Annotated in this window: 105 protein-coding genes, 7 tRNA genes and 2 pseudogenes (1 of these 114 cut by a window edge); 35 read left to right on the top strand and 79 right to left on the bottom strand. The window is 73.9% G+C overall.

Annotated features, from left to right (window positions below; all coding sequences use genetic code 11):
- A protein-coding gene (locus ACFQ9Z_RS27780; RefSeq protein ID WP_360666059.1) for a DUF4365 domain-containing protein crosses the window boundary here: on the bottom strand, nt 1–292 show its 5' portion. The gene continues 275 nt to the left of window position 1, outside the view; 292 of the gene's 567 nt are visible here — the first part of the coding sequence; the start codon lies at nt 290–292; the stop codon falls past the left edge of the window.
- A gap of 168 nt (nt 293–460) precedes the next feature.
- On the opposite strand from ACFQ9Z_RS27780, the gene ACFQ9Z_RS27775 reads away from it, so the two are divergent.
- Nucleotides 461–1,186 carry a 3'-5' exonuclease gene (locus ACFQ9Z_RS27775; protein WP_383024331.1) on the top strand — a complete coding sequence of 242 codons (726 nt, stop codon included), beginning with the start codon at nt 461–463 and terminating at the stop codon, nt 1,184–1,186.
- A 112-nt stretch (nt 1,187–1,298) separates the two neighbouring features.
- Here ACFQ9Z_RS27775 and ACFQ9Z_RS27770 read toward each other — a convergent pair whose 3' ends face one another.
- The 7 genes and pseudogenes from ACFQ9Z_RS27770 to ACFQ9Z_RS27740 all read right to left on the bottom strand — a co-directional run bounded on the left by ACFQ9Z_RS27770 (nt 1,299) and on the right by ACFQ9Z_RS27740 (nt 4,346).
- Nucleotides 1,299–1,718, bottom strand: coding sequence for a DUF2207 domain-containing protein (locus tag ACFQ9Z_RS27770; RefSeq protein WP_383024326.1), 420 nt, complete (start codon nt 1,716–1,718; stop codon nt 1,299–1,301).
- A 55-nt stretch (nt 1,719–1,773) separates the two neighbouring features.
- Nucleotides 1,774–1,845, bottom strand: a tRNA-Val gene (locus ACFQ9Z_RS27765).
- 39 nt (nt 1,846–1,884) lie between these two features.
- Complete coding sequence (locus ACFQ9Z_RS27760; protein ID WP_383024323.1) at nt 1,885–2,331, bottom strand: SRPBCC family protein; 447 nt, start codon at nt 2,329–2,331, stop codon at nt 1,885–1,887.
- Nucleotides 2,332–2,581: 250 nt separating this feature from the next.
- Nucleotides 2,582–2,831, bottom strand: a pseudogene (locus ACFQ9Z_RS27755) (Tat pathway signal sequence domain protein); the annotation flags it as partial.
- A 33-nt stretch (nt 2,832–2,864) separates the two neighbouring features.
- Nucleotides 2,865–3,361, bottom strand: a pseudogene (locus ACFQ9Z_RS27750) (extracellular solute-binding protein); the annotation flags it as partial.
- Between the two features lie 358 nt (nt 3,362–3,719).
- A tRNA-Val gene (locus ACFQ9Z_RS27745) sits at nt 3,720–3,791 on the bottom strand.
- 93 nt (nt 3,792–3,884) lie between these two features.
- A complete protein-coding gene (locus ACFQ9Z_RS27740) occupies nt 3,885–4,346 on the bottom strand; it encodes a TIGR02611 family protein (protein ID WP_383024320.1) in 462 nt (153 codons plus the stop codon).
- Nucleotides 4,347–4,536: 190 nt separating this feature from the next.
- Here ACFQ9Z_RS27740 and ACFQ9Z_RS27735 point away from each other — a divergent pair, with 190 nt between their 5' ends.
- Nucleotides 4,537–4,950, top strand: a complete 414-nt coding sequence (locus ACFQ9Z_RS27735) for an SsgA family sporulation/cell division regulator (protein ID WP_004002642.1) — start codon at nt 4,537–4,539, stop codon at nt 4,948–4,950.
- 288 nt (nt 4,951–5,238) lie between these two features.
- A complete protein-coding gene (locus ACFQ9Z_RS27730) occupies nt 5,239–5,799 on the top strand; it encodes a CGNR zinc finger domain-containing protein (protein WP_383024317.1) in 561 nt (186 codons plus the stop codon).
- Nucleotides 5,800–5,927: 128 nt separating this feature from the next.
- Here the strand turns inward: ACFQ9Z_RS27730 and ACFQ9Z_RS27725 are convergent, their stop codons facing one another.
- Nucleotides 5,928–6,080, bottom strand: coding sequence for a hypothetical protein (locus tag ACFQ9Z_RS27725; protein WP_174266498.1), 153 nt, complete (start codon nt 6,078–6,080; stop codon nt 5,928–5,930).
- A 122-nt stretch (nt 6,081–6,202) separates the two neighbouring features.
- A complete protein-coding gene (locus ACFQ9Z_RS27720; protein WP_383024314.1) occupies nt 6,203–6,661 on the bottom strand; it encodes a hypothetical protein in 459 nt (152 codons plus the stop codon).
- Nucleotides 6,662–6,944: 283 nt separating this feature from the next.
- On the opposite strand from ACFQ9Z_RS27720, the gene ACFQ9Z_RS27715 reads away from it, so the two are divergent.
- Nucleotides 6,945–7,466 carry a DsbA family protein gene (locus tag ACFQ9Z_RS27715; protein WP_383024311.1) on the top strand — a complete coding sequence of 174 codons (522 nt, stop codon included), beginning with the start codon at nt 6,945–6,947 and terminating at the stop codon, nt 7,464–7,466.
- Nucleotides 7,467–7,594: 128 nt separating this feature from the next.
- Here ACFQ9Z_RS27715 and ACFQ9Z_RS27710 read toward each other — a convergent pair whose 3' ends face one another.
- Genes ACFQ9Z_RS27710 through ACFQ9Z_RS27700 form a run of 3 tightly spaced genes read right to left on the bottom strand, consistent with a single transcriptional unit; the run spans nt 7,595 to nt 10,354 of the window.
- Nucleotides 7,595–8,419, bottom strand: a complete 825-nt coding sequence (locus ACFQ9Z_RS27710; RefSeq protein WP_383024308.1) for a GNAT family N-acetyltransferase — start codon at nt 8,417–8,419, stop codon at nt 7,595–7,597.
- 52 nt (nt 8,420–8,471) lie between these two features.
- A complete protein-coding gene (locus ACFQ9Z_RS27705) occupies nt 8,472–9,293 on the bottom strand; it encodes an aminotransferase class IV (RefSeq protein WP_383024305.1) in 822 nt (273 codons plus the stop codon).
- Complete coding sequence (locus tag ACFQ9Z_RS27700) at nt 9,290–10,354, bottom strand: chorismate-binding protein (protein ID WP_383024302.1); 1,065 nt, start codon at nt 10,352–10,354, stop codon at nt 9,290–9,292. Before ACFQ9Z_RS27700 ends, ACFQ9Z_RS27705 begins: the two co-directional genes overlap by 4 nt.
- A 178-nt stretch (nt 10,355–10,532) precedes the next feature.
- On the opposite strand from ACFQ9Z_RS27700, the gene ACFQ9Z_RS27695 reads away from it, so the two are divergent.
- The 5 genes from ACFQ9Z_RS27695 (at nt 10,533) to ACFQ9Z_RS27675 (ending at nt 10,999) form a co-directional block, all read left to right on the top strand.
- Nucleotides 10,533–10,605, top strand: a tRNA-Gly gene (locus ACFQ9Z_RS27695).
- 38 nt (nt 10,606–10,643) lie between these two features.
- Nucleotides 10,644–10,717: transfer RNA gene (locus ACFQ9Z_RS27690), tRNA-Cys, on the top strand.
- A 1-nt stretch (nt 10,718) separates the two neighbouring features.
- Nucleotides 10,719–10,790 (top strand) — tRNA-Val (locus tag ACFQ9Z_RS27685).
- 36 nt (nt 10,791–10,826) lie between these two features.
- Nucleotides 10,827–10,898, top strand: a tRNA-Val gene (locus ACFQ9Z_RS27680).
- A gap of 29 nt (nt 10,899–10,927) precedes the next feature.
- Nucleotides 10,928–10,999: transfer RNA gene (locus tag ACFQ9Z_RS27675), tRNA-Val, on the top strand.
- A 57-nt stretch (nt 11,000–11,056) separates the two neighbouring features.
- On the opposite strand, the gene ACFQ9Z_RS27670 is transcribed toward ACFQ9Z_RS27675, so the two are convergent.
- The 3 genes from ACFQ9Z_RS27670 to ACFQ9Z_RS27660 all read right to left on the bottom strand — a co-directional run bounded on the left by ACFQ9Z_RS27670 (nt 11,057) and on the right by ACFQ9Z_RS27660 (nt 13,251).
- Nucleotides 11,057–11,350, bottom strand: coding sequence for a zf-TFIIB domain-containing protein (locus ACFQ9Z_RS27670; protein ID WP_383024297.1), 294 nt, complete (start codon nt 11,348–11,350; stop codon nt 11,057–11,059).
- Between the two features lie 80 nt (nt 11,351–11,430).
- Entirely contained in the window at nt 11,431–12,459 is a 1,029-nt protein-coding gene (locus ACFQ9Z_RS27665; RefSeq protein ID WP_383024294.1) for a phosphotransferase family protein, read from the bottom strand.
- A 615-nt stretch (nt 12,460–13,074) separates the two neighbouring features.
- Complete coding sequence (locus ACFQ9Z_RS27660; RefSeq protein WP_383024291.1) at nt 13,075–13,251, bottom strand: hypothetical protein; 177 nt, start codon at nt 13,249–13,251, stop codon at nt 13,075–13,077.
- Nucleotides 13,252–13,862: 611 nt separating this feature from the next.
- On the opposite strand from ACFQ9Z_RS27660, the gene ACFQ9Z_RS27655 reads away from it, so the two are divergent.
- Nucleotides 13,863–15,245, top strand: a complete 1,383-nt coding sequence (locus tag ACFQ9Z_RS27655; RefSeq protein ID WP_383024288.1) for a protein kinase — start codon at nt 13,863–13,865, stop codon at nt 15,243–15,245.
- Here ACFQ9Z_RS27655 and ACFQ9Z_RS27650 read toward each other — a convergent pair.
- The 9 genes from ACFQ9Z_RS27650 to ACFQ9Z_RS27610 all read right to left on the bottom strand — a co-directional run bounded on the left by ACFQ9Z_RS27650 (nt 15,212) and on the right by ACFQ9Z_RS27610 (nt 27,680).
- Nucleotides 15,212–16,030, bottom strand: coding sequence for a TrmH family RNA methyltransferase (locus tag ACFQ9Z_RS27650; protein WP_383024284.1), 819 nt, complete (start codon nt 16,028–16,030; stop codon nt 15,212–15,214). The two genes, ACFQ9Z_RS27655 and ACFQ9Z_RS27650, sit on opposite strands and share 34 nt — an antisense overlap.
- Before the next feature lie 79 nt (nt 16,031–16,109).
- A complete protein-coding gene (gene cobA / locus ACFQ9Z_RS27645; protein WP_383024279.1) occupies nt 16,110–17,342 on the bottom strand; it encodes a uroporphyrinogen-III C-methyltransferase in 1,233 nt (410 codons plus the stop codon).
- A gap of 143 nt (nt 17,343–17,485) precedes the next feature.
- Nucleotides 17,486–21,469: a nicotinate-nucleotide--dimethylbenzimidazole phosphoribosyltransferase gene (gene cobT / locus ACFQ9Z_RS27640; RefSeq protein WP_383024275.1), complete on the bottom strand. Its 3,984-nt coding sequence runs from the start codon at nt 21,467–21,469 to the stop codon at nt 17,486–17,488.
- Between the two features lie 347 nt (nt 21,470–21,816).
- Nucleotides 21,817–23,034 carry a precorrin-6y C5,15-methyltransferase (decarboxylating) subunit CbiE gene (gene cbiE, locus ACFQ9Z_RS27635; protein ID WP_383024271.1) on the bottom strand — a complete coding sequence of 406 codons (1,218 nt, stop codon included), beginning with the start codon at nt 23,032–23,034 and terminating at the stop codon, nt 21,817–21,819.
- Between the two features lie 129 nt (nt 23,035–23,163).
- Nucleotides 23,164–23,802, bottom strand: coding sequence for a GNAT family N-acetyltransferase (locus ACFQ9Z_RS27630; RefSeq protein WP_383024266.1), 639 nt, complete (start codon nt 23,800–23,802; stop codon nt 23,164–23,166).
- 132 nt (nt 23,803–23,934) lie between these two features.
- Nucleotides 23,935–24,768 carry a MetQ/NlpA family ABC transporter substrate-binding protein gene (locus ACFQ9Z_RS27625; RefSeq protein WP_383024263.1) on the bottom strand — a complete coding sequence of 278 codons (834 nt, stop codon included), beginning with the start codon at nt 24,766–24,768 and terminating at the stop codon, nt 23,935–23,937.
- A 70-nt stretch (nt 24,769–24,838) separates the two neighbouring features.
- Nucleotides 24,839–25,576, bottom strand: a complete 738-nt coding sequence (locus tag ACFQ9Z_RS27620) for a methionine ABC transporter permease (RefSeq protein ID WP_383024259.1) — start codon at nt 25,574–25,576, stop codon at nt 24,839–24,841.
- Entirely contained in the window at nt 25,573–26,616 is a 1,044-nt protein-coding gene (locus ACFQ9Z_RS27615) for a methionine ABC transporter ATP-binding protein (RefSeq protein ID WP_383024255.1), read from the bottom strand. Before ACFQ9Z_RS27615 ends, ACFQ9Z_RS27620 begins: the two co-directional genes overlap by 4 nt.
- A gap of 413 nt (nt 26,617–27,029) precedes the next feature.
- Entirely contained in the window at nt 27,030–27,680 is a 651-nt protein-coding gene (locus tag ACFQ9Z_RS27610; protein WP_383024249.1) for an HAD family hydrolase, read from the bottom strand.
- Nucleotides 27,681–27,749: 69 nt separating this feature from the next.
- Between ACFQ9Z_RS27610 and ACFQ9Z_RS27605 the strand changes: the two genes are divergently transcribed.
- On the top strand, nt 27,750–28,109 hold the full coding sequence (locus tag ACFQ9Z_RS27605; protein ID WP_383024245.1) for a hypothetical protein: 360 nt from the start codon (nt 27,750–27,752) through the stop codon (nt 28,107–28,109).
- A gap of 1 nt (nt 28,110) precedes the next feature.
- On the top strand, nt 28,111–28,530 hold the full coding sequence (locus ACFQ9Z_RS27600; RefSeq protein WP_383024242.1) for a hypothetical protein: 420 nt from the start codon (nt 28,111–28,113) through the stop codon (nt 28,528–28,530).
- Here the strand turns inward: ACFQ9Z_RS27600 and ACFQ9Z_RS27595 are convergent.
- The 3 genes from ACFQ9Z_RS27595 to ACFQ9Z_RS27585 all read right to left on the bottom strand — a co-directional run bounded on the left by ACFQ9Z_RS27595 (nt 28,520) and on the right by ACFQ9Z_RS27585 (nt 30,853).
- The gene (locus ACFQ9Z_RS27595; RefSeq protein ID WP_383024239.1) at nt 28,520–29,017 is read right to left on the bottom strand and encodes a GNAT family N-acetyltransferase; all 498 of its coding nucleotides are present in this window, start codon (nt 29,015–29,017) and stop codon (nt 28,520–28,522) included. The genes ACFQ9Z_RS27600 and ACFQ9Z_RS27595 overlap by 11 nt on opposite strands.
- A 57-nt stretch (nt 29,018–29,074) precedes the next feature.
- Complete coding sequence (locus tag ACFQ9Z_RS27590; protein ID WP_383024236.1) at nt 29,075–29,569, bottom strand: sigma-70 family RNA polymerase sigma factor; 495 nt, start codon at nt 29,567–29,569, stop codon at nt 29,075–29,077.
- A gap of 99 nt (nt 29,570–29,668) precedes the next feature.
- Nucleotides 29,669–30,853 (bottom strand): glycerophosphodiester phosphodiesterase, encoded by a 1,185-nt coding sequence (locus ACFQ9Z_RS27585; RefSeq protein WP_383024233.1) that lies wholly within the window; start codon nt 30,851–30,853, stop codon nt 29,669–29,671.
- A gap of 400 nt (nt 30,854–31,253) precedes the next feature.
- On the opposite strand from ACFQ9Z_RS27585, the gene ACFQ9Z_RS27580 reads away from it, so the two are divergent.
- Nucleotides 31,254–31,925: a lysophospholipid acyltransferase family protein gene (locus tag ACFQ9Z_RS27580; RefSeq protein WP_383024230.1), complete on the top strand. Its 672-nt coding sequence runs from the start codon at nt 31,254–31,256 to the stop codon at nt 31,923–31,925.
- A gap of 110 nt (nt 31,926–32,035) precedes the next feature.
- Here the strand turns inward: ACFQ9Z_RS27580 and ACFQ9Z_RS27575 are convergent, their stop codons facing one another.
- From ACFQ9Z_RS27575 to ACFQ9Z_RS27555, 5 genes are all read right to left on the bottom strand, one after another.
- Nucleotides 32,036–33,559, bottom strand: a complete 1,524-nt coding sequence (locus ACFQ9Z_RS27575) for an MFS transporter (protein WP_383024226.1) — start codon at nt 33,557–33,559, stop codon at nt 32,036–32,038.
- Nucleotides 33,556–34,122: a TetR/AcrR family transcriptional regulator gene (locus ACFQ9Z_RS27570; RefSeq protein WP_383024223.1), complete on the bottom strand. Its 567-nt coding sequence runs from the start codon at nt 34,120–34,122 to the stop codon at nt 33,556–33,558. Before ACFQ9Z_RS27570 ends, ACFQ9Z_RS27575 begins: the two co-directional genes overlap by 4 nt.
- A gap of 96 nt (nt 34,123–34,218) precedes the next feature.
- Nucleotides 34,219–35,190, bottom strand: a complete 972-nt coding sequence (locus tag ACFQ9Z_RS27565) for an aldo/keto reductase (protein ID WP_383024220.1) — start codon at nt 35,188–35,190, stop codon at nt 34,219–34,221.
- 199 nt (nt 35,191–35,389) lie between these two features.
- Nucleotides 35,390–36,829 carry an argininosuccinate lyase gene (gene argH, locus ACFQ9Z_RS27560; RefSeq protein ID WP_383024217.1) on the bottom strand — a complete coding sequence of 480 codons (1,440 nt, stop codon included), beginning with the start codon at nt 36,827–36,829 and terminating at the stop codon, nt 35,390–35,392.
- A 116-nt stretch (nt 36,830–36,945) separates the two neighbouring features.
- On the bottom strand, nt 36,946–38,139 hold the full coding sequence (locus ACFQ9Z_RS27555; RefSeq protein ID WP_383024213.1) for an argininosuccinate synthase: 1,194 nt from the start codon (nt 38,137–38,139) through the stop codon (nt 36,946–36,948).
- A gap of 201 nt (nt 38,140–38,340) precedes the next feature.
- Between ACFQ9Z_RS27555 and ACFQ9Z_RS27550 the strand changes: the two genes are divergently transcribed.
- From ACFQ9Z_RS27550 to ACFQ9Z_RS27540, 3 genes are all read left to right on the top strand, one after another.
- Nucleotides 38,341–38,796, top strand: coding sequence for a hypothetical protein (locus ACFQ9Z_RS27550; RefSeq protein WP_383024210.1), 456 nt, complete (start codon nt 38,341–38,343; stop codon nt 38,794–38,796).
- Between the two features lie 117 nt (nt 38,797–38,913).
- Nucleotides 38,914–39,501, top strand: coding sequence for a pyridoxamine 5'-phosphate oxidase family protein (locus tag ACFQ9Z_RS27545; RefSeq protein WP_383024205.1), 588 nt, complete (start codon nt 38,914–38,916; stop codon nt 39,499–39,501).
- Between the two features lie 3 nt (nt 39,502–39,504).
- A complete protein-coding gene (locus ACFQ9Z_RS27540; protein WP_383024202.1) occupies nt 39,505–40,206 on the top strand; it encodes a L,D-transpeptidase in 702 nt (233 codons plus the stop codon).
- Here ACFQ9Z_RS27540 and ACFQ9Z_RS27535 read toward each other — a convergent pair.
- Nucleotides 40,193–41,656: a sensor histidine kinase gene (locus ACFQ9Z_RS27535; protein WP_383024199.1), complete on the bottom strand. Its 1,464-nt coding sequence runs from the start codon at nt 41,654–41,656 to the stop codon at nt 40,193–40,195. The genes ACFQ9Z_RS27540 and ACFQ9Z_RS27535 overlap by 14 nt on opposite strands.
- Complete coding sequence (locus ACFQ9Z_RS27530; RefSeq protein WP_383024196.1) at nt 41,653–42,393, bottom strand: response regulator transcription factor; 741 nt, start codon at nt 42,391–42,393, stop codon at nt 41,653–41,655. Before ACFQ9Z_RS27530 ends, ACFQ9Z_RS27535 begins: the two co-directional genes overlap by 4 nt.
- A 197-nt stretch (nt 42,394–42,590) precedes the next feature.
- Here ACFQ9Z_RS27530 and ACFQ9Z_RS27525 point away from each other — a divergent pair, with 197 nt between their 5' ends.
- From ACFQ9Z_RS27525 to ACFQ9Z_RS27490, 8 genes are all read left to right on the top strand, one after another.
- Nucleotides 42,591–43,943 (top strand): ferric reductase-like transmembrane domain-containing protein, encoded by a 1,353-nt coding sequence (locus ACFQ9Z_RS27525; protein WP_383024191.1) that lies wholly within the window; start codon nt 42,591–42,593, stop codon nt 43,941–43,943.
- 10 nt (nt 43,944–43,953) lie between these two features.
- Nucleotides 43,954–44,430, top strand: a complete 477-nt coding sequence (locus ACFQ9Z_RS27520) for an FMN-binding protein (RefSeq protein ID WP_383024185.1) — start codon at nt 43,954–43,956, stop codon at nt 44,428–44,430.
- Between the two features lie 59 nt (nt 44,431–44,489).
- Complete coding sequence (locus tag ACFQ9Z_RS27515; protein ID WP_383024181.1) at nt 44,490–45,872, top strand: ferric reductase-like transmembrane domain-containing protein; 1,383 nt, start codon at nt 44,490–44,492, stop codon at nt 45,870–45,872.
- A 17-nt stretch (nt 45,873–45,889) separates the two neighbouring features.
- Nucleotides 45,890–46,711, top strand: a complete 822-nt coding sequence (locus ACFQ9Z_RS27510) for an FMN-binding protein (RefSeq protein ID WP_383024174.1) — start codon at nt 45,890–45,892, stop codon at nt 46,709–46,711.
- Nucleotides 46,712–46,715: 4 nt separating this feature from the next.
- On the top strand, nt 46,716–47,507 hold the full coding sequence (locus ACFQ9Z_RS27505; protein WP_383024170.1) for an FAD:protein FMN transferase: 792 nt from the start codon (nt 46,716–46,718) through the stop codon (nt 47,505–47,507).
- Between the two features lie 165 nt (nt 47,508–47,672).
- Nucleotides 47,673–47,879, top strand: coding sequence for a hypothetical protein (locus ACFQ9Z_RS27500; RefSeq protein WP_383024163.1), 207 nt, complete (start codon nt 47,673–47,675; stop codon nt 47,877–47,879).
- A 77-nt stretch (nt 47,880–47,956) separates the two neighbouring features.
- Entirely contained in the window at nt 47,957–49,789 is a 1,833-nt protein-coding gene (locus ACFQ9Z_RS27495; protein ID WP_383024159.1) for an ABC transporter ATP-binding protein, read from the top strand.
- Nucleotides 49,786–50,655, top strand: coding sequence for a serine/threonine-protein kinase (locus tag ACFQ9Z_RS27490; RefSeq protein WP_383024154.1), 870 nt, complete (start codon nt 49,786–49,788; stop codon nt 50,653–50,655). Before ACFQ9Z_RS27495 ends, ACFQ9Z_RS27490 begins: the two co-directional genes overlap by 4 nt.
- Before the next feature lie 39 nt (nt 50,656–50,694).
- On the opposite strand, the gene ACFQ9Z_RS27485 is transcribed toward ACFQ9Z_RS27490, so the two are convergent.
- The 16 genes from ACFQ9Z_RS27485 to ACFQ9Z_RS27410 form a co-directional block, all read right to left on the bottom strand.
- Entirely contained in the window at nt 50,695–51,459 is a 765-nt protein-coding gene (locus tag ACFQ9Z_RS27485) for a hypothetical protein (protein ID WP_383024149.1), read from the bottom strand.
- Complete coding sequence (locus ACFQ9Z_RS27480; RefSeq protein ID WP_383024147.1) at nt 51,449–52,036, bottom strand: RNA polymerase sigma factor; 588 nt, start codon at nt 52,034–52,036, stop codon at nt 51,449–51,451. The genes ACFQ9Z_RS27485 and ACFQ9Z_RS27480 overlap by 11 nt, the downstream gene beginning before the upstream one ends.
- Nucleotides 52,037–52,133: 97 nt before the next feature.
- A complete protein-coding gene (locus tag ACFQ9Z_RS27475) occupies nt 52,134–52,679 on the bottom strand; it encodes an arginine repressor (protein WP_383024142.1) in 546 nt (181 codons plus the stop codon).
- A gap of 7 nt (nt 52,680–52,686) precedes the next feature.
- A complete protein-coding gene (locus ACFQ9Z_RS27470; protein WP_383024138.1) occupies nt 52,687–53,886 on the bottom strand; it encodes an acetylornithine transaminase in 1,200 nt (399 codons plus the stop codon).
- Nucleotides 53,883–54,791, bottom strand: a complete 909-nt coding sequence (gene argB, locus ACFQ9Z_RS27465; protein ID WP_383024135.1) for an acetylglutamate kinase — start codon at nt 54,789–54,791, stop codon at nt 53,883–53,885. The genes ACFQ9Z_RS27470 and argB overlap by 4 nt, the downstream gene beginning before the upstream one ends.
- Nucleotides 54,788–55,939 (bottom strand): bifunctional glutamate N-acetyltransferase/amino-acid acetyltransferase ArgJ, encoded by a 1,152-nt coding sequence (gene argJ, locus ACFQ9Z_RS27460; RefSeq protein ID WP_383024132.1) that lies wholly within the window; start codon nt 55,937–55,939, stop codon nt 54,788–54,790. Before argJ ends, argB begins: the two co-directional genes overlap by 4 nt.
- On the bottom strand, nt 55,936–56,964 hold the full coding sequence (argC, locus tag ACFQ9Z_RS27455; protein ID WP_383024129.1) for an N-acetyl-gamma-glutamyl-phosphate reductase: 1,029 nt from the start codon (nt 56,962–56,964) through the stop codon (nt 55,936–55,938). The genes argJ and argC overlap by 4 nt, the downstream gene beginning before the upstream one ends.
- Before the next feature lie 56 nt (nt 56,965–57,020).
- Complete coding sequence (locus ACFQ9Z_RS27450; RefSeq protein WP_363167053.1) at nt 57,021–57,149, bottom strand: hypothetical protein; 129 nt, start codon at nt 57,147–57,149, stop codon at nt 57,021–57,023.
- Nucleotides 57,150–57,402: 253 nt separating this feature from the next.
- Nucleotides 57,403–58,422, bottom strand: coding sequence for an NADPH:quinone reductase (locus ACFQ9Z_RS27445; protein ID WP_383024124.1), 1,020 nt, complete (start codon nt 58,420–58,422; stop codon nt 57,403–57,405).
- Between the two features lie 25 nt (nt 58,423–58,447).
- A complete protein-coding gene (locus ACFQ9Z_RS27440; RefSeq protein ID WP_383024121.1) occupies nt 58,448–59,341 on the bottom strand; it encodes an aldo/keto reductase in 894 nt (297 codons plus the stop codon).
- Entirely contained in the window at nt 59,338–59,895 is a 558-nt protein-coding gene (locus ACFQ9Z_RS27435; protein WP_382179339.1) for a TetR/AcrR family transcriptional regulator, read from the bottom strand. The genes ACFQ9Z_RS27440 and ACFQ9Z_RS27435 overlap by 4 nt, the downstream gene beginning before the upstream one ends.
- Nucleotides 59,896–60,570: 675 nt before the next feature.
- Entirely contained in the window at nt 60,571–61,989 is a 1,419-nt protein-coding gene (locus ACFQ9Z_RS27430; RefSeq protein WP_383024116.1) for an MFS transporter, read from the bottom strand.
- Nucleotides 61,990–62,142: 153 nt separating this feature from the next.
- On the bottom strand, nt 62,143–62,691 hold the full coding sequence (locus tag ACFQ9Z_RS27425) for a YciI family protein (RefSeq protein ID WP_383024111.1): 549 nt from the start codon (nt 62,689–62,691) through the stop codon (nt 62,143–62,145).
- 50 nt (nt 62,692–62,741) lie between these two features.
- Nucleotides 62,742–63,143 carry a GtrA family protein gene (locus tag ACFQ9Z_RS27420; RefSeq protein ID WP_383024108.1) on the bottom strand — a complete coding sequence of 134 codons (402 nt, stop codon included), beginning with the start codon at nt 63,141–63,143 and terminating at the stop codon, nt 62,742–62,744.
- Nucleotides 63,140–64,090 carry a glycosyltransferase family 2 protein gene (locus ACFQ9Z_RS27415; protein ID WP_383024105.1) on the bottom strand — a complete coding sequence of 317 codons (951 nt, stop codon included), beginning with the start codon at nt 64,088–64,090 and terminating at the stop codon, nt 63,140–63,142. The genes ACFQ9Z_RS27420 and ACFQ9Z_RS27415 overlap by 4 nt, the downstream gene beginning before the upstream one ends.
- Nucleotides 64,084–66,696, bottom strand: coding sequence for a YfhO family protein (locus ACFQ9Z_RS27410; protein WP_383024100.1), 2,613 nt, complete (start codon nt 66,694–66,696; stop codon nt 64,084–64,086). Before ACFQ9Z_RS27410 ends, ACFQ9Z_RS27415 begins: the two co-directional genes overlap by 7 nt.
- Before the next feature lie 322 nt (nt 66,697–67,018).
- On the opposite strand from ACFQ9Z_RS27410, the gene ACFQ9Z_RS27405 reads away from it, so the two are divergent.
- A complete protein-coding gene (locus ACFQ9Z_RS27405) occupies nt 67,019–67,459 on the top strand; it encodes a carboxymuconolactone decarboxylase family protein (RefSeq protein WP_383024095.1) in 441 nt (146 codons plus the stop codon).
- A gap of 189 nt (nt 67,460–67,648) precedes the next feature.
- Nucleotides 67,649–68,092, top strand: coding sequence for a DUF6314 family protein (locus ACFQ9Z_RS27400; protein WP_383024091.1), 444 nt, complete (start codon nt 67,649–67,651; stop codon nt 68,090–68,092).
- Here ACFQ9Z_RS27400 and ACFQ9Z_RS27395 read toward each other — a convergent pair.
- The 3 genes from ACFQ9Z_RS27395 to ACFQ9Z_RS27385 all read right to left on the bottom strand — a co-directional run bounded on the left by ACFQ9Z_RS27395 (nt 68,074) and on the right by ACFQ9Z_RS27385 (nt 70,776).
- The gene (locus ACFQ9Z_RS27395; RefSeq protein WP_383024088.1) at nt 68,074–68,667 is read right to left on the bottom strand and encodes a histidine phosphatase family protein; all 594 of its coding nucleotides are present in this window, start codon (nt 68,665–68,667) and stop codon (nt 68,074–68,076) included. The genes ACFQ9Z_RS27400 and ACFQ9Z_RS27395 overlap by 19 nt on opposite strands.
- Before the next feature lie 73 nt (nt 68,668–68,740).
- On the bottom strand, nt 68,741–69,178 hold the full coding sequence (locus ACFQ9Z_RS27390) for a GNAT family N-acetyltransferase (RefSeq protein ID WP_383024084.1): 438 nt from the start codon (nt 69,176–69,178) through the stop codon (nt 68,741–68,743).
- Between the two features lie 125 nt (nt 69,179–69,303).
- The gene (locus tag ACFQ9Z_RS27385) at nt 69,304–70,776 is read right to left on the bottom strand and encodes a PLP-dependent aminotransferase family protein (protein WP_383024078.1); all 1,473 of its coding nucleotides are present in this window, start codon (nt 70,774–70,776) and stop codon (nt 69,304–69,306) included.
- Between ACFQ9Z_RS27385 and ACFQ9Z_RS27380 the strand changes: the two genes are divergently transcribed.
- The gene (locus tag ACFQ9Z_RS27380; RefSeq protein ID WP_383024074.1) at nt 70,775–71,689 is read left to right on the top strand and encodes a DMT family transporter; all 915 of its coding nucleotides are present in this window, start codon (nt 70,775–70,777) and stop codon (nt 71,687–71,689) included. The two genes, ACFQ9Z_RS27385 and ACFQ9Z_RS27380, sit on opposite strands and share 2 nt — an antisense overlap.
- Before the next feature lie 19 nt (nt 71,690–71,708).
- A complete protein-coding gene (locus tag ACFQ9Z_RS27375) occupies nt 71,709–71,909 on the top strand; it encodes a DUF1918 domain-containing protein (protein ID WP_383024070.1) in 201 nt (66 codons plus the stop codon).
- A 1-nt stretch (nt 71,910) separates the two neighbouring features.
- On the opposite strand, the gene ACFQ9Z_RS27370 is transcribed toward ACFQ9Z_RS27375, so the two are convergent.
- Nucleotides 71,911–73,185 (bottom strand): glycoside hydrolase family 10 protein, encoded by a 1,275-nt coding sequence (locus ACFQ9Z_RS27370; protein WP_383024067.1) that lies wholly within the window; start codon nt 73,183–73,185, stop codon nt 71,911–71,913.
- Nucleotides 73,186–73,362: 177 nt separating this feature from the next.
- Between ACFQ9Z_RS27370 and ACFQ9Z_RS27365 the strand changes: the two genes are divergently transcribed.
- Nucleotides 73,363–74,220 carry a 3-hydroxybutyryl-CoA dehydrogenase gene (locus tag ACFQ9Z_RS27365; RefSeq protein WP_383024064.1) on the top strand — a complete coding sequence of 286 codons (858 nt, stop codon included), beginning with the start codon at nt 73,363–73,365 and terminating at the stop codon, nt 74,218–74,220.
- Between the two features lie 193 nt (nt 74,221–74,413).
- Nucleotides 74,414–74,671, top strand: a complete 258-nt coding sequence (locus tag ACFQ9Z_RS27360) for a hypothetical protein (protein WP_281295387.1) — start codon at nt 74,414–74,416, stop codon at nt 74,669–74,671.
- Here ACFQ9Z_RS27360 and ACFQ9Z_RS27355 read toward each other — a convergent pair.
- From ACFQ9Z_RS27355 to infC, 9 genes are all read right to left on the bottom strand, one after another.
- Nucleotides 74,668–75,213 carry an NUDIX hydrolase gene (locus ACFQ9Z_RS27355; RefSeq protein WP_383024060.1) on the bottom strand — a complete coding sequence of 182 codons (546 nt, stop codon included), beginning with the start codon at nt 75,211–75,213 and terminating at the stop codon, nt 74,668–74,670. The two genes, ACFQ9Z_RS27360 and ACFQ9Z_RS27355, sit on opposite strands and share 4 nt — an antisense overlap.
- 88 nt (nt 75,214–75,301) lie before the next feature.
- Nucleotides 75,302–76,642 carry a transcriptional regulator gene (locus ACFQ9Z_RS27350; RefSeq protein ID WP_383024055.1) on the bottom strand — a complete coding sequence of 447 codons (1,341 nt, stop codon included), beginning with the start codon at nt 76,640–76,642 and terminating at the stop codon, nt 75,302–75,304.
- A gap of 292 nt (nt 76,643–76,934) precedes the next feature.
- A complete protein-coding gene (pheT, locus tag ACFQ9Z_RS27345) occupies nt 76,935–79,448 on the bottom strand; it encodes a phenylalanine--tRNA ligase subunit beta (protein WP_383024051.1) in 2,514 nt (837 codons plus the stop codon).
- Nucleotides 79,448–80,569: a phenylalanine--tRNA ligase subunit alpha gene (gene pheS / locus ACFQ9Z_RS27340; protein ID WP_383024048.1), complete on the bottom strand. Its 1,122-nt coding sequence runs from the start codon at nt 80,567–80,569 to the stop codon at nt 79,448–79,450. Before pheS ends, pheT begins: the two co-directional genes overlap by 1 nt.
- 146 nt (nt 80,570–80,715) lie before the next feature.
- On the bottom strand, nt 80,716–81,849 hold the full coding sequence (locus ACFQ9Z_RS27335) for an ATP-binding protein (protein WP_383024043.1): 1,134 nt from the start codon (nt 81,847–81,849) through the stop codon (nt 80,716–80,718).
- A gap of 50 nt (nt 81,850–81,899) precedes the next feature.
- On the bottom strand, nt 81,900–82,760 hold the full coding sequence (locus ACFQ9Z_RS27330; RefSeq protein ID WP_383024040.1) for a TrmH family RNA methyltransferase: 861 nt from the start codon (nt 82,758–82,760) through the stop codon (nt 81,900–81,902).
- Between the two features lie 166 nt (nt 82,761–82,926).
- On the bottom strand, nt 82,927–83,310 hold the full coding sequence (gene rplT, locus ACFQ9Z_RS27325) for a 50S ribosomal protein L20 (protein WP_143635268.1): 384 nt from the start codon (nt 83,308–83,310) through the stop codon (nt 82,927–82,929).
- 101 nt (nt 83,311–83,411) lie between these two features.
- On the bottom strand, nt 83,412–83,606 hold the full coding sequence (gene rpmI, locus ACFQ9Z_RS27320; protein ID WP_006607578.1) for a 50S ribosomal protein L35: 195 nt from the start codon (nt 83,604–83,606) through the stop codon (nt 83,412–83,414).
- Between the two features lie 114 nt (nt 83,607–83,720).
- Nucleotides 83,721–84,359 carry a translation initiation factor IF-3 gene (gene infC / locus ACFQ9Z_RS27315; RefSeq protein ID WP_383024795.1) on the bottom strand — a complete coding sequence of 213 codons (639 nt, stop codon included), beginning with the start codon at nt 84,357–84,359 and terminating at the stop codon, nt 83,721–83,723.
- A 364-nt stretch (nt 84,360–84,723) separates the two neighbouring features.
- Here infC and ACFQ9Z_RS27310 point away from each other — a divergent pair, with 364 nt between their 5' ends.
- Nucleotides 84,724–85,080, top strand: a complete 357-nt coding sequence (locus ACFQ9Z_RS27310; protein ID WP_281295390.1) for a DUF1844 domain-containing protein — start codon at nt 84,724–84,726, stop codon at nt 85,078–85,080.
- 37 nt (nt 85,081–85,117) lie between these two features.
- On the opposite strand, the gene ACFQ9Z_RS27305 is transcribed toward ACFQ9Z_RS27310, so the two are convergent.
- The 8 genes from ACFQ9Z_RS27305 to ACFQ9Z_RS27270 form a co-directional block, all read right to left on the bottom strand.
- A complete protein-coding gene (locus ACFQ9Z_RS27305; protein ID WP_383024034.1) occupies nt 85,118–85,849 on the bottom strand; it encodes an SseB family protein in 732 nt (243 codons plus the stop codon).
- A 229-nt stretch (nt 85,850–86,078) separates the two neighbouring features.
- Nucleotides 86,079–86,960 carry a hypothetical protein gene (locus ACFQ9Z_RS27300; protein ID WP_383024030.1) on the bottom strand — a complete coding sequence of 294 codons (882 nt, stop codon included), beginning with the start codon at nt 86,958–86,960 and terminating at the stop codon, nt 86,079–86,081.
- Nucleotides 86,954–88,222, bottom strand: coding sequence for a cytochrome P450 (locus ACFQ9Z_RS27295; RefSeq protein WP_383024027.1), 1,269 nt, complete (start codon nt 88,220–88,222; stop codon nt 86,954–86,956). The genes ACFQ9Z_RS27300 and ACFQ9Z_RS27295 overlap by 7 nt, the downstream gene beginning before the upstream one ends.
- The gene (locus tag ACFQ9Z_RS27290; protein ID WP_383024022.1) at nt 88,219–88,656 is read right to left on the bottom strand and encodes a nuclear transport factor 2 family protein; all 438 of its coding nucleotides are present in this window, start codon (nt 88,654–88,656) and stop codon (nt 88,219–88,221) included. Before ACFQ9Z_RS27290 ends, ACFQ9Z_RS27295 begins: the two co-directional genes overlap by 4 nt.
- Nucleotides 88,653–89,738 (bottom strand): ketoacyl-ACP synthase III family protein, encoded by a 1,086-nt coding sequence (locus ACFQ9Z_RS27285; protein ID WP_383024018.1) that lies wholly within the window; start codon nt 89,736–89,738, stop codon nt 88,653–88,655. The genes ACFQ9Z_RS27290 and ACFQ9Z_RS27285 overlap by 4 nt, the downstream gene beginning before the upstream one ends.
- Nucleotides 89,729–92,509, bottom strand: a complete 2,781-nt coding sequence (locus ACFQ9Z_RS27280; protein WP_383024015.1) for a PEP/pyruvate-binding domain-containing protein — start codon at nt 92,507–92,509, stop codon at nt 89,729–89,731. Before ACFQ9Z_RS27280 ends, ACFQ9Z_RS27285 begins: the two co-directional genes overlap by 10 nt.
- 3 nt (nt 92,510–92,512) lie before the next feature.
- Nucleotides 92,513–93,154 (bottom strand): methyltransferase family protein, encoded by a 642-nt coding sequence (locus tag ACFQ9Z_RS27275; protein ID WP_383024011.1) that lies wholly within the window; start codon nt 93,152–93,154, stop codon nt 92,513–92,515.
- Nucleotides 93,151–94,053, bottom strand: a complete 903-nt coding sequence (locus ACFQ9Z_RS27270) for an AfsA-related hotdog domain-containing protein (RefSeq protein ID WP_383024008.1) — start codon at nt 94,051–94,053, stop codon at nt 93,151–93,153. The genes ACFQ9Z_RS27275 and ACFQ9Z_RS27270 overlap by 4 nt, the downstream gene beginning before the upstream one ends.
- 390 nt (nt 94,054–94,443) lie before the next feature.
- On the opposite strand from ACFQ9Z_RS27270, the gene ACFQ9Z_RS27265 reads away from it, so the two are divergent.
- Nucleotides 94,444–95,331, top strand: coding sequence for an NAD(P)H-binding protein (locus ACFQ9Z_RS27265; RefSeq protein ID WP_383024005.1), 888 nt, complete (start codon nt 94,444–94,446; stop codon nt 95,329–95,331).
- A 57-nt stretch (nt 95,332–95,388) separates the two neighbouring features.
- Here the strand turns inward: ACFQ9Z_RS27265 and mycP are convergent, their stop codons facing one another.
- Nucleotides 95,389–96,606, bottom strand: a complete 1,218-nt coding sequence (mycP, locus tag ACFQ9Z_RS27260) for a type VII secretion-associated serine protease mycosin (protein ID WP_383024002.1) — start codon at nt 96,604–96,606, stop codon at nt 95,389–95,391.
- Nucleotides 96,603–97,409, bottom strand: a complete 807-nt coding sequence (locus ACFQ9Z_RS27255) for a hypothetical protein (protein WP_383023997.1) — start codon at nt 97,407–97,409, stop codon at nt 96,603–96,605. The genes mycP and ACFQ9Z_RS27255 overlap by 4 nt, the downstream gene beginning before the upstream one ends.
- A gap of 1,801 nt (nt 97,410–99,210) precedes the next feature.
- On the opposite strand from ACFQ9Z_RS27255, the gene ACFQ9Z_RS27250 reads away from it, so the two are divergent.
- Entirely contained in the window at nt 99,211–100,413 is a 1,203-nt protein-coding gene (locus tag ACFQ9Z_RS27250; RefSeq protein WP_383023994.1) for an amino acid deaminase/aldolase, read from the top strand.
- Between the two features lie 67 nt (nt 100,414–100,480).
- On the opposite strand, the gene ACFQ9Z_RS27245 is transcribed toward ACFQ9Z_RS27250, so the two are convergent.
- From ACFQ9Z_RS27245 to ACFQ9Z_RS27230, 4 genes are read right to left on the bottom strand one after another with little or no spacing between them, the layout of a single operon-like run.
- Entirely contained in the window at nt 100,481–101,710 is a 1,230-nt protein-coding gene (locus ACFQ9Z_RS27245) for a haloacid dehalogenase-like hydrolase (RefSeq protein WP_383023991.1), read from the bottom strand.
- Nucleotides 101,711–101,736: 26 nt separating this feature from the next.
- The gene (locus ACFQ9Z_RS27240) at nt 101,737–102,519 is read right to left on the bottom strand and encodes a 3-oxoacyl-ACP reductase (protein WP_383023988.1); all 783 of its coding nucleotides are present in this window, start codon (nt 102,517–102,519) and stop codon (nt 101,737–101,739) included.
- Nucleotides 102,516–103,889, bottom strand: coding sequence for an aldehyde dehydrogenase family protein (locus ACFQ9Z_RS27235; protein ID WP_383023985.1), 1,374 nt, complete (start codon nt 103,887–103,889; stop codon nt 102,516–102,518). Before ACFQ9Z_RS27235 ends, ACFQ9Z_RS27240 begins: the two co-directional genes overlap by 4 nt.
- Before the next feature lie 11 nt (nt 103,890–103,900).
- Nucleotides 103,901–105,259, bottom strand: a complete 1,359-nt coding sequence (locus tag ACFQ9Z_RS27230; protein WP_383023982.1) for a glutamine synthetase family protein — start codon at nt 105,257–105,259, stop codon at nt 103,901–103,903.
- A gap of 95 nt (nt 105,260–105,354) precedes the next feature.
- On the opposite strand from ACFQ9Z_RS27230, the gene ACFQ9Z_RS27225 reads away from it, so the two are divergent.
- Nucleotides 105,355–106,107 carry a FadR/GntR family transcriptional regulator gene (locus tag ACFQ9Z_RS27225; protein ID WP_383023978.1) on the top strand — a complete coding sequence of 251 codons (753 nt, stop codon included), beginning with the start codon at nt 105,355–105,357 and terminating at the stop codon, nt 106,105–106,107.
- Between the two features lie 67 nt (nt 106,108–106,174).
- Nucleotides 106,175–106,849 carry a gamma-glutamyl-gamma-aminobutyrate hydrolase family protein gene (locus tag ACFQ9Z_RS27220; RefSeq protein WP_383024790.1) on the top strand — a complete coding sequence of 225 codons (675 nt, stop codon included), beginning with the start codon at nt 106,175–106,177 and terminating at the stop codon, nt 106,847–106,849.
- Nucleotides 106,850–107,065: 216 nt separating this feature from the next.
- On the opposite strand, the gene ACFQ9Z_RS27215 is transcribed toward ACFQ9Z_RS27220, so the two are convergent.
- Nucleotides 107,066–107,995, bottom strand: coding sequence for a LysR family transcriptional regulator (locus ACFQ9Z_RS27215; RefSeq protein WP_383023973.1), 930 nt, complete (start codon nt 107,993–107,995; stop codon nt 107,066–107,068).
- Nucleotides 107,996–108,869 lie beyond the last annotated feature (874 nt).

The raw sequence follows: 108,869 nt of genomic DNA, 5'->3' as shown, positions 1-108,869 counted from the left end.
TGAAGGAGAAGAAGCGGCCCGGCGGGTTGGGCGCGATCTGGTAGGTGCACTTGAGCTGCACCTTGATGGTGACCTCGTCGTCGACGGTGTGCCCGGGTGAACTGTGGCTGACGTGCCAGTCGATGCCGTTGTCCGGGAAGGGCTGGGACAGCGAGCAGCCGGCCGCGGCGGCGACCGCGTGCAGATAACCGACCTGCAGTGTCTCCATGCAGGCGGTGGTGGCGAGCGTGCCGCGGAGGTGACCCGTGCGTTCGGGCAGCAGCCCGCCCCGCTCGGGCTGTGCGATGGCCATGACCAACAGCCTTCCGAGCCGTGGGTTTCCCCGTGTCGGGCCGCTGAACTGCAAAGACCCGTACTCCTGTTGTGTCCTCCCGGCGTACGGCGCAAACGGCCCGGGTATCACCAAACAGGCAGAAGACGGAACGTCAGCTGCTGGGCCTGAACGAGGAGTTGGGTTGCGATGACGTGCTGGTACGAGGGGCCGCTGGCCGCCTTCGACACGGAGACGACGGGCGTGGACGTCGAGGCCGACCGGATCGTGTCGGCCGCCGTCGTGGTCCAGGACGCGCCGGGCGCCCGGCCGCGGATCGTCCGCTGGCTGGTGAACCCGGGAGTGCCGGTGCCCGAGGCGGCGACCGCGGTGCACGGGCTGACGGAGGAACACCTGCAGCACAACGGCCGCTGGCCGGCGCCGGTGATGTACGAGATAGCCGACCGGCTCGCCGAGCAGGCGGCGATGGGGCGGCCGCTGGTGGTGATGAACGCGCCGTTCGATCTCACCCTGCTGGACCGGGAGTTGCGTCGGCACCGGGCGTCCTCGCTGGAGCAGTGGTTCCGTGCCGCCCCGCTGCGGGTGCTGGACCCGCGGGTGCTGGACAAGCACCTGGACCGCTACCGCAAGGGCCGCCGCACGCTGACCGACCTGTGCACGCACTACGGGGTGGCCCTGGAGGGCGCGCACGACGCGGCGGCCGACGCGCTGGCCGCGCTGGAGGTCGTACGCGCGGTGGGCCGCCGCTTCACGACCCGCCTGGAGCGCCTGTCCCCCGCCGAGCTGCACACCCTCCAGGCCGACTGGCACGCGGCCCAGGCGCGCGGCCTGCAGGCCTGGTTCGCCCGCAGCGGCTCGGCGGAGATCGTCAGCACGGACTGGCCTCTGCGGCCCGAGTTGCCGGCGGCCGCCTGAGCGATCGGGGCGCCGGTGCCGGCTCCCCGCCGGGGCGCCGCGGGCGGGGCCGCCGGGCCGGCGGCCCCGGTCTTCGCGGCGGTGGCGTAGAGGGTGAGGCCCTCCTTGCCGCTCAGCTCGCCGGTCCTGACGACGAGGTGCCCCGGTCCGCTGCGCACGGCCGTGCAGGGTTCGCCGTCGTCCCAGGTGCCGCGTTCGCAGCGGAGTCCGGTGAAGTCACGGGGCCCGCGACGTGGACCTCCGCGTTCGCCCGGTCGACCTGCCAGCCGGCGCCGACCGCGTCCCAGGCGAACCGGTGGCCTCTCACCGCCTCGGGGAGCACGTACTGGATGCGGTGGCGGTGGACTCCGCCGACCAGGCGGCCGGGATCGCCGATCTTCAGGCGGTAGATGCCGTGCGAGTCGCCCGACTGCCCGAGGTCGTAGTCGATGACCTCGGTGATGCGGGCGCTGCCGTCGGCGCGTATCTCGGCGCCGACCCACCCCGCGTTGCCTTCTCCGGCTCGTCCCGTCGGCCAGGACGCCCCCCTCAAGACGTTCGAACGACATGAAAAAGCCGGTCTGCGTCTGCAGACCGGCTTTCCCCGGTGGGCGATACTGGGTTCGAACCAGTGACCTCTTCGGTGTGAACGAAGCGCTCTCCCACTGAGCTAATCGCCCGGGAACGCACTGAACAATACAGGTCCCCGCGGGGTTACTTCAAACCGCTTCGAGGTGGCGCAGCAGTCCGCGGCGCCCGGCGGCCATCATCAGCCGGTGGTTGGCCTTGAAGAGTGGGCGGCCCGGGACGGCCAGCCGCCTGAGCAGGGGCTTGGTGACGTCGACGACCTGGTCGTAGCGGGCGAGCGTGCCCGGCCCGCCGGAGGTGACCGTCCAGCGGGCCCATCCCTCGATGTCGCCGGAGACGGCGGCCTCGAGCACGCCGGCGGCCGGATCGCGGCGCGTCTCGCGGAGGGCGAGCGTCAGGTCGTACGGCAGCAGCGAGCGGATCGTGAGGACGCCGGTGGCCGCGTCGAGCCGGGTGGCCGAGCGCACCTGGGGCCACCAGCCCGGATAGTCCTCGGGCCGCTCCAACACGGCGAACACCGCGTCCCGCGGGGCGGCCAGGGACCACAGGGTGCGGAAGCGGTAGTGGTTCCAGTCCATGACCCGAGTCTGCCCGCGACGGGGCGCGGATCTGAGTACGCGTACTCATGCGCCCGCGAGTGACGCGTACCACAATCGGGGGGCGAGCGCCGCCGCCCGTGCGACGGCGCTCCCCCTCGCCCGCCGGCCGGGCATCCGGTCGCCGAGCAGGGCCGGGTTCTCGATGGCCGCGAGGCCTACGCCGCCGTCCAGACCGCGGACGACGCGTCCATCGTCGACAGCACGCGCGCCCCGGCCCAGCACAAGCGCCGTAGGCGGTGTTGGCGATGCGCTGCCGCTCGGCGCTGTCGGCGAAGGGCCGCACGCCGTGCCGGGTGCCGAAGCCCGCCCGTTTGCCAAGGTGGTCCGTCGACCTCGCCGGTGTGCCGGGTCGTCGCCTCGGCGAAGCGGACCACGTCGGAACGGCCGCTGCGCGGGCAGGCGTACCAGAGCCACAGCTCGGGCGGGAGTCAGGAGTTGCCCCAGGCGCAGCCGTCGATGCAGTAGCGCCACAGGCGCCTTGTTCGATGACCGGCGCCATGGTGCTGGAACCGAATTCCGAGCTGCTTGCCGTCGGCCCCGCCGACCGCGGTGACGCCCGCCGCAAGTGATCCAGGCTCAGATTTCCTTGCCGCACCTGGGACTTGAGGTCGAGGAGAATTCCGCGCTTGTCGTACTTCCGAAGGAATGTGACGGCGTTCTGGAAAACGTCCGGGGCAATTCCGCCGCGGCCCGCGTCCGGAGCTTCTCCCGGAACGACTGATACGTCTGGAAGTCGGTCTTGACCTTGATCTTGGGGTGCTTCTTCCCGAAGAGTGCGATCGTCCGGTTGATCTTCTTGTCCCGCTCCTCGGCGCCCCGCCCGGGAGTAACGCATCGTCACCGCGCCGGCTCCGGCGCCGGCACCGCTGCCGCCACCGCATCCGGCCGTCGCAGCGAGCCCGAGCGCGGCGGCCGACGCCCCGGCCGCCCTCCGGACCGTACGCCTCTCAAGATCCTCCCGGGTCCCACGGTCGGGCCCCTCCCGGCAGCGTCGCCGCCGCTCGTGAATCGTTTCAAGCGAGCGCTGCTGACCGACGCAAGGTCGGAGGGGCCAGGAGTGCGTCAGTGATTCGGGCAGGAATCTCTTCGCCCCTGGGACAGCGGCAGGCAACGGTGCTCGGCCGGCCCGGGTGGGCCGTCGGGCGGGAGGTGTGGCCGTGGGGGGCGAACACGAGCGGGTGGCCCACGAGGCGTGAGGCGACCGCAGGCGGCTCGGCAGGGCCGTGCGGCAAGGCGTGAGGCGGTGCATGGCGGTCCCGGGTGTGGGCGACCCCACGAGTCCCGCGGCGGGACCGGCACGACGGCGTACCGCACGGCCCACAACGACGACGGCCCACCTGCTGTTCGCAGGTGGGCCGTCTTCCGGGTGGGCGATACTGGGTTCGAACCAGTGACCTCTTCGGTGTGAACGAAGCGCTCTCCCACTGAGCTAATCGCCCGGGCGCAGGAAGAACATTACCCCATGTCAGAGGGTGCCCCGGACCAGGCCAGGGCCGAGCCGCCGGTGCGCGGCGCACCGGCGGGCACCCGGGTCACTGGTCCTTGATCTTCCAGGGCATGACGAAGCCGAACTTCCACAGGTATATCCCCGCCAGGACGCCGGCTATCACCAGCCCGATCACCGTGAGCGTGATGTTCCGCCGGCGCACCCGGGGGTCGAGGGCCCGCTGGGCCGCCTCGGTGACCTTGCGTTTGGTCCAGCGCAGCACGAGCTGGGCCCAGACGAACTCGGTCGCCCAGATGGCCATGCCGCCGAAGATCACCACCCAGCCCGGGCCGGGCAGGGGCAGCATGACGATGCCGGCCGCGACGACCGCCAGGCCGATCACGAAGACGCCGACCTGCCAGCTCAGGTGCAGGACCCTGCGCGACTTGACGAACTGCGGAGCCTTGGAGCCGAGTCCCCGCTCGGCCCGCTCCTCGTCTGCCTTCATGCCGTCCGCCTCGTCGATGGCCACGCCGACCTCGCCCGGCTCGTCACTCCCCGTATTCATGCAGACAAACCCTACCGTAGGGAATCAGTCACTGGAATGGTCGCAGGTCTCACGGAAGTTCTCGGCCGGAAGAGTTACCTAAAGACACGCAAAACCCTCAGAGGGGTTTACAACGGCACCGTAGGTGGCATGTCGATTTCGCCGACGTGCGAATCCCCGAGCGCACACTGAGCGAAAGGCCCTGGCGCTTATGAACACCACGGTCAGCTGCGAGCTGCACCTGCGCCTCGTTGTGTCGAGCGAGTCCTCCCTGCCTGTCCCCGCAGGCCTGCGGTACGACACGGCCGACCCCTACGCCGTGCACGCCACCTTCCACACCGGAGCCGAGGAGACCGTCGAGTGGGTGTTCGCCCGCGACCTCCTGGCCGAAGGGCTCCACCGTCCCACCGGCACCGGAGACGTCCGTGTCTGGCCGTCCCGCAGTCACGGTCAGGGCGTGGTCTGCATCGCCCTCAGCTCCCCTGAGGGAGAGGCTCTGCTCGAGGCCCCGGCGCGGGCCCTGGAGTCCTTCCTGAAGCGGACCGACGCCGCCGTGCCGCCCGGCACGGAACACCGGCACTTCGACCTGGATCAGGAGCTGTCGCACATCCTGGCGGAGAGCTAGGTCGCCCCCCTCCAAGCCGCCCGGCGCCGTCCACTCGGGGAGACGGCTCGGGCTCAAGGACAACCGCATACGGCAGGCCCTCGCCGTCACCGTGAGCGCTCACGGTGATGGCGTCCGCCTGTGTACCGCGCGCGTCCGGGCGTGGGACACTCGGGACCCCCCGGGAGCACGGGGGCGCCGGGCCGGCGGTCCGCCGGCGGGCGGTAGCCGGTGCGGTGGGCGCGGTTGTCGCTACTATCGGCCGGCATCGGCGGGCGTCCGCCCGACCTCCAGGCCAGGGAGCGAAACGTGCTGATCACCCACGACACCCGCTGCGCCCTAGACACCGTGGTGGATCTGGTGAACTCCGCGCCGGACGACGGTACGGCGGTGGACGGGCTGCCGGATGTCGCGGCCCTCGCCGATTTCGTGCGAAGCCACAACGTCAGTGACGTCGGGGTGCTGTCCGACTTCGACCTGTCGGCGGTGCGCAAGGTCCGGAGCCGGTTCGCGGGGATCTTCGCCGCTCCCGACGCCCGGGCGGCGGCGGGGCTGATCAACGAACTGGTCGCCGCGGCCGGCACCACCCCCCGCCTGACGGACCACGACGGCTACGACTGGCACGTGCACTACTTCGCCCCCGGCGCGTCCGTGGCGGACCACCTGGCCGCCGACTGCGGCATGGCGCTCGCCTTCTTCGTGGTGGCCGGTGAGCAGGAGCGGCTGCGGCGCTGCGAGGCCCCGGACTGCCGGCGCGCGTTCGTGGACCTGTCCCGCAACCGCTCGCGGCGCTACTGCGACAGCCGGACCTGCGGCAACCGGCTGCACGTGGCCGCGTACCGGGCGCGCCGCAAGGAGGCGGCGGGCTGACGGCCGGGCGCGGCTCGTGCGGGTGGGACGACGCGGGCCCCGGCAGTCCCTGCCGGGCGGTGTAGGTCCGTGGTCCCGGTGGGGCGACGCCGGTCCCGGCGGGTGACGCCGGGACGGACGTGTACGGCTCACAGCAACAGCAGGTCGTGCAGCGCAGCCATGAGGATCAGACACCCGATCACCGCAAGGAAGATCATCAGCGGTGGCTGGGATAGGGCGAAGAGGCATCCGCGCGGCTCGTCCTTCGGCGGCGCGGCCTCGCTCTCTGACGTGTCCAGCATCTCGCGGGTGATGATGGCCCAGGAGACACCCCGTTGGCGATCAGCACCCCCGGCGAGTGCGGGTGATCACCGTTCTCCCCACTGACCGGTTCGTTCCGCTTCCGGTTCTGAACGGTTTCAGGTCATATGCCGTGCTTTTTGAGAATGGCCTCGATGTCGCTGAAATCGTCGGCGGAGGTCGTCCCGGCGCGCGGGGCGGCGGGCCGGGTCGCGGGGTTCTTGCCGGCGCCGAGCGAGGGCGCCGAGGCGGCCGGCGCCACCGCGTCGGTCCGGGCGGCACCGTGCTCGGTCCGGCGCTCGGCACGGCGCTCGGCACGGGTGCCGCCGCGCCTGCGCTCGACCGCCCGCGTTCCGGCGAACAGCAGCCAGGCCGCGCCCAGCACTCCGAAACCGGCCCAGGCCGTCGGGCTGAGGGCGGTGTCGGAGAGCCAGCCGACGATCCCGGTCATCACCAGGCCGATCGGCACCAGGGAGTAGGCCGCGATACGCGCGGCGGAGAGGTAACGCTTGCGGTAGGCCGTGACCACCGCTATGCCCAGGCCCGCCGCGGAGACGGCGGAGCAGACGGTCTCGGCAATCATCCGGTCCTCCTGGCGGGCTCGGTCGGGTGGCGGGGACGGGCGGCACGGGCTGTGCGCTTCGTCCGTTCCATCCTGCACCGTCCCGGTCCCGTGGGGCCATGCCCCAGCGAGACATCAGGGAGATCTCCGGGTCACCTCCTCCGCAGCTCCTGCCCGCCTCCGCCGTGATCCGGCCCGTTCCCTCCCGTCTCTCCGGTCCTCGCGAGAAGCGCCGGCGGCCGTGGCGGGCTCCGGGCGCATTCCCGATTCGGCCCCTGGAGGCTCGCCTGGAAGACTGGTGGCCATGAGCGACTCCTCACCCGCCAGCACCGAAGCCCTCGTCCTCGACGTCTGGTGCGAACTCCAGTGCCCCGACTGCCTGAGTGCCCTGGACGACGTCCGTGCCCTGCGCGCCCGCTACGGGGAGCGGCTGGAGCTGCGGCTGCGGCACTTCCCGCTGGAGAAGCACAAGCACGCCTTCGCCGCCGCCCAGGCCGCGGAGGAGGCCCTGGCGCAGGGGCAGGGCTGGCCGTACGTGGAGGCGGTGCTGGAGCGGGTGGCGGAGCTCGACCGTGCGGGAGAACCCCTCCTGGTCGAGGTGGCCCGGGAACTCGGCCTGGACGCCGAGGAGTTCGACACCGCGCTGATCGACGGCCGGCACATCCTGATCGTCGACGCGGACCAGGCCGAGGGCAAGGCGATCGGCGTGACCGGCACCCCGACGTACGTCATCGGCGGCGAACGCCTCGACGGCGGCAAGAGCCAGGAAGGGCTCCGCGAGCGCATCGAGGGGATCGCCGACCGGCTGCTGGCCGACCGGGCGTGACGGGGCCGGACGTGACGGGTGCAGTCGTAGCGGATCCGGTCGTCGCGGGTGCGGTCGTCACAGGTCCGGGCGCGAACGGCTCGGGCGCGAACGGCCGGACACGACCGGCTCGGGCGCGGACCGCCCCGTCACAGCAACGGCTTGGTGAACGCACTTTCCCTGGTCTCGTAGCCGAGTGACTCGTACAGCCGCTCGGCCGGGGCGTTGCCGGCGAAGACGTTGAGCCCGAGGACCGGCCGGCCGGCTTCGATCGCCTGGCGCTCCGCCAGCAGCATGAGCGCCCGGCCGTGTCCCCGGCCCCGATGTGCCCGGTCGGTCTCCACGTCGAAGACGAACGCCCTGCCCTCCTGCAGGGCCAGCCACAGCACGCCCACCCGTGTCCCCTCGTGTTCGAGGACGCTGAGGTGCGTGTCCGCGGTCGATCGCCCCTGCGGCAGCAGCGTGTCGTGATCCCTGCGGGCCTTGGCGAGCGCGGCGTCCTCGGGGACCCCCAGCCCGATCCACGTCCGGGCGTAGTCGGCGGCCGCGTGCTCCTGCCAGGCGGCGAACTCGGCCTCGGTCATCGGCCGCGCCCGGCTGCCCGGGGGGAGTTCGGGCGGAGCGGCGCCCAGGCGCTTCTCCATGGCGCGGTTGCGCAGGGTGTATCCGAGGGCGCCGGCCAGCCGCAGCGCACCCTCCGAGGCCGCCGGGACCACGGCTTCCATCCGGGAGCAGCCCCAGCCGCGGGCGACCTCCTCGGCGGCCAGCGCGGCCACCGTCCCCCGGCCGCGCCGCCGGTCCGGCTCGGCGATCCGCACCTCGATGACGCGCGCCACCGAGTCGCCCAGGTTCGCCGAGGTGCCGAGGTGGAGCACGCCGACGGGACGGCTGTTGACGCACACCTGGTACCGGCGTGAGCGTGTGCCGTCGGCGTTGTGCTGAAGCGGCTCGGCCGGCCGCAGGGTCGTGGTCATCACGGGTGTTCTACCCGTTCGGCGGCCCCGGGTCAGCCGAATTTCGCGCCGGTCACGGATCGAGGTCGTGGCCGGAACGCTCGTCGAAGATCCGCATCGCCTTGAGGGTCGCCGGGCCCGGGGCGCCGGGCAGTTCCCGGTCGTCGACCCGGTGCACGGCCTGCACGTCGCGCAGGCTGGAGGTCAGGAAGACCTCCTCGGCGCGCTCCAGCACGTCCAGCGGCAGATCGGTCTCCTTGGCGCCGGTCCACTCCACCACGAGGGCACGGGTGATGCCGGCGAGGCAGCCGGAGGCGACCGGCGGGGTGTGGATCTCGCCGTCCAGGACGACGAAGACGTTCGACCCGGTGCCCTCGCAGAGCTGTCCGACCGTGTTGCCGAACAGGGCCTCGGAGGCGCCGTGCCGGTGGGCGCGCGCGAGGGCGACCACGTTCTCGGCGTACGAGGTGGTCTTCAGGCCGGTGACCGCGCTCCGCTCGTTACGGGTCCAGGGCACCGTGATCACCGCGGTGGTCTCCGGGCGGCGGACGGCGTCGCCGAGGGCGACCACCAGCGTCGGTCCGTGCTCGCCGCGGTCCGAGCCGAGCGGCCCGTGGCCGCCGGTGTAGGTGACGCGCAGCCGGCCGAACGGCATCGGGGTGGCCTCGAGGACGGCCGCGCAGGCGCGGCGGACCTCGTCGAGGTCGGGGTCGGGCAGGCCCAGGCCGCGGGCCGAGCGGGTCAGCCGGTCCAGGTGCCGGGTGAGCGCGAACGGCTTGCCGTCGACGGCCTTCACCGTCTCGAAGACGCCGTCGCCGACGGTCAGCCCGTGGTCGAAGACGGAGACCCGGGCGGAGTCGATGTCCCGCAGTCCGCCGTCCAGCCAGATCCTCATGTGAGAGTCCCTCCACTTTCCTCGTACAGCCCCGACGCTACCGCGAGCAGCCTGGACGCCTTCAGCTCGGTCTCCCGCCACTCCCCCTCGGGGTCGGATCCCCAGGTGATCCCGGCGCCGGTGCCGAAACGCAGCACCGGCGCACCGGGGCCGAAGCGGTCGATCCAGAAGGTGCGGATGCCGACGGCCAGCTCGCCCGTGCCCCGGTCGGCGTCCACCCAGCCGATCCCTCCGCAGTAGGGACCGCGGGGGGCGGGCTCCAGGGCTTCGATGATCCTCAGGGCACTGGACTTGGGGGCGCCGGTGACAGAGCCGGGCGGGAAGGCCGCGGCGAGCAGTTCCGGCCAGCCGGTGTGCGGGCGCAGTTCACCGCGGACCGTCGAGACCAGGTGGACCAGGCCGGGGTGCTTCTCCACGGCGCACAGGTCGGGGACGCTCACGCTGCCGGTGGCGCAGACCCGTCCGATGTCGTTGCGGACCAGGTCCACGATCATCACGTTCTCGGCGTGGTCCTTCTCCAGCAGGTCGGCCTCGGTGCGGCCGGTGCCCTTGATGGGGCCCGACTCGACGGTGCCGCCGGCGCGGCGCAGGAACAGCTCGGGCGAGGCGGTGGCGATCTCCACGCCGTGTCCGGGCAGCCGGACGGTCCCCGCGTACGGCGCCGGGTTGCCGCGGGCCAGCAGGGCGGTCAGGGCGTCCACGTCGGCGTCCGGGGCGACCGGCGCGCTCAGCACCCGGCAGAGGTTGGCCTGGTAGACCTCGCCGGCCGCGATGTGCTCGCGGATCCGGTCCACGGCCGCGGTGTACCCGGCGCGGTCCAGGGAGGAGGTCCAGTCGGCCACCGCCGGACCGCGCCAGCCGCCGGGCACCGGGGCGGGCACCGGCTCCTGCCGCACCTCGGCGAACCGTGCGCAGGTCAGCCGCCCCTCGAAGTCCGCGCTGACCGCCCAGAAACCGGACGAGTCCAGGGCGGCGGGATCGTCGGTGACGTCGAGCAGGCCGGTGGCGAGGCGAGTGCCGAAGCGGGCCAGGGGAGGTGGGCCGGAAGGGTGGTGGAGCACGTGGTCGAGTCTAGGGCTGGTGTCCGAAACGCGGCCGGGAGACGTCCCCCGGGAGCCGCCGGCCGCCTCATCCGGCGAGTGCAGCGCAGCACGCTGCGCAAACGCGTTTTTGTGCTGGCCCGGGAATCCGCTAGAGTTCAACACGTCGCCGGGACGCGAGAGCGGACCGAAACGACAGGCGGACGTAGCTCAGTTGGTAGAGCGCAACCTTGCCAAGGTTGAGGTCGCGAGTTCGAGCCTCGTCGTCCGCTCGAAGGAAGAAGGGGTCATCCCGATCCCCTACACTCCTGGTGGAGTGGCCGAGAGGCGAGGCAACGGCCTGCAAAGCCGTCTACACGGGTTCAAATCCCGTCTCCACCTCCAAGGACGATTAGCTCAGCGGGAGAGCGCTTCCCTGACACGGAAGAGGTCACTGGTTCAATCCCAGTATCGTCCACTGGATCCACCGGCTCGTACGGCAGGTTCCGAACCCGCGCGATTAGCTCAGCGGGAGAGCGCTTCCCTGACACGGAAGAGGTCACTGGTTCAATCCCAGTATCGCGCACTGTCTGTGACTCGCGCGTCACAGCCCGCGGACGATTAGCTCAGCGGGAGAGCGCTTCCCTGACACGGAAGAGGTCACTGGTTCAATCCCAGTATCGTCCACACAGCAAGAAGCCCCCGGCCGTCCCGTACGGCCGGGGGCTTCTTCGTGGTCCCGGCTCAGCTGGAGAACAGCATGTGGCCGAAGCTCTTGTGGCGGTGGTGACCGCCGTAGTGGCCGCCGTGGTGACCACCGCCGTGCGGGGCGCCCCAGGCGGGGGCGGACGGGGCCGGGTACGCCTGGGGGGCCGGCGGAGGCGGGGGCGCCGGCTGGGACCACTGGGACTCCAGGCGGGTCAGCGCCTCCAGCTCGCCGTAGTCGAGGAAGATGCCGCGGCAGCCGCTGCACTGCTCGATCTGAATGCCGTTGCGGTTGTAGGTGTGCATCGGCGCATGGCACTTCGGACACTGCATGGTCGGCTCAACTCCTCGCCGGTCGGTCCTGCTTGCTGTTCTCCCAGGGCAGACTCCGTGCGGCCCCGGTCGGTTGCACCCTACGCCGGGGAACCGGACGCCAACTGGCCGGTTACGGAGCTCATTCGGGCACAGGCGTCGATCAGGGCACGCTCCACCTCGTCCAGTGGGCGCCCGGCGGCGATCGCCTTGGTGAGGACGCGGGCCGCGGTCTGCGCGGTGAGCGCGCGGGCCGGGACGTCCAGGGCGGCCCAGGGATCGCCGTCCGCCGGTACCGCGGGGCCGCCGGCCTCGCGGTAGGCGGTGAGGAAACGGGCCCACTCCCCGGGCGGGAGCAGGCCGCAGGCGTACCAGGCGGCGGGGCGGGCGAGGTCCCAGGCCGGGACGCCCGGCCCCAGGTCGTCCACGTCGATCAGCCGCCAGGGGCCGTCCGGCGCCGGGTGCCGAACGAGCTGACCGAGGTGCAGGTCTCCGTGGCACAGGGCCGGGGTGCCGGGCATCGGGGCCTCGGCACGGGCCCACGCGGGGAGGGCGGACCAGGCGCGGAGGACGGGCGGGCCGGCCGGGTGGGGGGTGGTGTTCAGGGCCGCGCGGAGACGCGTCAGGGCGTGAGCGGCCTTGGCGGGGCCGCGCATGGGGGGCGGGGCCTGGTCGCCCGGGGCGGATCGGTGCAGGCGGGCGAGGAGGGTGGCTGCCGCTTCCCAGGGGGCGGCCTCGGGGTCGTCCGGGGCGACGGGGGTGCCGTAGGGCCAGAGGGTGACGAGGCGGTGGGGCGGGGTGGGGGCGGGATTTCGGCCCGGGGTGCGCGGGGCGGGGATCGGGTCGGAGGTGTGGGAGGCGGGGGCGTGGAGGGTGGTGGGGGCGGTGGTGAGCGGGGGCAGGAGGATGTCCGGGAGGCGGGCGGCGGTGGCCAGGCGGAGGGAGAGTTCGGCGGGGTCGGTGTGCGGGGCGTGGGCCTTGGCGACGGTTCCGGCGTGCCGTACGACTGTGGCGTCGGGGCGGTCGGCGAGGGTTGTGGCGGGGCAGGTGCAGGGGGCTCCGCCGGGGTGGCGGGAGTCGGGGTGGGCTGCGGCTCGGGCCTTCGTGGACAGGGCGTTGAGGAGGTTCACTTCGGCCTCGCGGGGCGGTGGGGTGTCGGCTGAGGGTACGCCTGCGGAGGGGGGCGGTGCAGGCATGGGCTTGGCTGAGCTGTGCTGTGCTGGGCCGTGCTTGGCTGGGCTGTGCCGGGGTGGCGCGGGGCGGTGCTGTGAGGTGTCCCGTGCTGTCGCTGGACGAGGGGTGTTTCCGCTTGCCCGCGCCGGCGGGGTGCCTCCCCCACTCTCGGCTTCGCTCGAGCGGGGCCCCCGCCCACCCGTGCCGCCCCTAGCGGCACGCATGCCCGCAGCTCGCGTGCCCGCAGTTCGGAGGGGCCGGCGCCCATCGCAGCGCAGGCCCGGTCTCCACGGTTACGCGAGCCTGTTGCCACCAGCGCGGAGGGCCCGGCGCCCCGATCCGCGCAGCGCAGGCCCGGTCGTCACGGCTGCGCGAACTCGTGCGACCAGCTCGGAGGGTCCGGTGCGTCGAGCCGCGCGAGATTTGGTGACCGGTGGTGGGGAAACGGCGTAATGCCGGCGCAGCTCTCCAGCTGCGCCGGCATTGCTGCCGTCCGCCGCACCCCCGTCCCCACGGGGTTTCATGGATGGATGTCCCCGCCCGGACCGCTCTTCCGGGCCTGGGGTCGCCGCTCAGCGCCCCAGCATCACACCCACGGACGACGCCTGTGTGGCCACCGTCTCCCAGCCGTCGAAGACGATCAGGAGCAGGGCCGCCAGGGGAAGGGCCATCAGCGTCGCCACCAGGGGGTGGCGGCGGCCCGTGCGGCGGGGGGCGAACGTCGTGCGCCGCGGTGCCGTGTGGGCCATGGTCCCTCTCCTGACCGTGTCTGTTGTCCTTGCAGCGGCGGGTGCTTGACCTCGGGGGACGAGTGCTGCACCCGCCGCTTGACCTCAAATCTAGGCGCGTGGGCCCGGGCGGGCGTCATGCCCTCGTACCGATTGCCGGGCCTCCCGGAGGATGAGCGGCGACCGGAGGCGTACTCCCCTGGGTGGAGACATGAACCTGACTCTCGGGGTCTTCCCGGAGGGGGCGTCCGCTGTGTCCCCTCATGTCCGGTCCTGCCGATGTGACACTTCGAGTGAGTTCGATCACTTCCTCCGATTCCGGGCGGTCGGCGACGGGTGTCCCGATCGTCCGGCGGCCCGTCCCGCCGGGCGGGGCCCGGTCCGTCCGCGGGCGCCGGGCCCCGCCCGGCGTGGCCTGCGCCTGGTCGGCGCACGCCGGGTCAACGACCGTCAGCGGAAGCCCGGTTGGAGTCGCCCTCACCTCAAGGGTGCTGTCGGCCATGGCTTCCTGACCGACTCTCACCCGGGCCGCCCGCGGTGGACAATCCCTCGGGGCGAGAGGGCGCGGCCTATGCGCGCGGGCGGCCACGGAAACGTAAGCTGTGCCACGTCACAGGGACCGGGCAGCGGGGATGAACATGGCGATGATGCGCCTGAGGCGCGAGGACCCGCGCGTCGTCGGCTCGTTCAGGCTTCACCGACGGCTCGGCGCGGGCGGGATGGGCGTGGTCTACCTCGGCTCCGACAAGAAGGGGCAGCGGGTCGCGCTCAAGGTGATCCGGCCCGACCTGGCGGAGGACCAGGAGTTCCGGTCGCGCTTCGCCCGCGAGGTCTCGGCGGCCCGGCGGATCAGGGGCGGGTGCACCGCCCGGCTGGTGGCCGCGGACCTGGAGGCCGAGCGGCCCTGGTTCGCCACGCAGTACGTGCCCGGGCCCTCCCTGCACGACAAGGTCGCCGACGACGGACCGCTCTGCGCGGCCGACGCTGCGGCGATCGGGGCGGCGCTGTCCGAGGGGCTGGTCGCCGTGCACGAGGCCGGTGTCGTGCACCGGGATCTGAAGCCGTCCAACATCCTGCTGTCCCCGAAGGGGCCGCGGATCATCGACTTCGGCATCGCCTGGGCCACCGGCGCCTCCACGCTCACCCACGTCGGCACCGCGGTCGGCTCGCCGGGCTTCCTCGCCCCCGAGCAGGTGCGCGGCGCCGTGGTGACGCCGGCGACCGACGTGTTCTCGCTGGGCGCGACGCTGGCCTACGCGTCGACCGGCGACTCGCCGTTCGGGCAGGGCAGTTCCGAGGTGATGCTGTACCGCGTGGTGCACGAGGAGCCGCATCTCCACGGCGTGCCGGACGCCCTGGCCCCGCTGGTACGGGCCTGTCTGGCCAAGGACCCCGACAACCGGCCGAGCACGCTGCAACTGTCGCTGCGGCTCAAGGAGATCGCCGCCCGTGAGGCACAGGGCCTGGCCGACGTACGGCCGCCCGGGCCGCGCGCCGCGCAGGCGGACCTGCCGACCGGACGGCTCGTCGACACCTACCCCGAGCAGCAGCGCACCCAGCGGCGCACGGCTCCCGGCACCCCGGTGCCCCGCGGGAACACGCCCGCGCGGGGCGGTGCGCCGGTCCGCGGCGGCGGCGTCCCGCGCGGCGGACCGGCGCCCTCACGGCCGGGCACGGCCAGGCCCACTCCCGTGCCGCGCGGCGGCGGTCCGCGCTCCGGCAGCCGGCCCGCTCCGCGCAGCGGCGCCGGGCGGCAGGCCCCGCGCCCGAAGGGGAGCCGGCTGCGGCCGGCCAATCCGCGGCTGCTGCGCCAGCGGCTGTTCGTCTTCGTGGTGGTGACGCTGCTGGTCGCGCTCGGGATCGCGGTCGCGCAGGGCTGTCAGGGCCCGGCGCGGGGTCTCGGCGACGACGGGCGGCGGCAGGCACAGCACGCGGGGGCCGGCCCCGGCCCGTCGCCGGACGGGCGGCCGGCGCCGCCGGTTCAGGCTTCCGGGCGTCCCGCGGCCACCGCGTAGAACGCCACCGCGGCGGCCGCGCCGACGTTCAGCGAGTCGACGCCGTGCGACATCGGGATGCGGACCCACTCGTCGGCGGCGGCCAGGGCCCGCGCGGACAGGCCGCCGCCCTCGGCGCCGAGCATCAGGGCCACCCGGTCCATCCGGTGCGGGGCGACCTCGTCCAGGGTGCGGGCCCTGTCGTCGGGGGTGAGCGCGAGGAGGGAGAAGCCGGCCTCGTGGACCGGGTCCAGGCCCTTGGGCCAGGTCTCCAGGCGGGCGTAGGGCACGGAGAAGACCGCGCCCATCGAGACCTTGACGCTGCGCCGGTACAGCGGGTCGGCGCAGTCGGGCGAGAGCAGCACGGCGTCCATGCCGAGCGCGGCCGCCGAGCGGAAGATGGCGCCGATGTTGGTGTGGTCGTTGACCGCCTCCATGACCACCACCCGCCGGGCGGTCCGCAGCAGTTCCGCCGCCGCCGGCAGCGGCTTGCGCCGCATGGAGGCGAGGGCCCCGCGGTGCACGTGGTAGCCGGTGACCCGCTCGGCCAGGTCCGGGCTGACCGCGTACACCGGCGCGGGCATGTCGTCGATGACGTCCCGCATGGCCTCGATCCACCTCTCCGACAGCAGCATGGACCGCATCTCGTACCCGGCGTCCCCGGCCCTTCGGATGACCTTCTCGCCCTCGGCGATGAACAGGCCCTCGGCGGGCTCGCGCCTTCGGCGCAGCTCGACGTCGGTCAGGTCCGTGTAGTCGCGCAGGCGCGGGTCGTCGGGGTCCTCGATGGTGATGAGCTGGGCCACGGGGTGCTGCTGCCTTGTCCTGGGATGGGTGGGTTGCCGACGGCCGGGGTGAGGGCGGGCCGCCCCCGGCCGTCCGTGATCAGGCCGCCGGTTCGGGGCCCACGCCGACGACCTCGCCGACGACGATGACCGCCGGGGGCCGGACGTCCTCGGTGCGTACGGTCTCGGCGACCGTGGCGAGGGTGGCGTCGACGCGGCGCTGGGCGGCCGTCGTGCCCTCCTGGACGAGGGCGACGGGGGTCTCGGGCGGCCTGCCGTGCGCGACGAGGGTCTCGGCGATCTTCCCGATCTTGTCGACGCCCATCAGGATCACCAGCGTGCCGGTCAGCCGCGCCAGGGACGGCCAGTCGACCAGGGAGCGCTCGTCGTCGGGGGCGACATGGCCGCTGACCACGGTGAACTCGTGGGCCACGCCCCGGTGGGTGACGGGGATGCCGGCCGCCCCGGGCACGGAGATGGAGCTGGAGATGCCGGGCACCACCGTGCACGGGATGCCGGCCTCGGCGAGCGCCTGGACCTCCTCCATGCCCCGGCCGAAGACGAACGGGTCGCCGCCCTTGAGCCGCACCACCGACCTGCCTCGCTTGGCGTGCTCGATCAGGGCGTTGTTGATGGCCTCCTGGGCCATGTATCGGCCGTAAGGGATCTTCGCCGCGTCGATGACCTCGACGTGCGGCGGGAGTTCGGCGAGCAGGTCGCGTGGGCCGAGGCGGTCGGCGATGACCACGTCGGCCTCGGCGAGGAGACGGCGGCCGCGGACGGTTATCAGGTCCGGGTCGCCGGGGCCGCCGCCGACCAGCGCGACGCCGGGGGTGCGGGTGCGGTGGTGCGGGGCGACGAGGGTGCCGTCGCGCAGGCCCTCGACCACCGCGTCGCGGACGGCCGCCGTGTGCCGGGGGTCGCGGCCGCGGGCGTCCGTGGTGAGGACGGCCACCGTGACGCCCTCGCTGTGTCCGGTCGCCGGGGTCCAGGCGGTCGCCCGGTCGGCGTCGTCGGAGCGTACGCACCAGACCCGGTTGCGCTCCGCCTCGGCGGACGCGGCCTCGTTGGTCTCCGGGTCGCTGGTGGCGACGAGGACGTACCAGGCCTGCTCCAGGTCGCCCGGCGCGTACGGCCGGCGCTCCCAGGTGATCTCGCCGCCGTCGGCCATGGCCTCGACGGAGGGCGTGGCGTGCGGGGAGACGAGGACGATGTCGGCGCCCGCCGCGATCAGCGCCGGGAGGCGGCGCTGGGCCACCTGGCCGCCGCCGAGGACGACCACGCGGCGGCCGGAGAGGCGGAGGCCTACGGGGTAGGCGGGGTGTTCGGCCATGAGGGAGGGCTCCTCGAGCAGCTCTGCGATGGGCGCGCCGCGGCGTTGGAGCGGCCCTGACGTGGGGATTTTAAGGCGTGGGAGCGAGCGGGGGCACGGGCGGTCCGGTGGCTGGGCACCGGACCGCCCGCTGCGGGCGGCCGCTACTTCTCCGTGACCCCCGCCGAGTCGAACGTCGCGACCTCGTGCATCGCCCGTGCGGTGCTCTGGACCAGGGGCAGCGCCAGCAGGGCGCCCGTGCCCTCGCCGAGGCGGAGGTCGAGGTCGACCAGGGGACGCAGGCCGAGCTTGTTGAGCGCCGCCACGTGGCCGGGCTCGGCACTGCGGTGGCCGGCGATGCAGGCGGCGAGGACCTCGGGGGCGATGGCGCGGGCGACCAGGGCCGCGGCGCCGGCGCTGACGCCGTCCAGGATCACCGGCGTGCGCAGTGAGGCGCCGCCGAGGAGCAGGCCGACCATGGCCGCGTGCTCGAAGCCGCCGAGGGCCGCGAGGACGCCGATCGGGTCGGCCGGGTCCGGCTGGTGCAGTTCCAGGGCGCGGCGGACGACCTCGGTCTTGCGGGCCAGCGTCTCGTCGTTGATGCCGGTGCCCCGGCCGGTGACCTCGGCCGGGTCTGCGCCTGTGTACACCGAGATCAGCGCGGCGGACGCCGTGGTGTTGGCGATGCCCATCTCACCGGTGAGCAGCGCCTTGTTGCCGGCCGCCACCAGGTCGCGGGCGGTCTCGATGCCTACCTCGATGGCGGCCTTGGCCTCCTCGCGGGTCATCGCCGGGCCGGTGGTCATGTCGGACGTGCCGCCGCGGATCTTGCGGGGCAGCAGGCCCGGGGTGGCCGGCAGGTCGGCGGCGACACCGACGTCCACGACGCACACCTCGGCGCCGACCTGGCCGGCGAAGGCATTGCAGACCGCTCCCCCGCCGAGGAAGTTGGCCACCATCTGCGCGGTGACCTCCTGCGGCCAGGGAGTCACGCCCTGGGCGTGCACCCCGTGGTCGCCGGCGAAGATGGCGACGGCCGCGGGCTCCGGGATCGGGGGCGGGCACTGCCGGGACAGCCCGGAGAGCTGAGCGGAGATGATCTCCAGCATGCCGAGCGCACCGGCCGGCTTGGTCATGCGCTTCTGGCGCTCCCAGGCCTCGCCGAGGGCCTTGGCGTCGAGCGGGCGGATCTGTGCGACGGTCTCGGCAAGCAGGTCGTGGGGTTCCTCTCCGGGCAGGGCGCGGCGGCCGTACGTCTCCTCGTGCACCACCCAGGACAGCGGGCGCCGCTTGGACCAGCCGGCCTGCATCAGCTCGGGCTCGTCCGGGAACTCGTCGACGTACCCGACGCACAGGTAGGCGATGACCTCGAGGTGCTCGGGCAGGCCGAGGGCGCGGACCATCTCGCGCTCGTCGAAGAAGCTGACCCAGCCGACGCCGAGGCCTTCGGCGCGTGCGGCGAGCCACAGGTTCTCCACCGCGAGCGCGGCGGAGTACGGGGCCATCTGCGGCTGGGTGTGCCGGCCGAGGGTGTGGCGGCCGCCGCGGGTGGGGTCGGCTGTGACGACGATGTTCACCGGGGTGTCGAGGATGGCCTCGATCTTGAGTTCCTTGAACTGCTTGGCCCGGCCCTTGGGCAGCGACTTGGCGTAGGCGTCCCGCTGGCGCATGGCGAGTTCGTGCATGGCCCGCCGGGTCTCGGCGGAGCGGATGACGACGAAGTCCCAGGGCTGGGAGTGGCCGACGGAGGGCGCCGTGTGGGCCGCCTCCAGGACTCGCAGCAGCACCTCGTGCGGGATCGGGTCGCCGCGGAAGCCGTTGCGGATGTCACGGCGTTCGCGCATCACCTTCAGGACGGCCTCGCGCTCGGCGTCGTCGTAGGCCGGCGCGGCCGGTCCGGCGGACCGTCTCGGCTCGTCCTCCGCCGCGGCCGTGCTCTCCTCCTGGTCGGCGGCCCTGGTCCGCAGGTCCTCCGCGTGCTGTACGCCGGCGGCGGCCTCGCCGTCCGGCGCGTCCGGCGCCCCGGCGGCCTCGGCCCCGCGGGGCGCGGGGACCGCGGCCACCGGCTCCGGCCGGCCCTGGGCGGGCAGCACCAGGGGGTGCGGCGGGGTCGGGGCCAGGTGCGGGGTGGTCGGCACCTGTCCGTCCACGGGCACGAACTGCCCGAGCGGCTGCTCGGGGCCCGCCTGCGGCGGAACGGCCGAGGGCTGGGGTTCGGCGACCGCGGCCGGGTCCGCCTCCTCGGCGGGCGCGGGCGGCGTCACGGCCTCGGCGGCGGTCGGTGCGGGCGCGGCGGCGGGCTGGTGCTGCGGGCCCGAGGGCGCGCCGTGGCCGTCGGCCGGGGCGGGCGTCGTGCCCGTGGCGGTGCCGTCCGGCGCGGAGGCCCCGGGCTGGTCGTCGGGCTGCTGGGGCTGCTGCGGCTGCTGAGCGGTCGCCGTGCCGCCGTCGGGCGTGACGGGTGCGGCGGGCGCGGGCGCCACGGTGGCCGCGGTCGCCGTCTCGGCTTCCGCCGCCGGGGCGACGGGCTGGGCGGCCGGTGCGGCCTCCGGGGCCTGCGCGGGCTCGGGCGCCTGCGGCGGCTCCGCCGCGGCTGCGGGTACGGCGGCTTCGGCCTGCGCGGGCGCGGTTGCGGCGACCGGGATCTCGACGGGCGCGGCAGGCTGGGGCTCGGCGGGCTGGGGCGCGACGGGAGCGGGAGCGGCTTCGGCCACCGGAGCGGCTTCGGCCTGCTCGGCCTGCTCGGTCGTGTCCCCGGTCACGTCCTCAGGCGCGACGGCGGCGACGTCGGCCACTGCGGCCACATCCTGTGCCAGGACGGTGCCGTCGGCTTCCGCGACTGCGCCGGCTGCCGCGTCGACGCCCGGGGCGTCCCCGGCGGGCACGGTCTCGACAGGCACCGTCTCGACAGGCACCGTCTCGGCGGGCGCCGTGTCGGCGCCGGCGGGGGTGTTCCTCCCCTCCGGCTGGAGGGGCTCGGCGGCCTCACCGGACGCCACGGGCTCGGGCGGCTGGACCGCCTCGGGACGCGCCGCGGCCGGTGCCTGCGCGTCGACAGCCGCAGGGGCCTGCTCCGCGGCGTCCGGGCCGGCGACCGCCTGGGCCGGCTCGGCACCCGGCGTAGCACCGGGGTCCTGAACCGCTTCCCCGGCGTCCCCGGCCTCGGGCCCGGGCACGGGCACGGCGGCCTCGGCCGTCAACGGTGACGCCTCCGCCGTCGGCCCGTCCTCGGCGCCGTCCGCACCGGGGAAGGCCGCGGCCTGCGGTTCCTGAGCCGTGTCCGCCGGAAGGGCGTCGCCCTCGTCGCTCTGCCCCTGGTCGGCGGCGGGAGAGAGGTACACGCCGTCGTGGCCGTGCGCGGGCTGCACCCCGTCGTGGCCGTGCACGCCCTGGTCGGCGGCGGGCGCCTGCGGCTCCTCGGGCTGCGGCTGCGCCGCCGCCTGGGTGGCGAGGCGGGCCACCGCGGCCTGGGCCGCACCGGTGGCGTCGGCGGTGGGCTCGGGCTCACCGGCCGGCACGACTGCTTCCACGGCCGGAGCGACCGTCTCCGCGGCCGGCGCCTGCGCGCCCGCCTGAGCGGCGGCGGCCGGCGCGGCGCCCCAGGGGGCCGCGCTCTGCGGGGTCCCGTTCGGCAGGGCCTGGGCGTCGAGGTACTCGGACCCGGTCGTGGCCGGCCCTGTCGTGGCCGGCCCGGGCTGCCGGACCGGCGCCCCGGCCGGGCCGCGGTCGGCGAGGGAGCGGACCGGGCTGGCGGAGGCGTCGGGGATCGGCGGGCCGAGGTGCAGCGGCCGGCGCGGCTGCTGCGCGGCTGCCGCCGCCGCGTCGTGGGGGGCCGAGAGAATGGGTGAAGGGGTCACGGACACCGGCCCCGAGTCGGGCAGCCGCACGCCGCTCAGGTCGACGGAGCCGCTGTCCCGGCCGGCCGTCTCGTGCGGGCCGGGCTCGTGGAAGGCCTCGACGACGGGTTCCGGCGCGGGCGGCGGAACCTCGTTGCCCCAGGCGCCCTGAGCGCCCGGCAGCAGCAGGTCTTCGTCCTCGGCGGGAAGCTCGGAGAGGTAGGTGTACGCACCGTGCGCGGGGACGCCCGGCTGCTCCACCATGCCTGCGCTCTCCGGCTGTCCCTCGGCCGGGACCTGGCCGGTGTCGGTCATGCGTACCCCTCGCCCATCGGTTAGTGCTTCTCTACGACCAGCTCACCCGGGACGGCGCACCGACCGCCCCGTAGTGAAGAACGAGCGTGCGTGCCCAGCGGCACGAACGACCGCCCGGAAAAGGCGACAAAGCCATTCAGTGGCATTGTCCCGGCCGTTCCGCCGTCGCGACAGCATGATCCGCGACAGCCCGCTGTGGACTGCGCCACGTTGCGCGTCCTCAGGTTGTGCCGTACCACACCCCACCCCAAAACGGGCGCGCTTTCCGGACATTGATGAACGAAGCTCCGGGCCACCGGTGCGGTACAACGATCGGCCAGCCTACCGCGCGCGGTACGACAACAGGATCACGGGGCGCGATCGACCAGGACCCCGCTGAGCAGGAACGCGACGTTCCGCTCGGTCTCCCGCCAGGCCCTGGTGTCCAGTTCGACGGACTGCAGCAGGGCGCACTCGACCCGGTACCCGTGCTCGGTCAGCCCGCGGCCGACGAGTTCGGCCTCGTCGCGGGTCGCGGCGTGGGTGACGATGCGCTGCGGCCGGCGGTCGGCGACCGCGGAGACCACGGCCGCACCCCCGCCGCCCACGCGTACGACGTCGGGTTCGGGCAGGTTCTCCAGGACGTGCGGGGCGGTGCCGTGGACCATCTGGAGCTGGACACCGAAGCGGCGCGCGGCCGCCTCGGTCCGGGCGCAGGCCTCGGGCAGCCGGTCGACGGCGATGACCGCGGCCCCGGCGCGCGCGGCCTCGGTGGCCAACGCGCCGCTGCCGCAGCCGATGTCCCAGACGAGGTCGCCGACGCGGGGTCCGAGGCGGGCGAGTTGGGCGGCCCGCAGCAGCTGGGTCTCGCCCTCGCCGAGGCCGCCGTGCTCGGCGTACGCCTCGTCCGGCTGCACCCAGCCGCGCGGCCCGGCGCCCGGGTCGCGCCCGGCGATCCAGCCGCCGTCCTCGACCGCCGCCGCCCGGCCGCCGACGACGATGACGACGTTGGGGTCGCGCCAGGTGTGGTCGGCGGCCTTGTCCGAGGTGACGACGGTGACCTGTTCGTGCTCGGTGCCCAGTTCCTCGCAGATGACGAAGGTCCGGTGGACTCCCTCCATGAGGAGGCCGAGTTCGGCGGGTCCGGCGCCCGGTGAGGTGAGGACGGCGACCTTGGTGTGGGCCCGGCACACGTTCACGGCCCGGCGCAGGGTGCGCCGGTGGGCGACGACCACCTGGGCGTCGTCCCAGGGCATGCCGGCGCGGGCGAAGGCGGCGGCAACCGAGGAGACGGCGGGGACGACCTCCACCTCGAGCCCGAACTCCGGTGCGCGCAGGGTCCGTACGACGCCGAAGAAACCGGGGTCGCCGTCGGCGAGCACGACGGCGGTGCCGCGGTGCGCGGCGATGCGTCGGGCCGCCAGGGCGACACTGCCGAGGCGGACGCGTTCGGCGGCGGGCGGGATCTCGGGGAGCGCCAGGTGGTGGGCCGCGCCCGCCACGAGCGTGGCGGCGCCGAGGGCGGCGCGTGCCGCTTCGGTCGGCGGCGAGCCGTCCCAGCCGATCACCGTGACCCGGTCGGCCATCGTCGTCAGTCTCCGTTTTCACAGGTCGTCTGGGGTGCGAGGCCCTGAGCGGGCTCCGTGAGCGTACCTGGTGCGGCCGACGGGCGCGCGACGGGGGCGGGGCAGGGCGCGGTGCGGCCCCCGCTGGTGTCAGTTCCAGTCGGAGTAGGAGCTGAAACCACCGGTGTCGGCGAACTGCTCGTCGCCGCCTTCCAGGTCCTCCGGCAGCAGGCTCCAGACGATGAAGTCGGTGCGCGCGTCGGTCCAGCCGCCGTCGGCGGTGCGGACGTGGACTATGCAGGCGTTGCGCAGTACGCCCTCGCTGATGCAGCCGATCTTCTGGGCGACCTGCTGGGAGGCGGTGTTGCCGGCGGCGGTGCGCAGTTCGATGCGCTCGAAGTCCTGGTCGCCGAAGAGCCAGTGGGCGGTGGCGAGGGCGGCCTCGGACGCGTAGCCCTCGCCGCGGGCCCAGGGTGCGATGATGTAGGACAGCTCGGTGGAGCGGATTACCCAGTTGGTCTTGGTGAGCTGGACGATGCCGACCAGGCGCTGGGTGAGGAACTCGGTGACGGCGAGGTCGAGGCCGTGGCCGGCGGCGCGTTCGGCGGGTGCCCAGGCGGTGATCCAGTGCCGGGCGCCGTCCTCGGTGAACGGCTGCGGTACGTCGGTCCAGGCGGCGACCTGCTCGTCGTTCATCATCTCGGTCATCGCGGGCACGTCGTCCTCGTCGAGGGGACGCAGCACCAACCGCTCCGTGCTGATGGAGATGTTGGGGAAGGTGCTAGTCATGCGCCGCTCCGTAACCTTCGGAAAAACCTTCAGGGGCTGCTGAACTGCCCAGCATGCAGCATGAAAGCACCCAAACGCACAACGGGGTCCGCGCCGTGTGAGGACGCGGACCCCGTGCGTGGCGATATGGGATCAGAAGGACGGGATGACCGAGCCCTGGTACTTGTCCTCGATGAACTTCTTCACCTCGGGCGAGGTCAGCAGCTTGGCGAGCTTCTTGACCCGGGGGTCCTTCTCGTTGCCCTCCTTGACCGCGAGGAAGTTGCCGTACGGGCTGTTCTTCGCGGACTCCAGGACCAGCGCCTCCTTGGCGGGCTTGATGCCGGAGGAGATGGCGTAGTTGCCGTTGATCACCGCCGCGTCCACGTCGTCCAGGGAGCGCGCGGTCTGGGCCGCCTCGACCTCCTTGAACTGGAGCTTCTTCGGGTTCTTGGTGATGTCCTGCGGGGTCGCCTCGGTGCCGACGCCGTCCTTGAGGGTGATCAGGCCGTTGCCGGCGAGCAGCTTCAGGGCCCGTGCCTCGTTGACGGCGTCGTTCGGGACGGCGATGGTCGCACCGCTCTTGAGGGCGTCCACCTTCTTCACCTTGTGGGAGTAGAGGCCGAGCGGCTCCAGGTGAACCGTGACGACGGGCGCGATGTGGGTGCCGCGCTTCTTGTTGAAGTCGTCGAGGTACGGCTGGTTCTGGAAGTAGTTGGCATCGACCGAGCCGTCCTCGGTCGCCGTGTTCGGCGTGATGTAGTCGGTGAACTCCTTGACCTCCAGGTCGAGACCCGCCTTCTTCGCCAGGTTCTTCTTGACGAAGTTCAGGATCTCGGCGTGCGGGGTCGGGCTCGCGGCGACGACCAACGGGCCGCTGTAGTCGGAGGAGCCGGCGGAGTCCTTGCCGGAGCCGCAGGCGCTGAGCCCGAGGGTGAGGGCTCCGGCGGCGAGGACGGCGGTGGTGAGCTTGGCGGTGTTACGCACGAAAAGTGCCTTTCCATAAGGGTGGTGCGACCCCGTGATGGGTGCACGGGGAGTTCTGGAGGGGTGGCGCTCAGGCGACGTCGGTGACGTCGGCGGCCGCGGGCTCCTTGGCCTTGAGCAGGCGGAGCTTCGGCGCGGGGCCGGAGCGGGCGCCGCGGTGGTGCAGGGCGCGGGCCGCGTAGTCGCCGGCGAACTGGATGAGGGAGATGACGACGGCGAGGATCGCCACGATCACCCACATCAGACCGGTCTCGAAGCGCTGGTAGCCGTAGCGGACGGCGAGGTCGCCCAGGCCGCCGGCCCCGACGGTGCCCGCCATGGCGGAGTAGCCGATGAGAGCGACGAGGGTGGTGGTCGCGGAGGCGATCAGCGACGGCAGGGCCTCCGGCACCAGGACCTTGCGGACGATGGTGAGGGTGTTGCCGCCCATCGACTGCACGGCCTCGACCAGCCCGCCGTCCACTTCGCGGACGGCCGTCTCGACGAGGCGGGCGAAGAACGGGATGGCGCCGATGGCCAGCGGCACGATGGCCGCGTCACGGCCGATGCTGGTCCCGGTGACCCACCGGGTGAAGCTGGTCAGGGCGACCATGAGGATGATGAACGGCATCGAGCGGGTGATGTTGACGACCTGCCCGAGGACCTTGTTCACCACGACGTTCTGCAGCAGGCCGCCGCGCTCGGTGAGCACCAGCAGGATGCCCAGGGGCAGACCGCCGGCGACGGCGATGAGCGTGGACCAGCCGACCATGTAGGCGGTGTTCCAGCATTCCGGCTCCAGCAGCGACCACATCTCGGACCAGGTCACTTCGCACCCTCCTCGACCAGCACGGGCTCCTGGCCGTCGTGCCCGACGACGTCGATCTGCAGGCCCTGTTCGCGCAGGAACCCGACCGGCACCACGTTGTCCTCGTAGCGGCCGGGCAGTTCGATGCGCATGCGGCCGATCTGGAGACCGCCGACGGTGTCGATGGCGGCGCCGAGGATCGAGATGTCGATGTTGTAGGTGCGCGAGAGCTGGGAGATGACCGGCTGGGTCGCGGCCTCGCCGTGGAAGGTGACGTCCAGGACGGTCCGGTCGGCGCCGGTGGCCTCGCCCCCGACCGGGAAGAGTGCGGCGGCCAGCTCGGAGCCCGGGGTGGCCAGCAGTTCGCTGACCGTGCCGGACTCCACGATCCGGCCGTTCTCCATGAGGGCGGCGGAGTCGCAGATCGACTTCACGACGTCCATCTCGTGGGTGATGAGCAGGACGGTCAGGCCGAGCTGCCGGTTCAGGTCGCGCACCAGCTGGAGGATGGACCGGGTGGTCTCCGGGTCGAGGGCGCTGGTGGCCTCGTCGGAGAGCAGCACCTTGGGGTCGCCGGCCAGGGCGCGGGCGATGCCGACACGCTGCTTCTGGCCGCCGGAGAGCTGGGCGGGGTGGGCCTTGGCCTTGTCGGCGAGGCCGACCAGGTCGAGCAGTTCCAGGGCCTTGCGGGAGCGCTCCTTGCCGGACTTGCCGAGGATCTCCAGCGGCAGTTCGACGTTGTCCTGCACGGTCCGCGAGGAGAGCAGGTTGAAGTGCTGGAAGACCATGCCGATCCGGCTGCGCGCCCTGCGCAGTTCCCCGCCGGCCCGCGGGCCGCGCCCGGCGAGCGCGGTGAGGTCCTGGCCGGCGACGGTCACGGTGCCGGCGGTGGGGCGCTCCAGCAGGTTGACGCAGCGGATGAGCGAGGACTTGCCGGCGCCGGACTGGCCGATGACGCCGTAGACCTCGCCCTCGCGGACGTGGAGATCGACGCCGTCGAGGGCGGTGACCTCGCGGCCGCGGGAGCGGTAGACCTTGGTCAGGCCCGATGTGGTGATCACAGGGATTCCGTCACTGTCGAGTGCGCGGGCGTGGGTGTGCCCGGGCACGGGTGCATTGGTCGCATTCGGTCAGGGACGCGGCACGGTTCTCGCTGTGGCGATGGAACCGGAGAGAACATCGTGTGCGCGGTGCGGGTCCCCCCACGCCGTTCGGGCAGTGGGGGCGGCGTCGGTCGCCGCGGCTGCGGAGACCGGCCACGGCTCTCGCTTCGGGGCGCGAGGCTCAGGTGGTGCGGGGGCCCTCTAGAAGGCGCACATTCGACACATACAGCGAGCACCGGGCGGCATGGTCGCCTCGGTCGCGGGGATGCGGCTGCTCGTCGTGGTCATGCGATCAGTAAACCAGACCGACGCTGCTGACCGGGGACCGCTGTCCGCATGGTGGACAGCCGTGGACAGTGGGAGGTGCGGGCTCAGCCGCGGACCGAGATCTCCACTCCCCGGTCGGTGGCCAGTGCGGACAAGGCCGATAGGTCCTCGACCACCAGGTCGGCCCGCAGTTCGGCGGCCCGGTGGGTTGTGGCCAAGGCCACGGTGGTCATGCCGGCCGCGCGGCCCGCCTGGAGCCCGGCGGGGGCGTCCTCGAAGACCACGCAGTGGGCCGGGTCCACGCCGAGCTGCCGGGCCGCGAGCAGGTAGGGCTCGGGGTCGGGCTTGCCGCGGGTGATGTCGTCGGCGGCGACGAGCGTCTTCGGCAGGATGCCGACGGCGTCCAGCCGGGCCTCGGCGAGCCGCCGGGTCGCGGAGGTCACCACGGCCCAGCGGTCGGCGGGCAGCGAGTCCAGGAAGTCCCGCGTCCCGGGCAGCAGCCGCACCCCGCCGTTCGGCACGTCCTCCACCTCCAGCAGTTCGACCCGCGCGACCGCCTCCGGGACCAGGCGGGCGGGCAGCAGGTCGGCGACTATCTCCGCCGCGGTCCGCCCGTGCAGCTCCACCCGGCCGAACTCCTCGGCCGTGATCCCGTACTCCCCCGCCCAGCGCGTCCAGCAGCGCTCGACGGACTCCAGGGAGGAGACCAGCGTGCCGTCGTTGTCGAACAGGAGGGCTTGCGCGTGGATCGTCATGGTCCAGACCCTACGGCGTACGTCGGGGTCGGCGGCGGCGGGGCGTTTCCGCCGTAATAAGGTCACCGCATGCTCAATGCCCTGACGCTGGTGACCGGGCTCACCGCGCTGCTGCTCGCCGCCTGGTGCGGCTGGGCGGCCTACCGGGACCAGCCGACCAAGGACTGGCACTTCATCGGCATGGCCGCGGTGTCCCTGCTGGCCGTGGTCCAGCTGGTCGTCGGCATCGTGCAACTGGCGCGGGGCGAGAAGCCGGAGCAGGGCACGGCGATCTTCCTGGCGTATCTGCTGGGCGCGTTCGCCTGTGTGCCGGCGGCCGGTTTCATGTCGCTGGCCGAGCGGACCCGCTGGGGCTCGGTGACGGCGGCCGCCGGCGGTGTGGTGCTCGCCGTGCTGGAGGTGCGGCTCTATGACATCTGGGGAGCCTGAGATGACGGCGGTGCAGGAGAAGCCGGCCCGGCTGATCAGCGGGCCGGGGATGCTGCTGGTCTGGTTCTACGGCGTGATGGTGGTCGGGGCGGTGTCGCGCTCGGTCTACCAGATCGCGACGGACTTCGACCGGGCGCCGCTGGCCTACTCGCTGTCGGCGGTGGCCGGTGTGGTGTACGGGTTCATCACGTACTCGCTCGTCCGGGGCGGGGAGAAGGCCCGCAGGGCGGCACTGGTGTGCTGTGCCGCCGAGCTCGCGGGCGTGCTGATCGTGGGCACGTGGACCGTGGCCGACCCCTCGGCCTTCCCGGACGCGACCGTCTGGTCCGACTACGGCATGGGGTACGTCTTCATCCCGGTGCTGCTGCCGCTGTCGGCGATGTACTGGCTGCGCCGGTCCCGCCGGCGCGTCACGCGGTAGCCGCGTACGTGCCCGCCCGCTTCTCCAGCACGATCAGCTCCACGCCGTCGGCGCCCGTGGACCGGCCCACCGCCTCGTAGCCGACCCGGCGGTACAGGCGCAGGCTGCCCTCGCTGCGGTGGCCGGTGTGCAGGCGGAAGCGGGTGGCGCCGCGCTGCTCGGACAGCGCCGTCTCGGCCGCGCGCAGCAGCCGCGCGCCGATGCCGTGGCCCTGGAGCCGGGGGTGGACGCAGAGCTTGCCGATGGCGGCCGCGCCGTCCTCGGTCGCCTTGCCGCACACCGAGCCGACCACCTCCGCGCCGAGCCGTGCGACGAACACGCAGTCCTGGGCGACCTCCTGACGGACGGACTCCAGGCTCTGGACGAGCGGGTCGATGCGGTAGTTGCCGTACAGCGCCGCCTCGCTCTGGAAGCACAGGTACTGGAGCCTGAAGATCTGCTCCGCGTCCTGCTCGGTCGCCACCGAGATGGTCACGCTCATGCCCATGTGCGCACGCCTCCCGCTCACCTGATCACCGGTCGTCCCCCACTCCTATCCCCGCGCTCAGCGGGCCGCAACCTCCGGTGCGAGCAATCGCCGCAGACATCCCAGACATCTGGAGCGTTCCGGTCCGAGACTGCCCTGTGAGATACCCAACTCCCCGGCGATCTCCCGGTATGTCGGGTCCCTGGGCGAGAGCAGCGCCGCCAGCAGCCGCGGGCATCGTCCCGGCAGTGCGCGCACCGCGTCGCGCAGCGCGTCGTGCCGGGCCGCGGCGAGCACGAGCTGTTCGGGCCCGCGGCGCGCGTCGTCGGCCGGTTCGGCCTCGTAGGGCCGCTCGCGCCGGGTGGTACGGCGGCTGCGGCGGGCCTCCGCGCGAACGGCGCGGCGCAGCCAGCCGTGCGGGTCCGGCGGCGGGCCGCCGGTTGCCAGCCGCTCCAGCAGCCTGAGCCAGACGGCCTGTTGGAGGTCGTCCGGTTCGCTCCCGGACGCCTGCGCCTCGGCGGACGCCTCGGCGGTGAGCAGGGGGCCGAGGGCCGCCAGCAGGTGGTGGGTCATGCGCGCAACGACGCGCCGCCCCGGCGCCGGGTTCCGGGACGGCGCGCGCTCCCCCCGAAAGGGTGGGAGCCCGCTGGGGTCTTGACGCGGGCCGCCAGGTCAGCGGGCCAGGAAGTCGGCCCGGGCGAGCAGGCCGGTGTCGGCGTTGTCGGTGAAGACGCCGTCGATCCCGGTGGCGAAGTACGCGGCGAAGGCGCCGAAGGCGTCACCGTAGGCGTCCGCCGCGGTGCCCTTGCGGTACTCGGCCGGGAGGAAGGGGTTCTCGTTGCGCATGGTGTAGGGGTGCAGGATGAGGCCGACCCTGTGCGCGTCGGCGACCAGCGTGCTCGGCTCGGCGAGGGTGCCGTCCGCCTTCCTCGGGATGACGAGGTCCAGCGTCGGCCCGATGCCCTGGGCGTAACCGGCGATCTCCCGCAGGCCCTTGGGCGAGACGAGGTCGGCCACCGTGCGCGGGTCGCCGGTGTCGACGAAGTCGTAGGGGCGGCTGTTCGCCGAGGAGAGCAGCACGACGAGCGGGTTGTCGACGAGCCGGTTCAGCCGCTGGATGCTGGTCGGCTCGAAAGACTGCAGGATCACCGGCGCGTTCCGGCCGTCCTTGCCGTGCTTGCGCAGCAGCTTCGCCACCCGCTCCTCCAGGCCGAGGCCCAGCTTGCGGAAGTAGGTGGGGTGCTTGGTCTCCGGGTAGATCCAGACCTGCCTGCCCCGCTTGCGGGTCTGCTCGTCCTGCCACTTCAGGACCTCTTCGAAGGTGGGGATCTCCCAGCGCCCGTCGTACAGGGTGTTGTGCGGCCGGTTGGCCGGGATGCGCTCGACCGCGCGCAGCGTCTTCAGCTCGGCGAGGGTGAAGTCCTCGGTGAACCAGCCGGTGGTGGAGACGCCGTCCAGCACCTTGGTGGTCTTCCGGCCGGCGAACTCGGGGTGCGAGGCGACGTCCGTGGTGCCGCCGATCTCCGGCTCGTGCCGGCAGACGAGGTGGCCGTCCCGGGTGGGCACCAGGTCACCGGCCTCCACGATGTCCGCGCCGAGGTCGAGGGCGAGCTCGTAGGAGCCGAAGGTGTGCTCGGGGCGGTAGCCGCTGGCCCCCCGGTGCCCGATGATCGTCGGCACCGGCAGGCCCTTCAGCCCGCGCCCGCCGTGCGCGGCCGTCCCGGCGCCGGCCGCCCGGGCGGCGCCGGGCAGTCCGAGGACCGCCCCGCCCGCGCCGAGCACCGCCGCGCCGAGCACGGCCCGCCGTCCGGTGGTCTGCCGCCGCTCGTTCGCCCGGTCGCCGTCCATGCGGTCCATGCGCCCTCCTGCCGTTCGCTGCGTGTCCGTTCCCGGCGCTCCGGATCCGGGGCGCCGGTGCGCGCCGATCGTAGGGGTGTCCGGGTGACGGACGGGAGACCCCCGTTCGAACGCGCGGGTGACACCGGATGTCCGCCGGAAGGCGGAATGTGACGGCGTGTCGGGGATTTCCCGGCGGCGGGGCGGGAAGCCGGAACGGTACGGGCTCCGGGCGATGTCCGTCACATCGCCCGACCGGACGCCAGGCCTGGTTCCGGCGCTTCACCGCAGGTAAACCAACGTCAACAACGCGTAAGACCTCGGTGAACCGGACCTTCCCGATGTGCGCTTCCCCCGGAGCCGCGAGTAATGTCCTCACCTGCACAGACACATATCGCTCACCTCGACATCGGAGGACCCGTTGTCCCGCTTCGCGCTCATCAAGGCAGTGCTCGGACCGATCATGCGTCTGATGTTCCGCCCCCAGGTGGAGGGCGTGGAGCACATTCCGGGGGACGGGCCGGTCATCCTCGCGGGCAACCACCTGACCTTCATCGACTCGATGATCCTGCCCCTGGTCTGCGACCGTCAGGTCTTCTTCATCGGCAAGGACGAGTACGTCACCGGCAAGAGCCTCAAGGGCCGGCTCATGGCGTGGTTCTTCACCGGCGTCGGCATGATCCCGGTGGACCGCGACGGCGGCCGCGGCGGTGTGGCGGCCCTGATGACCGGGCGCCGCATCCTCGAGGAGGGCAGGATCTTCGGCATCTACCCCGAGGGCACCCGCTCCCCCGACGGCCGCCTGTACCGCGGCCGCACCGGCATCGCCCGGCTCACCCTGATGACGGGCGCGCCGGTGGTCCCCTTCGCCATGATCGGCACGGACAAGCTGCAGCCGGGCGGCTCGGGCATCCCGCGGCCCGGCCGGGTGACCGTGCGCTTCGGCGAGGCGATGGAGTTCTCGCGGTACGAGGGGATGGACCGGGACCGCTACGTGCTGCGGGCGGTGACCGACTCGGTGATGACCGAGGTCATGCGGCTGTCGGGCCAGGAGTACGTGGACATGTACGCGACCAAGGCGAAGGCGGCGTAAGCCTCAGGCGGTTCGGCCCGTCACCGCCGCGGGGTGCTGCTCCATCGCGCCTGCAGGCGCTTCTCCACTGGTCGCGCAGTTCCCGGCGCCCCTTTCGGGGGGCGTTCCGCTCAGCCTGTGTCTTCCAGTCTCTGGTTCTTCAGCAGGAACCAGGCCGCCGCCGCTGTGGCGAGCAGGACGGCCGCGCCCGCGCCCGAGGCCAGGTGGAGGCCGTGGACGAAGGAGTCGCGGGCGGCGTCCAGCATCTGCCGGGCCGCCTCGGCCGGCATGCCCCTCGCCGCCTCCACCGCGCCGCCCAGTGACTCGTGGGCCTGGGCCGGGGTGCCCGCCGGGCCGGTGAAGCCGCGGTAGGCGCCCGTCACGATGGAGCCGAGCAGGGCGATGCCCAGCGCCGCGCCGAGTTCGTACGCCGTCTCCGAGACCGCGGACGCCGCGCCCGCCTCGTCCTTGGGGACGCCGGCGAGGATGACGTCGGCGGTCACCGTGAAGGAGAAGCCGGCGCCCACGCCCACGACCAGCAGGGCGGCCCCGAGCAGCGGGTAGCCCGTCGACCGGCTCAGCGTCGTCAGCACGGCCAGCGCGGCGCCGCTCGCCGCCAGGCCGCCGGAGACCACCACCCGCACCGAGAAGCGGCGGGCCGCGCGGCCGGCGACCAGACCGGCCGCCACCGCGCCCACGGCCGCGGGCAGTTCCGCCAGCCCAGCCTCGAACGGACGCCTGCCCTGGACGAGTTGCAGGTACTGGGAGAGGAAGAACACCAGGCCGGACATGCCCAGCACGGTCAGCAGGTCGGCGAGGACCGCCCCGCTGAAGCCCCGGCGCCGGAACAGGCGCATGTCCAGCAGCGGCACCGGCATGGCGAACTGGCGCCGCACGAAGCCGTACAGCGCGGCCGCGCCCAGCAGGCCCGCGGCGAGCGGGACCGGCGCGAGTCCGTGCGCGGCGGTCTCCTTGACGGCGTACACGATGCCGAACATGCCGACCAGGGACAGCACCACGCTGCTCAGGTCCCAGGGGCCGGGGGCGGGGTTACGGGACTCGGGGAGCGTGCGGATGCCGACCAGGACCAGCACGGCCATGACCGGCAGGTTGATCAGGAACACCGATCCCCACCAGAAGTGCTCCAGCAGGAAGCCGCCCGCGATGGGGCCGACGGCCGTGCCGGCGGAGGCGGTGGCGCCCCAGACGCCGATGGCGAGACTGCGCTCGCCCGGGTCGTGGAACAGGTTGCGGATCAGGGCGAGGGTGGCGGGCATCAGGGTGGCGCCCGCGACGCCGAGCAGCGCCCGCGCCGTGATCATCAGTTCCGGAGTGGTCGCGTAGGCGTTCAGCACGGAGACCGCGCCGAACGCGGTGGCGCCGGCGAGCAGGATGCGCTTGCGGCCGATGCGGTCGCCGAGGCTGCCCATGGAGACGAGCAGGCCGGCGATGACGAAGGAGTAGACGTCGCCGATCCACAGCAGCTGGGTGCCTGAGGGGCGCAGGTCCTCGCTGATGTAGGGGGTGGCGAGGCCGAGGACGGTGGCGTCGACGGCCACCAGCAGCACGGCCAGGACGAGGACGCCGAGCGCCAGCCAGCGGCCCGGGCGCTTCACCGCCCCGGTCGTAACGGCCGGCCGCAGGGTGCTGGTCATGATTCCTCTCTCAGGGGTGCGTTCGCACGTCGTGCGCCGCCGAGCAGCAGCTCGACGACCATGTAGCTGAAGTCCTTGCCGGCCACCCGGCCCTCGGCCACCGCCCAGGCGCCGGAGGCCAGCAGGCCGTACAGCGCCTCGGTGAGCCAGGCCGGGGTGAGGTCGATGCGGAACTCGCCGCTCTCCTGGCCACGCCGGAACAGGCCCGTGAGGCGTTCGTCGAGGCGGGTCCAGCCCTGGTTCTGCTCCTCGCCCTCGAAGAGCTGGTTCTCGGTGTAGAGGAAGGCCAGCAGGCCGGCCGCGGGCTCGATGGCGCGGACCAGGCGGTGCACCGCCTCGCCGGCCGGGCCCTCGTCCAGGCGGGCCGCGTCCAGGGCGGCCTCGCACTCGGCGATGCCGAGCGCCTCCAGGGCGCGGACGAGCGCGTCGCGTCCCGCGAAGTGGCGGTGCAGGGTGGCGCGGCTGATCCCGGCGGCCTTGGCGACCTCGTCCATCGTGGCGGTGGACTTGCGGGTCAGCAGGGCGGCCGCGCTGCGCAGCACGTGATCACGATCGAGAGCCATGAGACAAGAGTAGCCCACATGAGACATTGATGTCTCACATCAGGCATGTGTGACTCATGGCGGTCGGCCTGAGGGATGTGCCGGAGCGGGTGACCGTCAGTGCCAGGGCAGCCGTCCGCGCTGCTCCCAGTAGGCGTGCGGATCCTCCACCAGGGTGGCGAGCCGGGTGAGCTGGTCCGCGTCGAGGTCGACGACGGCCGCGTGCAGGTTCGAGGCGAGCTGGGCGGGCGTCGCCGCGCCGGACAGGACGACACCGGCCCAGGGCTGCCGCAGGATCAGGGCGAGGGCGACGGCGTCGCAACCGAGGCCGGTCTCCTCCGCCACCGCCTTCAGCCTGTCCGGGGCGTGCGGCGCGGCGAGCCGGCCGTTGGCCATGCCCTCCTTGACGATCACCGTCAGCCCGGCGTCGTGCGCCTCGGCCAGCGCCGGGCCGGCCGAGGTCTCCAGGGCGTTGTACGTCGACTGGACGGTACGGAAGAGCGGTTCGCCGCCGACCGTCACCCCGAGCGCGGCACGGATGGCGTCGGCCTGGGCGGGGCCGCTGGTGGAGAAGCCGACGGTGAGCCCGCCGGCGGCGGCCTCGGCGAGCCTGGCGTGCAGTTCCTTGTCGGTGAGGGCCGGGCTGTCCGGGGTCACCGAGTGGATCTGGTAGAGGTCGAGCCGGTCGCCGAGGAGTTCCCCGGTCTCGGCGCGCTGCCGCTCGTAGGTCGCGAGGCCGTGGTCCTTCACCTCGTGCCGTTCGGCGTCGGTGGACCAGTCGGCGGTGTAGGTGTAGCCCCACTTGCTGCCGACGACGACGTCGTCGATGTCGGGGCGGGCGTTCAGCCAGTCGGCGAGGAACTCCTCGGAACGGCCGTAGGACCGGGCCGCGTCGACGTACCGCACGCCCTGCGCGTAGGCGGCGTCGAGGAGCTCGTGGGTTCGCTCGCGCAGGGCCGCGACGCTGCGGTCCGCTCCGAGGTCCTGGTCGCGGCCCAGGTTGATGTAGCCGGGGCGGCCCACCGCGGCCAGGCCGAGGCCGATGTGGCTCGTCGGCGTGGTCACTGTCGCCAGGCGGGCGAAGGACATCGCGGGCTCCGTTCGGTCGGCTCCGGTACGGCTGGCGACCAACGTAACCCGCGACGACGTCCTGGTCCGGCTGGTCCGGCCGACGACCCGGCCGGAGCGGTGCTCCGGCGCCGGCGGGCGCCCCGCTCGAAGTGCTCCGGCGCGGACGGGCGCCCCGCTCGGGGTGCTCCGGCGCCGGCGGGCGCCCTGTTCGCCGCGGTCAGCCGCGTCCCTTGCGGGGCGCCGTCGCCCAGGCGTGCTGGGCCGCCACGTCCGCCTTGACCTCGGCGAGCTGGACGGCGACCGCGCTGGGCGCCGTGCCGCCGCGGCCGTTGCGGGAGGCGAGGGCGCCGGGCACGTTGAGGACCGAGCGCACCTCCGGGGTGAGGTGGGCGGAGATCTTCGCGAACTGCTCGTCGGTCAGCTCGTCCAGTTCCTTGCCCTCGGCCTCGGCGGCCTTCACGCACTCCCCCGCGACCTCGTGGGCCACGCGGAACGGCACGCCCTGCTTCACCAGCCACTCGGCGATGTCGGTGGCGAGCGAGAAGCCGGCCGGCGCCAGTTCCTCCATGCGCTCGCGGTTGACCGTGAGGGTGGCCATCATGCCGGTGAAGGCCGGGAGCAGGACCTCGAGCTGGTCGCAGGAGTCGAAGACCGGCTCCTTGTCCTCCTGCAGGTCGCGGTTGTAGGCGAGGGGCAGGGCCTTCAGCGTCGCCATGAGACCCGTCAGGTTGCCGATCAGCCGGCCCGACTTGCCGCGCGCCAGCTCGGCGATGTCCGGGTTCTTCTTCTGCGGCATGATCGACGAGCCGGTGGAGAACGCGTCGTGCAGGGTCACGAAGGAGAACTCCTTCGTGTTCCAGATGATGATCTCCTCGGCGATCCGGGACAGGTTGACCCCGATCATCGCGGTGATGAAGGCGAACTCCGCCACGAAGTCGCGGGAGGCCGTGCCGTCGATGGAGTTGCCGGCGCTGCCGTGCTCGAAGCCGAGGTCGGCGGCGACCGCCTCCGGGTCCAGGCCCAGCGAGGAGCCCGCCAGGGCGCCGGAGCCGTACGGCGAGACGGCCGTGCGCTCGTCCCACTGGCGCAGCCGCTCGGCGTCCCGGGACAGGGACTGCACGTGCGCGAGCACATGGTGGGCGAAGAGCACCGGCTGGGCGTGCTGGAGGTGGGTGCGGCCGGGCATCGCCACGTCCGGGTGGGCCTCGGCGAGGCCGACCAGCGCGTCCTGGAGTTCGGCGATCAGACCGCCGATGATCCGGGCGTGGTCCCGCAGGTACATCCGGAAGAGCGTCGCGACCTGGTCGTTCCTGGACCGGCCCGCGCGCAGCTTGCCGCCCAGGTCGGGGCCGAGGCGCTCCAGCAGGCCGCGCTCCAGGGCGGTGTGGACGTCCTCGTCGGCGATGGTGCCGACGAAGGAGCCGTCCGCCACGTCCGCCTCCAGCCGGTCGAGACCGGCGATCATGCGCGTCAGCTCGTCCTCGGTGAGGAGCCCCGCCTTGTGCAGCACGCGCGCGTGGGCGCGGGAGCCGGCGATGTCGTAGGGGGCGAGCCGCCAGTCGAAGTGGACGGACGCGGACAGCTTCGCCAGGGCCTCGGCGGGACCGTCGGCGAAACGGCCGCCCCAGAGCCGTACGTCACCGCTGTTGCTGCTCACTTGCGTTGCTCCTCGGAAGTCGTCTGTGTGCGGCCGCCTCCCCACCTTTGCAGGCGGGGAGGCGGCTGTCAGGCGGTGCGCGCGAGGTGCCCCCTGCGGAGTCACCCGCCCGGGACTCAGGCCAGGTCCCGCTTGGCGGCGATCTTCGACGACAGGCTGTAGATGTCGATGAAGCCCTTGGCCGCGGCCTGGTCGAAGGTGTCGCCGGTGTCGTAGGTGGCGAGGTTGAAGTCGTACAGCGACGACTCCGAGCGCCGGCCGGTGACGACGGCGCGACCGCCGTGCAGGGTCATCCGGACGTCGCCGGAGACGTGCTGGTTGGCCTCGTCGATGAAGCCGTCCAGGGCGCGCTTGAGCGGGGAGAACCACTGGCCGTCGTAGACCAGCTCGCCCCAGCGCTGCTCGACCTGCCGCTTGTAGCGGGCCAGCTCGCGCTCGACGGTGACGTTCTCCAGCTCCTGGTGGGCGGTGATCAGGGCGATCGCGCCGGGGGCCTCGTACACCTCGCGGGACTTGATGCCGACCAGGCGGTCCTCGACCATGTCGATCCGGCCGATGCCCTGGGCGCCGGCGCGCTCGTTGAGCTGCTGGATGGCCTGGAGCACGGTGACGGGCTTGCCGTCGAGGGCGACCGGGACGCCCTCCTTGAAGGTGACGACCACCTCGTCGGCCTCCCGCGGGACGGCCGGGTTGGAGGTGTACTCGTAGATGTCCTCGATCGGGGCGTTCCAGATGTCCTCCAGGAAGCCCGTCTCGACGGCGCGCCCGAAGACGTTCTGGTCGATGGAGTACGGGGACTTCTTGGTGGTGGCGATCGGGAGCTGCTTGGCCTCGCAGAAGGCGATCGCCTTGTCCCGGGTCATCGCGTAGTCGCGGACCGGGGCGATGCACTTCAGGTCGGGGGCGAGGGCGACGATGCCGGCCTCGAAGCGGACCTGGTCGTTGCCCTTGCCGGTGCAGCCGTGGGCGACCGTGGTGGCGCCGTGCTTCTTGGCGGCGGCGACCAGGTGCTTGACGATCGTCGGCCGGGACAGGGCGCTGACCAGGGGGTAGCGGTCCATGTAGAGGGCGTTGGCCTTGATCGCCGGGAGGCAGTACTCGTCGGCGAACTCGTCCTTGGCGTCGGCGACCTCGGCCTCGACGGCGCCGCACGCGAGGGCGCGCTTGCGGATGACGTCCAGGTCCTCGCCGCCCTGGCCGACGTCGACCGCAACGGCGATGACCTCGGCGCCCGTCTCCTCGGCGATCCAGCCGATGGCGACGGAGGTGTCCAGACCGCCTGAGTAGGCGAGTACGACGCGCTCGGTCACGGGTTTCTCCTCACAGTGCATTCGCTGACATGCATGAGTATGCAGAACTCCGCATGATTCGTCAATCGCCGCTCCGGCGAGCCGGAAGTCGCGGTACGGATTGAACGGGTGAAACCGCTTTCTCGTACTCGCCCCCGAACGCAGGCGCCGCGTTGCCCGACCCGGTCTCCCGACCCCCCTCCGACCAAGTGAGGCTTCCGCATGTCCAGGGCCCTTCCTAAGTACGACAAGCGTCGCGTGGCGGTCATCGGCGGCGCGGCCGCCGTGGTCCTGTCCGGCGCGGTGATCGCCGGCTCGGCGCTGGCCGGGACGCCCGACGGGAGCGGCGGCGCGGCGAACGCCCGCACCCTCGCCGCCCCGGGCACGGTCAGCTGTCCGGACGTCGCCTCGCGGCTGCCCTCCGCACCGGCGTCCGCCAAGGCCGAGGTCGACCGCAGCCTGGCCCTGCTCCAGACCCAGATCAAGGAAGCGAACACCCGGCTCGCCGGCACCGTCGGCCAGGGCGGACCCAACTTCGTGGACAACGCCGTCCTCGGCCCCCCTCAAGGACAAACGCGCCTCCACCATCGACCGCATCGCCATCGCCGTCGGCCGCACCACCACCGAACCCACCGGCCTCGACACCCTCGCCGCCTGCACACTCACCAAGTGAGGTGACAGGCGGCCGCGGCCGCCCCGCGGACGCCGGCCGGGGTGGCCGCGGCCGGGTGGAGCCCGGACCCGAAGAGCCAAATACTTAGACAGCCGAAGGAGTTGCGCCGATAATCGTCGGACATGGGAAAGACCTACGAGCGCATAGACGGCAGGCTCCGCACGTTCATCGAGGAGCAGCCCCTCTTCTTCACGGCCACCGCTCCCCTCTCCGGCGACGGCACGGTCAACCTCTCCCCCAAGGGGCTCCGCGGCTCGTTCGCGGTGCTGGACGAACTCACCGTGGCCTACCTGGACTTCGCCGGTTCCAACGCGGAGACGATCGCGCACCTGCGGGAGAACGGCCGGATCACCCTCATGTGGTGCGCCTTCCAGGGGCCGCCCAACATCGTGCGGGTCCACGGCCGGGGCGAGCCGGTCTTCCGCGACGACCCGCGCTTCGCCGGGCTGCTCGCCCGCTTCCCGGACATCGACCCCGGCCCGCACGGACTGCGCGCGATCGTCGTCGTCCACGCCGAGCTGGTCCGCGACACCTGCGGCTACGCCGTCCCCCGCATGGCGTACGAGGAGGACCGCGATCTGCACGGGAAGCGGTTCGCGCGGGAGGACGACGCCTCGCTGAACGCGTACTTCACCAAGAAGGAGCACGTGGCGAGGAGCCTGGACGGACTGCCCGGGCTGCCGCTGCCGCTGCCCCCCTCTAGCGTCTGAGCCATGCGCCCAGGTGTCGTCCTCGCCCTCGTGTCCGCCTCCGTCTGCGTGCTCGGCCTCTCCCCCGCGCGCGGCACGGATCCGCTGCCCGCGCGGATGGCGGACACCGGCGGCGGCACCCAGCTCATCACCGCCCAGGCGCCGGCCGCCGGCTCGACGTCGGGCACGGTGACCTGGTGGGACCTGCGGGACGGCAAGTGGACGGAGACCGGCTCCGCGCCCGCCCGGTTCGGGGCGAAGGGCCTGGTGGAGGGCGGCGTCCGGGTGCAGGGGACCGACACGACGCCGACCGGGCTGTACGGCGTCCCGTTCGGCTTCGGCCTCCGGGCCGCCCCGGCCGGCACCCGGGTCTGGTACCGGCCGGTGACGGCCGCCTCCTGGTGGTGCCAGGACAACGACTCCGCCTCGTACAACCGCTGGACCGAGCCGCTGCCGGCCGACTGCCTGGCCTCGCGGTCCGAGAAGCTGGACTCCTACGATCCGCAGTACGGCTACGCGCTGGTCATCGGCTTCAACTACGACCGGCCGGTGCGCGGGCGCGGCGCCGGGATCTTCCTGCACGTGAACGGCAAGGGGGCGACGGCGGGCTGCGTGTCCGTGCCCGAGGACGCCATGCGCGCGATCCTGAGCTGGGCGGACCCGGCGCGCGAGCCGCACATCGCGATCGGGACGGCGGGCGGCGCCACGGCCGTCACCCGGTACTGAGCCGCACCGTGAAGGTCGTCGAACCCGGCTCGCTCGCCAGCTCCACGCTCCCTTCGTGCGCCTCCACCACCGCCGCCACGATCGAGAGCCCGAGGCCGGCCCCGCCACCGGAGGCGTCCGGGCGGCGGCGGTGCTCGGCGCGGGTGAAGCGCTCGAAGACGCCCGGCCGTACGTCCTCCGGGACACCGGGGCCGTCGTCGTGGACGCAGAGGCGGGCCGTGCCCTCCCCGGCGGCCAGGGTCACCGTCACCTCGGTGCCGTCGGGGGTGTGCAGCCGGGCGTTGGCCAGCAGGTTGGCCAGCACCTGCTGAAGCCGGTGCGCGTCGCCCGGCACCGTCACCGGTTCCTCGGGCAGGTCCAGCGTCCAGCGGTGCCCGGGTCCCGCGGCCCGGGCGTCCGTCACCGCGTCCAGCACCAGACGGGTCAGGTCGACCGGGCGGCGCTCCAGGGGGCGGCCCGCGTCCAGGCGGGCCAGCAGGAGCAGGTCGTCGACCATCTCGCCCATGCGCGAGGACTCGGCGGCGATGCGCTCCAGGGCCCGGGTCACCTCCGCGGGCACCGGGCCGGGGTGCAGCAGGGCCAGTTCGGCGTGGCCGCGGACCGAGGCGACCGGGGTGCGCAGCTCGTGGCTGGCGTCGGCGGCGAAGCGGCGCAGCCGCTCCTCGCTGGCGTGCCGTTTGGTCAGGGCGCCCTCGACATGGCCCAGCATGCGGTCGAAGGCGGCCGCCACCCGGCCCACCTCGCTGCCCGGGTCGGACACCGGGGCGCGCGGCGGCAGGGCGACCTCCCCGCTGGCCAGCGGGAGCTCGCTGACCCGGGTGGCGGTGGCCGCGACCCGGCTCAGCGGGCGCAGCGACCAGCGGACCCAGAGCGCCCCGGCCACGCCGGTGACCACGAGGGCCAGGCCGAAGACGATGCCGGCCACCCGTTCCAGGCGGTGGACGGTCGCCTCGACGGGCTCCAGCGGCAGGCCGACGATCAGGACGTCCCCGTCCCGGCCCGGCGAGGCGATGACCCGGTAGTCGTGCAGGGCGGACAGCCGGATGGTGTGCGGGCGGCCGTCGGCCGGGAGCCGGGCGAGCCCCCGCTGGTCCCCGGCCGTCAGGTCGACGTTCAGGTCGGCGGACGGGTCGCCGGAGCGGATGAGGCCCTTGTGGGTGACCTTGCCGTCCAGCAGGCGGGCGCCGAAGGTGCCGGTGGCCTGACGGCGGGTGTCGAGGTGCTCGTCGCCGTCGTGGTCCGTGCGCGGCGGGTTGTGCTCCATGCTCTCCGGGAACCGGGTGCCGACCTGGACGAGCTGCTCGTCCAGGCGCTGGGTCAGGAAGCCGTTCAGCTCGACGACGGCGGCGAGCCCCACGGCCGCGCAGCTCACCGCGAGCAGGACGACGAGGCCGACGGTGAGCCGGGCGCGCAGGGTGCGGGGGCGGGGCAGGCGGCGCAGGGCCCTCACCGGGTCACCGGCTTCAGCACGTAACCCGCCCCGCGCACGGTGTGGATCATCGGTTCGCGGCCGGCGTCCACCTTCTTGCGCAGGTAGGAGATGTACAGCTCGACCACGTGGGCCCGGCCGCCGAAGTCGTAGGACCAGACCCGGTCGAGTATCTGGGCCTTGCTGAGCACCCGGCGCGGGTTGCGCATGAGGAAGCGCAGGAGCTCGAACTCGGTCGGGGAGAGTTCGATCAGCTCCCCGGACCGGGTCACCTCGCGGGCCTCCTCGTCCATCACCAGGTCGCCCACGACCAGCCGGGGCCCGTCCTCCTGCTGGCGGGCCATGCCGGCCCGGCGCAGCAGGCCGCGCAGCCGGGCGACGACCTCCTCCAGGCTGAAGGGCTTGGTGACGTAGTCGTCGCCGCCCGCGGTGATGCCCGCGATGCGGTCCTCCACCGCGTCCCGGGCGGTGAGGAACAGCACGCACACCTCGGGCTTCACCTCGTGCAGGCGGCGCAGCACGGCGAAGCCGTCGGTGTCGGGCAGCATCACGTCGAGGACGACGGCGTCGGGCAGCAGCTCGCGCGCGGCGCTGACCGCCGAGGCGCCGTCACCGGTCGCGCGCACCTCCCAGCCCTCGTAGCGCAGGGCGCCGGTGAGCACCTCGGCGAGGTCGGGATCGTCGTCGACGACGAGGACGCGCAACGGGGTGCCGTCGGGTCGGGTGAGGGCCGGTCGGCCGGAACGGGTCGTGTTCATCGCGCCTACCAGCATCGCCCCTCGGCCGGCCGGCCGTCCGCCCCGCCCCCCTCTGAGTCTCCTCTGAGCAGGCGGGCCGCTCTCTGAGATCTCTCTGAGAAAGCCCTCCGGGACCCGGCCGAAGCGGCTTTTTCAGAGGTGCCTCAGAACTTCGGCCCGCACAGTGGCATCGCTGACGGACGAAGGGAACGGCTCTGATGACCACCGTGGATACGAGGCGGGCGGCCCCGCCCCGGCCGGGGACCGCGCGGCGTTCCCCGGCGGCCTGGGTACTGGCCGTGCTGTGGGCCGGTGCGGCGGCCGTGGTCGCGCTCTGGTGGGCGGACACCGGGTCCGTGGTCGGCACGGCCGGCTGGCTGACCGGGGGCGGGCGGATCGCCGGCCTGCTGTGCGGGTACGCCTGCGCGGTGCTGGTGGGGCTGATGGCCCGGGTGCCGCTGCTGGAGACCCGGGTGGGCTCGGACCGGGTGGCCCGCTGGCACGCGATGGCCGGCCGCTACACGGTCTGCCTGCTCGTCGCGCACGTCGTGCTGATCCTCACCGGGTACGCCGCCCAGGACAGGGCCACGCTGTGGCACGAGACGGTGACGGTGGTCCTGGACTACCCGGACATGCTCATGGCGACCGCCGGCACGGTGATCCTGCTCGCGGTCGGCGTCACGTCGGTGCGGGCCGCGCGCCGCCGCACCAGCTACGAGTTCTGGTACTACGTCCACCTGCTCACGTACGCGGCCGTGTTCCTGGCCTTCTTCCACCAGCTCACGCTGGGCGACCAGTTCAACGGCCGGCCGGCGGTCACCGCCGTCTGGTACGCGCTGTACCTCGGGGTCGCGGGGCTGGTGGTGTGGTTCCGGATCCTCGCCCCCGTCCGGCTCAACCGGCGCCACCGGCTGCGGGTGGAATCGGTGCACCGGGAGGCGCCGGGCGTGTACTCGGTCGTCGTACGCGGCCGGCACCTGGACGAGCTGGGCGCGCGGCCGGGGCAGTTCTTCCGCTGGCGGTTCCTGGGCGAGGGGATGGGCTGGACGTCGACGCCCTACTCCCTGTCCGCGCCGCCGCGTCCGGACGTGATGCGCATCACGGTGAAGGCGCTCGGCGGTCACAGCGCGGCCGTCGCCCTGCTGAGGCCCGGCACCCGGGTGTGGGCGGAGGGTCCCTACGGCTCGCTGACCGCCGACCGGGCCACCAGCCACCGCTCCCTGCTGATCGCGGCCGGTGTCGGGATCACCCCGCTGCGGGCGCTGTTCGAGACGCTGCCCGGCGAGGTCACCCTGCTGTACCGGGCGCGGTCCGCCGAGGACCTGGCGCTCGGCGCCGAGCTGGAGTCGATCGCCCGCCGGCGCGGTGGCCGGGTGCTGTACGCGCTGAACGGGCCGCGGGGCGAGCGCCCGCGCATCACGGCGGAGTCCCTGCGGGCGTCCTTCCCCGGGCTGCCCGGCCACGACGTCTACATCTGCGGGCCGCACGGCTTCGCACAGGACGTGTACGGGGAGCTTCGGGCGGCCGGGGTCCCGGACCGCCGTATCCACCACGAGTCGTTCGAGCTGTGAGGCCGCAGACGTGCACGCGTTGAACAAGAACCGCCCCTTCCGCCGCATCGTGCTGGCGAGCGCGGCCACCGTCTCCGGGATGGTGCTGCTGCTGTCGCTGAAGCCGCACGCCGCCCCGGCGCTCGCCGCGGGCACGCCCGTGCCGGCGCCGGCGCCGACGAGCAGCGGCTCCAGTGTCTCGCCGGGGTCGACGAAGGCGCCCGCCGCCGGGGCCAGGACGGTCACCGGGGACACCGTCCAGACCCGCTGGGGCCCGGTGCGGGTGCGGGTGACGATCCAGAGCGGCAAGCTCACCGACGTCACCGCGGTCACCTACCCGACGGAGAACCCGCGCGACCAGGAGATCAACGGCTACGCCATCCCCCAGTTGCGGCGCGAGGCGCTGGCGGCGCAGAGCGCGGACATCGACATGGTGTCGGGCGCCACCTACACCAGCACCGGGTACAAGCAGTCGCTGCAGTCCGCGCTGGACTCCGCCGGCGGCTGAACACCCGGCGCGCGCCGCGCGTATCTCTGGGCCAAGGGTCAAGTCCCCACGGAGGAACCGTGACCACCACGCTCGCAGGCGGACGTGCCGCCCGCCGCCAGACGATGCGCCGCATCCGCCCGCGCCGCTCCCCGGCCGTTCCGCTGCTGATCGCGGTCTGGGCGGGCGCGGCGGCCGTGCTGTGGCTCTGGTGGCACAACACCCCGGCCATCGCGGACGACAACGGCAGGATCCTGAACGCGGGCCGGATCACCGGTCTGCTGGCCGGTTACCTGATGGCGCTGGTCGTGCTCCAGATGGCGCGGGTACCCGCGCTGGAGCGGCGGGTCGGCTCCGACCGGGTGGCCCGCTGGCACGCGATGAGCGGCCGTTACACGCTCTGCCTCATCGTCGCGCACGTGTTCCTCACCATGTGGGGCTACGCGCTGCAGGCGGGCAGGTCGCTCGGAGACGTGGTCCGGCAGACCGTGGACTCGGTCGAACAGCTCCCGGACATGGGCAAGGCCGCCGTCGGCACCGGCCTGTTCGTGCTGATCGGCGTCAGCTCGGCCGGCGGGATCCGCCGCCGGCTGCCGTACGACGCCTGGTACCACGTGCACCTGCTGACGTACGCGGCCGTGTTCCTGACCTTCTGGCACCAGATCACCACCGGCAACGACTTCGCGGTCGAGCCGGTCGCCAGGACCTTCTGGTACGGGCTGTACGGCGCCGTCACGGCGCTGGTGCTCTGGTACCGGGTCATCACCCCGGTCCGGCTGAACATCCGTCACCGGATGCGCGTGGAGGCGGTGATCGAGGAGACGCCGGGCATCGTGTCGGTGCTGATCGGCGGACGGCGGCTGCACCGGATGGGCGCCGAGGCGGGGCAGTTCTTCCGCTGGCGGTTCCTGGCCCCCGGGATGCGGTTCAGCTCGCACCCGTACTCGCTGTCGGCGGCGCCCCGGCCCGACATGCTGCGGATCACGGTGAAGGCGATCGGCGACCACAGCTCCCGGCTGCGCGAGCTGGCGCCCGGCACCCGGGTGTGGGCGGAGGGCCCGTACGGGGCGCTCACCGCGCAGCGGCGCAGCCGGGGCAAGGTGCTGCTGGTGGCGGGCGGGGTCGGCATCACGCCGATGCGGGCGCTGTTCGAGACGCTGCCCGGGGCGGCCGGTGACATCACCCTGCTCTACCGGGCCAACACCACCCAGGATTTGGCACTCTGGGACGAGCTGGCCGCGATCGCCGAGGAACGGGGCGCACGGCTGATGTACGCGGTCAACAGCCCGGACGGCGAACGGCCGGACATCTCGGCGGAGAACCTCCAGCGGAAGATCCCGGACGTCGACCGCCACGACGTCTTCATGTGCGGCCCGCCCGGGTTCGCGCAGTCCGTGTACGAGGCACTGCGCGGCGCGGGAGTCCCCGCGCGCCGTATCCACCACGAGTCGTTCGAGATGTGAGCGGGAGCTGCGAAGCGATGAGGAAGAGCCACCCCATCCGGCGCGTCGTGCTGGCCACCGCGGCCACCGTGTCCGGAGTCGTGCTGCTGCTGTCGCTGAAGCCCGCCTCGGACCCGGCCGCGGCGTCGGCGGCCGGCGCGGCGCCGCAGGCGGGCGCCGCCGCGCAGCGGTCGCCCCAGGGCGGGCAGCAGGGCGGTGGAGCGGCGGCGGGCACCGTCACCGGTGACGCGGCGCAGACCCAGTACGGGGCCGTGCAGGTGCGGCTGACCGTCGCCGGCGGGAAGATCACCAAGGCGGAGGCGGTGCAGGCGCCCAAGGGCGGGGTCAGCGACCAGAAGACCGCGCTCGCCGTGCCGAAGCTCAACCAGGAGGCCGTGGCCGCCGGGAACGCCGACATCGACGCGGTGTCCGGGGCGACGTACACGAGCGCGGGGTACAAGAAGTCGCTGCAGTCGGCGCTGGACAAGGTGAAGGCGTCGGCGTCCTCCGGGTCGGGTACCGGCGCCGGTTCCGGGCCGGGCGGTGAGGGCGGCTCGGCTTCCCCGGGTGCGCGGGCAAGCGCCGGGACCCGCACCGTCACCGGCCGGGTCGCGCAGACGCAGTACGGCCCGGTGCAGGTCAGGATCACGGTCAGCGGGGGCAGGATCACCCAGGCGGCGGCCGTGCAGGCGCCCAAGGGCGGGGTCAGCGGCCAGAAGACCGCGCTCGCCGTGCCGAAGCTCAACCAGGAGGCCGTGGCCGCCGGGAACGCGGGCATCGACGCGGTGTCCGGGGCCACCTACACCAGCACCGGCTACCGGCAGTCGCTGCAGTCGGCGCTCGACCAGGCGGGTGGCTGACGAGATGAGCGAGCCGGCCGACGCCCCCGCCGCGCTGCGGCACGCTGAGGAGGTCATGGGCACCGTCTTCTCCTTCGACGTGCGCGGCGGGCGGCCGGACGCGGTGCGCGAGGCGCTGGCCGGGGCGGTCGCGGGACTGCACCGCGCCGACGCGCTGTTCTCCACCTACCGCGAGGACAGCGAGGTGTCCCGGCTGGCCCGGGGCGAGCTGACCGTGGCGCGGTGCGCGTCCGAGGTGGCCGAGGTGCTGGAGCTGGCGGCCGAGGCGGAGCGGGTCAGCGAGGGCTGGTTCAGCCCGCGGTACCAGGGCGGCCTCGACCCGACCGGCATCGTCAAGGGCTGGGCCGCGGAGCGGGCCGCCCGGCTGCTCGCCTCGGTCGAGGGGGTGTGCGGGGTCAGTGTGAACGGCGGCGGCGACGTCCAGATGCTGGGCGCGCCGGAACCGCAGCGGGCGTGGCGGGTGGGCGTGGCCGATCCGCTCCGGCCGGGCGGGCTGGCCGCGGTGATCTCGGCGGCGGGTGCGGACGAGCTGTCCGTGGCGACGTCCGGCACGGCGGAGCGGGGCGCGCACATCGTGGATCCGCGTACGGGCCGCCCCGCGGTCACCGACCTGGTCTCGGTGACCGTGGTGGGGCCGCGGCTGACGTGGGTGGACTGCTGGGCCACGGCCGCCTTCGCGATGGGGTCGCGGGCGGGACTGGCGTGGCTGGAGTCGCTGCCCGGGGTGGAGGCCCTGCTGATCATGGCCGGGGACGAGGTGCGGTGTACCGGGGGCCTGGCGGAACGGCTGGGCTGAGCGGGGCGGGCCGGTCCGGCGGGCGGCGGGTGGCGGGTGGCGGCGGGTGCTCGGCCGGCCCGGCCGGAACGACGGAAAGTTTAATTTTGGCCTTTTTGCCCCCGAACGCGATCCGAGTCGGGCCCTGGGACGTATCCAGTGCGAGACGAAATCAGGGAGGAACGCATGGCCATCTTCAGCAATCTCATGCCGGCCTACGGCCATGACCACGGCGACGAGTCGTCCTTCGACGACTTCGAGGGGCACGGCTTCGGCCACGACGAGGGTGACCGTCACGACTTCGGCGGCCGTCACGGCCACGGCGAAGGCCGCGGTGAGGGCCGCGGCGAAGGCCGCGGGCACGGCGGGCACGGCGGGCACGGCGGCTACTGATCGCACCCCCAGGCGGAGCGGACCGGTGACCGGAGGACCCGGTCCGCTCCGCCGCCGACTCCCGAGGAACGCATGCCATGGCGCAGGTCCTGCGGCGTCTGCTGTCGGTGGGTGACACCTCCGACGCCCTGGTGGCCGCGGCGCCCCCGGTGCCCCTGCGTGAGGTGTTCCGGCGGTTCTGGCCCTACACCCGTGGCGGGCGGCGCTGGCTCGTGCCGCTCGCCCTGTTCAGCCTGGCCGGACCGGTCGTGGACGCGGCCGAGATCTGGCTCTTCAAGATCGTCGTGGACGATGTGCTCGTCCCCCGGGACCTGCACCCCTTCCTGTGGATCGCCCCGGCCTACCTGGGACTCATCCTCTGCTCAGGCATCCTGGGCTTCGGCGACAACGTGACGTCCACCTGGGTCAGCGAACGCTTCCTGCTCTCCCTGCGCTCGGACGTCTTCCGGCACGTCCAGGGGCTGTCGCTCGGCTTCTTCGAGCGCCGGCGGCTCGGCGACGTGCTGTCGCGGGTCACCGGCGACGTCGACGCCGTGGAGACGTTCCTGCTGTCCGGGGTGGCGGACGTCCTCTACTACGTGATCCGCCTGGGCGTCTTCCTCGGGCTGCTGTTCTACCTGCGCTGGGACCTGACCCTGCTCGCCCTGGCCATCGTGCCGCTGTTCTGGGGCGCCGCCCGGCACTTCTCGCGGCTGATCAAGGCGGCGTCACGGGAACGCAGGCGGCGCAGCGGCTCGATCAGCGCGATCGCCGAGGAGTCGCTCGGCAACGTCGCCCTGGTGCAGGCGTACAACCGGCAGGGGTGGGAGGAGCGCCGGTTCGAGCGGGAGAACCTCGGCAGGTTCCGGGCGGCGATGGCGTCGGCCCGGATCCGTGCCGTGTACGGGCCGGTCGTGGAGATCATCGAGGTGGCCGGGGGCATCGCGGTGATGGGCCTCGGCACCTGGAAGCTGGCCCAGGGGCAGCTGACGCTGGGCGGCCTGCTGGTCTTCCTGGCACTGATCGGCAAGCTGTACGGGCCGGTCCGCGGCCTGTCCCACCTCGGCACCACCTTCTACGCGGCCTCCGCCTCGGCCGAGCGGATCATCGAGCTGCTGGACCAGCGCCCGCAGGTCGTCGAGGCTGCTGAGCCCCGGCGCATCGGCCGGGCGCGCGGCGAGGTGGAGTTCGACGGCGTCCGGTTCCGCTACCCGGGGGCCGCGTCCTGGGCCCTTTCGGACGTGTCCTTCGAGGTGGCGCCCGGTGAGACGCTGGCGCTGGTCGGGGCCAGCGGGGCGGGGAAGTCGACGGTCGCCAAGCTCCAGCTGCGGTTCTACGACCCCGACCGGGGAGCGGTCCGCCTCGACGGCCGGGACCTGCGGGAGCTCAGCCTCACCGACGTACGGGACAGCGTCGCCGTGGTGCTGCAGGAGACACTGGTGTTCCACGGCACCGTGCGGGACAACATCGCGTACGGCCGGCCGGAGGCGACGCAGGCCGACATCGTCGCGGCGGCGCGCGCGGCGGACGCGCACGAGTTCATCGAGATGCTCCCGGACGGTTACGACACGCTGGTCGGCCAGCGCGGCCGTACCCTGTCGGGCGGGCAGTGCCAGCGGCTGGCCATCGCCCGGGCGATGATCCGGGACGCGCCCGTGCTGGTGCTGGACGAGCCGACCACCGGGCTCGACGTCCGCTCGGGCCGGCGGATCATGGACCCGCTGCGCCGGCTCATGGCCGGGCGGACGACCGTCGTCATCTCGCACAACCTGCTGACCGTCAAGGACGCCACCCGCATCGTCGTGCTGGACCACGGCCGGATCGTGGAACAGGGCGCCCACGAAGAGCTGCTCGGCCGCGACGGCGTCTACGCGCGCCTGCACCGGCTGCACGCCGGCGGCGTCCCGTCCCCGGGGCGGGTGCCGTCGTGACCGCCCCGGCCCGCGCGGTCCCGCGGCCGGCGCCGGCCCTGGCACCGGGCGCGCGGCCGGTCCCGGGGTACGAGATCCTGGCGCATCTGACCCGCACCGGCTGGCTGGACGTCCACGACGCCTGGAGCGAGGAAAGGGACTGCCGGTGCGTGGTCAAGGTGGTGCGGCCGGACCGGCGGGACGAGACCCGGCTGGGTGAGCGGCTGCTGCGGGAGGGCCGGTGGCTGTGCGAGTTCAGCCACCCCCATCTGGTCCGCGGCTACGAGACCTTCGAGTCGCCCGAGCCGCTCGTGGTGCTGGAGACGCTGACCGGGGAGACGCTGTCCCACCTGGTGGGGCGGCTGCGGCACCGCGCGTCCGCCGCCGACGTGGCGCTCCTCGGCGTCCAGCTGTGCTCCGCCGTCCACTACCTCCACCGCCGGGGCCTGCTGCACCTGGACCTCAAGCCGTCCAACGTGGTGGTGGACCGCGGGCACGCGAAGGTGCTGGACCTGGGTCTCGCGCGGCCTCCCGGCCCGGCGCCGGCGGGCGTGGGCACCTTCCGCTACCTGTCCCCGGAGCAGGCGCGCGGCGAGCCGCTGACGGCCGCCGCCGACGTGTGGGGCGTGGGCGTCACCCTGTACGAGGTGGCCTGCGGCGAGCCGCCGTTCGGCCGCGGCGGGCGCACCGGGGAGGCGGACCGCCGGCGCTACCCCCAGCTGGAAGCGACCGCCCCGCCCGTCGCCGGCCGCCGCCGGCTGCCGCCCGCCCTCGCCGCCGCCGTCGACGCCTGCCTGCGCCCCGGACCCGGGGCCCGGCCCGCGCTCGACGAGCTGGCCGCCGCCCTCGCCGGCGCCCTGCCCGGCGCGCGGCGCCCCCGCGGCTGAGGCCGTCGCGAGGGCTGAGGCCGTCGCGGGCGCCCGGGATCACGCCTGGCCGGTGCTGATCCGGCCGGTCTCCAGCGGGGCGGTGGCGAGGACCGTGCCGTCCGGCGACGTCAGGCGGGCGCCGGAGACCGCGGCGGCGTCGACGGGAGCCGCCACGCCCCAGGCGCCGCGCCCGTCGCGCACCGGGAACTCGCCGAGCCGCACCGTGGTGCCGTCGGAGCGCTCCAGCAGACAGGTGACCTTGCCGTTGTACGCGGCGCCGGGGCCGGTCAGGTCGACGGTCATGAACACCCAGCCCGGCCTGCCGGAATGGGCGTAGACCTCGCCGCCGGGCCCGCCTCCGGACCGGGCCGAGGTCAGATCGCCGACCAGCATGGTCTCGGTCCCGGCGGGCGAGGCCGTGACCTGCTCGACGGCGGTGCCGATGCCCCAGCCGGCGAACCCGGACGCGACGGCGAACGCGACGGCCGCCGAGGCCAGCCGCAGCCGGGTGCGCCGGACGCGGCCGTACAGGCCCTCGCGGAGACGGCCGGGCGCTCGCGCGTGCGGGCGCCCCTCGTCGGCCGTCGCGTCCCCGGTCAGGGCGCGCGCCGCCCGGGTCTCGAAGCCGGGGGGCGGCTCGCGGCCCGGCAGCAGGCCGATCAGCCGGTCACCGACCAGGGTGAGGTGCTCGATGTACTCGCGGCAGTCCGCGCAGTGCTCCAGATGCTCGACGGCCTCGGCCCGTTCACGGCCGTCGAGCACGCCGAGCGCCAGCTCGGCGCCGAGCTCCCGCAGTCTCCCGCAGGTCACCTCACAGGACATGGTCGCCTCGCTTCGGAGCCGCGAGGGTGGTCCGCAGCTTGCCCATGGCCGCCCTGATCCGCGTCTTGGCGGTGCCCAGCGGAATCTTCTCCTGTTCGGCGATCTGCTGGGCCGTCATCCCGTAGACGCCCGCCATCACCAGCGCACGCGCCTGTTCCCGCGGCAGCCGCGCCAGGGCGCTCCGGAGCTGGGACGAGGCCTCGTCGGCAAGCGCCCACCGCTCGGGCGTCTCGGTGACGACGCCCAGGAGCGCCTCGAGGTCCTCGGGCGCCACCGCCTGCGTCCGCCGGGCGCGGACGGCGTCGATGGCGAGGTTGTGCGCGATGGTCGTCAGCCAGGTCGTGACCGACCCGCGGCGCGAGTCGTAGATCTGCGCATGACGCCACGCACGCTCGAACGTCTGCTGGGCGATGTCCTCGGCGAGCTGCGGATCACCGGTGACCGCCATGGCGACACCGAAGACCCTGTGCTGGAACCTCCGTACGAAGGCGACGGCGAGTTCCTCGTCACCGGTGGAGAGTCCGGACAGAAGAGCCTCGTCCGGAAGTCGGTCCACCGGTGACCCGTAACCCGACACACCTCTGGATACGGACGGCCGCCGCCAGGGGATTGCCCCCCGGCTCCGGAAGATCACAAGGCCATTGTCCGCCGGTCGGCCGGGACCCGCACGCGGGTCACTGCCCGTTCTGTGCCAGCCGCAGCAGATGGTCGGCGAGCGCCTGGCCGCCGTCCGGGTTCCGGCTGATCAGCAGCAGGGTGTCGTCGCCCGCGATGGTGCCGAGGATGTCGTGCAGCTCGGCCTGGTCGATCGCCGAGGCGAGGAACTGGGCCGCGCCCGGAGGGGTGCGCAGCACCACGAGGTTGGCGGAGGCCTCGGCGGAGATCAGCAGCTCCTGGGAGAGCCGCCGCATCCGCTCCTCCTTCGCCGACTCGCCCAGCGGGGCGCGCGGGGTGCGGAAGCCGCCCTCGCTGGGCACCGCGTAGATGAGGTCGCCGTCGTTGTTGCGGATCTTCACCGCGTTCAGCTCGTCGAGGTCCCGGGAGAGCGTCGCCTGGGTGACGCTCAGACCGTCGTCGGCGAGCAGCTTCGCGAGCTGGCTCTGGGACCGCACCGGCTGCCGGTTGAGGATGTCCACGATCCGGCGGTGGCGGGCGGTGCGGGTCTGCGGGACGGCGGGTCCGGCGCCCGCCGCCTGCTCGTGGTCCTGCGCCTGGCTCATCGTCGTCTCATTCCCCGGTTCGTCCGTCCCCGTCGGCTGCGTCGAGGATGCCGGGCAGTGCCCGCAGCAAGGCGCCCGCCTCGTCGTCGCGCAGGTTCAGCGGCGGCATGAGCCGTACGACGTCGGGAGCGGGCGCGTTCACCAGGAACCCGGCCTCCTGGGCCGCCTGCTGCGCCTGTGGCGCGTGCGGCCCGGTGAGCACGATACCCAGGAGCAGACCCGCGCCCCGGACGTGGTCGATCAGCGGGTGGCCCAGCGCCTCGATCCCGTCGCGCAGTTTCTCGCCCTGCCGCTTGACGTTGGCCAGCAGTCCCTCGTCCGCGATGGTGTCCAGGACGGCGAGTCCGGCGGCGCAGGCGACCGGGTTGCCGCCGAAGGTGGTGCCGTGTTGGCCGGGCCGCAGCAGCTCGGCGGCGCGGCCGAAGGCGACGGTGGCGCCGAGCGGCAGGCCGCCGCCGAGTCCCTTGGCGAGCGTGACGACGTCCGGCAGGACGCCTTCGTGGGCCTGGTACTCGAACCAGTTGCCGGTGCGGCCGACGCCGGTCTGCACCTCGTCGAGCACCAGCAGGGCGCCGGTGGCGGCGGTGATGGCGCGGGCCGCCTTGAGGTAGCCGGCCGGGGGCACCACGACCCCGTTCTCGCCCTGGATCGGCTCGATGATCACGAGGGCCGTCTCCTCGGTCACCGCGGCGGCCAGCGCCTGCGCGTCGCCGTAGGGGACGTGGGTGACGTCGCCGGGCAGCGGCAGGAACGGCTGCTGCTTGCCGGGCTGGCCGGTGAGCGCGAGGGCGCCCATCGTGCGGCCGTGGAAGCCGCCCCGGGTGGCGACCATGTGGGTCCGCCCGGTGAGCCGGCCGATCTTGAAGGCGCCCTCGTTGGCCTCGGCCCCGGAGTTGCAGAAGTAGACCCTGCCGTCCCGGCCGAAGAGCTGCAGCAGGCGCTCGGCGAGGGCGACCGGCGGCTCGGCGACGAACAGGTTGGAGACATGGCCGAGGGAGCCGATCTGCCGGCTGACGGCCTCCACCACGGCCGGGTGGGCGTGGCCGAGCGCGTTGACCGCGATGCCGCCGACGAAGTCGAGGTACTCCTTGCCGTCGGCGTCCCACAGCCGGGCGCCCGCACCGCGCACGAGGGGCAGCCGGGGGGTGCCGTAGTTGTTCATGAGCGCGCCCTGCCACCGCGCGGTCAGTTCCTGGTTGCCCGTCATGACTGCTCCCCCTCGGTCTCGTCGGGCACGACCATCGTGCCGATGCCCTCGTCGGTGAAGATCTCCAGCAGGATCGAGTGCTGCACCCGGCCGTCGATGACGCGGGCGGTGCGCACGCCGCCCCGCACGGCGTGCAGGCAGCCCTCCATCTTCGGGACCATGCCCGCGGACAGCTCGGGCAGCAGTTTCTCCAGCTGGGATGCGGTGAGGCGGCTGATCACCTCGTCGGAGTGGGGCCAGTCCTCGTAGAGGCCCTCGACGTCCGTGAGGACCATGAGGGTCTCGGCCCCCAGTGCCGCAGCGAGTGCCGCAGCCGCCGTATCAGCATTGACGTTGTAGACATGTCCGTCATCCTGTGATCTGGCGATCGAGGACACGACCGGGATGCGGCCGTCGGCGAGCAGTGCCTCGATGGCGCCGGTGTCGATCTCGGTGATCTCGCCGACCCGCCCGATGTCGACCAGCTCGCCGTCGATCTCGGGCTGGTGCTTGGTGGCGGTGATGGTGTGGGCGTCCTCGCCGGTCAGGCCGACGGCGAGGGGGCCGTGCTGGTTGAGCAGGCCGACCAGCTCGCGCTGCACCTGCCCGGCGAGCACCATCCGTACGACGTCCATGGCGTCCTCGGTGGTGACCCTGAGGCCCGCCTTGAACTCGCTGACGATGCCGTGCCGGTCGAGGGCGGCGCTGATCTGCGGACCGCCGCCGTGCACGACGACCGGTCTGAGGCCGGCGTGCCGCAGGAAGACGACGTCCTGGGCGAAGGCGGCCTTCAGGTCCTCGTCCACCATGGCGTTGCCGCCGAACTTGATGACGACCGTCCTGCCGTGGTGCCGGGTCAGCCAGGGCAGCGCCTCGATGAGGATCTGGGCCTTGGGCAGTGCCGTGTGTTTCCGCGTCGTGGTCATGAGGAGTAGGCGCTGTTCTCGTGGACGTAGTCGGCGGTCAGGTCGTTGGTCCAGACGGTCGCGGTCTCGTCGCCCGCGGCGAGGTCGGCGACGATGTGCACCTCGCGGTAGCGCATGTCGACCAGCTCGCGGTCCTCGCCCACGGAACCGTTCTTGCAGACCCAGACGCCGTTGATGGCGACGTTCAGCCGGTCCGGTTCGAAGGCGGCCCTCGTGGTGCCGATGGCGGACAGGACGCGGCCCCAGTTCGGGTCCTCGCCGTGCAGGGCGCACTTGAGCAGGTTGTTGCGGGCGATCGAGCGGCCCACCTCGACGGCGTCGTCCTCCGTCGCCGCGTTGACGACCTCGATCCTGATGTCCTTGCTGGCGCCCTCGGCGTCGCCGATGAGCTGCCGGCCGAGGTCGTCGCAGACCTGCCGGACGGCCTCGGCGAACTCTTCGTACCCGGGGGTGACGCCGGAGGCGCCGGAGGCGAGCAGCAGCACGGTGTCGTTGGTGGACATGCAGCCGTCGGAGTCGACGCGGTCGAAGGTGACCCGGGTCGCGGCGCGCAGGGCCTCGTCCAGCGCCTCGCCGCCGAGGTCGGCGTCGGTGGTGAGGACGACCAGCATCGTGGCGAGGCCCGGCGCGAGCATGCCCGCGCCCTTGGCCATGCCGCCGACGGTCCACCCGTCCCTGGTGACCACGGACGTCTTGTGGACGGTGTCGGTGGTCTTGATGGCGATGGCGGCCTTCTCGCCGCCGTGCTCGCTCAGGGCGGCGGCGGCCGTCTCCACCCCCTTCAGGACCTTGTCCATCGGGAGCAGCACACCGATGAGCCCGGTGGAGCAGACGGCGACCTCGACGGCGCCCCGGCCGAGCACCTCGGCCGCCTTCTCCGCGGTGGCGTGGGTGTCCTGGAAGCCCTTGGGGCCCGTGCAGGCGTTGGCGCCGCCGGAGTTCAGCACGACGGCCGACACCTGGCCGCTTTTGAGGACCTGCTCGGACCACAGCACCGGGGCGGCCTTCACGCGGTTGGAGGTGAAGACGCCGGCGGCGGCACGGCGGGGCCCGTCGTTGACCACGAGGGCCAGGTCGGGGTTGCCGTTCTCCTTGATCCCGGCGGCGATGCCCGCCGCCGTGAATCCCTTGGCTGCCGTGACGCTCACGGTGCGACTCCGATCGTGGAAAGTCCCGTGGTCTCCGGGAGACCCAGGGCGAGGTTCATGCTCTGCAGGGCGCCGCCGGCGGTGCCCTTGGTCAGGTTGTCGATGGCGCTGATCGCGATGACCCGGCCCGCGGCGTCGTCGTAGGCGACCTGCACCTGCGCGGCGTTGGAGCCGTACACGGACGCCGTGGCCGGCCACTGCCCCTCGGGGAGCAGATGGACGAAGGGCTCGTCCGCGTAGGCCTTCTCGTAGGCGGTGCGGACGGACTGCGCCGTCACCCCGGGGGCGGCCTTCGCGCTGCACGTGGCGAGGATGCCGCGCGGCATCGGCGCGAGGGTCGGGGTGAAGGAGACCGAGATCCGCTCCCCCGCCACCTGGCTGAGGTTCTGGACCATCTCGGGGGTGTGCCGGTGGCCGCCGCCGACGCCGTACGGCGTCATGGAGCCCATCACCTCGCTGCCGAGCAGGTGCGGCTTGGGCGCCTTGCCCGCGCCCGAGGTGCCGGACGCGGCGACGACCACCGCCTCGGGCCCGGCGAGGCGGGCCGCGTAGGCCGGGTAAAGGGCGAGCGAGACGGCGGTCGGGTAGCAACCGGGTACCGCGATGCGCTTGGACCCCTCCAGCGCGGCGCGGGCACCCGGCAGTTCGGGGAGGCCGTAGGGCCAGGTGCCGGCGTGCGGGGAGCCGTAGAACCGCACCCAGTCGGCCGGGTCCCGCAGCCGGAAGTCGGCGCCCATGTCGACCACGAGGACGTCCGGGCCGAGCCGCTCGGCGACGGCGGCGGACTGCCCGTGGGGCAGCGCCAGGAAGACGACGTCGTGCCCGGCGAGGTTCTCCGGCGTGGTCTCGGCCAGCACCCGGCCGGCCAGCGGCAGCAGGTGCGGCTGGAGCTCGCCGAACCGCCGGCCGGCGTTGGAGCTTGCGGTCAGGGCCCCGATCTCGACCTCGGGGTGCGCGAGGAGCAGCCGCAGGACCTCACCGCCCGCGTATCCGCTCGCTCCGGCCACCGCCGCACGTACCACCATGTCCATCCTCCTCCGGATGGCATGACTATACGTATCGCTGCACTTTTATGCAATCGTCAGGCGATGCCCAACAGGTCGAGCGGGCGAGTGAAGGGCTCGTAGGAGGCGTGCCGGATGCCGGCCGCGATGTTGCGGTGTCCGGCGCCGCGGAGCGCGTTGATCGCCAGGTTGCGCAGGGTCGACATGTTCTCGGGACCGTGACCTCGCCGCCGGCGGCACCGTCACCGGCCCGGTCAACCGCACCGGCCTGGGCGACGACCCGTCCTTTCGGCCCGGCGCGTGGCCGCGCAAGCAGGCGAAGGCCCGCACCGAAGGGAAGCTGACCGAGCAACAGACTGCGCTCCTGGACGCACTTCACGCTGCCGAGGCCGCCGCCGGCTGACAGCGCCGGTCCGGGGCGGGATCTGCCGTCACGGCGAGGTGGGGCGCACCGTGGCGTCAGGACGTGATGTCCACCAGGACCTTGCCGACTGTGCCGCTCTCCACCGCGCGGTGCGCGTCGGCGGTGCGGTGGAGCGGAAAGCGGGTCAGTGGCAGGCCGTGTTCCTCGCCGACCGGCAGGGCGCCGTCGCGGACCGCGGCGGCGATGTCCTCGGCGGCCGCGGCGCGCGCCTGCGGACCGGCCGTGTAGAGCACCAGGAACTGGAGGCGCGTGTTGAGCACCATGTTGTGCCGCACGTCCAGTTCGACCGGCTTGCCGCCGTCGTTGGCGTAGGTTGCGATCGTGCCGCGCGCCCGCAGCACGGCCAGGTCCAGTGCGATGTTCGCGCCGAGCGCCACTTCGGCGACGATGTCGACGCCGTCCGGGGCGATCCTGCGGATCTCGGCGGCCGGATCCCCCTCTCGATAGTTGACCACGTGGTGGGCGCCGGCGGCGGTGGCCAGTCGGGCCTTCTCCGGTCCGCTGACCGTGCTGATCACGGTCGCGCCGGCCCAGCCGGCGAGCTGGATCACGGCGTGCCCGACCGCCCCGGCCCCGCCGGCGGCGAGCACGACCGTGCCGTCCAGCGCCCCCGGCCGCAGGCGGCGCGGGCCGTCCTCGGCGACGGTGAGCGCGCGGTGCGCGGTCAGCGCGGGGACGCCGAGTGCGGCGCCGACATCGAAGCCGGCCTCGTCGGGCAGCGGCACGGCCCGCTCGGCCGGTACGACGGTGAACTCGGCGGCGGTGCCGGTGGGCCGCCCGGCGGCAGCCATGAACAGCCAGACCCGCTGGCCGACCCGGCTCCGGTCGACTCCCTCACCGACGGCGTCGATCACGCCGGCGCCGTCCAGGTGCGGGGTGACCTCGGAGAACTGCTTGGTATGGGCGAGGCCGGAGCGGGCCTGCCAGTCGGTCGGGTTGATCCCGGACACGGCGACCCGGACGCGGACCTCGCCGGAGCCGGGCAGGGGCAGGTCGCGGTCGACGAGCCGAAGAACGTCGGGGCCGCCGTTGTCGCGGTAGACGATGGCTTTCATGATTCCGTCCTGGTCGGGGGGCTGGTCAGCCGATGGGGACTTCGACGGAGCGGGACTCAATGGCGTCGAGGGTGGCCAGGGTGGCGGCGTCGAGAGTGATCCCGCCGGCGGCCGTGTTGGCCTCGAGGTGAGCGGGGTTGGCGGTGCCGGGGATGAGCAGCACGTTGGGGGCGCGGTGCAGTAGCCAGGCGAGGCCGACCTGGGAGGGTGTGACGCCCAGGGATTCGGCCACGGCGTGCACCGCCGGCTCGTCGGTCGCCTTGGGCAGGCCCGGGAAGGACCCGCCGAGTGGGAAGAACGGCACCCAGGCGATGCCCTCGGCCGCGCACAGCCGCAGCAGGTCCTCGTCGTCGCGGGAGACGAGGCTGTACGCGTTCTGCACGCAGGCGATGCCCGCCGGCAGGGCGCGGCGAAGACCGTCGAGGGTGACGCAGCTAAGGCCGATCGCGCCGATCTTGCCCTCGTCGCGCAGGGCGGTCATCACTTCGAGCTGGTCGTCGAGGTCGACCACCTGGTCGCCGTCGGGGCGCAGGCCGGGGCCGGAGTCGAGCCGGCGGAGGTTGACCACAGGGAGCCGGTCGACGCCGAGGCTGCGCAGGTTGTCCTCGACGCTGGCGCGAAGCTGTTCGGGGCGCTGCGCGAGACGCAGTGGCAGAGGCCCGCCCGGGTCGGGGTCGGCCCCTACCTTCGTGACGACCAGGACGCCGTCCTCGGGGCGCAGCGCCTCGCGGATGACCTGGTTCGCGAACCCGAAGCCGTAGAACTGGGCGGTGTCCACGTGGTCGACGCCCAGCTCGACCGCGCGGCGCAGCAGGGCGACGGCCTCACTGCGGCTGTGGTGCAGGCGTTCGAGTTGCAGGGCGCCGTAGCCGACCCGGAAAACGGTGCGGCCTGCGAACGGAGCGGTCAGGGTGGTCATGGCGCGGTCTCCTCGGCCGGTGACTGCAGGGCGGTGTACAGCAGTTGGGCCAGGTAGAGGCTCTGCACCTGATGGGCAATCGGGGTGGCGCGCTCCTGGGCCTCGGCCGGCTCGAGGTGTTCGACCTTGACCAGCCAGGCGGTGACGCTGTCGTGCACCATCGCGCGCATCCGGTCGATCGTGTCGACGACGATGTCGTGGATGGCCGGGTTGTTGGTCGCCTCGCTCCAGGTCTGCACGCCGACCCGGGCTTCGACCGGGTCGATGCCGGCGATCAGGCGAGTGAGCAGTTCGTCGGGGTCGGGCGGGGTGTCGCTCCCGGCGTACTCGCCGAGGGCCTCCGCGCGTTTGGCGAGCACCGCGTGGGCGGAGGCCTGAACCAAGTCGGCCTTGTTGCGGTAGTGGGCATAGATCGAGCCTGTTGACAGGCCGGACTCGGCCGTGATGTCGGCGATCGAGGTCCGCTCCAGGCCGTTGCGGCTGAAGCAGCGTACGGCGGCCTCGGTGATCTGGGCGCGCCGGAGTTCCTTGCGTGCGTCGGTGAGTCGCGGCACCGCACCTCCCACAAAAAGAATCTCGGTTCTGCTTGTTAGCTCAACATACAGAACCGCTGTTCCGTTTGCTGCGCGGGCGGATGTGGCGGGGATCACGTTTCGGGAAAGACCTGCGGCCCGGCCCGGGCGTCTAGGAGGCGTGAGATCAGTCAGGGCAGCGCTGCACGAACTGGACGAGGAACGCCTCGTCCAGCTGGGAAGGTCACCCCGTTCAACCGGAGCTTCGATGCGTTCGTGACGGCCCGGCCCGTACTCCTCGCACCGCCGCGACCTGCGGACTCACGCGATCACCGGGACTTTGAAATGCCCCTGGACCAGGCCAGGAGCCAGCACCTCCATATCCCGGATTCGGGCGTTACCGGTCGAGCCTCCGGCCTGGCCAGCGTCGCGCAGCTCCGCCACCTGCAACGCTCAGTGGCCAACTACGACGCTCAGTCACACTTGGCCAAGCGCCGTGGGGACCCGGTCCCCGGGAACAGCGTTGGCGGCAGGGACCTTCGGGGCACGGGGAGTCGTCATGGGATCTGAAGCGGCGCCGTCCGGGAGTCCGCCCTGCGCGACAGGCAGGAGCAGTTCCGGAAGGTGTCGCCCAGGATCAGGACGGGGCCGGTCTCACCACGGGTCAAGTGCCGGCCGGGTGGGGTCCGGCCCGGCGGCTCGGGCGCGGCCGTCGCGTCAGCGGCCCCGCGGGGCCGTCCGGGCCGGGACGCTCCGCCAGGCGAGGGCCGCGGCGCACAGGTAGGCGAGGGCGCCGACGGCCATGGCGGTGCGCAGGCCGGTGCCGTAGTCGGTGCCGGTGGCCAGGAGGCTGCCGCCCAGGGCGACGCCGGTGGCGCTGCCGATCTGGCGGGTGGTGTTGAACAGGGCGGAGGCGGCGCCCGCGTACGCCGGGGGCGCCGCGCCCATCACGGTGGCGGTCGAGCCGGTGAGCGCGAAGGACGTGCCGAATCCGGCGGCCATCATGGGCAGCACCAGCAGCGGGTAAGCGGGATCCGGCCCGGCCGCGGCCCAGCCGGCCAGCCCCAGGGCGCCCAGGAGCATGCCGGAGACCACCAGCGGACGGTCGCCGGTGCGGCGGGTCAGCCGCCCGGACAGCACGGAGGCGAACATCGTCATCGCCACCGCGGGGAAGAGGGCCAGCCCGGTCCGCAGGGCGCTGTAGCCGCGCTGGTGCTGGAAGTACAGGCTGGCGGTGAACACCATGCCGTAGAAGCCGAAGTTGAACAGCAGGCCGACGACGGCCCCGCCGCTCATCGCCCGGGAGCGGAGCAGCACCGGCGGAAGCGCGGGAGACCGGGCGAGCCGCTCGCGCACGGCGAACGCCGCGACGGCGAGCGCGGTCAGGGCGAGACCGGTGAGCACGGCGGGGTCGGTCCAGCCGCGCCGCCCCGCCTCGTTGAGCGCGGCGGTGAGCAGCGCCACGGCCGCCACCACGGCGCACTGGGCCGGCCAGTCCAGGGCCCGGCCGGGGTGCCGCGGCGAGGGCGCCACGAACCGGGACGTCAGCACCAGGCAGACCACGCCGACCGGCAGGTTGATCAGGAAGACCCAGCGCCAGCCCACCGTGGAGACCAGCAGCCCGCCCAGCAGCGGCCCGGCGGAGGCCGCGATGCCGGCCATCGATCCCCAGAGCCCGAAGGCCCGTGAGCGGGCCGCCGGCTCCGGATAGGCCTCCTGGAGCAGGGCGAGCGAGCCGGGCACGATCAGGGCCGCGCCGAGCCCCTCCAGCAGCCGGGCCGCGACCAGCGAGGAGGTGTCCGGCGCGGCCGCGCACGCCGCCGAGGCCGCCGTGAACACCCCGGTGCCCGCCCGGAAGACGCGCCGGTTGCCCAGCCTGTCGCCCAGCGCGCCGCCGGTCATCAGGAACCCGGCGAAGACCAGGGTGTACCCGTCCGTGATCCACTGGATGCCGGTGAGCGAGGCGCCGAGTTCCCGGCCGACCACCGGCACGGCCACGTTGATGATGGTGACGTCCAGGATGACCATGAAGTACCCGGCGCACACGGCCAGCAGCGGCGCCATGGAGCGCGTCGCCGCCGACGGGGCCGGGCCGGGGGGCGCGGGCCCACCGCCGGCGGACTCAGCGAAGGGCACGTCGCCGACTCCGTCCTCGGTCCGGGGAACCCTGAGCGGTGAGCATGCTAGGCGGCGCGGGCGCGCCGATCGACGACCCCGGGCCGCCGGGCGGCCCGCATGGACCGGACGGCCCAACCGGCCGCGGCCGGTCGGGTCCGCGGCACGGTCCGCTCAGCGCCGCCCGCCGAACTCCCAGTCGTGGACCTCGACGGCGGCGTACGCGCCCGGGGCCAGGACGGCCCGGGCGGTCTCCGGGTCCGGGGCCCGGACCAGGGCCGCCGTGCCCAGCCAGGTGGCGCCGTCGTCGGACAGCAGCGGCCCGAACGCGATCAGGTCGTCCCGGCCGGGCGGCAGCTCGGGCCCGGTGGTCCCCCGCGCACCGAGCCCGAGCACCAGGTACCGGTTGCCGCCGGCCGCCCCGCCGGGGAACTCCCACATGGTGCGCCCCAGCAGATCGCGCCACCGGCGCAGCAGCACGTCCCGGTACACGCCGGCCTGCTGGTTGGGCTCGTCGAAGGCGAACGCGCGGGCGGCGGCGGGGCCGGGCAGGTCGACGATGTGCACGCTGCCCGTGGGCGCGCCGCCCCCGGCGGCGAAGGTGGGGCCGCGCGCGATCAGTTCCGCCGCGTACCGGTCCATGTACGACCAGTGCTCCTCGGTCAGTTCGCCGCGCAACGCCTCGGAGCCGGGCCGGTCGCGGTGGTAGCAGAAGAACTCCATGCCGTGGACCCTGGCGCACCGCGGGCCCGTGCCTCAACCGGATTCGTTCGTCACGCCGAGACGCGCGGCCGGTCGCCGGCGCTCCTGCCGCCCGGCAGCATGATGCGGCGGGACACCACGAACGTCACCGGGATGGCGGCGGCCGAGGCGAGCAGCGGGGCGAAGCGGTTCCCGGCGTGCAGGACGTCCACGATCACGTACACGCCCGCGGTGGTGACGAGGAAATTGGTGACGTTCGTCAGCGGGAACAGCAGGAATTTCCGCAACGTGGGCCGCGTCCGGTAGGTGAATCGCGCGTTGAGGAAGAAGGATCCGACCATGCTGAGCAGAAATGCCACAGCGTGCGCGCCGAGATAGGGGAGCCAGTGCAGGAACAACAGGTAGAGGCCGTAGTACACGGCCGTGTTGACGACACCGACCACGGCGAAGGTGACGATCTGTCTCGGAATCAAGGGATGAGGTCTTTCGTTCGTTCCACGTTGGTCGCCTTGACCAGGAAGTGCGGACGCCCCTTCACCTCGTAGTAGATGCGGCCGGTGTACTCCCCGATGACTCCCAGCATGACCATCTGCACGCCGGCGAGGGCGGTGACCGCGGTGATGATGGTCACATAGCCGGGGGTGTCGACGCCGTTGACGAGTGCGGCGCCCACGATCCAGGCGGTGTACAGGCCCGCGCACAGCAGCAGGCCCGTGCCGAGCCAGAGGGCGGCGCGCAGCGGCCTGTTGTTGAAGGACAGCAGGCCGTCGAGACCGTAGTTGAGCAGGCTGCGCATGTTCCAGGAGCTGCGGCCCGCCTCGCGCGTCGCGTTCTCGTACTCGAAGGTGGTGCTCGGGAAGCCCACCCAGGCGAACAGGCCCTTGGAGAAGCGGTTGTACTCGGTGAGGGCCAGCACCGCGTCCACCACGCGGCGCGACATCAGGCGGAAGTCGCCCACGCCGTCGACCAGTTCGACGTCGACCAGGCGGTTGACGAGCCGGTAGTACAGGCGGGCGGTGAGGGTGCGGGTGAGCCGGTCGCCGGAGCGGGTGCGCCGGGCGATGACCTGGTCGTGGCCCTGCTCGCGCAGCCGGACCATCCGCTCGATCAGCTCGGGCGGGTGCTGGAGGTCGGCGTCCATCACGACGACCGAGTCGCCGCCGGCGTGCCGGAGGCCGGCCAGCAGGGCCGCCTCCTTGCCGAAGTTGCGGCTGAAGGAGACGTACCGCACCCGGGAGTCGCGCCCGGCGAGGTGCTCGAGCACGGCGAGGGTGCGGTCGCGGCTGCCGTCGTCGACGTAGACGAACTCCATGTCGTGCCCGAGCGGCAGCAGTTCGTCGGCGGTCCGCTGGACCTCCTCGTGGAACCGCTCGAGGACGGCCTCCTCGTCGAAGCAGGGCACGACGATCGATATCAGCATGGCGGATCTCCCCCAGGGCGCGGTCGGAGCGCGGTGGTCACGCGTTCGCGTGGCGGTGTGGTCGGGTGCGGTGCCGGGACGCGCCGGCGGCGCACGGCCCCGAGCACGGCGAGCACGGCGAGCGTCAGGAGCGAGGCCGCCCCGACGGCTGTGCCCAGCCGCAGGCCGGGCGGGTGGAAGGTGCAGGTCAGTGAGGTGGAGACGCCGTCGAGCGGGACGGCGATCAGTCCGTGGTACGACTCGGCGGGCCGGGGCCGGCCGCCGCCCGCCGCGCACCGCCAGCCGGCGGTCCGGGGGACGGCCACGACGGCGGTCCCCCGGCTGCGGGCGGGCAGTTCGGCGTGCAGGGTGCCGTCGGAGACGGTGACCCGCGTGGCGCCGGTGGCCGTCAGGCGGGCGGCGGCGGCACGCAGGCGCCCGGTGTCCAGGCAGCCGACGGCGCCGCCGGGGACGCGGCCGGGCCGGTCGGGGGTGAGCGTGACGCGCAGCCGCCCGGACGCCGGGGCGGGTCCGAGCGGCTCCATGGCGGCGCGGTTGCGCGGGTGGGCGAACCGGAAGCGCGCGCCGGCCCGGGCGCGGTCCAGGCGCGCGGTGCCCGAGAAGTGCGGGGCCCACAGGAACACCTGGCTGCCGGCCGGGCAGCCGGCCGTGACCGTCGGGTGCGCCAGCGCGTTCCGGGTGCCGACCCGGCCGCCCGGGGCGGGCCGCCCCGCGTCGTCGTGCACGGTGGTGCGGGGCACGGTGTAGACGCGGCTGCCGAGCAGCAGTTCCTGGTTGCGGTAGGGCGAGGGTCCGAACGCGGCCCGTGCGGGGGCGCCGCGCACGGTCACCAGGGGCGGCACGTCCCGCCGGGTGACGGTGAGCGGGCCGCCGCCACCGTCGTGCGGCGGCCTCGACTGGTGCGGGTCCGGCGGGGAGTGCACCCGGGCGCCGACGGAGAAGACGACGTCGGTGACGGGGTTGTCCAGGCTCTGCACGCTCCTGCCGCGGGAGGTCCAGCCGCCGCCGAGCGCGGTGAGGGTGCGGCTGAGCACGTCGGAGGTCAGGCTGCTGTAGTACTGGGCGCCCTGGCCGCCGACCAGCAACGGGTCGTTGGCGACGGTCTGCTCGCGGCCGGGGTCGGTGCGGTACCGGGGCCACCCGTCGGCCAGGGCGATCGCCGCCGCCTGCCGCTGCTGCCGCTGCCCCCAGGGCGCGTAGTCGTCAAGGTGGGCGAGGCGCGCCCGGGTGGCCGCGGCGGAGGTGGCGGCGCTCTCGCCGAGCTGTGCGCCGAGCAGGAGTACGGCGGCCAGCCCGGCCAGGGCCCGCGCGCGCCGCCCGGAGTGCGCGCGGCCCAGCAGGGCCAGGCCGCCGAGCGCCCCGGCGGCGGCGAGCAGCAGCACCGGCCAGGTGTGCGGGCGCACCAGGTGGCTGCGGCCGGCGAGGACGGTGGCCAGGGCGAGCAGCGCGGCTGCCGCGGCCAGGACGCGCCGGGGTGGCGGGCCGTACGAGAGGGTGTGCCAGGCGGCGATGACCAGCAGCCCGCACACCACGAAGGCCTGCCGGTAGGGGCTGCCCTGCGGCGTGGCGAAGGCGTGCCAGAGGAGATGGGTGGGCGTCCACTGCAGCGACAGGGTCGCCACGAGCACGAGCAGGGTCCAGCCGGTGCGCACCCGGGCCGGGACCGCGCGGTGGAACGGCAGGGCGAGGGCGAGCAGCAGGGTGGTCAGGCCCACGTAGAGGGCCGGGGAGCCGAAACCGTAGGTGGCCGGCAGCAGCCGGGCCAGCAGGTCCTCGTCCGGTACCGGGCTGAACGCGTGGAACCGGCCGGGGTAGGCGTGTTCGGTGCCGAAGTAGACGACGGCGACCAGCGGGGCGGCGAGGCCCACGCCGAGGGCGGCGGTGAGCGCGGCACGGCCGGACGCGGCGAGCGCCCGCCGGCGCGGCAGGTCCGCGAGCAACAGGCGCAGCAGCAGGACCAGTCCGGCGCCGAGAGTGGCCATGTAGGCGGTGTAGAAGTTGGCGGTCCAGGCGAGGGCCACGACGAGTGTGCCGAGCACCATACGGCGGCCGGCGAGCGCCCATTCGCCGGCCAGGCAGAGCAGCGGCAGGGCGATGAGGCCGTCCAGCCACATGGGGTTGTACGAGGCGTCGGCCACGCTCCAGCCGCACAGGGCGTAGGAGGCGCCGAGCAGACCGGCCGCCCACCAGCGTCCGGGGCGCAGGGCCAGGAGCAGCCAGGCCATGGCGGCGCCGGCCGACGCGGTCTTCAGGACGGTGATCACGTAGACCGCGAGGTCGATCTCGTTCCGCGGGAAGACGGCGACTAGCAGGGCGAACGGGCTGCCCAGGTAGGTGCCGAGGTCGGGCAGGAAGCCGGCGCCGTAGCCGGACTGCCAGTTGACGAGGAGGCCGCCGTCGGCGCGGCCGTGCAGCAGGTCCCACAGGTGGGCGTGGAACGGTATGTACTGGTTGCCCAGGTCGTTGACGTCACGGGTGCGGGGGCCGAAGGGCCGGCTGCGCGCGAGGACGTCGGCGGCGCAGAAGGCGGTGACGGTGACGACGGCGGCGAGCAGGGCGGCGCGTGCCGTCGTGCGCGGCCCTTCGGGCCGGGTCGTGCGGTCCATTGTCCGGCAGGCCCCCAGCGAATTCGAATTCTTCGTTCTCCTCGTTTTCGCCGTATCAGACGGGGTCTGATCAGGGATGGTTGTGCGCACGTCGAGAAGTGGGGCCTCCCGTTCCGAATAGTCTGAACACGTCGTGAATTTCTCGAAGCCCCGGCAAACACGGAATTTCGGGAAGGTGTTTTCAAGGTAAATCGACGTTTCGCACGGCGCGGGCGAGAGGCGTGCTCGGCGGACCTTGACCTGGAGTGCGCTCCAGCTCCTAGCGTTCCGGTGACGGCGAACGGCGGCCGCGTCCGGCGGCGGCCCGGAAGGGATGTACGACATGAGCGAGAGCACCACGCGTGACGAGCGCTTCGCCCACGGCCTGGCGGTTCTGCGGAAGGTGGACGGCGAGGCCGGGCAGCGGGTCGTCGACTCGCTCGCGGACGTCAGCCCGGAGCTGGGCCACCAGGTCGTCTCCTGGGCCTTCGGGGAGATCTACGACCGGCCGGGACTGGCGCCGCGCGACCGCCAGCTCGTCACGCTGGGTGTGCTCACCGCACTCGGCGGCTGCGAGGCCCAGCTCGACGTGCACGTGGGCGCGGCCCTGAACGTGGGCCTCACCCCTGAGGAGATCACGGAGGCACTGCTGCACTCCGCCGTGTACTGCGGCATGCCGAGGGCGCTGAACGCCACGTTCGCCGCGAAGAAGGTGTTCGCCGAGCGCGGGCTGCTGCCGGTGGGACAGCCGCCCGCGCCCGGGGCCTCTTCCGCTCGGCCCTGAGGAACGCGGCGGAGTCCGCCGGGAAGGCGTCGCCCTGAAAGGCGCGCGCGCCGGGGCCGCCCCGGCGCGGCACGGGACCCGCTCGTAGACTCGGGGCATGCATGAGCCGATGCCTCGCCGGCCGGCCGGGCGGCAGTCGCCCGGCCGGCCGCCGGACGGCCCGCGGCCGGGGTACCGGGAGGGCCGGCGGTGAGCGGGCTCGTGCCGGTGCCCGACGTACTGGCCCATCTGGCCGGGCGCTGGCGGGTGGAGCGCCGCGTGCGGGACCTGGCGGGCGGGGACGAGGGGCGGTTCACCGGGGTCACCGTCTTCAGCCCGCTCGACGGCGGCGGCCTCCTGCACGAGGAGTCCGGGGAGTTCACCTGGCGGGGCGTGACCCGGCCCGCGACGCGGACGCTGCGCTTCCTGCCGGGGCGGGAGCCGGGCACGGCTCACGTGCGGTTCGCGGACGGCCGGCCCTTCCACGAGCTCGACCTCACCTCGGGGCGGTACGTCGCCGCCCACCCCTGCGCGGCCGACTTCTACCGCGGCGAGTTCACCGTCACCGACGCCGACCGCTGGCGCACGGTGTGGCGGGTGGGCGGGCCCGCGAAGGACTTGGTGCTCACCACGGACTACGTGCGCGAGGGCTGAGCGAGGACGCCGTCCAGACGGAGGTTCCAGCGGCCCGAGCGGCCCGCCACGGTGGTCACCGACAGCGGGCGGACGTCGATGTTCCAGTACGCGGCGGGCGGCGCCTTCAGGGCGTACACCAGGGCCGCGCGGATCACCGAGGGCTCCGTGACCGCGACGATCCGGCCGCCCTCGTCGGCGGGGCGCGTCTCGAGCCAGCCGCCGACCCGGGAGATGAAGGCGAGCAGCGACTCGCCGCCGTGCGGGGCGGAGCGCGGGTCGGCGAGCCAGGCGTCCACGGACTCCGGCTCGCGTGCCATCGCCTCGCCCAGCGTCAGCCCGCGCCAGCGGCCCATGTCGCAGTCGCGCAGGGCGAGCTGGACCAGCGGGGCGTATCCGAGGGCGTCGCCGGTGGCGCGGCTGCGCGGGGTCGGTGAGCAGTAGCGCAGTTCGGCCGCCGCCAGCGGCAGCAGGTCCCCGGCGGCGCGCTGCACCTCGTCCCAGCCGGCCTGGTCCAGCGGCCGGTCGTCCTCGAAGCGCTCCGCGAGCAGCGGGGAACTGCGCGCGGCGGCGACGAACGTCACCCGAAGTGGCATGCCGTGATGGTGGGCCCAGGGGTTATCCAGGTCAAGGGCTGCCGTACGGCTGTTACCGAGGGTAATAAGTCGTTCACTCGAAGGAATGGACCATCCAGTGGTCGGGGCGGTCGACCGGCCGGAAGCCGAGCCTGGCGTACACCTCCTGCGCGTCCTCGGTGGCCAGCAGGATGCGGCGCAGCCCGTACGGCCGCAGGTGCTCGCGGATCAGGCCGACGAACGCCGTGCCCACCCCCTTGCCGCGCACGGCGGGGTCGACGTACACGTCGGCGAGCCACGCGAACAGCGCCCGGTCGGTCACCACCCGCGCGTACGCCACTTGCTCCCCCGAGGCCGCGTCGTACACGCCGAAGTTGACCGACTCCGCCATGGCGCGCTCGTGCTTCTCGCGGGGCCTGCCGAGCGCCCAGTAGGCGTCGGACGACAGCCAGCCGTGCACGCGGTCCACGTCCACGCGGCCGGTGTCGGCGGAGAACTCGTAGCCGTCGGGCAGCTCGGGTGCGTCGCTCATGCCGGCATCCTCACAGGCCGCCGGGCCCGGCGTCGACCCCGTTTCACCCGCCGGACCAGGGGGTGCGGGCCTCGGCGTGCCGCGGCGGCCGGCGGCCGGCCGGCTGCCCCGCGGGTGCCCCGGGGTCAGCGGGCGCCGGGCCGGAACACCTCGTCGCAGGCGGTCCGCAGCCGGCGCACGCCCTCCGCGATCTCGCCGGCGCCCGTGACCGCGGCGAAGCTCAGGCGGAGGTGGCTGGCGGGGGGCTCGGCGCTGAAGTAGGGGCGGCCCGGGGTGACGGCGACGCCCGCGCGCAGGGCGGCGGCGGTGAGGGCGGACTCCGCCCCGGGGCCCGAGCCGCCGGCGCCCGCCGTGCCGTCGGGGAGGCGGACCCAGAGGTGGTACCCGCCGGACGGGATGTGGGGCAGGGACAACTCGGGCAGGTGGCGGGCGAGTTCGGCGGTCATGGCGTCGCGGCGCGCTTTCAGCTCGGCCGACAGCGCCCGCAGGTGGCGCGGCCAGGCCGGGGAGCCGACGAGCTCAAGCGCGGCCTCCTGCAGCGGCCGGGGCACGAAGAAGCTGTCCACCACCTGGATGGCCCGCAGCCGCTCCAGCACCGGCCCGCGGGCGGCCAGCGCGCTCACCCGGAAGCTGGGCGAGGTCGCCTTGGTCAGCGAGCCGACGTGGACCACGACGCCGTCGGGGTCGTCGGCGGCCAGCGGGCGGGGCAGCGGCCCGGCGTCCGCGTGCACCATGCGGCGCACGAAGTCGTCCTCGACCACGAAGGCGCCCGCCGCCCGTGCGATGCGCAGCACCTCGGGGCGGCGGCCGGGGGCTAGGACGGCGCCGGTCGGGTTCTGGAAGAGCGGCTGGCAGACGAAGACCCGCGCGCCGGTCGCCCGGAAGGCGTCGGCGAGCAGGTCGGGGCGCACCCCGTCGGGGTCGACCGGCACCGGGACCGGGCGCAGCCCGGCGGCGCGTGCCAGGGCGAGCATGCCCGGGTAGGTGGGCGACTCGACGAGCACCGGGGCGCCGGGCGGGGCGAGCGCCCGCAGGGCGGTGGCAAGCGCCGACTGTCCGCCGGCCGCGATGAGCACCCCGGCGGCGGTGACCGCGCCGCCGATGCCGCGCGCGAACCACTCCCGCAGCTCCGGCAGCCCCTCCAGCGGGGGTCTGCCCCAGGCGCCGGGCCGCCGCCCGGCGCGGGCCAGGGCGGCGGCCATCGCCCGCTCCGGCTGCAGGGAGGGGTGCGGGTAGCCGCCGCTGAACTCCAGCACACCCGGCGGCGGCGCGGCCAGCGAGACCGTGACCCCGGAGGCGTCCACGGTGCGCGGCGCCGGCTCGGAGCCGTCGGCGCTCAGCGCCACCTCCTGCCAGGAGGTGTCCCCGGTGGGCTCGGCGGCGGCGCGAGGGCCGGCCCGGAAGGCGCCGGCGCCGGGCCGGGTCACCACCAGTCCCTCGGCGGCGAGCTGCGCCAGGGCCCGGGAGACGGTCACCGGGCTCACCCGGAACCGCTCGACCAGTGCCCGGCTGGACGGCAGCTTTCCACCAGGTGAGTAGCGGTTCATTTCCCGACGGAGCTGTTCTGCCAGTTCGCCCACGCTGCTACGCTCATGCATGAGAGCACAGAGTAGCGCTACTGCCGCGACCTCGATAGCAGTCACCGCCCCCGCCGCCGAGCGCCGGGGCTTCGGCACCGGACAGGCCGCGCTCGGCGTCCTCGCCTTCTCCCTGACCTTCCCGGCCACCGCCTGGGGCCTTGAGGGCTTCGGGCCGTGGACGCTGGTGGCCGTCCGCAGCGTGCTCGCCGCGCTGGTCGCGGGCGGGTGTCTGCTGGCCCTGCGCGTGCCGCTGCCCGAGCACCGCCATCTGCCGGGCCTCGCGGTCGTCGCCGCCGGCGTGGTGTTCGGCTTCCCGCTGCTCACCACGCTGGCCCTGCAGACCTCCACCACCGCGCACGCCGCCGTCGTGGTCGGCCTGCTGCCGCTGACCACCGCCGTCTGCTCCGCCCTGCGCACGGGCCACCGCCCCGCCCGGCGGTTCTGGCTGGCGGCGCTGGCGGGCGCGGCGGCCGTGGTCGCGTTCACGGTCGGCCAGAGCGGCGGCGCGCTCACCGCCGCCGACGGCTACCTCTTCGGCGCGCTGCTGGTGTGCGCGGCCGGGTACACCGAGGGCGGCAGGCTGGCCCGGGTGATGCCCGGCTGGCAGGTCATCGGCTGGGCGCTGGTGCTGTGCCTGCCGCTGAGCGTCCCGGGTGCCGCGCTCGCGCTGTCGTACGAGCCGGTGCGGCTGACCGCGCACGGGGTGACCGGCCTGCTGTGGGTGGCGCTCGGCTCGCAGTTCCTCGGGCTGGTGGTCTGGTACCGGGGCATGGCGGCCATCGGCATCCCGAGGGCCAGCCAGTTGCAGTTGGCCCAGCCGCTGCTCACACTGGTGTGGTCGGCGCTGCTGCTGGGCGAGGACCTCACGGCGGCCGCTCCCCTGACCGCCGTCGCCGTGCTCGTGTGCATCGCCGTCACCCAGCGGTCGTGACGTGAGGAGGAGGGCTCCTATGCATGCATCCGTGGGAGACCAGCTTGTCCAGCACGGCAGGGTTGTCGGCCAGCACGACCACGTGTCGATAGTCGTCGAGGTGATGGGCGCGGAGGGCAACCCGCCCTACCGGGTCCGCTTCCCCGACGGACACGAGGCCGTGATGTCTCCCGGCCCGGACTGCCAGATCAAGCACAAGGAGAAGGAACAGCAGCTCTAGCTCAGCGCGGGGTCCTCGCCGGCTGCCGATAGTGGTCGGCGACCACCCGCGCCATCGCGCCGATCGGGTCCGCCGCCACCTCCCTGGCCGCGAAGAAGACGTGTCCGCGCACCTGCGGGTACCGGGCGGCCAGCGTGAGGTGCCGGGACAGCTCCACCGGGTCCTGCCACTGGGACGGCTGACCCGCGGCGCCCGCCTTGTACAGCGCCTCCCCGACGTACAGCCGGGTGCCGGTGCCCCGGGCCACCTCCGCCCACCACTCGACCAGGGTCGCGTAGTCGGCGGCGGCGAAGCCGATGTGCCAGTAGAGCTGCGGGACGATGTAGTCGATCCAGTGGTTGCGCACCCAGGCGCGGGTGTCCGCGTGCAGGTCGTCGTAGGTCTGCACGCCGGCCCGGGTGTCCGAGCCGAGCGGGTCGGTCGTGGCGTTGCGCCACACCCCGAAGGGGCTGATCCCGAACCGGGTGCCGGGCCGGACCCGCCGGATGCCGGCCGCCGTCTCGCGGACCAGCCGGTCGATGTTGTCCCGGCGCCAGTCCGCCCGGGAGGCGAAGTCGCCGCCGTACCGGTCGTAGGAGGCGTCGTCGTCGAAGGTCTGGCCGGCGACCGGGTACGGGTAGAAGTAGTCGTCGAAGTGGACGGCGTCGACCGGGTACCTGGCGACGGCGTCCAGCATGGCCCGCTGCACGAAGGCGCGGACGTCCGGCCGGCCCGGGTCGTAGTAGAGCTTGCCGCCGTAGGGCACCACCCACTCCGGGTGCACACGGGCCGGGTGGGACGCGACCAGCCGGCCGGGGTCGGTGTGGTTGGCGACGCGGTACGGGTTGAACCAGGCGTGCAGCTCCAGGCCGCGGGCGTGCGCCTCGTGCACGGCGGTGCCCAGCGGGTCCCAGCCGGGGTCCTGCCCCTGGGTCCCGGTGAGATACTCGGACCAGGGCTCGTACGGCGAGGGCCACAGGGCGTCGGCCGTCGGGCGCACCTGGAGGATCACCGTGTTGAGCCGGTCCCGGACCGCCCGGTCCAGATGGGCGATCAGCTCCGCGCGCTGCCCGGCGGCGGTGAGGCCCGGCTTCGAGGGCCAGTCCCGGTTGGTCACGGTCGCGAGCCACACGCCCCGCATCTCGGCGGCCGCGCGGTGCCGGCCCGCCGCGGTCCGCCCGGCGCCGGCGCCCGCGCTGCCGGACGCCGCGTACGCGTCCTGGGCTCCGGCGGCCCCGGCCGCCGCCAGTGTCGACAGCGCCGCGGCCGCGAACGCCCGGCGTGAGATCCGCCCCATACCCGCACCCCCATACCCTCCGGATCCGCGCCCTCACGGATCGTCCCGCGCCCCAGGATGCCCCCACCCGCGCGATCGATCATCGATACTTGGCGGTAACGTGCACGATCGGAGCAGGCGCCGACCAGGAGGCCTGCCACACCCGGACAAAGCCGGAGAACCAGCGAAGGGGACGATGTGACCGACATCGAGCGCGTCGGAGTCGTGGGCTGCGGCCAGATGGGCGCCGGCATCGCCGAGGTGTGCGCCCGCGCGGGACTGGACGTGAAGGTCGCCGAGACCACCGGCGAAGCCCTGGAGATCGGCCGCACCCGGCTGTACAACTCCCTGGCCAAGGCCGCCGAGCGCGGCAAGATCACCGAGGAGGAGCGGGACGCCACGCAGGCGCGGCTCAGCTTCACCACGGACCTCGGCGAGTTCGCCGACCGCGACCTGGTGATCGAGGCCGTGGTGGAGAACGAGCAGGTCAAGACGGAGATCTTCCAGGTGCTCGACCAGGTGGTGACCCGTCCGGACGCCATCCTCGCCTCCAACACCTCCTCCATCCCGCTGGTGAAGCTGGCGGTCTCCACCTCCCGGCCCGACCACGTCGTGGGCGTCCACTTCTTCAACCCGGCCCCGGTGCAGAAGCTGGTGGAGCTGATCCCGGCGCTCACCACCTCCGAGGGCACCCTCAGCCGCGCCCAGGCCTTCGCCGAGAAGCTGCTCGGCAAGCACGCGATCCGCGCCCAGGACCGCTCCGGCTTCGTGGTCAACGCGCTGCTGGTGCCCTACCTGCTCTCCGCGATCCGGATGTTCGAGTCCGGCATCGCCAGCCGGGAGGACATCGACAACGGCATGGAGATGGGCTGCGCCCACCCGATGGGCCCGCTGAAGCTGTCCGACCTGATCGGCCTGGACACCATCGTCTCGATCGCCAACTCCATGTACGCCGAGTACAAGGAGCCGCTGTACGCCGCTCCCCCGCTGCTCCAGCGCATGGTCGAGGCGGGCCGGCTCGGCCGGAAGACGGGATCGGGCTTCTACAGCTACTGATTACCGTCCGCTACGCCCGTGGGCCCGGCACCGGTTTCGGTGCCGGGCCCATCTGTTTCACACGCCGTGTGCGCGCCGGGCCCGCATATGCCCGTCACACACGCTCCCCACGCGCCCACCAGCCGAGTTGACTCTGCATGCGCATGCAAGGGGTGCGGAACCCCTACGTCCGACTACGGAAAGGAGTGGACCCGTGAGCGCCGAACCGGAGCATCCCGTGGTCCATGGTGAACTCGCAGAGTTACGGCGCCGTCTCGACGTGGCCTACGCCCGCGTCGAGGGAGGACTCGCCCTGCTCAGTCACCGCGCCGAGGAGACCGCCAAGGAGGTGGACGACCTGCACACGCGCATGGCCTCGCTGGAACACGCGCGCTGGCCCCTGCCCTCGCTCGCCGTCCTCACCGCCCTCGGAGCCCTCGTCGTGACGGTCTGGCAGGCGCTGGCCCGCTAGCCGGCGACGTCGCCGGCGAGCCTCATGTGGTGCAGCAGGAGTAACGCGGCCGCCATGTTGGCGGCCGGGACCTCCCCCCGGGCGATGAGGTCGGGGACGACCTTGAGCGGGACCCACTCCCGGCGGTCCGACTCGAAGTCGTCCACGGGATGCCCGACGTACTCGCCGCGGTCGGACCAGTAGATGTGGTGCCGGGCGTCGGTGAGGCCGTTGGACGGCTCCACGCTCATCAGGTGGTTCAGCGGTCCCGGCCGCCAGCCGGTCTCCTCCTCCAGTTCCCTGGCGGCCGCGCTCGCGATGTCCTCGTCGTCCTCCACCACGCCCGCGGCCAGTTCCCAGCCCCAGCTGTCGGTGATGAAGCGGTGCCGCCACAGCAGCAGGACCTCGTTGGCCTCGTTGACGACCGTGGCGACGGCGACCGGCCGCAGCCGGATCAGGAAGTGGTCGAGGTGCCGGCCGTCCGGCAGCTCCACATCCGCGAGATTGACGCTGAACCAGCGGTTTTCATACACAGTTTGTTCGTTCTGTTTCGTCCACTGCACGGTTCTGCCACCTTCCGCCGAGTAAGGGGCAATATCGCAGCAGGGGCTGTGTACCTACAGTGGGCCTACAGCGGTACGCGCGGTACGCCTACAGCGGTACGCGCAGTGCGCCGTCGATGAGTTCGGCGGCTTCGGCGGTCCCGGCCGAGCCGCAGCGCACCAGGTGCTCGCGCACCGCGCGGAGTCTGTCGCGCAGCCGCTGGGACTCCATCCCGCGCGCCTGCTCGGCCATCCGCACGGCCGTGGCCACCGCGTTGTCGGCGTTGCCCTGGCGCAGCTCGATCGTGCTGAGCATGGCCAGCCGGTGAACCCGGCCGCGGTCGTGGGCCGGGTTGTCCACCGCGGCCGCCGCGTGCTCCCGGGCGGCGGCCAGTTCGCCGAGGCTCAGCAGCGCCTCGGCCACCTGGACGTTGACCAGGCCGGGCTGGACGTAGCCGGTCTCGTCGGGCTCGTACCCGCGCCGGATGCGGTCGGCGGCCGTCTCGGCCCGGCGGATGCAGGACAGGGCGCTGCCGGAGTCGCCGAGGTGGGCGTACGCCTTGGCCTGCATCGCGTACAGGTCGGAGGCGAGGGCCGGGGTGATGTGCCTGCCGGCCGCGCGCAGGGCCGCCTCGGCGAACGCGACGGCCTGCCGGTACTCCCGCATGAACAGCGTTTGGTTGACCAGCAGCGCGATCACGTAGGCGCCGAGTCCCCGGTCCCCGCTGGCCTTCGCCAGCCGGAGCGCCTGGTGGAAGTAGCGCTGGGCCAGGCCGTGCGCGTCGGAGTCGTAGGCGCAGATGCCGGCGATCGCCACCAGCCCGCCCGTGGCCCGGTGCAGCTGGCGTCCGGTGGCGTCGGTGTAGCCGCCGCGCAGCAGCGGGGCCGCCTCGGCGTTGAGGAAGCCGACGATCCGCGCCCGGGTCGCGACGCCGCCGGCCTTGCGGTACATCTGCTCGTAGTGGCTGCGGGCGGCGCGCAGCAGTTCGAGGTCGGCCGCGGTGACCCGGTGCCGGCCGCCCCGCGAGACGTCCACGTCCTCGGGCGGGTTCTCCCACTCCCACACCGGCATGACGGCGGGGGTGCCGGTGACCGCGGGCGCGCCGAGCACGTGCGGGCGCTGCTGTTCGTCCGAGCGCCACAGCGCGGTGGCCCGCTCCACGAAGCCGGACAGCGAGCCGGTGTGCGGGGTGCTGGGCTCGCCGGGCACCCCGAGGCCGATGTCGTCGAGCGTGACCGGCCGGTGCAGCCGTCCGGCGAGCACCTCGCAGATCAGGTCGGGCACCTGGCCGCGCGGCCGCTGGCCCTTCAGCCACCGCGCCACGGCCGTGTGTTCGTAGCGCAGCGCCAGGCCCCGTCCGCGCCCGGCCTGGTTCACGTGGGCGGCGAGACCGGCGTGCGAGATGCCCGCCTCGTCCAGGATGGCGTCGAGCAGAGTGTTGGGCTGCATGAGTGCCCCCCGAGTGGCCTGGTGACCGTCAGCGTAGTGGCTCGGCCTTCACACGGGGTGTGAACGGAGTGCGCGCACCCGGGCCGTGTGCGCGCTGTCGCGGAGCGTGGTCCCGCCGCTTGACTGGTCGCCCGGCCAAGCCGCCGGCTCCCCCTCGAAAAGCGGTGGCTTGGCCGGGTCGGCCACGGCGGCTCGGGGGCGGTGGGCGAAGACGGACGGACCGGCCCCGCAGGGCCGGTCCGTCCGCCGCCGGCGGGCACGCGGCCCGCGCGGCGGGCCGCCTCGACGCGGGTCAGCCCCGCAGCACCGCTCCGGTCCGCTCGCCCGCCAGGGCGACCGCGGCGTCCCGGGCCGCGGACGCCTCGTCCACGGTCAGCGTCCGGTCACCCGCGCGGAACCGCAGCGCGTAGGCCAGGGACTTGCGCCCCTCGCCGAGCTGCTCCGCGTTCTCGTACACGTCGAAAAGCCGGATGGACTCCAGCAGTTCGCCCGCGCCCTCGCGCAGCGCCGCCTCGACCTCGGCGGCGGGGACCGGCCTGTCGACCACCAGGGCGACGTCCTGCGTCGCCACCGGGAAGGTGGAGATGGCCGGCGCCTGCGGAACGCCGTGGCCGGCCGCCGCCAGGGCGTCCAGGTCCAGCTCCATCGCGCAGGTGCGCTCGGGCAGGCCGAGCGCCTTGATGACGCGCGGGTGCAGTTCGCCCGCGTGGCCCACGACCCGCTCGGCGCCGTCGGCGACGACGAGCAGCTCGGCGCAGCGGCCGGGGTGCCAGGGGCCGTACTGGCCCTTGCGGACGATCAGGTCGGCACCGGCCTCCCGGGCGACGACGCGGCCGGCCTCGATCGCGTCGGCCCAGTCCGCCGGGCGGCCCTTGCCCCACCAGCCGGCCTGCTCGCGGGCGCCCGTGAGCACCACGGCGACGTGCCGGGGCTGCTCGGGCAGCGCGGCGTTCAGCGCGGCGACGTCCTGGTCGGTCGGGCGGCGGTCGACGGGCAGGTGCACGCCGGGCAGCCGCTCCTCGCGCGGCTGGAACACCAGTCCGGTCTCGAACAGGGCCAGGTCGTGCGAGCCGCGGCCGTCGTTGCGCCGCAGGGCGCCCAGCAGGCCGGGCAGCAGCGTCGTGCGGAGCGCGGGCTCCTCGTCGTTGAGCGGGTTGACCAGCTTCACCACGCGGCGGGCCGGGTCATCGGGCTCCAGGCCGAGCTGGTCGAAGACCTGCTCGCCGAGGAAGGGGTAGTTCGGCGCCTCGACGTAGCCCTCGCCGGCCAGCGCGCGGCCGACCCGGCGGTGCAGCCGCTGGCGGTGGGTCAGGCCGCGGCCGGAGGGCGGCTTCGGCAGCGTGGAGGGCAGGTTCTCGTAGCCCTCGAGGCGGATGACCTCCTCGGCCAGGTCGTTGGCCTCGGTGAGGTCGGGACGCCAGGACGGCACGGTGACGACCAGGTGGTCCTGGCCGTAGACGTCGCAGCCGATCTCCTGCAGCCGGCGCACCACCGTCTCGCGGCCGTACTCCACGCCCGCGACCCTGTCCGGGTGGTCCGCCGGGACCGTGATGGTCCGCGGGGCGGAGGGCGCGACGACTTCGGTGACGCCGGCCTCGGCCGTGCTGCCCGCGAGCAGCACCAGCAGGTCCACGGTGCGCTGCGCGGCGGCCGCCGCGGCCTGCGGGTCGACGCCCCGCTCGAAGCGGCGGGAGGCCTCGGAGGACAGCTTGTGACGGCGGGCCGTGCGGGCGATCGAGACCGCGTCGAAGTGGGCCGCCTCGATGACCACGTCGGTCGTGGCGTTCTCCACGTCCTCGTGGTCGGCGATCTCCGTGTTGGCGCCGCCCATCACGCCGGCCAGGCCGATCGGGCCGCGCTCGTCGGTGATGACCAGGTCCTCGGAGTGCAGCGCGCGCTCGATGCCGTCGAGGGTGACGAGCTTCTCGCCCTCCTCGGCCCGGCGCACGCCGATGGTGCCCTGGATCAGGCTGCGGTCGTAGGCGTGCAGCGGCTGGCCCAGCTCCATCATCACGTAGTTCGTGACGTCGACGGCGAGCGAGATCGGGCGCATGCCGACCTTCTGCAGCCGGCGCCGCAGCCAGATCGGGGAGCGTGCCTCGGGGCTCAGGCCGGTGACCGTGCGGGCGGTGAAGCGGTCGCAGCCGACCGGCTCCGCGACCTTGACCGGGTAGCCGAAGGCGTTCGGGGCGGGCACGTCGATCAGCGCCGGGTCGCGCAGCGGCAGGCCGTAGGCGATGGCGGTCTCGCGGGCGACGCCGCGGATGGACAGGCAGTCGCCGCGGTTGGCGGTGACGGCGATGTCCAGCACCTCGTCGACGAGCTGGAGCAGCTCGACGGCGTCCTTGCCGACCTCGGTCTCCGGCGGCAGCACGATGATGCCGTGGGTGCCGTCGTCGCCCATGCCCAGCTCGTCGCTGGAGCAGATCATGCCGTGCGAGGTCTTGCCGTAGGTCTTGCGCGCGGCGATGGAGAAGCCGCCGGGCAGCGTGGCGCCCGGGAGGACCACGACGACCTTGTCGCCGACGGCGAAGTTGCGGGCGCCGCAGACGATCTCCTGGGGCTCGCCGGTGCCGTTGGCCTCGCCGACGTCGACGGTGCAGAAGCGGATCGGCTTCTTGAAGCCCTCAAGTTCCTCGATCGTGAGCACCTGGCCGACGACCAGCGGACCCTTGAGGTCGGCGCCGAGCTGCTCGACGGTCTCGACCTCCAGGCCTGCCGAGATGAGTTTGGCCTGGACGTCACGGCCGGTTTCGGTCGCCGGCAGGTCGACGTACTCCCGCAGCCAAGAAAGCGGGACCCGCATCAGATCTCCATCCCGAACGGCCGGGTGAACCGGACGTCACCCTCGACCATGTCTCGCATGTCTTCGACGTTGTGGCGGAACATCAGCATCCGCTCGATGCCGAACCCGAAGGCGAACCCGCTGTACTTCTCCGGGTCGACGCCGCAGGCGGCCAGCACCTTGGGGTTGACCATGCCGCAGCCGCCGAGCTCGATCCAGCCCTCGCTGGAGCAGGTGCGGCAGGGCCGGTCGGGGTTGCCGACGGACTCGCCGCGGCAGACGTAGCACACCATGTCCATCTCGGCGGACGGCTCGGTGAACGGGAAGAAGTTCGGCCGCAGCCGGGTCTTCATGCCCTCGCCGAACAGCGACTGGACCATGTGGTCCAGGGTGCCCTTGAGGTCGGCCATGGTCAGGCCCTCGTCGACGGCGAGCAGCTCGACCTGGTGGAAGACCGGGGTGTGGGTGGCGTCCAGCTCGTCGGTGCGGTACACGCGGCCGGGGCAGATCACGTAGACCGGCAGCTCGCGGCTGAGCAGCGAGCGGATCTGGACGGGCGAGGTGTGGGTGCGCAGCACGACGCCGGAGTCGGCGGTGCCGCCGGGGCCCTCGACGAAGAACGTGTCGGCCTCGCCGCGGGCCGGGTGGTCCGGGCCGATGTTGAGCGCGTCGAAGTTGAACCACTCGGCCTCGGCCTCGGGGCCCTCGGCGACCTCGTAGCCCATGGCGACGAAGACGTCCTCGATGCGCTCCGAGAGCGTGGTCAGCGGGTGCCTCGCGCCCGCGGGGACGCGGTCGTACGGCAGCGTGACGTCGACGTCCTCCTCGACCAGCACGCGGGCGTCCCGCTCGGCCTCGAGTTCGGCCTGGCGGGCGGCGAGGGCCTTGTTCACGGCGCCGCGGGCCATGCCGACGCGCTTGCCGGCGTCGGCCTTGGCGTGCGGGGGCAGGGCGCCGATCTCGCGGTTGGCGAGCGCCAGCGGGGAGGCGGGGCCGGTGTGGGCGACCTTCGCCTCGTGGAGCGCGTCGAGGGAGTCCGCGGCGGCGAAGGCGGCGAGCGCCTCGTCCCGCATGCGCTCGATCTCTTCCGGTTTCAACGCCTCGACCTCGACAGGGTCGTACGACTTATTGGGTGCCGACATTTCTTCCCGTGCTTCCGATTGGCTGGCGGACGGTCCCCGTCACCGACTCCGAGACGGCGGTGGCTCGCTGCGGGCCGTGTACAGGACACAGTGGTGCCAAAGGCCGAGTCTAACGGGGCGGGGGTGGACGAATGGCCCGTGGGCCGCTAGGCGAGATACGCCGGCGCGCACACGGGCAGCGTAAATCGGAACTCGGCGCCGCCGCCGGGGGCGCGACCGACCGTGATGGTGCCGCCGTGGGCCTCGACGATGCCCTTGACGATGTACAGCCCGAGACCGGTGCCGCCGCGCTTGCTGCCCCGCCAGAAGCGGGTGAAGACGCGGTTCATGGACTCCTCCGGGATGCCGGGCCCCTCGTCGCTCACCGTGACCGACGTGGCCGTTTCCTCGCCCTCGCGCGGGGATGCCGCGGGCGTGATGTCAATGGTGACGGTTCCCTCGCCGTGCCGCACCGCGTTTTCCAGCAGGTTGCTCAGCACCTGGTCGACCTTGTCGGGATCGGCCCACAGCGCGGGCAGCGGCTGCTCGACGCGCAGCAGGAAGCGGTCGGCCCGCAGGCCCGCTGCGACGTAGGCCTGGATGTGCCGGCCGACGGCCGCGCCGATGTCGACGGGCTGCCGGCGCACCTCGAGCCGTCCGCTGTCGATCCTGGAGATGTCCAGCAGCTCGGCGATGAGGCGGGTGACGCGGTCCGCGTCGGCGTCGACGGTCTCCAGCATCAGCCGCTTCTGGTCGTCGGTGAAGCGTTCCCACTTGGCGAGCAGCGTGGCGGTGAAGCCCTTCACGGAGGTGAGCGGGGAGCGTAGCTCGTGCGCGACGGTCGCTATCAGCTCGGCGTGGCTGCGCTCGGTGCGGTGCCGGGCCTCGGTGTCCCGCAGGGAGACGATCACCCCGCGCACGGGCCCGAGGGGTTCGGCGCGCACGTACCGCGCGGAGACCAGCACCTCGCGTCCGCCGGGCAGCAGCAGGTTGCGCTCCGGCTGCCGCACCCGGATGGCGAGGCCGCCGTAGGGGTCGGTGAGCTGCCACCAGCGCCGCCCCTCCAGGTCCTCCAGGGGGAGCGCCTTCTCCAGGTGCCGGCCGAGGGCGTCCCCGGCGCGGATGGCGGTGATGCGTTCGGCGGCGGCGTTGAAACAGGTCACTCGGCCGTGTTCGTCGGCGGTCACCAGGCCGTCGGGCAACTGGTCGGGGTCGATGCCGGCCTGGTCGGCGTGGAGGGGCGCGGGCGCGCGGCGCACGTCGCGCCCGTCCGGCGCGGTGCTGCTGCCGACCACCCTCATCCCCGTACCCCACCTCTCAGACGGCGCAGGGCCCCGAGCTGGCCACCCTACTAGCTCTCGGTGACGGAGCGGCACCCTCCGGAGGCGCGCTGGGCGCGCGCCGACGCGTAGAGACATACGGCGGCGGCGGTGGCGAGGTTCAGGCTCTCGGCCTTGCCGTGGATGGGGACGCGCACGACGGCGTCGGCCAGCGCGCGGGTCTCCTCCGGGAGCCCCCAGGCCTCGTTGCCGAACACCCAGGCGGTGGGGCCGCCCATGGTGCCCCTGTCGAGTTCCTCGTCCAGGTCGCGGTCGCCCGCCCCGTCGGCTGCGAGGATGCGCACTCCGGCGTCCTTCAGTCCCTCGACGGCCCGCTCGACGGGCACGCCGACGGCGACCGGCAGGTGGAAGAGGGAGCCGACGGAGGCGCGCACGGCCTTGGGGTTGTAGAGGTCGACGGAGGCGTCGGTGAGCACGACGGCCTCGGCGCCCGCGGCGTCGGCGCAGCGCAGCACGGTTCCGGCGTTGCCGGGGTCGCGCACGTGGGCGAGCACGGCGACCAGCCGGGGCCGGGCGGCCAGCACGTCCTCGAAGGGGGTGTCCAGGAACCGGCAGACGCCGACCAGGCCCTGCGGGGTGACGGTGGTGGAGATGTCGGCGATGACGTCCTCGGAGGCGAGGTGCACCCGGGCGCCGGCCTCGCGGGCCGCTGCGACGATGTCGGCGTACCGTTCCGCGGCCTCGACCGTGGCGAACAGCTCGACCAGCGTGGGGACGCCGTCCGCGCGGTGCCCGGCGGCCTCCCTGACGGCCTGCGGGCCTTCCGCGAGGAACAGCCGGTCCTTGCCCCGGAAGTTCCGCTTGCCGAGCCGCCGGGCGGCGACGACACGACCGGACCGGGCCGAGATCAGCTCGGGACTGACGGGGGGCATCTTCTTCTTCACCTTCGGGGAGAGCTCGGAGGGGCGCCCCGCAGGGGCGCGGGGAACGGCGCGACCAGCCACGGCGTACCCGCAGCGGGCCGAAGACCCCAACGACTGGACCCGCAAGCCTCAAGAGGCTTGCGGGTCCATGAGCCGGCCTGGAGCCGGCGCGGCGTCACGCGGCCTTGGGCGCGTTCACGTCGCTCGGCAGAGCCTTCTGGGCGACCTCGACGAGCGCGGCGAACGCGGTCCCGTCGTTGACGGCCAGCTCGGCCAGGATCTTGCGGTCGACCTCGACGTTCGCGGCCTTCAGACCCTGGATGAAGCGGTTGTAGGTCATGCCGTTGGCGCGGGCAGCGGCGTTGATGCGCTGGATCCACAGCTGACGGAAGTCGCCCTTGCGCTTCTTGCGGTCGTTGTAGTTGTAGACCAGCGAGTGGGTGACCTGCTCCTTGGCCTTGCGGTACAGGCGCGAACGCTGACCGCGGTAGCCGGAGGCCTGCTCGAGGATCGCCCGGCGCTTCTTGTGGGCGTTGACTGCCCGCTTGACGCGTGCCACTTCTTAACTCCTTGTAGCGGGGCCGCGGGGATACTCACGCGGCCCGGAAACGAATGGGTCCCGGTTCAGACGTACGGCGTCGCCCTGGCGACGCCGGGGCGTCACTTGCCGAGAAGCTTCTTGATCTTCGCGGCGTCGCCCGGGGCCATCTCGGCGTTGCCGGTGAGGCGACGCGTCACACGGGACGACTTGTGCTCGAGCAGGTGGCGCTTGCCGGCGCGCTCACGGAGCACCTTGCCGGAGCCGGTGATCTTGAAGCGCTTGCTGGCACCGCTGTGCGTCTTGTTCTTCGGCATAGCGCCGTTATCTCCTCGTCGGTGGCACTCCGGTGCCCGGTCGTGAAAACCGGGCACTGTGGAGCGTCGCTCTTGTTTCGGTTACATCCTCGGGGACTCGTGTGTCCCCCGGGATCACGCCTCGGCAGGCTCCTCGGCAGGCTCCTCGGCCTCGGCAGGGTTCTGCGACCGGCCGGGGTTGGCCTTCGCGTCCGCCTTGCGGGCTTCCTGCGCCTGGCGTGCCTCGGCCATCGCCTCGGTCTTCTTCTTGTGCGGACCGAGAACCATGATCATGTTGCGGCCGTCCTGCTTCGGGTTCGACTCCACGAAACCGAGGTCCTGGACGTCTTCCGCGAGACGCTGCAGCAGTCGGTAGCCCAGCTCGGGGCGGGACTGCTCGCGGCCACGGAACATGATCGTGATCTTGACCTTGTCGCCCTGCTTGAGGAACCGAACGACGTGACCCTTCTTGGTGTCATAGTCGTGCGGGTCGATCTTCGGCCGGAGCTTCATCTCCTTGATGACCGTGTGCGCCTGGTTCTTGCGCGCCTCACGGGCCTTCATGGCCGACTCGTACTTGAACTTCCCGTAGTCCATGAGCTTGCACACGGGCGGACGGGCGTTCGCCGCGACCTCGACCAGGTCCAGGTCGTACTCCTGCGCAAGCTCCAGTGCCTTGGCCAGCGGGACGATGCCCACCTGCTCGCCACTGGGACCGACAAGTCGCACCTCGGGAACGCGAATCCGGTCGTTGATGCGGGGCTCGGCGCTGATGGATCCTCCTCGGTAGCACCACGCGACCGCCTGGCGGACAGCCGCGTATGTCTGTTTTCTACAGACCTAACCGCGCCGAGGCACAAAAAATGCCCCGGACGATCACAGGCGGGGCTCCCACGGCTACCGGAGCACCGCCGCGGGGACCGCGGGGCGCACATCGGACGGCTCCATCGTCCGTACGGAACGATGGTGGCCGTCTGACCGGATGACCCGCCGCCCCGGAGGACGGTCAGGTGGGAGATCGGAGCCTCCACTTGTGGGCCGGGCACAGCGTGTCCGGCCGGTCGTCATCAAGGTTAGCAGGATCGCTTGACAAGGGCTAATTGAGGAGGGGGGACGGGGAGCGCCTATCGTGTGGGGCATGAGTGACACCCCTCCTGAGTCCCCCGACTTCGACGCGATGACCCGGGACATCGCCGAGGTCCCCGCCGTCGAGGTGATCGTGACGGTCGCCGTCAACCTGATGAGCGCCGCCGCCGTGAAGCTCGGGCTGAGCGAGGAGGGCGAGAAGTACAAGGACCTGGACGAGGCCCGCAAGCTGATCGGCGCGCTCGCCGGCCTTCTGGACGCGAGCGCCACCGAGGTCAGCTCCTTCCACGCGGCCCCGCTGCGGGACGGCCTGAAGTCGCTGCAGCTCGCGTTCCGCGAGGCCTCGATCGTGCCGGACGAGCCGGGCCAGGGCCCGGGCGAGAAGTACACCGGCCCGATCTACGGCTGACCCCGGCGCGGCACCGGTCCCGTACCCGGCCGCGTCCTCACTCCCGCACGAACAGGGGCTCGCCCGGAGGCGTGGTCCCGGCCGGCAGCAGTGCCAGGTCGAGGCCGCCCACCAGGCGGCCCCTCAGTGTCTCGTCGGCGGCCAGCCGCCCGGCGACCGCGCGGGCGGCCCCGGCGGGGTCGGCGGCCGGGTCGAGGACCAGGGCCAGGGTGCCGTCGGCCCGCCCGGGGCCGAGGTGGGCGCGCAGGACCGCCGGCTCCGCGGCGACGGCGCCGCGCACGGCCCGGAGCACGGCCGGGTCGGCGAGCGGGTCGGTGCTGGTGCGGCCCTCGGCCAGGGCGAGCAGCGCGGGGCCGGTCAGCTCGAAGGGCACCGGTCCGGCGAGGTCGAGCACGACCGTGTCCGCCTTCTCGTGCGCTGCGGCCTCGAGCGCCTGGTGCAGGGGTACGGCGACGGGCCGGGCCGCCGGGTCCCAGCGGGCCAGGGACTCGGTGGAGGTGAAGGCGGGCAGGGCGGTGCGGTCGCCCGCCTTCAGGGTCGGCACCGCCATGTCGCTGGTCTTCTCGCGGCGCAGCCCGTTCTCGTCCTCCTCGACCTCGCCCAGCACGGCCACCACCGGCACCAGCAGCCGGGCGCCCTTGAGCGCCGCGAGGACCGGGCCCACGGCGGCGCGGTCCCCGGCCCAGGCGGCGAGCGCGGCGCTCAGCCGGGGGTCGGCGGAGCCGTCGTCGTCGGAGTAGCCGGGGTCGGGAATGTTCTTCTTCGCCACGGTCCCGACCCTATAGGGAGGCCAGGCCCGGTCCCGGGCCGGGCCGGACCGGGGGTGGGGGCGGGGCGGGGCTGGGCCGGGGCTGGGGCCGGATTCACAGCAGGCCCCGGCCCTCGCTGACGTCGAGGGGACCTCGCCGGTGGAGGCGGCCGCGAGGGCGGCGGTGTCGGCCTTCGCGGCCGCCTCCCCGGGGACCGGCCCGGGGACCGCCGCCGGGTCGTGGGGCGGGTCAGCCGTAGGCCAGGCTCAGCGCCAGGTAGCAGGCGAAGGTGGACAGGACGTAGTAGGCGGCGGACGCGGCCGGCCAGCGCGGGGCGCGGGCCCGGAAGAACCGCCAGCAGGCCCGGGCGGGGAGCAGCAGCGGCAGCAGCGCCAGCGGCACCAGCAGCGCCTCCGGGCGGGCCTGCGTGACCAGCAGCAGCACCGACAGCACGGGGGCCGCGAGCGCCACGGCCACCGTGCCGCCGAGGCCGAGGGTGCTGACGTAGCTGCGCTCACCGGGCCTGAGCCCGCGGGTGATCTTCTTGGCGAACTCCAGGTGGACGGTGACCAGCACGGTGATCACGATGGCCAGCACTCCCCCGCGGCCGGCGCCCTGCCCGGTGTCGCCCAGGTAGCGGGTGTACAGGTAGACGTGCAGCAGCAGTTGGGCGGGGAAGCTGATCAGGAGGCTGAGCAGCAGCCGGTCGCCCGGCGGCCAGGCCAGGGCCCGGTCGGCGGCCAGCACCAGGGCGCAGTAGAGGAGTTGCCCGGCGAGCACGGCGAGGGCGGCCGGGCGGCCCGCGTTCAGGGCGAGGACGAGGACCGCGCCCACGGCGCACAGCGCGAGCAGGTCGCGCTCGCGCACGGCCCCGGCGGCCAGCGGCCGCCCGGGGTTGAACGCGCGGTCGTAGGCGAGGTCGCGGATGTCGTCCACGGCCCGCATCAGCAGCAGCGTGACGGTGAGCGTGAGCGCCGCGGTGAGGGTGCCGGGGCCGGGGCGCCACGCGGGGTGCGCGGGCTGGACGACCGCGAACAGCCCGGAGACGCCGTAGGCCCACAGGAACGCGAACGCCACGGACGGCAGCGGCGGGTAGCTGCCCGCCACGAAGCGGGCCCAGCGGCTCAGCACGGCCGTGCCTGACTCACGGGGCGGACGCGTACCGGCAGTTCCCACACGCCGCGCATGAACATCCGGTCGCGCCAGTTCAGTTCGGCCGGGTCGGCGGCGAGTTCCAGTCCGTCGAGCCGGGCGAGCACGGCGGTGAGGCCCTCCTGGAGCTCCACGCGCGCGTGGGCCGCGCCGAGGCACAGGTGGCGGCCGTGGCCGAAGCCGATGTGCGGGTTGGGCGAGCGGCCGGCGCGGAAGACGTCCGGGTCGGGGAAGACGGCCGGGTCGCGGTTGGCGGCGTCGGTGAGCGGGACGACCACCTGGCCCGCGGGCAGGACGCGGCCCGCCAGGCGCACCTCCTCGGTGGTGACGTGCGGCTGGCCGCCGGTGCCGGCGAACCAGACCCAGCGCACCAGTTCCTCCACGGCGGCCGGGACCGCCGAGGGGTCGCGGCGCAGTTCGTCGGCGAGGCCGGGCGTGGTGAGCACGTGCAGCACGCACATGGCGAGGTGGGAGGCGGTGGTCTCGCCGCCCGCCATCATCAGGCCGAAGCCGAAGACGGCGATCTCCTCGTCGCTGAGCCTGGAGTCCGGCGGCGCGGTCAGCAGCTGGGTGAGCAGGTCGTCGCCGGGCCGGCCGGCCTCGACGGCCGCGCGGCGCTCGGCCAGCTGTCCGAAGAAGTAGTCGTACATGAAGGAGTGGGCCCGTGCGCTCTCCTCCGGGGTGAAGCGCCCGGCGGACATCATGACGGTGACCTCGGGCAGCAGCCGGTCCAGGTCGGCGACGGGCACGCCGAGCATCTCGCAGATCACCCGGTAGGGGAACGGGGTGGTGAACTCGGCGATCAGGTCGACGGGGCCGTCGGCGGCGCGCAGCCGGTCCAGGAGTTCGGCGGCGATCGCCGCGATGCGGGGCCGGTCCTCCTCGGCCCTGCGGTGGGTGAAGCGGGCCTGGACCCGGCTGCGGCGCCGGGTGTGGGTGGGCGCGTCGCTGGTGACCAGGGCCAGGGCACTGGACTTCCGGGCGAAAAGGGTGCCGCCGGCCCAGGCCTCACGGCTGAAGCGGTCGTCGGACAGGACGGTCCTGACGTCCTCGTGGCGGGTGACGAGCAGTGCGTCCCGGCCGTTCCCGAGCCGCACCGGCACCAGCGGCTCCTGGCGGAAGCGGGCGAGCCGGCCGGGGTCGAGGCAGACGCCGGGCAGGTCCGGGAAGGGGTAGGCGGGCGGCTGCCGGTCGGCGCCGGCCCCGGTGACGGGGCACCGCACGGTGGACGTCCCGGTCACCGCAGCCACCCCTCGGCGGGCTCGAGCTCCTGGTCCGGGGCGCCGTGCCAGTACTCGTGGAAGGAGGCGCAGCGGCCGTCGGCGGCGAACCGGAGCACCAGGCACCCGGCCGCGTTGCGGGGCGCGCCGGTGGCCGGGTCGTACAGGACGCACCACCACTCCACGGCGGCCCGCCCGCCGGAGACGACGGGCTCGCCGAACCACATGCGGGCGTCCTTCTGCCGGGACAGGGTGTTGCGCCAGTGCGCTGCGACGGCGTCGCGGCCGGTGTGCGGGGCGCCGTAGGGGCCCTGGTGGTAGACGGCGTCGTCGGTGAAGAGGGCGGCGATGGCGTCCGCGTCGCGGGCCCGCCAGCCGTCCGTCAGGGCGTCGATCCACCGTTGCACGGCCGTGGTGGCCCCGGGCGCCGGGGCGAGGGTCTGCGGCTGGGTCATGTCCGTTCCTTGTACGGGGAGGGCGTCCCGGTGGCCCAGGACGGGGTGGCGGTGATCTCGACGACGGCGGCGAACAGGGAGACGCCGAAGCTGTTGTTGAGCATCAGCACCCGGTCGCCGGGACCGACCTGGCGGGTCTCGACGAGGTGGTGCAGGGCGGCGAAGTGGTCGCTGGTCGTCATGTGGCCGAGGGCGCGCCCGAAGTCGAGGACGCCGCGGGCCGGGTCGATTCCGAGGGGTTCGAGGACCGAGCGGATGTACTCGGGGCCGCCGGACAGCACGTGGGTGACGCGGGTGATGTCGCCGGGCCGCAGCCCGGCGTCCTCGATGGCGCGCAGTCCGGTCTCGGTGCGGGCCGCGTCCACGGCCTTGCGGGCCAGGGTGGCGGCGCCGGGGTCGCTGCGGGCGTAGTCGATCATCCGGGCGACCAGGTCGATCCGGCCGGTGCGGGTGCGCGAGGGCGGGAAGAGCGCGCCGCGCGGGCGGTTCATCTCCTCCAGTTCGGGCAGCGAGCCGGAGACCAGGGACAGGACCCGGGCGAAGCCGCCGCGGGTGGACAGCACCACGGCGGTGGCGGCGTCGCCGAGGATGGAGGGGCGTTTCATCCGGGCGCCGCTCTGGTAGCGCCAGCGGTCGACGCGTTCGGTGCCGAAGTTCTCGGCCGCGGTCACCAGCGCGGCCGTGCGGGACGGGTCGGCGCTGAGGTGGCCGTGGGCCAGTTCCAGGGCGCCGAGGGCCGCGTTGCAGCCCTGCCGCACCTCCATCGCCGGTACCCGGGTGCCGACCGCGTGCCGGAGCACGTACTGGTGCGGGGTCCACAGTTCGGGGCCCTGCTCGTGCAGTGAGGCGTGCAGCACGAGCGCGATGTCGGCGGCCTGGTGCGCGGAGCGTTCCAGGGCGGTGCGGGCGGCCTCCACCGCCATCTCGGGCGGCGAGACGTCGCCCGCCACGGCGGCGCCGGTCCAGCCGCCGGCCCGCCACTCGTCCTCGGCGTACCGGCCTTCCGCCACCGCGCGTTCGGCCGGGTAGGGCCGGGGCAGGTAGCAGCCGAGGCCGTCGATGAACAGGTCGGCTACGCGCACGGTCCGTCCTCCTCCGCCGCGGTGGCGTCGCCGGGCAGCAGGCGTACGGTGCCCGCCGCGCCGTCGATCTCGATCCAGGCGCCGTCCTCGATGGCCGTCATGGCCTCGCGGACCGCGACGACGGTGGGGACGCCGAGCAGCCGGCCGCTGATGGCGGTGTGCGAGACGAGACTGCCGCGCTCGACGACGATGCCCTTGGCGGCCATCATCAGGGCCAGCCAGCCGGGGTCGGTCTCCTTGGCGACCAGGATCCGGCCCACGCACTCCTCGGGCGGCACGTCGGTGCCCCGGACGACGAGGGCCCGGCCGCGTGCCGTGCCGCTGCTGGAGGCGATGCCGCGCAGCACGCCGTCCGCGTCGGGGCCGCCGGCCGCCGCGGTCTCCTGGCGGGAGGCCAGCGCGACCGGCACCGGCAGGCCGCCGGGGACGGTGAAGTAGGCGGGCGGGTCGGCGGCGGCCGCGCTCTCGGCGGCCCGGGCGGCGCGCCGGCGCACCAGGGCGCGCAGGTCGGTGTCGGGCAGGGTGCCGTCGAAGGTGCCGAGCACCTCCTCGGTCTGCAGGTGGACGACGTCCTCGGCCCGGTCCAGCAGGCCCGTCTCGACCAGGCGCCGGGCGAGTCCGCGCATCACCTCGCGGGAGACGCCGTAGAGCTGGCTGCGGCAGAACCGGGTGTCCTCGCGGGCCTTGACGCTGAACCGCAGCGAGGCCAGCACGGCGCCGAGGGCGGCCCGCTTGAGCGGGGCGGGACAGGCTTCGCGCAGGGCGCGCCGGGCGGCGTCGCGGGCGGCGGCCTCGTCGGCCTCGTTGGCGGCGACGGTCAGGCCCTGGCCTATGTAGGGGCGCAGCGCGGTGACGATCTGCCAGGGTTCCTGGCGCGGGGTCAGGACCTCCAGTTTGAGGTCGTGCAGCGCGCGGTCGCCGTAGGTGCGCAGGTGCCGGGCGAAGGCGTCGGCGGTGCCGGCGCCGTACTTCCCCTCGGCGATCTCCCGCCAGACCTCGGGCGCGGGGCGTTCCAGGACGGCGGCGCGCAGGTCCGGGTCGGCGGCGGCGCGTTCGGCGAGGGCGAGCGCCGAGCGCACCGAGGCGAGCGTGCGGTTGGGGCGGCCGCCGCCCATCAGCCGGGGCAGCAGCGCGCGGCCGTCCGGCACCCAGCGCTCCAGGAGGGCGTCGGCGCAGGTCAGGGAGACCAGGGCGAAGTAGCTTGCGACCATGGTGACGCCCCAGCGGTGTTCGGCCTCGGTCCACATGGTGCGGTAGCGGGCGATGAGCTCGTCGGCGGTGCAGTCCTCGAAGGAGGGCCAGCGCGCCATCAGGTCGTCCCACCAGCGCAGGAACTCGCGCAGCCGGCGCGGCTGGGTGACGTAGGCGCGGGTGAGGCGGGGGGCGGCGCGCAGCACCTGCTTCCAGGCGCGGCGGCGGGCCGCCCGGTCGGGGGCGGTGTCCTGGTCGCGTTCGGTGAGGCCGAGGGAGCGCTGCCACATCGGGCGGATGAGGTCGAAGCCGGGGATCTGGCCGTGCAGCGCGAACCAGGCGTCGAGCCGGTAGTAGACCCGCCCGTCGAGGTGCCCGATCATCCGGCTGAGGTGGTGCTGGTTGCGGCGCAGGGAGTCCTCGGGCACGCCGAGCCGCCGGTAGAAGTCGGCGAAGCCGGTCCGGTAGAAGACGCGGGCCTGGGAGTAGGTCAGCGTGGAGGTGACGCCGGGGAAGGACTCGGTGAGGTTGTGGTTGGTCCACGGCACCGGCGGCGCGCTCTCCCGGGGCGGGGCCGCGGCGCGCACCACGGGCCGGGCCTGGACGAGGTGGATCCGGCCGTCGGCGGTGAGGGTGCCCTCGATGTCCTGGGGGCCGCCGAACAGTTCCTCGGTGCGGGCGGCCAGTTCGCCGACGGCGCGTACCTCGTCGTCGGACAGCACGGGCGGTCCGCCGAGCGCGTCCGGGACGGGCAGCAGCACCGGGCCGGCGTCCGGCCGGGCCGGGTCGAGGCCCGCCATCACGGACTTGACGGCGAGTTCGGCGTGTACGGCGCCGGTGGCGCGGTCCACGAAGAAGTGGTCGATGTCGGCCTTCTCCTGCACGATGCCCTCGCCGATGCCGTGCGCGGCGGCGACCACCGCCTGGTCGGCGCCGCCGCGCGGGTCGCTGGTGAACATCACGAAGGACCGCACGCCGGGCACCATCCGCTGAACGCCGACCGCGACCCGCACGGCGGTGGCGTCGACGCCGCGCCGCACGCGGTAGAGCACGGCCTCGGGGTTGTAGGCGGAGGCCCAGCAGTCCGCGACGCGGTCCAGGAGGGCTTCCCGGCGGACGTAGAGGTAGCTGTCGGAGAGTCCGGCGAACGGGTCGTCGGCGCCATCCTCGCCGCTGCCGTCCGCCTCGGCGGCGACGCAGCCGCGCACGGCCACCAGCCCGCCGGGGCCGGCGAGTTCGTCGAAGCCGGCGAGCACCTGCCGGGCCAGGCCGGGCGGCAGCGGGGTGGCGCGGACCTCGTCGCGGGCCGCGCGGGCCCAGTCGGTCAGCTCCGCGGTGCCCGCCCCGGCGCCCGGGAAGCCCGCGGGCACCGGCACGCAGGCGGTGTACGCCTCGGCGGTCAGCGCGAAGAAGGCGGGGACGGGCAGCCCGGCGTGGCGCATCTCGTGCTGCCGGGAGAACTTGTGGCCCACCAGGGCCGGGTCGGCGAGCGCGGCTTCGTCGGCGCCACCGGCGCCGGCCAGCAGCGGGCCGCTCGCGGTGGCCGGGCCGGTGCGGGCGAGCGGGGTCGTGGAGGTCATCGGCTACCACACCCCCGGCAGCAGCCGCGCCCGGCCGCCCGCGTATCCGGGGTATCCGGGTACGGCCCACAGGACGCGTTCCTCGACCCGGATCCGCCACACGATCACCGCGGCGAGGGCGAGCAGGAACAGCACGCTCAGCGGGTTGCAGAAGAAGGCCACGAACGCGGCGTTGGCCAGCAGCATCCCGGTGTACGCGGGGTGCCGGACGTGCCGGTAGGGGCCGTGGGTGACGATGGAATGGTCGGAGTAGCGGACCACGTGGTGGGAGTAGAACCGGCCGAGGGTGCGGATGGCGGTCAGGCGCAGCGCCACGGACGCGGCGAACACCACGGCCGGCACGGTCAGCCACACCGACCAGGCGTGCCAGGGCAGCGGCCACAGCACCGCGGAGACGCCGGTGCCGGCCCGGGCCAGGGCGTACGGCAGCAGGGTGCTGTTCTCGGCGGCTGACTGCTTGGGGTGGCGTACGGTGATGCCGGTCTCGGCGAGGATCCACAGCACGTAGAGGCCCGCGAACAGGGCGGCCTCCGTGTGCGGCCCGGTGCTGTCCGAGGTGAGCTGCAGTGCGATGGCTAGGGCGAACAGGGCGCAGGTCAGCGGCAGCAGGGCGCGCAGGACGAGGACGACGAGGCGCTGGTTCATGCCGCGACCCCGGCGCCGGCGCGGAAGTCCCGGTAGGCCTCGGGGGTCAGGCCCTTGCTGACGTAGACGAGGCTGCCGATCCTGGTGCCCGCTCCCTCGCCCGCGACCAGCTCGAAGGTGAGCCGGGCCTTGTCGTCGGACATGCGGGTCTGCCGCCAGCGCAGGGCCAGCGGAAGCGTGGCGGGCAGGTCGGCGGGCAGGTCGGCGGTGAGCCGCAGCCACAGCATCTGCACCTCGTCCGGCCAGCCGCCGACCCGGTGGGAGAGCCAGGTGGCGAACTGCCGGCCCGCCTCGACGACCGACTTCACCGAGCGACGGCCCGGGCGGCGGCTCACCAGGGTGTGCCCGGCCCCCGGCAACAGGACCGCGGCGGTGAACACGCCGTCCTCGGCGAGGGGTTCGCCGAGCATGACGTTCTCCGGGCGGGTGCGGTGCACCAGGCAGGCGCCGGCGGGCTCGCCGGCCGGCGCGTGCGCTGCGGCCGCCCCGCCGGGCCGGCCGGCCTCCGGGTCGCCGGTGAGCGTGAACCAGCTGTCCGAGACGACGGTCGGGCCCTGGGTGACGCGCAGGGTGTGGCGGCCGTCCTCGGGCGGGGCCGCGTAGAGCACCAGCCCCGGGGAAAGCTCGGGCATCACCCGGAAGTTGACGACCCACTTCACGCGCGAGCCCGCCGGGATGTCGACGCGGTCGGCGACGGCGTCCGCCATGGCGCACGCCAGGAGCATGCCGGGGACGTGGTCCAGCGGGTGGTCGTAGAAGAACGGGTCGCTCTGGTCGACGGTCAGGTCGGTGAGCCAGGAGTCGGCGTCGTGGTCCCGGGCGGTGCGGGGCCGGTCCCCGGCCGGCTCGTGGCCGGTCCGCTGAACGCGTGTCTGGGCTCGGGTCGTTGGCGTGGTCATCCGTCTTCCTCGATTCCTGACTGTGCTGCTGCTCGGCTCGGGCCGGCCCGCGGCGTCGGTTCCGCGCTCGCGGTGGCGGCGCGACGCCCGGCCCCCGGTCCGTCACGTGGGGCCGCGTCCGCGGCGCCGGGCCCGGTGCCCGGCCGCATCGGTGCGGGCCGTGTCCGGCCCGGTGTTCGCGGCAGTCTTGACGAGGCGCCTGACATGCCGCTGACCCTTGCCGGGAGCAGCGGCGCCCGGCATGACAGCGTTGTCCGCGTGTCAGCGGCGGGTCAGCGGTCCGGACCACGATCGGTCCTCTGTTCGCTTGTCGAGGGACCGGACGCGGGCGCGGGCCGTGGCGCGGCCGGCGGCGCGCGGGCCCCGTGATCCGGCTGGGGAGGCCTCCGCATGATTCTGGTGACGGGCGCGACCGGAGTGGTGGGCGGCGAGGTGGCGCGGAGGCTGGCGTCGGCCGGTCCGGTGCGCGTGTTCTGCCGTGACGCGGCGCGGCTGCCGGCGCTGGGCGCGAACTGTGCGGTGGCCGTCGGGTCGTACCAGGACCACGGCTCGCTGCTGCGCGCGCTCGCGGGGGTGGACCGGGCGTTCCTGGTCACCCGCGATCCCGGCGGCGACAGCGACGCGCGTTTCCTGCGGGCCGCGGAGGCGGCCGGGGTGCGGCACGTGGTGAAGCTGTCCGCGTACGCGGCCGGCGAGGACGACGCCGACGACCTGATCACGCGCTGGCAGCGGGACTGCGAGGACCTCCTGCGCTCCTGCGGTCTGGAGTGGACGCTGCTGCGCCCGCGCGCGTTCATGTCGAACACGCTGGCGTGGGCGGGCTCGATCCGCTCCGAGGGCGTGGTGCACGCCCTGCACCCCTGGGCGCCGAGCGCCTGCGTCGATCCCCGGGACATCGCGGAGGTCGCGGTGGCGGCGCTGACCTCATCCGGGCACGAGGGCCGGATCCACCGGCTCACCGGTCCGGAGGCGATCTCCGCCGCCGACCAGACCCGGGAGCTTTCCAGGATGCTCGGCGTCCCGCTGGTGTGCCGCGAACTGACGGCCCAGCAGGCCGCGGCCCGCTGGTCGCGCCGGCATCCGCCGCACGTGGTCGAGGCTCTGCTGCGCGGCGCCGAACGGCAGTCCAGGGGCCGGAAGGCCATCGTGGACCCGGCGTTCACCCGCCTCACCGGCCGGGCGGCCCGGTCGTACGCGCGGTGGGCGGCGGATCACCGGGACGCCTTCGGGCCGGTGCCCGCGCCTGCGGTGCTCGCCGGGGCCGCGCGGCCCCGGTAGGACCCGTCCGGCGGTTCCCGCCGTCCGCCGCCGGGGGCGGGCGGGAAGCGCCGGGCCTCAGTACTCCTCGCCGTACTCCTCGTCGCGCCGCCGGCCCTGGTCGCGGCCCCGCCACAGGACCACGCCGGCCACCAGCAGCACCGCGCCGGCGCCGCCCGCGAGCGGGCCCGCCCAGCCGGAGGCGGAGCCGGTGGCCGTGTCGGTGTCCGGGCCGGGGCCGAAGTACTCCTTCCCGTAGGACGCCGGGCGCAGGCTCCGGGGTTCGAGGCGGGCCGCGGCCTTCAGGGCCGCCGCGGGGTCGATCATGCCGAAGCCCCGTGAGTCGTCCCGGCCGCCGACCGGGGCGTCGCGGGCGGTGTCCTCCAGCAGTTTCTTCACCTGGGCCGGGGCCAGCCCCGGACGGGCCGCCTTGATCAGCGCCGCGGCGCCCGAGACGTAGGCCGCGGCGGCCGAGGTGCCCCAGCCCTCGTAGTACTTGTGGTCGGGGTCGGCGATCACGACGTTCACGCCGGGCGCGCTGACCGCCGCGTACCAGCGGCGGGTGGAGAAGGAGGCGCGGGTGCCGTAGCGGTCGACGGCGGTGGCCGCGATGACTCCCGGGTAGGCGGCCGGGTAGGAGACGTGGTCGCCCTTGGCGCCGCCGTTGCCCGCGGAGGCCACGACCACCACGCCCTTCCTCAGGGCGTACTGCACGGCCTCGTCCTCGCTGGGCTCCGGGTGGGCGGAGTCGGAGTCGTCGCCGAGGGAGAGGTTGATGACGTCGGCGCCGTGGTCGGCGGCCCAGCGGATGCCGTCGGCGAGGGCGTTGCCCCGGGTGGTGCGGGCCTTGCCGCGGGCGGAGTCGCCGTCCTCGAGGATGACCCGCACGGGGAGGATCTTCGCCTCGGGGGCGACGCCCATGACGCCGTCGGTGTGGCCGGCGCCGTGGCCGTGTCCGGCGATGATGCCGGCCATGGCGGTGCCGTGCCGGGCCCACTCGCGGTCTCCTGGGCCGGCGCCGAAACCGATCATGTCCTTGGCGGCCAGGACGTTGCCGGTGAGGTCCGGGTGTCCGGCGTCGACGCCGGTGTCCAGCACGGCGACGGTGACGCCCCGGCCCTTGGTGGTGTGCCATGCCTCGTCCAGGCGCAGGGCGGACAGGCTCCACTGCTGGGCGCGGATGCCGTCGGCGCGGGCGGCGGCGGACGGCAGCAGGACGAGGGAGCCGGCCAGCAGCAGGCTCACCGCGGCCCCGGTCCCGCTCAGGCGCCGGCCGCGGTGCGCGGGTCGCCTCATGAGGGGCTCGCCTTGGCCGGTCCGGCGGTCTGGCGCAGCCGGCGTTCGACGCGGTCGGCCAGGCCCTGCGCCTCCTGCCCGAGGCCGGCCTGGGCGGCCGCCGAGGCGGCGCCGGCCCGTACGGCGTCGGCGGCGGGCTGCGGCGAGTCGACGGTACGGCCGTCGGCCCAGCCGGAGACGGCGTAGGCGACGACCGGGGCGTCGGTGAGGACGGAGACGGTCCAGGCGGCGCGCTGCCCGTCGCCGAACAGGGCCGCGGCGGTGCCCTTGGCGGCGTACGGCCGGGGCATCAGGTCGGTGCGCCGGTCCAGGCGCTCGTCGCGGAAGCGGGCGGCGAGGGCGGACATGGCGGCGGGGTCGCCCTTGGTGAACATCAGGCCCACGGTGGTGACATGGCTCTGGGTGGCGTCGGTGTACGTGGCGCGCAGCAGCCTCCGGCAGCCGACCGGAGCGAGGACCTTGCGCAGCAGCGGGTCGAAGGCCTCGGCGCAGCCGCTGTCCGGGGCGACGGCGATCCGGGTCCAGGTCCGGTCGGCGCCGCCGGGGCCGGCGCCGGTGCCCTGCACGGTGGGCGGGAACAGCTTGTCCACGGGGACGCTGTGCCACAGCGCGCCGGCCGCGCTGAATCCGGTGCCTGCCTTCCCTTCGGCGCCGTCGCCGGTGAGCCAGCTCCCGGTCGCCGCACCGCCGACGAGGCCGAGACCGAGGACCAGGCAGGCCGCTGCGGCGGCCGCGCGGGGCCGCAGCCACGCCGGGGTCAGGGTCCGCGGCCGCTCACCGTACTCGGGCACCGCGAACGACACGACGGGCCGCCCGGCCCCATCGGCGCCCCACGACAGACCGGGGTCCGGCGACACCGGTCCGGGGCTCACGGGGTACGCCGGATCAGCGGGACTCCACGCGGCTCGCGCGTCCCGGGCGGCGGACCCGGAGTGCGGCGCGGACACCGACGAGGCTCCTGCCCCGGGGACCGTCGCGGGCCGGGGCGGGACGGCCGGGTGGGCGGGGGCGGGCGGCTGCGCTGGCGCCGGGTGGGCGGGGGCAGGCTGTGCGGACGGACGCGCGGAGGCGGACGGCTGCACTGACGCCGGGTGGGCGGGGGCAGGCTGTGCGGAGGCAGGCTGTGCAGACGGACGCGCGAAAGCGGGCGGCTGCTGTGAAACGGGGTCAGCAGGAAAGCGGGTGGGCGCGGGCGGTTGCGCTGAGGACGAGCGGGTGGGCGCGGGCGGCCGCTCGGGAGCGGAACCGCCGGGACCCGCCGTCGAGGCAGAGCCTGCGAGGCCCGTGGCGGCGGGCCCCGGGGAGGATCCGGAACGGCGCTGCTCGGGCGCCGGCGGGATCGGCCGACGCCGGACCGGCGTCTCCGACACGGCGGCGGGAGCACCGGGCCGCGTCGGCGCCGGGACGGCCGAACCGGAACGGCGCTGCTCGGGCGCCGACGCAACCGGCCGCAGCCGGGTCGTCGTCTCCGACAGGGCCCCGGCCGGGGGGCCCGGCCGGCGGGACGGCGGGGTGTCGGGGAAGCGGGCGGAGGCCGGCGGCGGAGGTGGGCCGGCCGGGTCGGTGGCGCCTGGCTGGGCGGCGCCGGGGAACACGGGGAGACGGGGCCCCTCGCCCCCGTCGGCTGCGCCGGACCACTCGCCGCGCCGTCGCGTCCGCGCCGTGTCCTGGCCGACCTGGTTCCGCGCGGCGCGCGGCGCGAAGACCGAGGGCTCGTCGTCGTCGGCGTCGTCACCCGACAGCTCAGCGGGCACAGCACCGGCGGGGACTCCTTCGGTCCGGCCCGGACCCGGCTGCCCCACGGCCCCGCGTGCGGCCCCCCGGCCACCGGCCGGGTCGCCCTGCGAAGCAGCGGGCGCGGCGGCGGCAGAACGCGGCGCGCCGTGTCCCCGCTCGGCGGTGGCTTCGGCGCCGTCCCCGGCCACCGCACCGTTCCGGCCGTACCCGGCCCACGCCTCACCACCCCGGCCACGCGGCGCAGCAACGGGAGCGGGCGACTGGCCCCCGGCCCCCGGCCCACGCCGGACGCCCGACTCGACCGCGCCCCCGGTCGCCGCACCATCCCCGCCCGCGACCCCGTACCCGGCCCACGCCTCACCACCCCGGCCACCCGGCGCAGCAACGGGGGCGGAGGTGGGGCCCGTCCGGCGGCTGTCCGCGGCGCCCGGCTCGGTGTTGTCGCCCGGCGAGGCGGGTGCCGGGTGGGGCCGCTGGGCCGGTGCGCCGTTGTCCCGGCCGGTGTCCGCACGGCCGGGGGCAGGGGCGCCCGCTCGGGCGCCCGGGGGCGGGGCGGCGGGGCGCGGCGGAATCGGGGCGCGGCGCGCTTCCGTGCTCATGCACCCCCCGTTTCCTCGTACCCGGGCCGTTGTCGTCAGCGGATCGCTGTGCTCTCGGCCGTGCCCGGTACGAAGCTCCGTCCGGGCACGCATACCCGTACGGCTGGACCGGCATCCCGGTTCAGGCGATCCGGCCGGGCGCGTTCCGCCGTCGTGCGCGTCACTCTACGGGTTCTCCCGGAGGGAACGGGCACCAGTCCACGAGCCCGGGGCATCTGCCCGTATCGTCCCCCTACCCTGCGGTAATCCTGTCTGGCAGGCTTCCGTCATGACTGCGCGCGCCGGCGACCGGGCCCGTTACGACCGGGCCACCGCCCATCTCGACGCCCCCCTCGCGATCGTGGACCTGGACGCGTTCGACGCGAACGCCGACGACCTCCGGCGCCGGGCCGGCGGCAAGCCGATCCGGGTGGCCAGCAAGTCCGTGCGCTGCCGTGCCCTGCTGGAACGGGTCCTGGCCAAGGACGGTTTCCAGGGCGTCATGTCGTTCACCCTCGCCGAGTCCCTGTGGCTGGCCCGCTCCGGTTTCGACGACGTCCTCCTGGCCTATCCGTCCGCCGACCGGGCGGGCTTCGCGGAGCTGGCCGCCGACCCCAAGCTCGCCGGCGCCGTCACCGTGATGGTGGACGACGTGGCCCAGCTCGACCTGATCGACGCGGCCCGCGACGGCGGACGCGAAGTGGTGCGTGTGTGCCTGGAGTTGGACACCTCGCTGCGGCTGCTGGGCGGCCGGGTGCGGATCGGCGCCCGGCGCTCGCCGCTGCACTCCCCCGCCCGACTCGCGGAACTGGCACGGTCGGTGGCGCGGCGGCCGGGCTTCCGGCTGGTCGGGATCATGGCGTACGAGGGCCATGTCGCCGGAGTAGGGGACGCGGTGGCCGGACGGCCGCTCCGTTCGCGGGCGATCCGGCTGATGCAGGCCGCGGCGCGGCGCGAACTGGCCGAGCGGCGCGCGGCGGTGGTCCGGGCGGTACGCGCCGTGGCGCCCGGCCTGGAGTTCGTCAACGGCGGTGGGACGGGCAGCGTGCAGCACACCGCCGCCGAGGACGCGGTCACCGAGATCGCGGCCGGTTCGGGGCTCTACGTGCCCCGGCTGTTCGACAACTACACGTCCTTCACCGGACGTCCGGCCGCCCTCTTCGCGCAGCCCGTCGTGCGGCGGCCCGGCGTGGGCGTCGTCACGGTGCTGGGCGGCGGCTATCCGGCCTCCGGCGCCGCCGGACCCGACCGGCTGCCGGTGCCTCATCTGCCGGAGGGGCTGGCGTACGACCCGCAGGAGGGCCCGGGCGAGGTGCAGACCCCGCTGCTCGGGCCGCCCGCCGACGACCTGCTGATCGGCGACAAGGTGTGGTTCCGGCACGCCAAGGCGGGCGAGCTGTGCGAGCGGTTCGACGTCCTGCACCTGATCGAGGGCGACGCGGTCACGGCCACCGTGCCCACCTATCGCGGCGAGGGCCACACCTTCCTGTGAACCGCCGGGGCGCGCACCCCAGGGCCCTGACCGGTGGCCGCCCCGGTGAGCCGCGGCCGCCGTCCGCTCAGGGGGTGCGGCCGGCCTGGTCCGGCACCACCGAGCCGTCGGGGCGCAGGAGCGGTCCCGGCGTGCCGTCCGGCGCGGTGTAGGCGGTGGCCGAGCACGGGTACGGCGCGGTACGGCGCGGCAGCGGGTCGATGAACATGGGGTTCACCAGCCAGCGCCCGTCGGCGTCGTCGTAGGCCCGGCACATCAGTTCCGGCTTGTCGCGGTCGATCACGAGGTGGGCGCCGGTGGCGTCGCCGACGAAGGTGACGTCGGTGTCGGCGTCGCCGGCCGCGAGGGCGGGCCGCCGCTGCCAGGGCTGCCGCTGCCAGGCGGCGGCGCCCCGCACGCCGTAGACCTCCTGGTTGATCCAGCAGCGCTTGCCGTCGATGTACGGGATCACCGCGCCCCGGGTCGCCGGGACGCCACCGCAGCCCTCGTTGCGGGTGGTGATCCGGCCCCGGCGGTCCAGGACCGGGCGGATGGCGATCGTGTGGGCCGCGTCCACGCCGACGCCCCTCGACCACACCTCGGTGATGGGCTCGGCGCCCGCCGAGACGACGTAGACCCGGAATCCGGCCCGGCGCAGGGTGCGGATGAGGTCGCGCTGCTGGGCGTAGTGGCGGACGTAGGCGGGGACGGTGCGGGTGCCGAGGGCGCGGGTCGCGCCGACCGGGGCGGCCAGGGCCTCGCGGCGGGCGGCGCGGGCGTAGGAGGCGAGTTCGGCGGGGGTGCGGCCGGCGAACAGCTGGGGGATCCAGGCGTACTGCGGCACGGTGCGCCGGTGGTTCCAGTGGCCCGCGAAGGCGGGGGCGCCGCTCATGGTGGTGGCGTTCTCGCGGATCTCGAGGATCTCGTCCGTGCAGCGGGGCTCGGCCGAGGTGCGCAGGGGCGCGCCGGCCCCGGTGCCGCAGGCGGCGGTCAGGGCCCGGTCGGCGGCCTCGGTCAGCCAGGCGCTGGTGTCCTTCCAGCGGGCGGGGCGCGGCAGGCGGTCGTGGCGCAACGCCCAGGAGAGGGTGGCGTCGGTGACGTCGTTCTTGGTGACGGTGTTGTCCCAGTCGAACGCGGCGACCGCGCCCGTGTGCCCGGAACAGGTGCCGCGGGCGTCGATGACGCGTTGCAGCCGGGCGCGGTTGTCACCGTGCCAGGAGGTGGTCAGCCGGGGGCAGTGGGGACGCGCCGCCGGCGCGGTGGGCGCGGCCGCCAGGGCGGCGGCCGCTGCCAGGGTCCACGCGAGAAGTTGTCGCATGTGCGCGGACCGTACACCTTTATCCCCTACAGGGGGGTGACGTACGCGCCCGAGATCCCGCCGTCCACCAGGAAGTCGGTGGCGTTGACGAAGGAGGAGTCGTCGCTGGCCAGGAAGGCGACGGCGGCGGCGATCTCCTCGGCGCGGGCGAACCGCCCGGCCGGGATGTGCACCAGGCGGCGCGCGGCCCGCTCCGGGTCCTTGGCGAACAGCTCCCGCAGCAGCGGGGTGTCGACCGGCCCCGGGCACAGGGCGTTGACCCTGATCCCCTCCCGGGCGAACTGCACGCCCAGCTCACGGGACATCGCGAGCACGCCGCCCTTCGAGGCGGTGTAGGAGATCTGCGAGGTGGCCGCTCCCATCCGGGCCACGAAGGACGCGGTGTTGATGATGGAGCCCCGGCCCTGCCGCCGCATGTAGGGGATGGCGGCCTTGCAGCACAGGTAGACGGAGGTGAGGTTGACCTCCTGGACGCGCTTCCAGGCCTCCAGGCCGGTGTCCAGGATGGAGTCGTCGTCGGGCGGCGAGATGCCGGCGTTGTTGAAGGCGATGTCGACGCTGCCGTAGGTGTCGTACGCCGCCGCGAACAGCGCCTCGACCTGTCCGGGGTCGGTGACGTCGGCCTCGACGAAGAGTCCGCCGGTCTCCTCGGCGGCGGCCTTGCCGGTCACCTCGTCGACGTCGCCGCAGACGACGTGGGCGCCTTCGGAGGCGAGCCTGCGGGCACTGGCGAGGCCGATGCCGCTGCCGGCTCCGGTGACGACGGCGGTGCGGCCGGCCAGGCGGCGGCAGACGGGTTCTGCGTTCACTGTGCGGGGCCCTCCGTGCTGATGAAGACGTTCTTGGTCTCGGTGAAGGCGGTCAGGGCGTCGGGGCCGAGTTCGCGGCCGAGTCCGGACTGCTTGAAGCCGCCGAACGGGGTCCAGTAGCGGACGCTGGAGTGGGAGTTGACGGACAGGTTGCCCGCGCGGACGGCCCGCGAGACGCGCAGCGCGCGGCCGACGTCCCGGGTCCACACGGAGCCGGACAGGCCGTAGGGGGTGTCGTTGGCGAGGCGGACCGCGTCCTCCTCGTCGGTGAACGGCAGCAGGACGGCGACCGGGCCGAAGATCTCCTCGCGGGCCGCCGGGGAGCCGGGCCGCTCGCCGGTGAGCACGGTCGGCGGGAACCAGAAGCCGGGGCCGTCGGGGGCGGCGCCGCGCAGGGCCGGCGCGTCGTCGGGGACGTAGGACCGTACGCGGTCGAGTTGCCGCCGGGAGATCAGCGGGCCCATCTGCGTCTTCTCGTCGGCCGGGTCGCCCACGACGACGGCGGCCAGCGCGCCGGCGAGGAGTTCACGGGCCTCCTCGTACACCGCATGCTGGACCAGGACGCGGGTGCGGGCGCAGCAGTCCTGGCCGGCGTTGTCCAGGAAGGAGAAGGGGTCGAGGGCGGCCTCCAGGTCGGCGTCGGCGAAGACGACGTTGGGGCTCTTGCCGCCGAGTTCCAGGGTGACCGGCTTGACCAGCCGGGCACAGCGCTCCATCACCTCGCGGCCGGTGCCCGTGGAGCCGGTGAACACGATCTTGGCGACGTCCGGGTGGTCCACCAGTGCGCGGCCTGCGGTGTGGCCGTGGCCGGGCAGCACCTGGAACAGGTCCTCCGGGAGCCCTGCTTCCAGGGCGAGTCCGGCGAGGCGGAGGGCGGTGAGCGGGGTGGTCTCGGCGGGCTTGAGGACGACGGCGTTGCCCGCGGCGAGCGCCGGGAAGGAACCCCAGGCGGCGATGGGCATGGGGAAGTTCCAGGGGGCGATCACCCCGATGACGCCGAGGGGTTCGTGGAAGGTGACGTTCCAGCCGCCGGGAGCGGGGATCTGGCTGCCGAGGACGCGCTCGGCGCCGCCGGCCGCGTACAGCAGCAGATCGCGGGCGTTGCCGGCCTCCCAGCGGGCGTTGCCGATGGTGTGCCCGGCCTCGCGGACCTCGAGCCGGGCCAGTTCCTCCAGGTGACCGTCGACGGTGTCGGCGAAGCGGCGCAGCAGCCGGGCGCGGTCGGCGGGCGGGAGCGCGGCCCACTTCGGCTGGACGAGGGCCGCCCGCGCGACGGCGGCGTCCACGTCCCGCGCGCCGGCGGCGGGGACGGTGGCGACGACCTCCTCGGTGGCGGGGTTGAGGACCTTCAGCTCGTGCGGGTCGGACACGTGAGGACCTTTCACAGGCGTTCGAAGGAGCGGCGCAGTTCCCAGTCGGTGACCGCGGCGTCGAAGGCGGCCAGTTCGACGCGGGCCATGTTCCGGTAGTGGGCCACCACCTCGTCGCCGAAGGCGGCCTTGGCGACGGGGCTGTTCTCCCAGAGTTCGGCGGCCTCGCGCAGGGTGGTGGGCACCTGCTCGTAGTCCGCGGTGTAGGCGTTGCCGGGGCAGGGCTCGGGCAGTTCGAGTCGCTGCTCGACGCCGTGCAGTCCGGCGGCGACCAGTCCGGCCACGGCGAGGTAGGGGTTGACGTCGCCGCCGGGCAGGCGGTTCTCGAAGCGCAGGGAGCGGCCGTGGCCGACGACGCGCAGCGCGCAGGTGCGGTTGTCGTGGCCCCAGGCGACGGCGGTGGGCGCGAAGGAGCCCGGCTGGAACCGCTTGTAGGAGTTGATGTTGGGGGCGTAGAGGAGGGAGAAGTCGCGCAGGGCCGCGAGCTGCCCGGCGAGGAAGTGCCGCATCACGTCGGACATCCCGTCGGGCCCCGCCATGGCGTTGGCGCCGTCGGGGCCGGCGAGTGAGAGGTGGATGTGGCACGAGTTGCCCTCGCGCTCGTTGTACTTGGCCATGAAGGTGATGGAGACGCCCTCCTGGGCGGCGATCTCCTTGGCGCCGGTCTTGTACAGGGCGTGCTGGTCGCAGGTGACGAGGGCCTCGTCGTAGCGGAAGGCGATCTCGTGCTGGCCGGGGTTGCACTCGCCCTTGGCGGACTCGACGGTCAGGCCGGCTCCGGCCATGTCGTTGCGCAGCCGGCGCAGCAGGGGCTCGACACGGCCGGTGCCGAGGATGGAGTAGTCGACGTTGTACTGGTTGGCCGGGGTCAGGCCCCGGTAGTCGGCGTCCCAGGCCTGCTCGTAGCTGTCCTTGAAGACGATGAACTCCAGCTCGGTGCCGGCCTGCGCGGTGTAGCCGAGCCCGGCGAGCCGCTCGAGCTGGCGGCGCAGGACCTGGCGGGGCGCGACGGCGACCGGGGAGCCGTCGCTCCAGGCGAGGTCGGCGACGAGCAGGGCGGTGCCGGGGTGCCAGGGGACGCGGCGCAGGGTGGCGAGGTCCGGGCGCATGGCGAAGTCGCCGTAGCCGCGGTCCCAGGAGGACATCGCGTAGCCGTCGACCGTGTTCATCTCGGTGTCGACCGCGAGCAGGTAGTTGCACCCCTCGGTGCCGTGGTGCAGGACCTCGTCGAGGAAGAAGCGGGCGGCGAACCGCTTGCCCTGCAGCCGCCCCTGCATGTCGGGGAAGGCCAGGACGACCGTGTCGATCTCACCGCCGGCGACGAGGGCGCGCAGTTCCTCGACGCTCAGCGGGGGTGTGCGGTCTGCCACGGAGATCCTCCTTCGGCTGTTCGGCGCTTTTTCGGCCGGACCGGGAGCCATAAGGTATTGCCGGGAACCATTGGCTGGGAAGGGGGCACGGCCGCATGCCGCGGGAAACGGACGCGCGGGGGGCGCACGAGAGGGCGGTGCGGGACCGGCTCGCTCCGGTGCTGCGGCCGGTACGGGCGGGCAACGGCTTCGAGGAGGCGCTGGAGCAGATCCTCCAGGTGGTGCGGCTAGGGCTGGTGCCGGGCGGCGAACGGCTGCCTGCCGAGAGGGAGCTGGCGGAACGGCTCGGCATCAGCCGGGTGACGCTGCGCGAGGTGCTGAAGGTGCTGCAGGACCAGGGCCTGGTGGAGTCGCGGCGCGGCCGCTACGGCGGGACGTTCGTGCTGCCGCGCACGGACGCGGGCGGCGAGGACGAGCTGCGGCGGCGGATCGCCGAGGTGGACATCGAGGACGTGCTGCGTTTCCGGGAGGTGCTGGAAGTGGGCGCTGCGGGGCTGTGCGCGGCGCACGGGCTGGCCCCGGAGCAGGCCGGGCGGCTGCGCGAGGCCCTGCGCCGCACCCATGAGGCGCCGCTCGCCGACTACCGGCGGCAGGACACGCTGCTGCACCTGGCGCTGGCCGGGCTGTGCGGTTCGCCGTCGCTGGCCGCCCGGTACGCGGCGGTCCGGGCGAGCGTCAACGACCTGCTGGACTGCATCCCGCTGCTGGTGCGCAACCTGGAGCACTCGCAGCGGCAGCACACCGCGCTGGTCGAGGCGGTGCTGGACGGGGACGCGGACGGGGCGCGGGAGATGATGCGCGAGCACTGCGCGGGCACGGCGGCGCTGCTGCGGGGGTTCCTGGCATGAGCGGCCGCCGGAAAGGTACGCGGACGAACCTTTGCACTTCGGGAAGGGCGGTGGAGACGTGCGGCCGCTGATCGGCGTGAGCACCTACCTGGAGCCGGGCGCGCGGTGGGGGGTGTGGGAGCTTGAGGCAGCGCTGCTGCCGGCCGCGTACCCGCGGCTGGTGCAGCGGGCCGGAGCGCTGGCCGCCATGCTGCCGCCGGACGAGCCCGCGCTGGCCGCCGCGGCGGTCGCCCGGCTGGACGGGCTGGTCGTCGCGGGCGGCCCGGACGTCGACCCGGCGCGCTACGGCGCCGAGCGGTCCCCCCGGACGGGGCCGCCCGCGCCGGAGCGGGACGCCTGGGAACTGGCCCTGATCGAGGCGGCGTTGGCGGCGGGGGTGCCCCTGCTGGGGATCTGCCGGGGCATGCAGCTGCTGAACGTCGCCCTCGGCGGCACGCTCGTGCAGCACCTCGACGGGCACGCGGAGCTGGTCGGCGTCTTCGGCGGACACGCGGTGAAGCCGGTGCCGGGCACCCTGTACGCCGGGATCGTCCCGGAGGAGCTGACCGTGCCGACGTACCACCACCAGGCGGTGGAGCGGCTCGGCGCGGGGCTGGTGCCGTCCGCCCACGCGCCGGACGGAACCGTGGAGGCGGTCGAACTGCCGCCGGAGGAGGGGTGGGCGCTCGGGGTGCAGTGGCATCCGGAGATGGGGGACGACACCCGGGTCATGCGGGCACTGGTACGGGCCGCCACGCCCTGAGACATCCCGCGCCCGTCCGCCGGGCGGGGGGCTGGGGCCTGTTGCGGGCCTACAGGGCCTGTCTGACGATTCCCACCGGGCCCGCGACGCCTGGCGGCGCCCCTCGCCGCGTCGTCGGGTACGCCCACGTACATCCAGTACGAGGGCGACGCTCCGCCTTGCGATGCCCGGCACCAGACCCCGCCGGCTGATCCGACGCGAATCGTCAGACAGGCCCTACCCCTTCGTCAGCGACAGCAGTTCGCGGGCCGGTCCGGTGGGCCGGTGCCCCGTCGGCCAGACCGCGCGCAGTTCACGGCGCAGGGCGACGCCCTCGACCGGTATGCGCACCAGACGCCGCATCGCCAGCTCCTCCCCCACCGCCAGCTCGCTGAGCACCGAAGGGCCGGCGCCACTCACCGCCGAGGCCTTCACCGCCGTGGTCGAGGACAGCTCGATCAGCGGCCGGGCCAGACCGCCCAGTGCCGTGTCCAGCACCTGGCGGGTGCCGGAGCCGCGTTCGCGCAGGATCAGCGGGGTGGCCGCCAGCTCCGACGGGGTGAGCGGGCGCCGGCGGCGGGCCCAGGGGTGGCCGGGCGCCGTGACGACGATCAGACGGTCCCGGGCGACCACCGCCGAGTCCAGGCCGGCCGGGATCGTCAGGCCCTCCACGAAGCCGAGGTCCGCCTCGCCGCCCAGCAGCAGTTCCGCGACCTTCGCCGAGTTGCCCGCGAGCAGGGACACCGCGGTGTCGGGCCGCTCGGCGTGCAGGGCGAGCAGCCAGCCCGGGAGCAGGTACTCGGCGATGGTCATACTCGCCGCGACCCGCAGCCGGGAGTCCCGCCGGTCGCGCAGCGCACGCGCGCCCGCGTCGAAGGCCGCCGCCGCCTCCACCACGCGCCGGGCCCAGTCGGTCACGAGGGCGCCCGCGTCCGTCAGCCGGGAACCGCGTGGCGAGCGGTCGACCAGGGCCACGCCGAGCTGCCGCTCCATGGAGCGCAGGCGGCTGCTGGCGGCCGGCTGCGTGATGCCGACCTCCCGCGCCGCCGCCCCCAGGCTGCCCAGCCGCGCCACGGCCAGCAGCAGCTCCAGCGCGCCGAGATCGGGCACCCGGTGCGCCAGCGAGCCGCCGGCCGGGCCGTCGTCCGTCGCGTTCCGCTCGCTCATAAGACCAGCTTATGCCCGGCGCTCGCCTGCACTCCCGGGCCGGCCCGGACCGGCGACCGGAGTGCGCGTCCAAGCCCCCTGCGCCGGCCACCGAGCCGCCCGGCGAGCGTCACGGGGCCAGCGGCCGGCACGGGATCGGCGACCGTCACGGGATTGGCGCCCGTCACGGGCCGGGGCCCTGCAGGACCGGCGACCGTCGCGACACCGGCGACCGTCAACAGGGCCGGCGACGGACACGGGCCAGGGTCGTAGCTGGACCGGCGACCGTCACCGCGCCAGAGGCCGCCCCGCCGACGGCCGCCACGAAGCCTGCGACCGTCACTGGGCCAGGGGCCGTGGCACGACCGGCGACCGTCACGACACCCCCCACCGCCCCGGACCGGCGACCGCCACGAGGCCAGAGGCCGCCGCGAGACCAGCGACTGCCGCAGCACCGACGGCCGCCACCAAGCCTGCAACCGTCACCGCGCCAGAGGGCGCCCGGAAACCGGCGGCTGTCACTGGGCCAGAGGCCGTGGCACGACCGGCGACCGTCACGACACCCCCCACCGCCACGGGACCGGCGACCGCCACGGGACCAGGGGCCGTCGCGAGACCGGTGGTCGTCACGGAGCCGGCGACCGCCACGGGATCCGTGACCGCTGTCCGCGGCCGAGGCGGGGCCGAGCAGCGGCGGGCCGCTCGAACGGCACCCGTAGGCCCTGCCGTAGGCCGGCCGACCGCGTGACCGGCGGGCGCGGGGGGGGGGGGGGGGGGGGCCGGTCCGGGCCCCCCCCCCGGCCCCCCGGGGGGGGGCCCCCCCCCCCCCCCCCGGGGGGCGGGGGAGTTGCGGGGCGTACCCGGTCAGGTGGCGCCCGCGGACCAGCGCGCCGGG

Origin of the sequence: Streptomyces sp. NPDC056580, from assembly GCF_042793175.1 — a bacterium.
GTDB lineage: Bacteria > Actinomycetota > Actinomycetes > Streptomycetales > Streptomycetaceae > Streptomyces.
The sequence above is the reverse complement of the archived record's forward strand: the minus strand, read 5'-3'. Positions and strand labels throughout refer to the sequence as shown.

Excerpts from the sequence above, each read along its gene's own strand:
- ACFQ9Z_RS27510 (WP_383024174.1), top strand. The coding sequence starts at position 45,890 with ATGAGGAAGAGCCACCCCATCCGGCGCGTCGTGCTGGCCACCGCGGCC.
- ACFQ9Z_RS27605 (WP_383024245.1), top strand. The coding sequence starts at position 27,750 with ATGCTCAATGCCCTGACGCTGGTGACCGGGCTCACCGCGCTGCTGCTC.
- ACFQ9Z_RS27350 (WP_383024055.1), bottom strand. The coding sequence starts at position 76,642 with ATGCAGCCCAACACTCTGCTCGACGCCATCCTGGACGAGGCGGGCATC.
- ACFQ9Z_RS27335 (WP_383024043.1), bottom strand. The coding sequence starts at position 81,849 with ATGAGGGTGGTCGGCAGCAGCACCGCGCCGGACGGGCGCGACGTGCGC.
- ACFQ9Z_RS27575 (WP_383024226.1), bottom strand. The coding sequence starts at position 33,559 with ATGACCAGCACCCTGCGGCCGGCCGTTACGACCGGGGCGGTGAAGCGC.
- ACFQ9Z_RS27710 (WP_383024308.1), bottom strand. The coding sequence starts at position 8,419 with ATGACCACGACCCTGCGGCCGGCCGAGCCGCTTCAGCACAACGCCGAC.
- ACFQ9Z_RS27715 (WP_383024311.1), top strand. The coding sequence starts at position 6,945 with ATGAGCGACTCCTCACCCGCCAGCACCGAAGCCCTCGTCCTCGACGTC.
- ACFQ9Z_RS27415 (WP_383024105.1), bottom strand. The coding sequence starts at position 64,090 with ATGCTGATATCGATCGTCGTGCCCTGCTTCGACGAGGAGGCCGTCCTC.
- ACFQ9Z_RS27270 (WP_383024008.1), bottom strand. The coding sequence starts at position 94,053 with ATGACCACGCCAACGACCCGAGCCCAGACACGCGTTCAGCGGACCGGC.
- ACFQ9Z_RS27375 (WP_383024070.1), top strand. The coding sequence starts at position 71,709 with ATGCATGCATCCGTGGGAGACCAGCTTGTCCAGCACGGCAGGGTTGTC.
- ACFQ9Z_RS27570 (WP_383024223.1), bottom strand. The coding sequence starts at position 34,122 with ATGGCTCTCGATCGTGATCACGTGCTGCGCAGCGCGGCCGCCCTGCTG.
- ACFQ9Z_RS27405 (WP_383024095.1), top strand. The coding sequence starts at position 67,019 with ATGAGCGAGAGCACCACGCGTGACGAGCGCTTCGCCCACGGCCTGGCG.
- ACFQ9Z_RS27310 (WP_281295390.1), top strand. The coding sequence starts at position 84,724 with ATGAGTGACACCCCTCCTGAGTCCCCCGACTTCGACGCGATGACCCGG.
- argC (WP_383024129.1), bottom strand. The coding sequence starts at position 56,964 with ATGGTGGTACGTGCGGCGGTGGCCGGAGCGAGCGGATACGCGGGCGGT.
- rpmI (WP_006607578.1), bottom strand. The coding sequence starts at position 83,606 with ATGCCGAAGAACAAGACGCACAGCGGTGCCAGCAAGCGCTTCAAGATC.
- ACFQ9Z_RS27380 (WP_383024074.1), top strand. The coding sequence starts at position 70,775 with ATGAGAGCACAGAGTAGCGCTACTGCCGCGACCTCGATAGCAGTCACC.
- ACFQ9Z_RS27385 (WP_383024078.1), bottom strand. The coding sequence starts at position 70,776 with ATGCATGAGCGTAGCAGCGTGGGCGAACTGGCAGAACAGCTCCGTCGG.
- ACFQ9Z_RS27735 (WP_004002642.1), top strand. The coding sequence starts at position 4,537 with ATGAACACCACGGTCAGCTGCGAGCTGCACCTGCGCCTCGTTGTGTCG.
- ACFQ9Z_RS27265 (WP_383024005.1), top strand. The coding sequence starts at position 94,444 with ATGATTCTGGTGACGGGCGCGACCGGAGTGGTGGGCGGCGAGGTGGCG.
- ACFQ9Z_RS27225 (WP_383023978.1), top strand. The coding sequence starts at position 105,355 with ATGCCGCGGGAAACGGACGCGCGGGGGGCGCACGAGAGGGCGGTGCGG.
- ACFQ9Z_RS27585 (WP_383024233.1), bottom strand. The coding sequence starts at position 30,853 with ATGGACCGCATGGACGGCGACCGGGCGAACGAGCGGCGGCAGACCACC.
- ACFQ9Z_RS27485 (WP_383024149.1), bottom strand. The coding sequence starts at position 51,459 with ATGTCCTGTGAGGTGACCTGCGGGAGACTGCGGGAGCTCGGCGCCGAG.
- ACFQ9Z_RS27760 (WP_383024323.1), bottom strand. The coding sequence starts at position 2,331 with ATGGACTGGAACCACTACCGCTTCCGCACCCTGTGGTCCCTGGCCGCC.
- ACFQ9Z_RS27775 (WP_383024331.1), top strand. The coding sequence starts at position 461 with ATGACGTGCTGGTACGAGGGGCCGCTGGCCGCCTTCGACACGGAGACG.
- ACFQ9Z_RS27250 (WP_383023994.1), top strand. The coding sequence starts at position 99,211 with ATGACTGCGCGCGCCGGCGACCGGGCCCGTTACGACCGGGCCACCGCC.
- ACFQ9Z_RS27525 (WP_383024191.1), top strand. The coding sequence starts at position 42,591 with ATGACCACCGTGGATACGAGGCGGGCGGCCCCGCCCCGGCCGGGGACC.
- mycP (WP_383024002.1), bottom strand. The coding sequence starts at position 96,606 with ATGAGGCGACCCGCGCACCGCGGCCGGCGCCTGAGCGGGACCGGGGCC.
- ACFQ9Z_RS27370 (WP_383024067.1), bottom strand. The coding sequence starts at position 73,185 with ATGGGGCGGATCTCACGCCGGGCGTTCGCGGCCGCGGCGCTGTCGACA.
- pheS (WP_383024048.1), bottom strand. The coding sequence starts at position 80,569 with ATGTCGGCACCCAATAAGTCGTACGACCCTGTCGAGGTCGAGGCGTTG.
- cbiE (WP_383024271.1), bottom strand. The coding sequence starts at position 23,034 with ATGGCCGACCGGGTCACGGTGATCGGCTGGGACGGCTCGCCGCCGACC.
- ACFQ9Z_RS27330 (WP_383024040.1), bottom strand. The coding sequence starts at position 82,760 with ATGCCCCCCGTCAGTCCCGAGCTGATCTCGGCCCGGTCCGGTCGTGTC.
- ACFQ9Z_RS27740 (WP_383024320.1), bottom strand. The coding sequence starts at position 4,346 with ATGAATACGGGGAGTGACGAGCCGGGCGAGGTCGGCGTGGCCATCGAC.
- ACFQ9Z_RS27280 (WP_383024015.1), bottom strand. The coding sequence starts at position 92,509 with ATGACCTCCACGACCCCGCTCGCCCGCACCGGCCCGGCCACCGCGAGC.
- ACFQ9Z_RS27550 (WP_383024210.1), top strand. The coding sequence starts at position 38,341 with ATGTCCAGGGCCCTTCCTAAGTACGACAAGCGTCGCGTGGCGGTCATC.
- ACFQ9Z_RS27725 (WP_174266498.1), bottom strand. The coding sequence starts at position 6,080 with ATGCTGGACACGTCAGAGAGCGAGGCCGCGCCGCCGAAGGACGAGCCG.
- ACFQ9Z_RS27410 (WP_383024100.1), bottom strand. The coding sequence starts at position 66,696 with ATGGACCGCACGACCCGGCCCGAAGGGCCGCGCACGACGGCACGCGCC.
- ACFQ9Z_RS27610 (WP_383024249.1), bottom strand. The coding sequence starts at position 27,680 with ATGACGATCCACGCGCAAGCCCTCCTGTTCGACAACGACGGCACGCTG.
- ACFQ9Z_RS27655 (WP_383024288.1), top strand. The coding sequence starts at position 13,863 with ATGAACATGGCGATGATGCGCCTGAGGCGCGAGGACCCGCGCGTCGTC.
- ACFQ9Z_RS27505 (WP_383024170.1), top strand. The coding sequence starts at position 46,716 with ATGAGCGAGCCGGCCGACGCCCCCGCCGCGCTGCGGCACGCTGAGGAG.
- ACFQ9Z_RS27600 (WP_383024242.1), top strand. The coding sequence starts at position 28,111 with ATGACGGCGGTGCAGGAGAAGCCGGCCCGGCTGATCAGCGGGCCGGGG.
- ACFQ9Z_RS27545 (WP_383024205.1), top strand. The coding sequence starts at position 38,914 with ATGGGAAAGACCTACGAGCGCATAGACGGCAGGCTCCGCACGTTCATC.
- ACFQ9Z_RS27565 (WP_383024220.1), bottom strand. The coding sequence starts at position 35,190 with ATGTCCTTCGCCCGCCTGGCGACAGTGACCACGCCGACGAGCCACATC.
- ACFQ9Z_RS27660 (WP_383024291.1), bottom strand. The coding sequence starts at position 13,251 with ATGGCCCACACGGCACCGCGGCGCACGACGTTCGCCCCCCGCCGCACG.
- ACFQ9Z_RS27495 (WP_383024159.1), top strand. The coding sequence starts at position 47,957 with ATGGCGCAGGTCCTGCGGCGTCTGCTGTCGGTGGGTGACACCTCCGAC.
- ACFQ9Z_RS27470 (WP_383024138.1), bottom strand. The coding sequence starts at position 53,886 with ATGACGGGCAACCAGGAACTGACCGCGCGGTGGCAGGGCGCGCTCATG.
- ACFQ9Z_RS27720 (WP_383024314.1), bottom strand. The coding sequence starts at position 6,661 with ATGATTGCCGAGACCGTCTGCTCCGCCGTCTCCGCGGCGGGCCTGGGC.
- ACFQ9Z_RS27530 (WP_383024196.1), bottom strand. The coding sequence starts at position 42,393 with ATGAACACGACCCGTTCCGGCCGACCGGCCCTCACCCGACCCGACGGC.
- ACFQ9Z_RS27670 (WP_383024297.1), bottom strand. The coding sequence starts at position 11,350 with ATGCAGTGTCCGAAGTGCCATGCGCCGATGCACACCTACAACCGCAAC.
- ACFQ9Z_RS27290 (WP_383024022.1), bottom strand. The coding sequence starts at position 88,656 with ATGACCCAGCCGCAGACCCTCGCCCCGGCGCCCGGGGCCACCACGGCC.
- ACFQ9Z_RS27450 (WP_363167053.1), bottom strand. The coding sequence starts at position 57,149 with ATGTCGACCCTGCGCAACCTGGCGATCAACGCGCTCCGCGGCGCCGGA.
- ACFQ9Z_RS27475 (WP_383024142.1), bottom strand. The coding sequence starts at position 52,679 with ATGAGCCAGGCGCAGGACCACGAGCAGGCGGCGGGCGCCGGACCCGCC.
- ACFQ9Z_RS27595 (WP_383024239.1), bottom strand. The coding sequence starts at position 29,017 with ATGGGCATGAGCGTGACCATCTCGGTGGCGACCGAGCAGGACGCGGAG.
- argB (WP_383024135.1), bottom strand. The coding sequence starts at position 54,791 with ATGACCACGACGCGGAAACACACGGCACTGCCCAAGGCCCAGATCCTC.
- ACFQ9Z_RS27630 (WP_383024266.1), bottom strand. The coding sequence starts at position 23,802 with ATGACTAGCACCTTCCCCAACATCTCCATCAGCACGGAGCGGTTGGTG.
- ACFQ9Z_RS27590 (WP_383024236.1), bottom strand. The coding sequence starts at position 29,569 with ATGACCCACCACCTGCTGGCGGCCCTCGGCCCCCTGCTCACCGCCGAG.
- ACFQ9Z_RS27390 (WP_383024084.1), bottom strand. The coding sequence starts at position 69,178 with ATGAGCGACGCACCCGAGCTGCCCGACGGCTACGAGTTCTCCGCCGAC.
- ACFQ9Z_RS27440 (WP_383024121.1), bottom strand. The coding sequence starts at position 59,341 with ATGACCACCCTGACCGCTCCGTTCGCAGGCCGCACCGTTTTCCGGGTC.
- ACFQ9Z_RS27445 (WP_383024124.1), bottom strand. The coding sequence starts at position 58,422 with ATGAAAGCCATCGTCTACCGCGACAACGGCGGCCCCGACGTTCTTCGG.
- ACFQ9Z_RS27705 (WP_383024305.1), bottom strand. The coding sequence starts at position 9,293 with ATGAGGATCTGGCTGGACGGCGGACTGCGGGACATCGACTCCGCCCGG.
- ACFQ9Z_RS27245 (WP_383023991.1), bottom strand. The coding sequence starts at position 101,710 with ATGCGACAACTTCTCGCGTGGACCCTGGCAGCGGCCGCCGCCCTGGCG.
- ACFQ9Z_RS27215 (WP_383023973.1), bottom strand. The coding sequence starts at position 107,995 with ATGAGCGAGCGGAACGCGACGGACGACGGCCCGGCCGGCGGCTCGCTG.
- cobT (WP_383024275.1), bottom strand. The coding sequence starts at position 21,469 with ATGACCGACACCGGCCAGGTCCCGGCCGAGGGACAGCCGGAGAGCGCA.
- pheT (WP_383024051.1), bottom strand. The coding sequence starts at position 79,448 with ATGCGGGTCCCGCTTTCTTGGCTGCGGGAGTACGTCGACCTGCCGGCG.
- ACFQ9Z_RS27275 (WP_383024011.1), bottom strand. The coding sequence starts at position 93,154 with ATGAACCAGCGCCTCGTCGTCCTCGTCCTGCGCGCCCTGCTGCCGCTG.
- ACFQ9Z_RS27540 (WP_383024202.1), top strand. The coding sequence starts at position 39,505 with ATGCGCCCAGGTGTCGTCCTCGCCCTCGTGTCCGCCTCCGTCTGCGTG.
- ACFQ9Z_RS27395 (WP_383024088.1), bottom strand. The coding sequence starts at position 68,667 with ATGCCACTTCGGGTGACGTTCGTCGCCGCCGCGCGCAGTTCCCCGCTG.
- ACFQ9Z_RS27425 (WP_383024111.1), bottom strand. The coding sequence starts at position 62,691 with ATGGAGTTCTTCTGCTACCACCGCGACCGGCCCGGCTCCGAGGCGTTG.
- cobA (WP_383024279.1), bottom strand. The coding sequence starts at position 17,342 with ATGGCCGAACACCCCGCCTACCCCGTAGGCCTCCGCCTCTCCGGCCGC.
- ACFQ9Z_RS27500 (WP_383024163.1), top strand. The coding sequence starts at position 47,673 with ATGGCCATCTTCAGCAATCTCATGCCGGCCTACGGCCATGACCACGGC.